Below are 115343 nucleotides of genomic sequence, written 5' to 3' on the forward strand. Positions count from 1 at the left end.
GCCGCCGCCAACGAGGCGATCCGCCCGCCGGCCGATGCGCTGAGCCGCTTCACCAGGGCGCTCGACGCCCAGGCGGGCCCCGTGCGCGCGCCCGGCCAATCCTGGCTGGCGAAAGTCTTCGGCCGGGTGACGGCGATGCCCGCCGGCGTCGCCTGGGCGGCGGCCGCGGCGCTGCTCGCCTTGGTCATCGTGCAGTCCTTCGAACGGCCGGGCGGCAAGGGCAACGACTTCGAGGTGGCCGGCGCCCAGGACGATCTGGCGAAGCTGCCTTTCGCGCTGGTGAAGTTCAAACCAGACGCCAGGATGGCCGATATCGCCGCCTTCCTTGGCCAGAACGGGCTGAAGATAGCCGGCGGCCCGACCGCCGATGGCGTGTTCCACCTGACGATTCCGGCCAACACAGCAGCCGACTATGACAAGCTGGTCAGCCTTATTGCCGCCCAGCCTTTCACGGATGCTGTGGTGCAGGGAAGGAAACCGGCCGATGGCGGCTAAGGCGGTCATTCTTCATGCGGTGATCCTCGCGGCGGCCCTTGCCGCCGCGCCCGCATTTGCGCAGACCAACGACCCCAACCTGTCGCAAAAGCAGATCGACTGTTTGAACCGCAAGACAGCGGCGGGCGGCGGCTGCGACAAGGACGGCGGCGCCAAGAATGGCGAAGGAACGCCTAGCGCGGCCACGAGCGGCGCGGTGTTCCTGCCGGCGCTGATCGTCGATCTCTTTCCGAACTCGCCGGCGCCGGCGGCCCCACAAACGCCCGCTCCGTCCAACGGCACATCATCGTCGAACGGGTCCGGCAACACGCGGCCACCCGCTCCGGCGCCGAGCGGACCCGTCACGGTGCCTCAGGGCCTCAACCTGGCCGAGCCGCCGCGCGCGATTGCCGGTGAATTCGTGCCCGACGAGGTGCTGGTGACAGTCAACGGCGATGCCGGCGTGGTGCAGCGGATCGCCAATTCCTTTGGCCTCCAGGTGCGCTCGCAGCGCCAGTCGCGGCTGCTCGGCACGACCTTGGCGCGCTTCGGCATCACCGACGGACGGCCCGTCGGCGTGGTGCTGGCGCAGCTTGCCGCGGACGGCCGCACACAGCGGCGCGAGCCAAACCATATCTACACGCTGCAGCAGGCGGCCGGCATCGTGAACTATGCCTTCGATCGCATCGCGCTCGATTCGAAACAGGCGAGTGGCGAGAATGTGCGCGTCGCCGTCATCGACACCGGCATCGACGACACCAACCCGGCGCTCGCCAGCGTCATCGCCGACCAGTATGACGCCATGCCCAACGTGCCGATCGAGAAGCGCGACCACGGCACCTCGGTCGACGGGCTGATCGCAGGCGTGGGTCCGCTGGAAGGCATGGCGCCCGGCGCCAGGATCTATCATGCGCGCGCCTTCGAAGGCGGCAAGTCAACGATGGACATCATCCTTTCGGCGCTCGACTGGGCGGCGGAGCAGAATGTGCGCATCATCAATATGAGCTTCGTCGGACCGAAGAATGATCTGCTCGGCGTCGCTTGCCGCAATGCGCGGGCGATGGGCATGGTGCTGGTGGCGGCGGCCGGCAACAACGGGCCAAAAGCGCCTTATGGCTATCCGGCTGCTTTCGACGGCGTGATCGCGGTGACCGCCACCGACGCCAAGGACGGGCTGATGCCGCAGGCCAATCGCGGCGCCTATGTGTTCATCTCGGCGCCGGGCGTCGAGATGGTGGCGCCGAGCGGCGCAGGGTCGGACGTGGTGACCGGCACCTCCTTCGCCGCCGCGATCGTGTCCGGCGCCATCGCCAATTTGATCCATGTCGCGCCCGAGCGCTCAGCCGACGACATCGAGAAGGCGCTCGCGGCAACCGCCAAGGATCTCGGCCCGAAGGGGCGGGACAATGACTTCGGCTATGGGTTGCTGGACATCAGGGCGGCCGAAGCGGCGAAAGAGTGAGTCCAGGCAGTCGGCTATCCCAATTGCCGAGATGGGTGTGGCCAGTTGCACATTTAAAGCGCCGGACCTAGCCGGACGGGGCTTCCATCATAGAAACGCGACAGGCGGAAACGGCTTAGGTCGTGCCCGGTGTCGTTTCCCTGGATCATGTCGGAGACGACGCGACCCATGCCGGGCCCGATGCCGAATCCGTGGCCGCACATTCCGGTCGCGACGAAAAGACCGCCGACTGCCCGCACCAGGTCCACGACGGGGACGACGTCGGGCATGGCGTCGATCATACCGCCCCAGCCGACCTTCAAGCGAGCTTTGTCGAACTGTGGAAAGAGCTGCTTGAAATTGCGCTCGATCGAACGAAGCTTGGCTGGTTCAGGGGCTGGGTTGAGCACCCGCATTCTCTCGAAAGGACTCTCTGAATCCGGCGCCCAATCGCGCGGAGTCGACCAGCCATCGGGGTAGCCCGATGGCGCGAACGGGAAATAGCGTGTTCCGAACAGATTGTCCCTGAGAGCGGGGATATACTTGGTGGCGCGCCGGAATGCGTCAGGCCCAAGGTAAAGCAAGTGGCTGCCGCCCGCGGCGAGCGTGTATCCGCCATCCTGCCTGCGCCTGAAGGCGATGTGGTCGTCGGCGGCCGCGCCTGCATAGATCTCGGGCAAGGGCTCCGTTGCGGCCACGGTCACCCTGACACTGAGCTGGGGGATCGATACGCCGTGCCTCGCCAGGAACAGGGACGACCAGGCGCCGCCCGCGACCAGCACGGTGGAGGTCTCGATATATCCCGCCTCGGTCCACACACCCTTGATCCTGCCGGCCGCGATGTCGAGGGCCCGCGCCGCGCAATTCTCGACGATTTTGGCGCCTTTTCGCACGGCAAGCCTGGCGAGCGCCGGCACCGCCAACCAAGGCTCCGCGCGCATATCGGAGGGCGTCGTCATCGCGCCCGCGAACTTGCGCGACATGCCGGTGATGAGTTTTGCGGTCTCGTGGGCATCCAGGAGGCGCGTGTCGAGCCCATGGGTCGTGGCGATCCTCATGAACTCTTCGAACTTGGCCATGTCCTTGTCGGCGTTCGCCAGGTAGGTCACGCCTGTCTGGTTCAGCCCGATGTCTTCGCCGCACTCATCGGCCAGCTGCCGCCACAGACGGCAAGCCTCGATAACGATCGGCAGCTCATCCGCGTCCCGTCCCTGCTTTCTGATCCAGCCCCAGTTTCGCGAGGACTGTTCGGCCGCGACGCGGCCTTTCTCCAGCAGCGTCACAGAAATGTTCCGGGCCGCAAGGAACAGGGCCGTGGTCACGCCGACGATGCCGCCGCCGACAATCACCACCTGCGACGTCTTCGGCGGAGGCCCAGGGTATTGGATTGGATCCGCTTCGGTGAACGGGAATGTGGGCAAATGGCGCACCCGCAAGGACTGGTTGATGGTTCTGACTTACCGGTTGTCACCGTCCAACATCAGGAGCAGCCGAAGGCGGACCGTTGTCCCACGACAGCAAAAGGGGCCCGGAAACGGATAGTCGGCGAAGCTGTGGGTCCGGCCCTATACCGGCGCTCCGGCCACCGACCCTCGGACCACCAGATCCACCGGCCAGACTTCGCCGCGCGCGCCCTCTTCCAGTCCCGATATCCGTGCCGCGAGCCGTTCGGCGACGCGGGCGCCGGCAAGGCGGATGGAGGAGCGCGTGGTCGACAGCGGCACCGGGAAATTCTCCGGCCGCAGCCAGGGGAAGACGTCGTCATGGGCGACCAGCGACAGGTCGCCCGGAATGGTCAGGCCGAGGTCGCGCACGGCGCGCACCACGCCGAGCGCCATGATGAGACTGGAGCAGACGATCGCGGTCGGCGGCTCGTCTTGCTCGAGCAGCCGGCGGGCGGCGCGGTAGCCGTTTTCCTCGGTCATGGTCACCGAACGGACGTGGCGTTCGCCGAGCGTCAGCCCGCTCGCGGCGAGCGCGCGGCGCACGCCACGCTCACGGTGGATGGCGAAGGTCTCGCGCTCGTTGCCGTTGATCAGCGCCAGGCGCTTGTGGCCAAGCTGGACCAGCAGCCGCGCCGCTTCATGGAAGGCGCCCTCATTGTCGATGTCGAGATAGGGATAGTCGAAGTCGAAGCCCTCGCTGCGGCCATGGACGATGAAGGGGATGCCCAGCGTGTTGACCAGGGCCAGCCGCTTGTCGGCCGGACGCGGCGAGGAGAGGTAGACGGCGTCGACCTGCCGGTTGGCGACGATGCGCCGGTAGGTCGTTTCCTCGTCGTCGGCATCGGCGGGCGAAAGCACGAGGTCGAGCTCATGCGCGCGGGCATAGTCACCAAGGCCCGAAAGGAATTCGACGAAATGCGGATCGATGTCGACGGCGGCACCCGTCGGCAGCACATAGCCGATCATGCCCGACTTGCCGGTGGCGAGCCGGCGCGCGCTAGGGTTCGGCCGGTAGCCATGGCGCTTGGCGGCATCCATCACCCGGCGCCGGGTTTCCTCATTGACCTCGGGATAGCCGTTCAGCGCCCGGCTCACCGTGGTCTGTGAGAGCGACAGCATATGCGAGAGTTGCTTGAGGTTCATCGGAGGCCTCCAGCCTCAAAGCGCTTTCAAATTTGAATCGATCCGATGATTGTTGGCAGGGCCGCCAAGCATTGCCCAACTTTAAAGGCCTATCAGCGCCGTTTGAAGCAAAATTGCTGCTGCAGCGCCAAAAAAGCATGCTGCAGTGCACTTTTCTCGTTCAATCTCGAGCGACTTAAATCGATTAATGAACTCACCCACTTGACTTCCAGGCGATTCAATGGCGAGATCAAAATAGCCAAAGCGCTTTGGAAGCCTCTTCGAAAGGTTGCGGTTGCCCTTTCGCTGAGTCACAGTTCCGCGGGCGTCGGCGGACGAAATGGAGGTTTCGTCCTGTTTGTGACCACTGGGAGGATTTGCGATGAAGAAAATGCTTCTCTTGGGTGCGGCGTTCGCTGCACTCACCCTCAGCCTGCCGGCGCAAGCCGAGCTGAAATTCAAGCCGGGCGAGGATTCGAAGTTTCATTGGGCGAACTACGACGACCTCAAGAAGGTCGACCTCAAGGGCGAGACGCTGACGATCTTCGGGCCGTGGCGCGGCGAGGACGAGACGCTTGTGCGCTCGGTTCTCGACTATTTCCAGGAAGCGACCGGCGCCGAGGTCAAATATTCCTCGTCCGAAAATTATGAGCAGCAGATCGTCATCGACACCCAGGCCGGCAGCCCGCCCAACATCGCCGTCCTGCCGCAGCCTGGCCTCATCCAGGATCTCGCCTCCAAGGGCGTGCTGACCCCGCTCGGCGACGACGTCGCCGCCTGGATCAAGGAAAATTACGCCGCCGGCGACTCCTGGGCCAAGCTCGGCACCTACAACGGCAAAGACGGCAAGCCCGGTTTCTACGCCTTCCCCTACAAGATCGACGTGAAGGGGCTGGTCTGGTACTCGCCCGACAATTTCGACGAGGCCGGCTACAAGGTGCCGAAGACCCAGGAAGAACTCGCCGATCTCGAAAAGAAGATCATCGCCAATGGCGGCAAGCCCTGGTGCATCGGCCTCGGTTCCGGCGGCGCCACCGGCTGGCCGGCGACCGACTGGGTCGAGGACATCATGCTGCGGACGCAGCCGCCCGAGGTCTACGACAAGTGGGTGAAGAACGAGATCCCGTTCACCGATCCGGCCGTGGTCAACGCCATCGACATCTTCGGCAAGATCGCCACCGACGACAAGATGGTGGACGGCGGCGCCAAGGCGGTCGCAGCGACCGACTTCCGCGACAGCCCGAAAGGCCTCTTCACCGTGCCGCCCAAGTGCTACATGCACCATCAGGCCTCGTTCATCCCGTCCTTCTTCCCGGAAAATGTGAAGCTCGGCCAGGACGCCGACTTCTTCCCCTACCCGCCTTACGCCTCCAAGCCGGAACTGGGCACGCCGCTGGAGGTGGCCGGAACGCTGGTGATGATCACCAAGGATTCCAAGGCCTCACGCGAATTCATCAAGTTCCTCGAGATGCCGCTCGCGCATGAATTGTGGATGGCGCAGAAGAGCTTCGTCACCCCCTTCAAGGCGGCCAACAAGGACGCCTATGGCAGCGAGGCGCTGAAGAAGCAGGGCGAGATCCTGGTCGGCGCAACGACGGTGCGGTTCGACGGATCCGACCTGATGCCCGGTAAGATCGGCGCGGGCTCGTTCTGGACCGGCATGGTCGACCTGGTCGGCGGCAAGCCGGCAAAGGACGTCGCCGCCGACATCCAGAAAAGCTGGGACGGCATCAAGTAAGCGTCCTGAAATCCTCCTCATCCTCCACCTGGATCCGGGCTACGGCCCGGGTCCGACCGGCAATCAACGCCGGAAGCCTTCGCGTTTCGATTGTTCCGAATAACCGAAAGTCGGTGCATCCGATCGCCAGCCCCGGCTGGCCGGTCATGCGCAGGGAGAGGGACCCATGGCGGCTCAGATTTTCTCGGCCATATTCGTCATCATCATCGGCGTCGGCGGCTGTGTCGCCTATTTCTGGGGCGCCAACAGACTGCTCGACCTCATCTTGCCCTCACGCGGGGTATCCGGCGCCGCCGCCATCAACAATCTGCGCCGGCAGGGATATGTGCGGCCGTGGCTGTTCGTCGGCCCGGCGCTGATCATCCTTGCCGTCTATCTGATCTACCCGGTGATCGCCACGCTGTGGCTCTCCTTCTTCGACCGCGGCGGCACCAGCTTCGTCGGGCTCGCCAATTACGAATGGGCGGCCGGCGACCACGATCTGCGCAACTCGATCCTCAACAACATATTGTGGCTCGCCGTGGTGCCGGCGGCCTGCACCTTCCTCGGCCTGATCATCGCCGTGCTCACGGACAAGATCTGGTGGGGCACCGTCGCCAAGAGCCTGATCTTCCTGCCGCTGGCGATCTCCTTCGTCGGCGCCAGCGTGATTTGGAAGTTCATCTACGAGTATCGCGGCGAGGGCCAGGTGCAGATCGGCCTGCTCAACGCCATCATCCAGTATTTCGGCGGCCAGCCGCAGGTGTGGATATCGCTGCCGTTCTGGAACAATTTCTTCCTGATGGTGATCCTGATCTGGATCCAGACCGGCTTCGCCATGGTGATCCTGTCATCGGCGCTGCGCGGCATCCCGGAAGAGACGCTGGAGGCGGCGGTGATCGACGGCGCCAACCCGTTCCAGATCTTCTGGAAGATCATGGTGCCGCAGATCTGGGGCACGATCGCGGTGGTGTGGACCACCATCACCATCCTGGTGCTGAAAGTGTTCGACATCGTGCTGACCATGACCAACGGCCAGTGGAACAGCCAGGTGCTCGCCAATCTGATGTTCGACTGGATGTTCCGCGGCGGCGGCGATTTCGGCCGCGGCGCGACCATCGCCATCATCATCATGATCGCGGTCATTCCGATCATGGTCTGGAACATCCGCCAGGCCAACAAAGAGACGGGAGGGCACTGAGATGGCGACCAAGACCGGAAAGTCCTTTGTCGGCCGTTTCGGCGTCCATATCGCCGTGCTCGTCTTCGTGGCGATCTGGACCATCCCCACCCTCGGCATCCTCGTCTCGTCGCTGCGCGACAAGGACCAGATCATCGCGTCGGGCTGGTGGAACGCCTTCGCCAGTTCCAGCCAGAGCGAGGCGGGACGGTTGCCCGGCGCGTCGGCGCAAACCCAGAAGGACGGAAAATACGTCATCGAGGGCAACATCTTCGGCGATGGCCCCAAGCGCGAGATCAGCGCCTTCGGCGTGAAATCTTCCGCGCCGACGCAGTACAAGGCAGGTTCGGTTGCCGACCTCAATGACGGTGCCACCCTGCAGATGAATGCCGACGGCGGCTTCGTGCTGTCCTCACCGAAGGCCTTCGAGGGCGACCGCGGCCAGCGCGTCTATTTCGCCTCTTCGGCGCCGCCGAAATTCACCACGGAGAACTACAATGCCGTGCTGTTCTCGGAAGGCATTGGCCGCTCCTTCATGAACTCGCTGACGGTGACCATTCCGGCGACCGTGATCCCGATCCTGATCGCCGCTTTCGCGGCCTATGCGCTGGCCTGGATGCGTTTTCCCGGCCGGGCGCTGCTGATCGCGGTCATCATCGGCCTGCTCGTGGTGCCGCTGCAGATGTCGCTGATCCCGCTGCTCAGGCTCTATAACGGCGTCGGTACGTTCTTCGGCGTGCCGTCCAAGACCTATCTCGGCATCTGGCTGGCGCATACCGGCTTCGGCCTGCCCTTCGCCATCTACCTGCTCAGGAGCTACATCGCCGGCCTGCCGCGCGAGATCATGGAATCGGCGCGCATCGACGGCGCCAGCGATTTTGAGATCTTCGTCAAGATCGTGCTGCCGCTGTCCTTCCCGGTGCTTGCCTCCTTCGCCATCTTCCAGTTCCTGTGGGTATGGAACGATCTGCTGGTGGCGATGGTTTTCCTCGGCACGGCGCCCGACCAGATCGTGCTGACGGCCAAGCTCAACGCGCTGCTCGGCTCGCGCGGCGGCAATTGGGAGATCCTGACGACATCGGCGTTCATCACCATCATCGTACCGCTGATCGTGTTCTTCTCGCTGCAGCGCTATTTCGTCCGCGGGCTGCTTGCCGGCTCGGTGAAAGGAGGTTGAAGACATGCAATCGGCTTTGAAGGCGACTTCGAGACCAGACCCCGCGATCGATCGCGACTGGTGGCGGGGCGCGGTGATCTACCAGATCTATCCGCGCTCCTATCAGGACTCCAACGATGACGGCATCGGCGACCTGAAGGGCATCGTTCAGCGGCTGCCCTACATCGCCTCGCTCGGCGTCGACGCCATCTGGATCTCGCCTTTCTTCAAATCGCCGATGAAGGATTTCGGCTACGACGTATCCGACTATTGCGACGTCGATCCGATGTTCGGCACGCTCACCGATTTCGACGCGCTGGTGACGGAAGCCCATCGGCTGGGCCTCAAGGTGATGATCGACGAGGTGCTGTCACACACCGCCGACATCCATCCCTGGTTCAAGGAAAGCCGTTCCAGCCGCAACAATGCGAAAGCCGACTGGTATGTGTGGGCCGACGCCAAGCCCGACGGCACGCCGCCCAACAACTGGCTGTCGATCTTCGGCGGCTCGGCCTGGCAGTGGGACACCAGCCGCCAGCAATATTACATGCACAATTTCCTCGCCGAGCAGCCGGATCTCAACTTCCACAACGGCGAAGTCCAGGACGCGCTGCTCGACATCACCCGCTTCTGGCTGGAACGCGGCGTCGACGGTTTCCGCCTCGACACGATCAATTTCTACTTCCACAGCCTGGGGCTGGAGGACAATCCGCCGCTGCCGCCGGAACAGCGCAACGACCAGACCGCGCCGGCGGTCAATCCGTACAACTACCAGGACCATATCTACGACAAGAGCCGGCCGGAGAATCTCGGCTTCCTGGAGCGCTTCCGCGCGCTGCTCGACGAGTATCCGGCGCAGGCCGCTGTCGGCGAGGTGGGCGATTCCCAGCGCGGCCTCGAGGTGGTCGCCGCCTACACCGCCGACGGCAAGCGCGTGCATATGTGCTATTCCTTCGACTTCCTGGCGCCGGAGAAGATCAGCGCGGCGAAAGTACGCGCGGTGCTGGAAGCCTTCGGCCGGGTCGCCAGCGACGGCTGGTCGTGCTGGGCTTTCTCCAACCATGACGTGATGCGGGTCGCCTCGCGCTGGGCTGCCAACGAGGCGGATCCGACCGCCTATCTGAAGGTGATCTCGGCGCTTCTGATGTCGCTGCGCGGCTCGGTCTGCATCTATCAGGGCGAAGAGCTCGGCCTTGGCGAGGCGGAGCTGAAGTTCGAGGACTTGCAGGATCCCTATGGCATCCGCTTCTGGCCGGAGTTCAAGGGTCGCGACGGCTGCCGCACGCCGATGGTGTGGGACGCGGCCGCCAAGAATGGCGGTTTCTCGACCGCAAAACCCTGGCTGCCGGTGCCGGGCAAGCACCTGTCGCAGGCCGTCAATGTGCAACAGGGCGATACAAGCTCGCTGCTTGAGCATTATCGGCGCTTCCTCGCCTTCCGGCGCCAGCATCCGGCGCTGGCCAAGGGCGACATCGACTTCATCGAAAGCGATGGCGACACCGTCGCCTTCACCCGCCGAGAAGGCAATGAGCGGATCGTCTGCGCCTTCAACCTGGGCAGCAAGCCTGCCGAGGTCGATCTCGGCAAAGGCGCGCTGCAACCCTTGCCCGGGCATGGCTTTTCGGGACAGACTGGCAATGGGCCGGTCCGCCTCGGCGGCTACGGCGCCTGGTTCGGACGCATCGACTGAACTTCAAAAACAGAGATCAACGGGAGAAGAGAAAACATGGCCGATGTCACGCTCAACCAGGTGAAGAAATCATACGGCAACCTCAACATTCTCCACGGCATCGACCTCGACATCAAATCGGGCGAATTCATCGTCTTTGTCGGTCCGTCGGGTTGCGGCAAGTCGACCTTGCTGAGGTCGATCGCCGGCCTCGAGGAGATCACCTCGGGCGAGCTGAAGATCGACGGCGAGGTGGTGAACGACGTGCCGCCGTCGAAGCGGGGCATCGCCATGGTGTTCCAGTCCTATGCGCTCTATCCGCATATGACGGTCTACGACAACATGGCCTTCTCGATGAAGATCGGCAAGGAAAGCAAGGCCGAGATCGACAAGCGCGTGCGCCAGGCGGCGGAGATCCTGCAGCTGACCAAATATCTCGACCGCCTGCCCAAGGCGATGTCGGGCGGCCAGCGCCAGCGCGTCGCCATCGGCCGCGCCATCGTGCGCAACCCGAAAGTGTTCCTGTTCGACGAGCCGCTGTCGAATCTCGACGCGGCACTTCGCGTCGCCACCCGCATCGAGATCGCCAAGCTGAAGGAATCGATGCCCAACACGACCATGATCTACGTCACGCACGACCAGGTCGAGGCGATGACGCTGGCGGACCGCATCGTGGTGCTGAAGGAAGGCCGCGTCGAGCAGGTGGGCACGCCGATGGAGCTCTACAAGCGCCCAGGCAATCTGTTCGTCGCCCAGTTCATCGGTTCGCCGGCGATGAACATATTGCCGGCAAAGATCGAGAAAGCCGGCAGTTCGACCGTGGTCAGCCATGTCGGCGATCGCAAGGCGACGGTCCCGATCGCGACGCCTGCCTCGGCGAGCGGCGCGGCGGTCAGCTTCGGCGTGCGGCCGGAGGATCTCGCGATCGCGACCGGCACGGACTATCTGTTCGAAGGCAAGGTCGATTATATCGAGCAGCTCGGCGAGGTTCAGCTCGTCTATGTCGATATCGGCCGCACCGACCTGCCGCTGGTGGCCAAGCTGCCGGGCAATGTCGAGGTCAAGCGCGGCGAGACGCTGCGGCTCAACGCCAGCGCCGGCGATCTGCATATATTCGACGCCGACGGCCATTCTTTCACGCTGCACCGCGAGGAGGCGAAGGCGGCCTGAGGGCGCCGAGCCGCTACCGCAAATAAAAGCGGCGGGCCGAGGCCCGCCGCTTTTATTTTAATCGCAGTCGGCTGTTAGTGGTTGCCGAAGTGGTCGCGGTCGCTGCCCTGCGGGGCGGTCTTCTGCACGTCACGCGACGAGTTCAGCAGCTTATAAGTCGTCGAGTCGACGCCGATCGACGAGGTGCGCGTGGTGTCCACGGCCGGGGCCGGCTGGTTGACGCCGCCATTGTTGTAGTTGTCGCTGCCTGCAAAAGCAGCCGTAGAAACGGCCATCAAGGCCGCGGTGGCAAGAACGATCTTCTTCACTTTCAGTACTCCTGAATTTCATGTCGGAACAAGGCGGCGAGCGAACCCGCCGCCTGTCCGGAATCGGCTGTTAGTTGTTGCCGAAAAGGTTGTGGTCTGCGCCCGTCTTGGCGGGATCCTGCGTCGCCGGCCCCGACTTCTTCACCGAAGCCGTGTACGAAGAATCGACCGTCGCGGCCGGCGGATTGGCAGCCTGCGAACCATAATTGTCGCTACCAGCAAAGGCGCTGCCGGAAATTGCCAGAAGGGCTGCGGCAGTGAGAACAATCTTTTTCATTTTTGCTACTCCAGTATCTTTATTCCGTCCGTCTAGCGGCGTGTCTTGGGAATGAAATCGCGTCGTTCGGACAACGCTGATTTGGGTGAGCCGACTGCCGGATTCCAATCACGAAGTTTTTCCGTCTGGACCATGAATCCGCATCTTGAAGTTTTCATAAGCATGCCTATGACTTTATTTTTATTGAATTAAATCAATCAGTTATGCAAATTCGTCAGTTGGCTCACCAAATGTATCGGAGTATCGGCGTTCACACCGTCCTGCACGCACCGTCAACAGAAACGAACCGTTCAGTTCGATTTTAGAATCTCCTAATAGTCACTTTTCGATACTATTAACCATTCCACGCTTGTCCGAAGGGCGATTCGGCTCGCTTCAGAAACCATGTTGAGAACTGAAGGCCAAAGGGGTGTTCGTGCCGGAAAAGGTTGCAGCCATCTCCTTGTCGGTTCTGGAAATCGAGGCCTGGACCGCGAATTGAACCCCTAAAGCGCGTCGCGATCTTTCAGATTCGCTCCATGCGCTTTGGGTTTTGATTTCACGCATGTCTTTATTCCGAAACCGGTTCCCACTTTCGGGAGACATGCTTTGAAAGGTCGCGATGACGCCTACGCGCGACGGGCGCTATGGCGCGCTGCCTTTCCAGCTTGTTTCGGCAAGATTTTCTCCGACCGGCTGGCGCGGGCTTCTTTCAAACCCCATAGCGCTCGGTGCGGATAACCCCCGCCGGAACGCCGGCGCCGATCAGGGCATCGGCGGCGGCCGAGACGAACGCGTTCGAGCCGCAAACATAAGCGAGCCTCGGCGCCTTCGGCAGGCGCTCGACGGCTTGCACCATCATGCGGGCGTCGACGCGCCGGGAATAGTCGGAGGGGCGCCTCGCCGGCTCGCGGGTCAGCGTCAGCACCAGATCGAACCCGTCGCGGCGATCATCGAGGCCGATCAGCTCATCGCGAAAAATCACCTCGTCCCAGACCCGCGCCGAGAACACCAGCGCAACGGGCACCGCATTGTTGCGCAACGCGCGATGGCGCACCATCGCCATCAGCGGCACGACGCCCGAGCCGCCGCCGACCAGAAGGATCGGCCCGCCGTCGCTCTCCTCCCAGATGAAATGGCCGCCCAGCGGCCCGCGCAGCTCGATCTCGTCGCCGACGGCCGCCACATCATGGAAGAAGGGTGAGACCTCGCCGTCGTCGAGCCGCTCGATCGCCAGCTCGATACCACCACCTGCTTCCGGCGCCGAAGCGATGGAATAGGAACGGCGAGCCTGATAGCCGTCCGGCGCCGTCAGCCTGATGTCGACATGCTGCCCCGCCAGATGGGCGAAGGGCCGCGACGGCTGGAACCAGAAGCTGGTGACGCGCGGCGTGCGCTTTTCGATGCGGGTGATCGTGGCGGCCTGCCAGGGCGATTGCGGCGACGGCTCGGCTCTCATCGATTGCTGCTCACAGGTCGCGCCCTCACGGGTCACTGGAATAGCGCTGCTCGCGCCAGGGGTCGCCATACATGTGATAGCCGCGCAGCTCCCAGAAACCCGGTTCGTCGCGGTCGGTGAACTGCAGCCCGTTCACCCATTTGGCCGATTTCCAGAAATAGAGATGCGGCACCAGAAGCCGCGCCGGCCCGCCATGATCTGAAGTGATCGGCTTGCCTTCATAGAGCAGCGCCACCATCGCCTTGCCAGTGACGAGGTCCTTGGTCGGCACATTGGTGGAATAACCGTCGAAGGACAGCGCCAGCGTGTAAGCCGTCGGCGGCTCGATGCCGGCATCGGCGAGGATGTCGTCGATCATCACGCCTTGCCAGGGCGTGTTGAACTTGGTCCAGGCCGTCACGCAATGGATGTCGCGCGTCATCTTGCTTTGCGGCAGGGCGTTGAATTCGGCCCAGTTCCATTTCTTGAGCGGTCGCGGTCCCTGCTTGAGGGTGAAGGACCAGTCCTCGGTACGCACCCGCGGCGTCGGCCCGGCCGAGAGAACCGGGAAACCCTGTTCCAGATACTGGCCCGGCGGAATGCGCGCGTCGGTGTCGGAAGGAGGACGCCGTCGGGAAAAGAAGCCGCGCGTGACCATCGAGACGCCCTCCTGCACTGGTGGAACGATGCGGGGAGTGTTCTCGAAGACGACTTCAGGGGCAACCGAAATCTTGAAGACGGAGCCCGCCGAGATGGCCGGCAGGCTCCGTCGGGGCTTTTCTCAGCCGGCGGCGAACGGGACGGCGACGAAGATCTGGGCGTCGCCGCGATCGATCAGCAGGAGCACCGACTTCTTGCCGGACTTGCCGGCCTCGGCGATCGCCTGATTGGCCTGCTTGGCCGTCTTCACCGGCGTCTGGTCGACGCCGACGATGACGTCGCCGGGCTGGATGCCGGCCGCCGAAGCCGCATTGTCCGGATTGACCCGCTCGACCACCGCGCCGCGCTGGTTCTCGGCCAGGTTGAGCTGGTCGCGGATATCGGGCGTGAGGTCGGTCAGGCCGAGGCCGAGCGAAGGAACCCGCAAGCCCTGATCCGCCGACGGGCTGCGGCCTTGATTCCCGTTCGAGGCGGTCTTCTGCTCATCGGCGTTGCGGCCGACATCGGCGGAGATCTGCATCGCCTTGCCCTTGCGCCAGACATTGACGGTCTCCTTGGCGCCCGGCGACACGTCGGCTACGGCGCGCGACAGGTCCTTCGGATCCTTGATCTCCTGGCCGCCGAAGCCGGTGATGACGTCGCCGGTCTCGATGCCAGCCTTGGCCGCCGGCGACCCGTCGGTGACCTGGGAAACCAGCGCGCCGCCCGGATGATCGAGGCCGATGGCGCTGGCGACGTCCGGAGTGACGGGCTGGATCTGCACGCCGAGATAGCCGTATTCGATGTCGCCGCCCTTCATCAGCTTGGCGACGACCTTCTCAGCCTGGTCCGACGGGATGGCGAAGCCGACCCCGACGCTGCCGCCATTGGGCGAATAAATGGCGGTGTTGATGCCGATGACATTACCGTTGACATCGACCAGCGGACCGCCGGAATTGCCGTGGTTGATCGGCGCGTCGATCTGGATGAAATCGTCGAACGGCCCGCTGTGGAGGTCGCGGCCGCGCGCCGACACGATGCCGGCGGTGACGGTGGTGCCAATGCCGAACGGGTTGCCGATCGCCAGCACCTGGTCGCCGGTCATCAGCTTGTCGGAATCGCCCCATTTGACGGTCGGCAGAGGCTTGTCGGCCTTGATCTTGATCACCGCGAGATCGTTCTTGGCGTCGTGGCCGACGAGCTTGGCGGGAAGCTCAGTGCCGTCGTCGAGCGTCACCTTGATCGAGCTTGCCCCGTCGATGACATGATTGTTGGTGACGATGGTGCCGTCCGCGCTGACGATGAAGCCGGAGCCTAGCGCCTCGGCGCGCTGCCCCTGCTGCTGCGGTGGCGTCCGAGGCATCGGCATGCCCTGATCACCGAAGAACTGCTGGAAGAACTGGTCGAAAGGCGCATTGCCGCCGAGCGGCGAACCCTGGTCCTCAGGCTGCGCCTTCATGACCGAAGTGATGGTGACGACAGCCGGCTTGGTGACGGCGATGACCGGGGCGAAGGAACCGTTCGGGGCCGTGATGCCGGCGACGGGCGTCTGCGTCGTCGCGGCCACGGTGCTGAGGCCGGCATTGTTCTGGGCAAAGGAAACGACGACGGGCGAAATGATCAGCGCGACGCCCAGCAGGGCGGCGACGCGATGTCTGCGAAGAATGCTTGATGGTGACATGGTCGTTCTGTCCGGGCGAGCGTTGATCCGGCGTCGCGGGCGCCCCCAGGGATCGTCCGTCGACGTGCCGATGACCGGATCTGCCTGTCTCGCCGTGCATGGCAGCCGGCCGTCTCGACTGACAGACATCTAGGACGCCGAATGGCCCGAATTAGGGTTTTGGGGCGACCTTACGAAGATTTAATTCAGGAAGCGCTTACGAACCGCTGCCGCCGGCGCAGATAAGAGGAGGCAATTTGGCGCATTCTGGAGCGGTCGAAACTTGGGCCGTGGCCGCCATGACCGATGCGGATCGGCAGGTCGAGCAGGCGTTGCATGGTGTGGCAATAGGCGACACGATCGGAATCTGCCAGATCGTCGATCAGCATGCCGTCATAGATGGCGTCGCCGGCGAAGAAGAGGCCATCGGTCTCGTCGAAAAGCGCGATGGAGTCCGGGGAATGCCCGGGCAAATGCAGCACGCGGAATTTCCGGTCGCCGAGGTCGACGATATCGCCCTCGTCGAGCGCGCGGGTCAGCGAGGCGGGAGGAATGCGATAGTCAGCCGCCTTCCAGTTCGGCGCCGGCAGCTTCGAGACGGCGCCGTCGAGATTGTGGAACATATAGGCGTAGGTGACGGCGTCATCCATGACGTCGAACTGGGGCGCGCTCATCCTCGGCCCCATGCGCAACGGGAATTCGTGCAGCGAGCCGACATGGTCGAGATGGATGTGGGTCGCGACGACGATCAGCGGCTTGCCGAGCGGCGTGTCGATCTCAGGCGCCAGCGGGCAGATGCCCATGCCGGTGTCGACCAGCAGATCCGCGTCACGCCCCTTCAAATGCCACATATTGGCGCGCACGAAATCATGCACGAAGGGTTCGGTCAGCATTGTCGTGCCGGCATCGACTTTCGCCTTGCCGAACCAGTCGCCAACCTCAAGCTCGGGCATCGAGCCGCCGGCCATCAGACGAACGGCTTCCCGACCTTGTATTTTTCCGGCACCAGCCGCTTCAGATAGGCCATGCCGGCTTCCGAAAGCTGGTTGGCGTCCGGCTGCATGAAATCGTCGGGCATGTGGCGCGTCTTGCCGGCCACCGCCTTCAGCGGCACCTTCTTCAACACGGTCTTCGACCCGTCATACTGGATCGCGACCGAGCCGCCGCCCTCTCCGGCGACGGCCACCGCGAAGGCGCCGGCATCGAAGGCCTCCCTGGCGTCGACGGCACTGATCGCGCCGACATAGCCGCGCGGCATGTAGCCCAGCGCGTCGACCCGCGCCCGCTTGCCCGGCAGGCCTTCGGCCAGCGCCCGTTCCAGCGCCGCCGGCAGGTCACTGCCCGACAGTTTGACGTTGCCGTGCTGGTCGCGCTCGAGCTTCTCCGGCGGCACAAGGCTTTCGACCAGCGCCTTGCCGTCGGCGGTGCTGACTCCCTCCGAAACGGCGACGATGCAGCGCTTGTGGCGGTCCAGCTTTTCGCGCACTTCATCGATGAAGCGCTTCGCCGAGAAGGCACGCTCCGGCACATAGACCAGATGCGGGCCACTGTCGGGATCGAGCTGCCAGGCGGCCGCGGCGGCGGTCAGGAAGCCGGCATGCCGGCCCATGACGATGCCGACATAGATGCCGGGCAGCGCGCGGAAATCGAGATCGACAGAGAGGAAGGCGCCGGCGACGAATTCGGCCGCCGAGATGAAGCCCGGCGTATGGTCGTTCTCCTCGAGGTCGTTGTCGATGGTCTTCGGCGCATGCACGAAGGCGATCGAGCCGCCGGCGGCATCGGTCAGGATCTGCTGGGTGCCCGACGTGTCGTTGCCGCCGATATAGATGAAGGCGTCGGCGCCGGCCTTCTTCAAGCCGTTGAGGATGACCTCGCAATAGGCGGCGTCCGGCTTGTCGCGGGTCGAGCCGAGGGCGGCGCTCGGCGTGCCGGCGATCAGCCGCAGCCTGTCCTCGGGGATGGCGGAGAGGTCGACATAATTGCCGTCGCGGATGCCGCGCACGCCATGGATCGAGCCAAGCACCTTGGCGCCTGGATGACGCTTGCGGATTTCCAGCGTGGCGCCGACGACCGTCTGGTTGATGACGGCGGTCGGGCCGCCGCCCTGCGCGATGACGAAGGTTCCAGCCATTTTTTCTCTCCCGGGGCGAAGGTTTTGAGGGCACCTTCGCCTGTCTTGCGGCATCGCGCAACGGGAGATGGAGGAAAGGATCAGACCACGACGACCGGGTTCTTCTTGGAAACGCGGCTGTAGAGGTCGATGATGTCCTGGTTGATCAGGCGCACGCAGCCCGACGACATGGCCTGGCCGATGCTCCACCATTCGGGCGAACCGTGGATGCGATAGCCGGTATCCTTGCCGTTCTGGTAGATGTAGAGGGCGCGGGCCCCGAGCGGATTGGTGAGGCCGCCGGGCTGGCCACCCTGCCATTTCACCAGTTCCGGCTTGCGCTGGATCATCTCCGGCGGCGGCGTCCAGGCAGGCCATTCCTTGCCATACTGGATGTTGGCGCGGCCCGACCAGCGGAAGCCGTCCTTGCCGATGCCGACACCGTAGCGGATGGCATCACCGTCCGGCTGGACGAGATAGAGCATGCGTTCCTGCAGATGGACGACGATGGTGCCGGGCGCCTCGCCTGTCTTGTCGACGACGATCTGGCGGCGGAACTGCGGCTTGACCTTCTGCCACGGCACGGCCGGCACGTTGAAGCCGCCATCGGTCAGCGAGGCGTACATGACGTCCGGGCCGGTGATGTTCTTGTCGACGCTGATCGCCGGGCGCATCGGCGGAACGGAACCGGTGACGGTGTTGTCGAGCTGCATTTGCGGCAGATCGAGCGTGTCGGTGGTGCTGCAGCCGGCAAAGCTGAGCAGCGCCATGGCGCCGGCGCCCGAAAGCACGGCGCGGCGGGAAAGGAGAATTTCGGTATCGATTGCGGCGCCGTTGGAAGGCGGCGTCAGACGTTGCGGCAACTCGCGCATGCACCAAACCCTACGCTGCCGGCGGGAAGCACGGTCCGGCCGGATCGCAGGCATTTTCGCTAGTCATGGTTGAAAAAGGGTGAAAGTGCGGGAGCCTGGCTTAACCCTAAAGCGCGTCGCGATCTTTCAGATTCGCTCCATGCGCTTTGGGTTTTTGATTTTGCGCATGTCTTTATCCCACTTTCGGGAGACATGCTTTAGCGGATCATTGCGGCGGCCGATGGGTCTGCGGGCCGGGCGTCGAAGATTTTTCCAACGGCCCCTTTACATTCCCGGCGACCCCGGGATTTATCCTTTTCTTTGCGCTCAAGGAGCAGGGAAATGTCCTTCGAAAACTGGGCCGCCTTCGCCGCCGCCTCTTCCATCCTTCTCGTCATTCCGGGCCCGACGATCCTCCTGGTCGTCTCCTATGCGCTGGGCCAGGGCTGGCGCACCGCGCTGCCGATGGCGGTCGGCGTGGCGCTCGGCGACTTCACCGCCATGACGCTGTCGATGCTCGGCATCGGCGCGCTGCTCGCGGCTTCGGCCACCGTGTTCACCGTGCTCAAGGTGATCGGCGCCGGCTACCTCATCTATCTCGGCATAAAGCTGTTCCGCGCCGGCGGCGCGCTGAAGGCCGAGCCCCGCACCGACACGGTTTCGGCGGCAAGGATGATGGCCCATGCGTGGCTGGTGACGGCGCTCAACCCGAAGAGCATCACCTTCTTCGTCGCCTTCCTGCCGCAGTTCCTCGATCGGCACGCCGATTTCTGGACGCAGATGCTGATCTTCGAGGCGACCTTCCTGACTTTGGCCTTCTTCAATGCCTTCGGCTACGCGCTGGTCGCATCCAGGGCCCGGGCGATCGTGCGCAACCCGAAGGCGATCCGCATCTTCAACCGCACCGGCGGCACGCTGCTGGTCGGCGCCGGCATCGCCACAGTGGCGATGCGGTCGGGGAATTGACGTCCAAGAGCAGCTCGTTGCTGCCAACTGCTCTTTGGCCGATGTTGGCACTTACCCCTCATCCGCCCTTTCGGGCACTTCTCCCCGTGAACCGTGAACGGGGAGAAGGACGCCCTTACCATTTTACGCTCACGCCCAGATTGCCTTCGAGCACGCGGCGCTCGTCGCCGCCGAGATTGGTCGTGTAGTCGCCGGTGGCGAAGACGCTGACCTTGTCCGTCACCTTGGCGACCAAGCCGCCGCCGAACTCGAAGAACGTGGACCGGCTCTCGGTCGAGATGTCGGTGCCTTCGAAATCGACGCGGTCGGTGCCGCCGAAATCGTGCCAGAGATTGGCCTTGAGGTAAGGTTGCAGCGGCATCCCGTCAAGGACCGTCTCGCCTTGCAGCCTCAACCCGATCCTGCCGGTGACGTCATCGTCGGAATCGAACGATACCGAGGAGAACCGGTCCTTGGCGTCGTCGAGCGACAGATGCTGCCAGACCAGTTGCGCCTGCGGCTCCAGCGTCCAGCCTTGTCCGAGCGCGACCGGATAGCCGCCCTCGAGCGATGCGGTGACACCCGTTCCGCCGACATCGATGCCGATGTCGCGCGACGATGCGGCAGAACCGCCGAAGAAGGTCGCCATCAGCACGCCGTCCAGGTACCAGCCGGACTTGCCGATGCGGGTCCAGTAGCCGCCGACGCTGGTGCCGCTAACGTCGAGGCTGCCGACCGCGAGCCCATCCTGACCCAGCGCCTGGCCGCGCAGGTCGCCGTTCATGCTGCCATAGGCAAGGAACAGGCCGGCGCGGTCGACCGAGCCTGAGGCGGTTTCATGGCCGATAAGGTCGAAACCGGCCTGAAGGCCGAACAAAGTGCCGTCAAAGGACGGCGAGACCGTTCCCGACCAGCCCATCTTGGTGTCCTGGCCGAAGATGCGGCCCCATACCGGCTGCAGATCGGCGTCGGACGACAACAGGCTCTGCTCGCCGCGGCGTTCGTGGAAGGTACCAAGCGTCGCCATCATCAGATGATCGGCCACCGGCGGCACGGCCGAATAGACCGGCACTTCCACGCGATAGAGCAGGATTTGCTGGCCTGGCGCCGGCGTCGGGAGATTGGGCACGTCGGTCGGCACCGGCGGCGGTGGCGGTGGCGGGTCGGGCGGCGGCGCCTCGGGCGGGGCCGGCGGCGCTTCGGGCTCAGGATCACCCGTCTGAACCGGCGGCGTCGGGTCGACCGGTGGGTTGTTGGCGTCGCCATCGGTCGGCACCGGCACCGGCGGCAGCTCCGACGCCGGCGGCGGCGGCTCGGTTTCCGGCGGCACGGGCGTGATTTCGGGCCCGGACGAACCCGCGGCCGGCGATGTCGGCGTGATCAGCGACGAGCGCAGGTACCAGTTCTGCGCGCTGCCGGCGCTGACGCCACCTTTGAACAGATAATACTCGAAGGCGCCGGCCGCGACCGGCGCGTCGAGCGCAAAGGCGTTGGCGCTCGACGTGGCGCCGTTGACCGCCTGCACCACCATGATGCCGTCCGCCGTGGTCTCGGCGCCGGCGCCGCCGGCATTGACCACCGCGATGCCGGTCGAGCCGGAGGCCGTGCCGCCGGACAGCACAAGCCGATCGGAAGCGGAGGAATCGTCGCCAAGCTCGGTCTGGATCAGCAGCAGGCCGCCGAGCCCGGTATAATTGCCGTTGATGGTCAGCCGGTCGGTGGCGCCCGTATTGCCATTGGTCAGGTCGATGCGGCCGGCATTGAAGACCCCGGCCAGTTGCCCTGACGTGAAGGCCTGGATCGAAGCATTGAAGCCGCCGCCATAGAGCGTGCTTGCCTTGTCGACGTTGATCTTGCCGGTGCCCGTGCCCGAGTCGCCCAGCACGAGGTTGCCATCCAATGTCAATTGCGTGTCGTTGGTGGCGTTGATGGTTTCCCAGTTCTGGACCCTGGCGATGCCGTCCAGCTTGACGTTGTCGAAGGTGAGCGTGTCGGTGCCGAGACCGCCGTTGAGCGTTTTGGTGCCGCCGATATTGGCTTTGGTGAGATTGCTGAGCTTGGCGGTGTCGTTGTCGGCGCCAAGGTCGACATTGCCATAGATGATGCCACCGCCGTCCCAGACGAAACTGTCGGAGCCGAAACTCATCAGCACATCGCCGCCGACCGTGCCGCCGGTGATCGTCACACTGTCATCGCCGCCGCTGACGCTGATGTTGCCGCCGATCGTGCCGCCGGAGAGGATGATCGTGTCGGTGTCGAAGCCGGTGACGAGGTTGCGGTCGATGACGCCGCCCGACATGTTGAAGTAGTTCTTGTCGAGCTTCATGTTGACGCGGCCGATGCGGCCGCCGGTCATCACCGCATGGTCGCCGTCGTCGAAGAAATCGACGATGCGGCCTCCGCTCATGGTGAAAGTGTCGAGGCCATCGCCCTGGTTGAGCGAGCCGATCTGGCCGCCGCTCATGTTGAAATCGTCGATGCCCGAGCCCTGCTGGACATTGCCGGCGACGGTGCCGGCGCCGATGGTGAAGGAATCCGCGCCATCGCCCTGGTCGACCGCGCCGGTGATGGTGCCGGATTGCATGTTGATGCGATCCGCGCCGGCGCCGAAGGTGACGTTGCCGCTGATCTGGCCGGTGCCGCCGGAAGGAAAGGTCAGCGTGTTGTCGCCGCTGGTGTCGGTGAGGCTGCCGCCGGAATCGCCGCTGTCGCAAACATAGGTCGTATTGCCAGCGGGCGGGCTCAGCACGCACGCGGCAAATGCTTGGGAGCCTGGCAGCAATGTAAGTGCTGTCGACGCCAGAAGGCCTAACATCCAAGGATGGTCCAAGCCTTTTATTAGTCGATCAGCATTTTCTGATATGAGTTTACCTTCCGAAAGAAGTCTCGGAAGAGAATTTCCAAAGAGCCGCATCGCGTCCTCGCAATTCGCGATTTAAGCCGCCCTACCCCTGCCGCAATGAAGACATAATTCGTCTCGGTTTTCAAAGCCTATTCTGTTTCCTATGGTTGATGGACTGCAATCTCAGGCGGATAGACCTGAGTATTGATTGATCCAGGAGGGCGTTGGCACGCTTCGCGCCGATGCTTTAGGATCGCCCCCGAACAGCAATTCGCGATCGTCTAAGGATACTCAATGGCGCTGCAGGACGCATTCGGCCTCGCTTACTCGGGCGCGACCGAAGCCGGGTTGTCGTCCTACGCCCGCGCGGTGCACGAACTGCAATGCTTCATCGGCGATCCGGTCGGTTCCATCGACCGCGCCATTGCCGATGCCCCGGCCTTTGTCATGGCGCATGTCTTCAAGGGCTATCTGTTCGGCTTGGCCACCGAGCGGGACGCGACGGCGGTCGCCCGATCGAGCCATCAGGCGGCGCTGCCGCTTGCCGCCACCGCGCGTGAACGGGCGCATGTCGCGGCGCTTGGCCAGCTTGCCGATGGGCGATGGCATGAAGCCGCGCGTATCCTGGAGGATATCGCGATCGACAATCCGCGCGACGCGCTGGCGCTGCAGGTCGGACATCAGATCGATTTCTTCACCGGCAATGCCCGCATGCTGCGCGACCGCATCGGCCGGGCGCTGCCGGCCTGGCAGAAAGGCATGCCGGGCTACCACGCCATTCTCGGCATGCAGGCATTCGGGCTGGAGGAAATGGGCGACTATGCCCGCGCCGAATCGCTCGGCCGGCAAGCTGTCGAGATCGAGCCACGCGATGGCTGGGCGCAGCACGCGGTTGCCCATGTCATGGAAATGCAGAGCCGGCAAAGGGACGGCATCGCTTGGATGCGCGCCAACCCCGACGCCTGGTCGAAGGACAGCTTCCTCAAGATCCACAATTGGTGGCACCTGGCGCTGTTCCACTATGACCTCGGCGAGACGGATGAGGTGTTCCGACTCTATGACGGGCCGATCTATGGCGACCGCTCGACATTGGCCCTCAACATGGTCGATGCCTCGGCTATCCTGTGGCGCCTCACTCTGGGTGGCGTCGATGTCGGCGACCGCTGGACGTCGCTCGCCGCCAACTGGATCCCGAAAGCCGCCGCCGGCAATTACGCCTTCAACGACGCCCATGCGATGATGGCCTTTGTCGGCGCGGGGCTGGAAGCGCCGGCGAAAACGCTGCTCGAAACGCAGCGCGAGGCGATGCGCGGCAGCGACGACAATGCCGCCTTCACGCGCGATGTCGGCCATCCGCTGACGCTTGCGATCAAAGCCTTCGGCGAGGGCAATCACGACGAGACCGTGCGCCTGATCCGGCCGATCCGCTCGATCGCGCATCGCTTCGGTGGCAGTCATGCGCAGCGCGACGTGATCGACCTGACGCTGATCGAGGCTGCGCTGCGCGCCGGAGATACGGCGCTGGCACGGGCGCTGGCCGCCGAACGGCAGATGGCCCGGCCCGACAGCCCGCTGTCGGCGCTGTTCTCGCGGCGCGCATTCGATTTGTCAGAGAATTGACCCGAAGCGGATCTTGCCCTAAAAACTGGCCAAGCCAGATTTTTTCGAGATCCGAAAAAATTAACGGCAGTGGGAGGAAATCATGTATCTCGGCCTCGACCTGGGCACTTCGGGCGTCAAGGCGCTGCTGATCGACGACGGCCAGAAGGTCATCGGCTCCGGCCATGGCTCGCTCGACGTCTCGCGGCCGCATCCCGGTTGGTCGGAGCAGGATCCGGCGCATTGGATCGGGGCGTGCGAGACGGCGATTGCCGAGCTCAAGGCTTCGCATCCGAAAGAGCTGGCCGCGGTCAAGGGCATCGGCCTTTCCGGCCAGATGCATGGCGCCACCCTGCTCGATACATCGGACAAGGTGCTGCGGCCCTGCATCCTTTGGAACGACACACGCAGCCATGTCGAGGCGGCGGCGCTCGATGCCGACCCACGCTTCCGCAAGCTCACCGGCAACATCGTTTTCCCGGGCTTCACCGCGCCGAAGCTCGCCTGGGTGGAGAACAACGAGCCGGCAATCTTCGCCGATGTCGCCAAGGTGCTGCTGCCCAAGGATTATCTGCGGCTCTGGCTGACCGGCGAGCACATTTCGGAGATGTCGGATTCGGCGGGCACCTCGTGGCTCGATGTCGGCAAGCGCCGCTGGGCGCCGGAACTGCTGGCGGCGACGTCGCTCGACGAGAAGCATATGCCGTCGCTGGTCGAAGGTACGGCCAAGGCCGGTGGGCTGCGCGCTGAGCTCGCTTCCAAATGGGGCGTCGCGGCGGGTATCCCGGTCGCCGGCGGCGCCGGCGACAATGCGGCCTCGGCCTGTGGCATGGGCACGGTGGGCGCAGGGCATGCCTTCGTGTCGCTCGGAACGTCGGGCGTGCTCTTTGCCGCCAACGCCTCCTATCTGCCCAATCCGGAAAGCGCGGTGCACACATTCTGCCACGCGCTGCCCAGCACATGGCACCAGATGGGCGTCATCCTGTCGGCTACCGACTCGCTCAACTGGCTTTCGGAGATCACTGGAAAGAGCGCCGGCGACCTGACCGGCGAGCTCGGCGATAAGCTGAAGACGCCGACGGGCGTCACCTTCCTGCCCTATCTCTCGGGCGAGCGGACGCCACACAATGATTCCGCCATCCGCGGCTCCTTCACCGGGCTGGCGCATCAGTCGAGCCGGGCCGTGCTGACGCAGGCGGTGGTGGAAGGCGTGGCCTTCGCCTTCCGCGACAGCCTCGAAGCGCTGAAGACGGCCGGCACGACGCTGACAAGGGTGACCGCGATCGGCGGCGGCTCGCGCTCGCGCTACTGGCTGAAGGCGATTGCGACAGCATTGCAGGTGCCGGTCGATATTCCGGCCGATGGCGATTTCGGCGCGGCGTTCGGGGCGGCAAGGCTGGGGCTGATTGCCGCGACCGGCGCCGATCCGCTTGCCGTCTGCACCGCGCCGGCGACCGATGCGACGATCGAGCCGGATTCTGGCCTGGGCGGCGCCTTCGCCGACGCCTACCAGCGCTATCGCGCGCTTTATCCGGCGATCAGAGCTGTAACCGCGTGAGCAGCCGCGAGGCCCCCCTCTCTGCCCTGCCGGGCATCTCCCCCTCAAGGGGGGAGATTGGCAGTTGGGGCGCCTCGCTCATTCTTGCGACGCTGGAGATTGGCGAAAGCCGGAGCGACATCCAATCTCCCCCCTTGAGGGGGAGATGGCCGGCAGGCCAGAGAGGGGGGCCTCGCGCCTCTCTTACCCAACAACCCTCACTGCGCCGGCACCTTGTCGAGGAAGCCGGTGACGCTCTTGAGGCGGCCGTTCTCGATCAGGCCGATGTCGGTGCCTTCGATGACGGACTCGGTGCCTTCGGGCCCAAGATTCCACGAGAAGCGTATCTTGTCGGCGAAACCGTCCGGCTCGCCCTTCAGCGAGAAGCGGAAGCCGGCAAAACGCTGCTGCACGCCGTCGATCAGCGCGGCGACGCCTTCATGGCCGTCGCCCTGCATGACCGGGTCGCGATAGCTGACATCCTTGGTGAAGGCCGCTTCCAGCAAGGCCTTGCGACGGGTCGCATCGCTCTCATTCCAGGCGTTGATGTAGTTGCGGGCGATCGTACTGAGGTCGGTCATTGTCATGCTCCTTCGTTGGATTGTTTCGACATGACCCTTTTGGCCCCGCAAAAGAGCGAAACCAATTACGCCTGAGGTAATCAGGCAAACCACTCGGAGAGGAAGGAAACCATGAGCAGCGGATTTTTCGGCGACATCAAGACAATCAAATATGAGGGGCCGGATTCGACCAATCCGCTGGCCTATCGCTTCTACAATCCTGACGAGGTGGTGGCCGGCAAGCGGCTGGAAGACCATCTGCGCTTCGCCGTCGCCTACTGGCATTCCTTCGCGTGGCCGGGCGGCGACCCGTTCGGCGGCCAGACCTTCGACCGGCCCTGGTTCGCCAAGCCGGGCGGCATCGACACGATGGACCTGGCCAGGCTCAAGGCCGATGTCGCCTTCGAGATGTTCTCGCTGCTCGGCGCGCCCTATTTCTGCTTCCACGATGCGGACGTGCGCCCGGGGGGCAAGGATTTCTCCGAAAGTGCTGCGCGCCTCGACGAGATCACCGACTATTTCGCCGATAAGATGAAAAAGACCGGCGTCAAGCTGCTCTGGGGCACGGCGAACCTGTTCTCGCACCGCCGCTTCATGTCGGGTGCGGCCACCAATCCCGATCCGGATGTGTTCGCCTATGCGGCGGCGACGGTGAAGAAGTGCATCGACGTCACCAAGAAGCTGAAGGGCGAGAATTATGTGCTGTGGGGCGGGCGCGAGGGCTATGAGACGCTGCTCAACACCGACCTTGCCCGCGAGCAGGAGCAGGCCGGCCGCTTCCTCAACCTCGTCGTCGACTACAAGCACAAGATCGGTTTCAAGGGCACGATCCTGATCGAGCCGAAGCCGCAGGAGCCGACCAAGCACCAGTATGACTACGACGTCGCCACCGTCTATGGGTTCCTCAAGCGCTTCGGGCTGGAGAAGGAAGTGAAGCTCAACATCGAGCAGGGCCACGCGATCCTTGCCGGCCATTCCTTCGAGCATGAGCTGGCGCTAGCCAACGCGCTCGGCATCTTCGGCTCGATCGACATGAACCGCAACGACTACCAGTCGGGCTGGGACACCGACCAGTTCCCCAACAACGTGCCGGAAATGGCTTTGGCCTATTACCAAGTGCTGCAGGGTGGCGGCTTCAAGACCGGCGGCACCAATTTCGACGCCAAGCTCCGGCGCCAGTCGCTCGACCCGGACGATCTCCTGATCGGCCATATCGGCGGCATGGATGCCTGCGCGCGCGGCCTGAAGGCGGCGGCGAAAATGATCGAGGACAAGGCGCTGTCCGGCCCGCTCGCCGAGCGCTATGCCGGCTGGAACACCGCCGAAGGCAAGGCGATGCTTTCGGGCAAGCGCACGCTGGAGGAGATCGCCGAACGCGTGGTGAAGAAGAAGATCGAGCCGCAGCCGCGCTCTGGCCGGCAGGAGTTGCTCGAAAACATCGTCAACCGCTACGTCTGACCGCTTGGCGGCCAGCCGACCGCATCGATCTGACAAGCGGCTGCGGTAGAATCCGCCTTCGCGCGGGGCAGGACTTCACGACAAGGTCTTGCCCCGAATCGCCCCTCAATCGCCCCGTTCTTGCCTTCAAACAGCCGTCACGGAACTCGTATAAACGTGGCTCCTGTGGCGGGAAGGAAAGAAGGAGGCGAAACGTATGCAGCACGAACGCGAAATCGACGCCCTGCTCTCTTCCAGTGAGGCTGGTTCGATCATCGATCGGCTGATGGCGCTGCCGCATTCGAAAGACGGCGCCCGCAAGCCGAATGAATGGGATCGCGCGGTCGCCGCGCGGTTGGAAACGGCGCTGGCCAAGAGCATGCGCTCGCGCATTGTCGGCGAAGATCGCGACGCCGCCTGATTCTTCCTTGGCCTGATTCTTCAGTGACCTGATTCTCCTTGGTTTGACGAACGGAGACTGTTTCTCCATCCTGCATCGATGATACGCGCAGTGCTGCTCGATCTTCTGGGTGTCGTCTACGATGGCGACACCCCAGTTCCCGGCGCTGTCGCGGCCATCGAGCGTCTGCGAAACACAGGCTTGCCACTGCGTTTCGTCAGCAACACGACACGCTCGCCGCGCAAGAGAATCATCGCGCAGCTCGCCTCCATGGGCATAGGAGTTGGCGACGAGGAATTGCTGACGCCGGCGCGCGCAGCCGTCGAATGGCTCCGCAAGCACGGCCGCCGGCCGCATCTGCTCGTCCATCCCGACCTCGAGACCGAGTTTTCCGGAGTGGAAGACGGGAGCGATAAAGCCGTCGTCGTCGGCGATGCCGGCGAAGCGTTCAACCACGCCAGCCTCAACCGCGCTTTCCGCGAACTGATTGCCGGCGCCGATTTCGTGGCGCTTGCGGTCAACCGCACGTTCAAGGATGCCGACGGACTGCTCAGCCTCGACACCGGCGCCTTCGTCGCGGCGCTCGAATTCGCCAGCGGCCGCAGCCCTGTCGTGCTCGGCAAGCCGTCGCCCGATTTTTTCCTGTCGGCGCTTGCCGGTTTGCGTTGCCCGCCGGCCGATGCGGTCATGGTCGGCGACGACGCGGAGAGCGATGTCGCCGGGGCATTGCACGCCGGACTCGGCGCGGCGCTGCTCGTGCGGACCGGCAAGTACCGTCCTGGCGACGAAACGCGCTTCGATCCGGCACCTACCGCCGTGGTCGACGATCTGGCGGCAGCGGCCGACTGGATACTTAAAGCGCGTCGCGCTGAAGCGGATTCAGGCGACGCGCTTTAAGCCTTTGTTTGATGCATGTCGTTGTCCCAAAACCGCTTCGCACTTTTGGGCGACATGCATTAGCCGCGCCGCAGCCTGACCGGCGCCTCGCCGAACGCTCTTGAAAATGCCCTGGAAAATGCCGCGGCAGACGAAAAGCCTGTGCGCCCGGCGATATCGGCCATGGCGATGCGCGTGTCGACGACGAGGCGGCGGGCGGCGCTGAGGCGCAGCCTCAGATAGTAGGCGCCCGGCGTCTCGCCGATCGATCTGCGAAAAATGCCTTCCAGCGTGCGCGCCGTCACGCCGGCGCGCTTTGCCACGGCGTCGATGGTGAGCGGCTGGTCGACATGCGCTTCCATCAGCCGGATCGCCTGAGCAAGCCTTGGGTCATAGCCGTCGAGCCGGCCGAGCGAGACCAATGGCTGCGCATCGGTTGCGGCGCGGGCCTGGTCGTAGATGAAGACGCTCGCGACATCGAGCGCCGCCGCCATGCCGAGCCGGGTGCGGACGAGATGCAGCATCAGGTCGAAGGTCGGCGAGGCGCCGCCGGAGGTGAAGACCGGCCCGTCGATGACATAGCGGTCCGGCCGCACGTCGACGCCGGGAAAGGCGGCGGAAAAATCCTCCATGTCCTCCCAATGCGTGGTGGCGCTGCGGCCCTCGAGCAGGCCGGCGCGCGCCACCAGCCAGGTGCCCGCCTCGACGCCGCCGCAGGCGCGGGCCGCTCGCGCCGCCCTTCGCAAACCTGCAAGCAGCGCTGACGTGGCGTAGTTCTGCGTGCCGAAACCGGCGACGACCACCAGCATGTCGGTCGGCTCGGCAGCGTCGAAGCGACCACTGACGGCCACGGGGAGGCCGCAAGTAGTGACCGGTGCCTCGCCGGTGACCGAGACCAGCTTGAAATCGAACAGCGTCTCGCCCGAGATGCGGTTTGCAGCGCGCAGCGGGTCGACGGCGGAAGCGACGCACATGATCGACGAGCCCGAGAACACCAGGAAGGTCACCTTGAGCGTCGCGCGCTCCGACCGAAAGATCGTCGGCTTTTCGTTTTTGATCATGAGAACTTCGTAAAACGCAAAACAGTTTCCGGCAAGTCGGTCATTCTTGGCCAGCTTCGGCGCATGTCGTCATAGCAAAGCCGGTTTCCGGCTTTTTGGTCGACATCAATGGCTGATCGAATTTTGGGAGGAAAGACGATGCCGCTCGCGATGAACCGTGAGGTCTTCATTACCTGTGCCGTGACTGGTTCCGGCGGCACGCAGGACCGCAGCCCGCACGTGCCGCGCTCGCCCAAGCAGATTGCCGATTCGGCGATCGACGCCGCCAAGGCGGGCGCCGCGATCGTCCATTGCCATGTGCGCGACCCCGAGACCGGCAAGCCGCGTCGTGACGTGCATCTCTACCGCGAAGTGACCGAGCGCATCCGCGAGGCGAATGTCGATGTGGTTCTGAACCTCACCGCGGGCATGGGCGGCGACATGGTGTTCGGCTCCCCGGAAGCGCCGCTGCCGCTCAACGAGAAGGGCACCGACATGGGCGGCGCCACCAACCGCATGGAACATGTGCGCCAGTGCCTGCCGGAAATCTGCACGCTGGATTGCGGCACGATGAACTTCGCCGAGGCCGACTATGTGATGACCAACACGCCCGGCATGCTGCGCGCCATGGGCGGCATGATGACGGCGCTGGGCGTGAAGCCGGAGATCGAGGCCTTCGACACCGGCCATCTGTGGTTCGCCAAGCAGCTGGTCGAGGAGAAGGTGCTCAACGCGGACGCGCTGGTGCAGCTCTGCATGGGCGTGCCGTGGGGCGCGCCGGACGACCTCAACACCTTCATGGCGATGGTCAACAACGTGCCCTCGACCTGGAACTGGTCGGCCTTCTCGATCGGCCGCAATCAGATGGCCTATGCGGCGGCGGCGGTGCTTGCCGGCGGCAATGTCCGCGTCGGCCTGGAAGACAATCTTTGGCTCGACAAGGGCGTGCTGGCGACCAACGCACAGCTCGTCGAACGCGCGGCCAGCATCGTCACCAATCTCGGCGCCCGTATCCTTGGACCGGAGGAAGTGCGCAAGAAGCTCAACCTGACCAAGCGGGCGCCGATCGCAGCCGCGGCGTAAGACGGGGGAGCACACTATGGCTACCGTCAAATTCACCGCGATGAAGGATGGCGACAAGGAAGACTACGAATTCCTGACCGCCCATGAGATCGACTATGCCGCCAAGACCGGCGACCGGCTGCTCGATGCGCTCGTGCAGCTGGACGAAGGGCTTTCGGGCTACAAGATCACCCGGCTCGGCCATTCGCTGCAGGCGGCGACGCGCGCCTGGCAGGATGGCGCCGACACCGACTGGATCGTTTGCGCGCTGCTGCACGACATCGGCGACATCTACGCGCCCTACAACCATGACGAATATGCCGCGACGATCCTAAAACCCTTCGTGCGCGAGCAATGCACCTGGGTGGTGGAAAAGCACGGCGACTTCCAGCGCCTCTATTACGCGCATCATCTGGGCGGCAATCGGCATGCCCGCGACCGCTTCGCCGGCCATCCCTATTTCGACGATTGCGACCAGTTCTGCGAACGCTGGGACCAGTCGAGCTTCGACCCCGACTACGAGACGCTGCCGGTCGCGTTCTTCCGGCCGTTCGTGCTCGAAGTCTTCGCCCGCAAGGCCTACGACCCGGCGGTGATCCGCGCCGGCGAGCGCGTGGCCCTCACGAACCCCGACACAGCCAAGACCAGAACCGGAGCCTGACAAGCATGAGCATCATCAACAAGGCTGCCGCCATCGGCGGCGGTGTCATCGGCGCCGGCTGGGTGGCGCGGCTGCTGTTGAACGGCATCGATGTGTCGATCTTCGATCCGGATCCGGAAGCCTCGCGCAAAGTGGGCGAAGTGATGAAAGGCGCGCGCCGCGCCTACAAGCAGATGCTGCCAGACGGCCTGCCCAAGGAAGGCAAGCTCACCTTCGCCAAGACCATCGCCGAGGCGGTCGCCGATGCCGATTTCATCCAGGAAAGCGTGCCGGAGCGGCTCGACCTCAAGCACAAGGTGCTGGCCGAGATCGATGCACATGCGCCGGCCAACGCCATCGTCGGCTCATCGACTTCCGGCATCAAGCCGACCGACATGCAGGTGGCGATGAAGAAGCACCCGGAGCGGCTGGTGGTCGGCCATCCGTTCAACCCGGTTTATCTGCTGCCGCTGGTCGAGATCGTCGGCGGCCAGCAGACTTTCCCGGAAGCGATCGAGGTCGCCAAGGAGCTCTATGCCTCGATCGGCATGAAGCCGGTGGTGGTGCGCAAGGAGATCGAGGCCTTCGTCGGCGACCGCCTGCTCGAGGCCGCCTGGCGCGAGGCGCTGTGGCTGGTCAAGGACGGCATCTGCACCGTCGAGGAACTCGACGACATCATGCGCTATTCCTTTGGCCTGCGCTGGGCGCAGATGGGCATGTTCCAGGTCTATCGCGTCGCCGGCGGCGAGGCCGGCATGCGCCACTTCATGGCGCAGTTCGGGCCCTGCCTGAAATGGCCGTGGACCAAGCTGATGGACGTGCCGGAGTTCAACGACGACCTGGTCGACCTGATCGCCACGCAGTCGGACGAGCAGGCGCATGGCCTGTCGATCCGCGAGCTCGAGCGCATCCGCGACGACAATCTGGTCGCGATCATGGAAGCGCTGTCGAGGCAGAACAAGGGCAAGGGCTGGGGCGCCGGCGCGCTGCACAAGGACTATACCAGGCAGCTCTCCAAGCTGGCTGCGAAGAAGGCCCCAGCCACGGCTCCCGCAAAGGCCAAGGCGGCAAAGCCGGCGAAGAAGGCAGCCAAGCCGGCAAAGGCTGAAAAGCCGACAAAAGCCGGGAAGCACGCCAAGGCTGACAAGGCGAAGAAGAGCAAGAAGAAGGGCTGAGTCGATGCAGTTCGGTCTTTCGGAAGAACAAAAGCTCATCGTCGACACGACACGCGCCTTCGTCGAGAACGAGCTTTATCCGCATGAGCGCGAGGTGGAGCGCACCGGCGTGCTGCGCCGCGAACTGATCGACGAATTGAAGGCGAAGGCGATCGAGGCCGGGCTCTATGCGGCCAACATGCCGGCCGATGTCGGCGGCGCGGGCCTCGATACGGTAAGCTGGCTGCTCTACGAGAAGGAGCTGGGCCGCGCCAATTATGCGCTGCACTGGACCTGTGTCGCGCGTCCGTCCAACATCCTGCTCGCCGGCACATTGGAGCAGCGCGAGAAATATCTCTTCCCCTGCATCCGCGGCGAGAAGTGGGACTGCCTGGCGATGACCGAGCCGGGCGCCGGATCCGATCTGCGCGGCATGAAGGCGACGGCCGTGCAGGACGGCTCGGACTGGGTGCTCAACGGCACCAAGCATTTTATCTCGCATGCGGACATCGCCGATTTCGCCATCGTGTTCATGGCCTCGGGCGAAGAGGATTCGCCGCGCGGCAAGCGCAAGAAGATCACCGCCTTCTTCGTCGACAAGGGCACCAAGGGCTTTTCGGTGCGCGACGGCTACCGCAACGTCTCGCATCGCGGCTACACCAATTCGATCCTGGAATTCGACGACTGCCGGCTGCCGGCTTCGCAGGTGCTCGGCGAAGTGCATAAGGGCTTCGACGTCGCCAATTCCTGGCTCGGCGCGACCCGCCTGCAGGTCGGCGCAACCTGCCTCGGCCGCGCCGAGCGCGCGCTGTCGCACGCCATCGAATATGCCGCGCAGCGCCAGCAGTTCGGCCAGCAGATCGGTAAGTTCCAAGGCGTCTCGTTCAAGCTCGCCGACATGGCGACGGAGCTGAAGGCCGCAGACCTGATGGTCTTCGAAGCCGGCTGGAAATACGATCAGGGCACCGTCACCGACCAGGACATGGCGATGGCCAAGCTCAAGGCCACCGAGATGCTGGCCTTCGTCGCCGACGAGGCTATCCAGATCCATGGCGGCATGGGGCTGATGGACGACCTGCCGCTGGAGCGCATCTGGCGCGACGCCCGTGTCGAGCGCATCTGGGAAGGCACGTCGGAGATTCAGCGACATATTATTTCGCGGGCGCTGCTGCGTCCGTTCGGAGCTTAGAGCATGATGCGCCAAAGCCGGGATACGGCTTTGGCGAAGATCGCGCTCAAACGAAAAGATGACCATGCATAAACTCGAACGTCTCCTGCGCCCGAAATCGATCGCCGTGTTCGGCGGGGCGCAGGCCGCCGCCGTCGTGGCGCAATCGATCAAGATGGGCTTTGCCGGCGAAATCTGGCCGGTGCATCCGACCAAGGACGAGGTCGCCGGCCGCAAGGCTTATCGCTCCGTTGCCGACCTGCCCGGAGCGCCGGACGCCGCCTTTGTCGGCGTCAACCGGCATCTCACCATCGAGGTGATCAAGGCGCTAGCCGAGCGCGGCGCCGGCGGCGCTGTCTGCTTTGCCGCGGGATTCCTCGAGACCGAGGCCTATGACGAGGACGGCGAGCGGCTGCAGGCGGAACTCGTTGCCGCCGCCGGCCAGATGCCGATCATCGGCCCGAATTGCTACGGCCTGATCAACTATGCCGACGGCGCTCTGTTGTGGCCCGACCAGCATGGCGGGATCAGGCTGGCCGAGGGAGGCAAGGGCGTGGCCATCATCACCCAGTCTTCCAACATCGCCATCAACATGACGATGCAGAAGCGCGGCCTGCCGATCGCCTTCCTGATGACGGCCGGCAACCAGGCGCAGACCGGCCTTTCGGAAATGGCATTGGGCCTGATCGAGGACGAGCGCGTCACCTCGCTCGGCCTGCATATCGAGGCTTTTGACTCGGTAGCCGGCTTCGAGAGGCTGGCCGCGCGCGCCCGCGAGCTGAAGAAGCCGATCATCGCCATGAAGGTCGGGCGCTCGGAGCAGGCGCGGCAGGCGACCGTCTCGCACACCGCCTCGCTCGCCGGATCGGACGCCGCCTCCGGCGCCTTCCTGAAGCGGCTCGGCATCGCGCGCGTCGATTCCATTCCCGCCTTCATCGAGGCGCTGAAGCTCCTGCACATCACCGGACCGTTGCCCGGCTACAAGCTTTCCTCGATGAGCTGCTCCGGCGGCGAGGCTTCGGTGATGGCCGACAGCGCCGAAGGGCGCTGGGTGCATTTCCCGACGCTGACCGACCAGCATCGCGCGCATGTGAAATCGACGCTCGGGCCGCTGGTCGCGGTCGCCAATCCGCTCGACTACCACACCTTCATTTGGAACAACGAGCCGGCGATGACGGCCACCTTCACCGCCATGGTGTCGGGCGGGTTCGACCTCAACATGCTGGTGCTCGACTTCCCGCGTCCCGACCGCTGCTCGGACGTCGACTGGTGGGCGACGCTGCGCGCCTTCGAGGCGGCACTGAAGACCAACAAAGCGCAGGGCGCGATCGTCTCCTCGCTGCCGGAAAACCTGCCGGAGGAATACACCGCCGGGCTGATGGCGCGCGGCATGGTGCCGTTGTTCGGCATCTCGGAGGCCATGGATGCCGCCCAGGCCGCCGCCTTCATCGGCTGGGCCTGGCGCGAGCCGCAGGCGCAGCCGGTCGACACCACGGCGGCGGGCGCATCCGAAGCCAAGCGCGTGACGCCGGACGAGGCCGAGGCCAAGGAAAGGCTGATCAAGGCCGGCCTGCCGGTACCGAAGGGCGAGCGCGCCTCCAACGCGGTCGAGGCGGTGATCTCGTCCATGACGCTGGGCTTCCCGGTGGCGCTGAAGGCTCTTGGCGTGACGCACAAGTCGGAAGTCGGCGCTGTCAGGCTGAACCTCAAGGACGCCGAATCCGTCAGCGCCGCCGCGCATGACCTTTTGCCGCTCGGCACCGGGCTCTATGCCGAGCGCATGGTACGCGACGGCGTCGCCGAGCTGATCGTCGGCTTCACGCGCGATCCGATGTTCGGCGTGGTGATGACGCTCGGCACCGGCGGCGTGCTGGTGGAGCTGTTGCGCGACAGCGTGACGTTGATGCTGCCGGCGACGCGCGACGACATCGAGGCGGCATTGCGTGGGCTCAAGCTCTATCCTCTCCTCGAAGGCTATCGCGGCCGGCCCAGAGCCGATGTCGCGGCTGCCATCGACGCCATCGCCGGCATTGCCGACTTCGTGCAGAAGAACGAGGGCGAGATCGAGGAGCTCGACATCAATCCGCTGATCGTCTGCGCCAAAGGCAAGGGCGCCTGGATCGCTGACGCCCTGCTGGTGCTTGGAGAAAAGAAGAATGGCTGACGTCATCACCACCCGCCGCGAAGGCGCCATCCTCGAGGTCACACTCGACCGGCCGAAGGCCAACGCCATCGACCTCAAGACGTCGCGGCTGATGGGCGAAACCTTCAAGGCGTTCCGCGACGATCCGGACCTGCGCGTCGCCATCGTCAAGACGGCCGGCGACAAGTTCTTCAGCGCCGGCTGGGACCTGAAGGCGGCGGCCGGTGGCGATGCGGTCGACGGCGACTACGGCGTCGGCGGCTTTGCCGGGCTGCAGGAGCTGCGCGACCTCAACAAGCCGGTGATCGCCTGCGTCAACGGCATGGCGGTGGGCGGCGGCTTCGAGCTGGCGCTGTCCTGCGACCTCATCTACGCCTCGGACCATTCCTCCTTCGCGCTGCCCGAGATCCGCGCCGGCACGCTGGCCGACGCGGCGACGATCAAGCTGCCGAAGCGCATTCCCTACCATATCGCCATGGACCTCCTGTTCACCGGCCGCTGGATGGATGTCGCCGAGGCGCATCGCTGGGGCCTGGTCAACGAGGTGCTGCCCAAGGACAAGCTCGAGGAGCGCGTCTGGGAGATCGCCAGGTTGCTCGCCAGCGGGCCGCCGCTGGTCTTCGCCTCGATCAAGGAGACGGCGCGGGTGGCCGAGGCGCTGACCTTCCAGGACGCCATGAACAAGGTGACGCGCCGGCAGCTGCCGACGGTCGACAAGCTCTACGGGTCGGAAGACAATATGGAAGGGTTCCGGGCGTTCGCGGAAAAGCGCGATCCGGTTTGGAAGGGACGATAGTCTCTTTACCCTCCCCTCGATGGGGAGGGTCGGACCGAAGGTCCGGGGTGGGGTGAAGCGCCGCCACCCCCACCCGCCGCTTCGCGGCGACCTCCCCCATCGAGGGGGAGGTAAGGAGTGCCCATGACCGACTACAAAACCCTCATCGACGCGGAAACCTGGGCCTTCATCGAGAAGACCAACTCCTATTATCCGCCGGATACGATCGACTATACGATCACCCAGCAGCGGGCGATCTACGACCGGATGTGCGGGGAATTCTTTGCCGGCTATCCGCAAGGTGTGAGCGCAGAGACGACAGCCATCGCCAACGGCATCTCGATCCGCATCTACCGCAACGCCGTTCCGAACAAAGCCGCGATGGTGCTCTACATCCACGGCGGCGGCTTCATCCTTGGCGGGCTGGACAGCCATGACGATGTCTGCGCCGAGCTCTGCGCGCGTACCGGCTTCGATGTGGTCTCGCTCGATTACCGGCTGGCGCCGGAGCATCTGCACCCAGCGGCCTTCGACGACGCCATGGACGCCTTCGAATGGGCCGCCAGGACCTATGACCGCCCCATCGTGCTCTGCGGCGACAGCGCCGGCGGCAATCTCTGCGCGGCGGTTGCGCATGCGACGCGCGGCCATCAGAAGAAGCCGGCCGGCCAAATGCTGATCTATCCCGGCCTTGGCGGCGACCACTCCAAGGGATCCTACGTGACCCATGCCGAGGCGCCGATGCTCACCGTGCGCGACCTCGACTTCTACAAGCATATCCGCACCGGCGGCGTGGATATGACCGGCGACATCACGCTCTACCCGCTCGCCGACGCCGACTTCGCCAATTTGCCGCCGACGGTGCTGATCACCGCGCAATGCGATCCGCTGTCGTCCGACGGCGGGGCCTACCGGGACCGTGTCGTGGCCGCCGGCGGGCACGCATATTGGTTCGAGGAACCCGGCCTAGTGCATGGCTATCTGAGGGCCCGGCACATGGTCGGCCGGGCGCATGCCAGTTTCACCCGCATCGTCGAGGCGGTTTCGGCGCTTGGGCGCGGTGACTGGCTCTGGTGATAGCCTCGCATGGCCGACTTTCCTTCCGCCTCTCATCCGCCGCATTGAACCTTTCCGTTCTGATCCGCGACTGACGGTCTGGCGCCGCAATGATGCGGCACGGAGGAAGGCGTCAATGATCGGAACTCCAGGGACTTCGAGGACTCGAGAAACCGAGTCCGCCCCGCTCAACCACCGCCTGTGTGATGGGTTCGATGCACTGGGCTTCCGGCTGGTTCCGTTGACCCCTCCCCGGCGCAGGCGTATCGTCGCAAGGACAAAGGCAGACAATTCAGCCAGGGAAGAACATGCCGCAACGCCGCGCCTTGCCCTGCTTGGCGCGACTGGACCGGATGTTCCTTCCGGCGGCTTCGGGGGGAGTTCAATGTCTGGCGTTCGCGGCTCGTTCCTGCGTTCCCGTGGCGGTCGTCTGCGCCGCGCGATCGCGACAAGCAGCGGAATTCTAGCCCTGGCGCTGTCCGTCGGCCTATGGCTCAGCGGCGCGGCGAAGGCGCAGGAAAACCAGATCATCTATCCCGGTTCGATGGCGGTCACCGGCTTTCCGGGCACCACCATTCCCGATTTCGACTCTCCCGATTCCAAAAAGGAGGGATTGCCGCCCGGCGTCGATCCGGTCGACGAGACCTTCATCGATACGTCCCGCGCATCCTTGCGCATTTTCAACGTTTCCAATCTCGGCGGGCCGGCTTCGGGCCAGCTTGTCTTCACGCCGCCGCCCTTCGAGGTAACGGCCGGGCAGATCGGCGAGGTGTTCGGCCTAACCTATGACGATGGCGTGCGCGACGGCGTGCCGTCGGGCATCCCGAACCTCTACGCGGCCGCGACCTCGCTGCACGGAATCGAGATCGTCACGCCGGACGCCGACAATGACGGCAGGCCGGAACGGCAGCGCCGCGGCGCCGCGGGCGCGGTCTTCATGGACGGCCAGTTCGGCATCGAGAATGGCGGCGGTCCGGGCACGATCTGGAAGATCGACGGCATCACGGGCGCGGTCTCGAAATTCGCCGATATCGACACCAACAGCGGGCCGGGCATCGGCAACCTCGCCTTCGATCCGAACCGCCGCGAGTTCTTCGCTTCGGATCTCGACACCGGGCTCATTCACCGCATCGATATCGAGGGCAATCTGATCGACAGCTTCGACCATGGCGTTGCCGGACGCCCGGCGCATGGGCTCGCCCCGGTCGCCGACGATGGCGCTGCGATGGACATCCACAGCGCGGCCTTCGACGCCGAAGACCCCGCGACCTGGGGTTACACGCAGGACGAGCGCCGGGTCTGGGCCGTCTCCTATCACGGCGGCCGGCTCTATTATTCGGTCGGCGAGAAGGCCGAAATCTGGTCGATCGGCATTGCGAGCGATGGCGGCTTCGCCGGCGATCCGCGCTGGGAACTGACGGTCAAGGCCGACAAGGACTTTGCCGTCACCGACATCGCCTTCGACAACAAGGGCTTCATGTATCTCGCCCAGCGCGGCGCGGTCGAAAACCGCTACGATTACAGCCGCTTCGCCGATTCCGGCAAAGGCGAGCTGATCCGCTACCAGCGCGAGGACCCGGATGACCCGGCGACGGAATCGGCCTGGGTCGAGGTGCCGCAGGAATATGCGGTCGGCTTCCCGCAAGGCAACCGCCAGTCGGCCGGCGGCGTCGACCTGCAATATCGCTATGACGCCGAGGGCAATCTCGACACTTCCGTCTGCACCGACACGGTCGTCAACACCGGCGACAAGTTGCGCGACAATCCCGAGCTTGCCGATCCCGCCGCCGGCGGTTCGCTTGCCGTGCATGGCGTGCAGCTGATGCCGAGCGCGCTGGTCAAGCCGGCCAACGTGCCGCCTTTCGGCTCCTGGTTCGTCGATTTCGACGGCTATTTCGAAGACCCGGACGTCCAGGGTCATGTCGGCGACATCAGGGTCTGGCGCCCCTGCGAAGGTCGCGCCGGCTATTATGAGGAAATCCCCGGCGGCTATCTGCCTCCGTTCTATCCGCCCGACTTCCCGCCGCCCGGCAATCTGCCGCCCTGCGTGGATGTCGAGGACGTGCATTATTACTGCACGCCGCGCGGTCTCCGGGCCGAACTCACTCTTCATGACCATGCCGGCTTCGGCGGCGATTCGATCAAGGCGCAGTCCAGGACACCCGGCGTCGGGGTGACAACCCCCATGTCGCATGTCCCGGGCAAGCCCTACACGGTCGACATCACCGGCCATGATCCGGGCGACACCGTCAATGTCGGGCTCTGCTTCTACCGCAAGTCCGACCAGGACAAGGGTGGCTACTACCCTTGCTGCAAGATGACGCTGCCGCTCAGAACGCCAGCCGTCGACTGCGAAGCGCCGAGGAGGGAAAAATGAGCGATCTCGCCCATTCCCGCCTCGCCTCGCGCAAAACCGTCATGGAGACGATCATGAAACCCCTGTCATATGCCAGGCGCGGCGCGCGCTGGCTGATGGCAGCCGGTATCGCGGTCGCCATGATGCCGGCCTTGCCGGCGCTCGCCCAGAACCAGGCTCCGGCCGCGACCAATCAGGCCGCCAATCCAGGGTCACGCGGCATCAATGCGGAACTCCCGCGGATCGTGCCCTTCTTCACCAAGAAAGGCGGCCAGAGAAGCTGCGATTCCGTCGAGTATGTCCTGAGCTTCGGCATCCATGGCGACCCGCAGGACTTCGACCGGCCAAGCGTGGCCGCCTTGCTCAAAGCGACAAGGCTCGATTTCAGGGATCAACTGCCGCACGGCCTGCAGATCGTCAGCGTCGATGTCGCCGGTGACGGCACCAGCGCCTCCGGCGGACCGCTGCCCGCTGCTTCGATCAGCACGTCGGCCGGCCCGAACGACACGGCGAGCGTTTCCAACTTCCGCATCAGCGCTGCCAACCTTGATGGCGTCGGAGCCGCGAACGAACGCGTCATCACCTTTCGGATCACCGCAAAGATAGACCATGCGGCCTTCCCCGCGCCGGCGACGGTCGACAACCAGGGAGAGATCAAGGTCTCGCTGCGGGGCGGCCCGGCAACGACCATCCCCTCGCACGATCCGGACAAGCCCGACGACGGCGATTTCCTCACCGGCGTGAAAACCTCGATCAAGATCGACCTGACCAAATGCAACCCGCCGCCTCCGCCTCCCGCCAAGGAATGCTTCAAGGTCGAGCACGGCACGGTCGACTGCGTGCCCGGCGGAGGCGCCTTCATCTACCATATGCCGGTAGGACCCGAGATGGGCGGCAAATGGGTGCAGGTGTCGACGACCACGCCCGGCATCAGCATCGTTCCCGACACCCAGAAAGTGCCGGTCGGCGGCGGCGTGCTGAACTGGAAGATCATCGGCGCCTCGCCCGGCGAGGCCATCCATCTCATCGTCACCGGCATCGAAGCCTATGCCGGGCCTAAGGAGGGCTGGGGGCTCTGCTGCACGCAGGTCATCGACATCGTCATCCCGCGTGACCTCAGATGCCCGCCGAAGGACAAGGAGCCGGACCTCAAGATCGAGAAGCATGCCGACGTGCCGCGCTGCACGATGGCCGGCGGCTGCGACTTCACCATCACCGTCACCAATGTCGGCGACGCGCCCTATAACGGCAAGATCGTGCTCGACGAGGTGACGCTGCCGGCCGGCTCCGTGTTGACCTCGGGGCCGAATGCGCCCTGGGTCTGCGCGCCCGGGACGACGCCGATGACCTGCACCTATCCGGCGACCACGCTCAACCCCAGCGCCTCCGTCAACCTCAAGCTCGGCTTCAAGCCGGCGGGCGGCTGGCAGGGCGGCGTGCTGCGCAACTGCGCCGCCTATGATTACCAGGCCAGCGGCAAGCCGCTGTTCGGCAGCCAGCAGAACGACCGCGGCTGCGCCTCGATCCCGATCTGCCGCCGTGGCGATCGCGATCCGCAGTGCCAGCCGCCGGTCGAGAAGAAGGTCGACCTGCTCCTGAAGAAGCGCGCCCGCACCCCGGTCTGCACGCCGGACGGCGTCTGCTCTTTCGTGATCGACATCATCAACAACGGCACCGGCACCTATAACGGGCCGCTGACGGTGATCGACAGCTACCCCGGCGGCGCGCCGACCTCGTCGACCTTCGGGCCGAGCCCGCCATGGACTTGCGGGCCGAACGGGCCTGGACAGTTCCGCTGCGACAATGCCGGCATCTCGCTGCCTCCGGGCGCCTCGACGCCGATCGTCGTCAAGGCGGTGATGCCGGCAAGCTACCGGCCGGACACCGTGCAGAATTGCGCCGAGGTGAAAGCCATTCCCAGCGAGGTCGACCTCGCCAACAACAAGGCCTGCGCGACCGAGCGCATCCGCCATCCGAATGGCGGCCAGCCCGGCCTACGCATCACCAAAGAATGCGGCGGCTCGCTGGCCGGCGCCGCGGTTTCCTGCCGCATCACCGTCACCAATGCCGGCACGGCGGCCCCGACTGGCCCTGTGCGGGTCAGCGATGCCGCCACGCTGGTGTCGGGCGGAGCGCCCGTCCAGATCCAGACCGTCACCCCTGACGGCGCGGAATGGGCTTGCGGACCGGTGCCTGCCAACACGCTGTCGTGCCAGATTCCCGGCGCCGTGATGACGCCCGGGACCAGCCGGCACTTCGACGTGGCGGTGAACGGCAATGGCGCGTTCGAGAACTGCGCGCGCGGCAGCTTCGGGCCAGCGCCGGGCGACGACATCGTCTATCCGATCGGCCAGGCCTGCGCGAAGGGCGGCGGGGCCTCGGCTATCCGCGTCGAGAAGACCGGCGATGCCGAGTGCCGGCCGGGAGAACCATGCTCGTTCGACATCACCATCACGAATGACGGGCCGAACCCCTTCTCCGGTCCGGTCCGCATCGGCGATGCGATCGGCGTGGAGGGTCTGGGCCGGCTGGAAGGCGTTCGGATCACCTCGATCGACCCGCCCTTCGGCTGCTCGCCGGAGCCGACGACGCTGCCCGCGTCCTGCATCGCCGATCTGACGCTGGGGGCTGGCGAACGCCACAGCCACCACGTCACCGTGATCCTTCCCGAGGATGGGCGCCTTGCCGATCTGCAGGGCACGGTCAATGGCCAGAACTGCGTCGGCGTACTTCCTCCGAACACGCCGGTGCAGGGCGGCGGCGATGTGCTGTCGCGCGAGCCGACCGCCAACCAGGGCGATCGCGGCAAGGCCTATGCGTGCCACCCCTTCACCATCAGGCATGAGGTGAAGAACCAGTGTTTGTATGGAATGGTGCTGGACCCGGCCGGCCGCTGCGTCTGTCCGGAAGGCACGACCTTCCGTGACGGCCAATGCTCGGGTAGTGGGGGCACGGGCGGCGGCAAGCTTCTGCCGCTGCCGGTGCCGCCAAGCTGCGTCCTGCTCCAGGGTCAGATCCGGACGGCGGACGGGCGTTGCGTCTGCCCGCGCGGCACGGAGCTGGAAAACGGCAAGTGCGTCAAGGGCGAAGGGCAGCAGGAGCCGCAATGCACGCTGGGTCCCGGCCAGTACCGCGACCAGGATGGCAACTGCGTCTGCCGCCGCGGCGAGCTGGTGAACGGCGTGTGCCAGGTCGCTCCGCCGAAATGCACGATCCGTGGCGCGGTGGCGACGTCCAACGGCAATGGCTGCGCCTGCCCGGACGGCACGCATCTCGATCGCGCGGCCAAGGCCTGCGTGCCGGACAAGCAGCCGCCTGCCCAGTGCCGTATCCACGGCCAGTCCCGCAATGCCGATGGCGATTGCGTCTGCCCAAGCCGCACGGAGGTGCGTGACGGCGCCTGCCGGCCGATCGTGTCGAAGCAGTGCCCGATCCGCGGCCAGCTGCGCGACGCCAATGGCAACTGCGCCTGTCCGGATGGGCTGGTGGCGCGGGGCAAGGCCTGCCAGCGGCCGAAGCCGAGCCAGGAGCAGTGCACCATCCGCGGCCAGGTCCACAACAAGCGGGGTGACTGCGTCTGCCCGCGTGGGACCGAAATCCGCGGCGGCGCCTGCCGCAAGCCGCCGGTGGAATGCGCACCGGGTGCCGAGTTCATCGACGGACAGTGCCAGCCGGTCTTCACCCGGCGGCGCTGCCCGGTCGGCACGACCGGACGGTTCCCGGACTGCACGCCGATCCGCAGGCGGCCGGGTGTCGAGATCAACCCCGGCATCCTGCTCAACCCGAACGTGCTGCGTCAGTTCCCGCAGCGCCAGCCGCGGCGCATGTTGCAGGACCCGACGGGCGCGGACATCCAGTAGCATCAAGCCGCAAATTGCCGGGTGAAGACGAAACCCGCCGGAGCGATCCGGCGGGTTTCTTTTCCGCATCACAGCAGGCGAGCGATGCGCCTGTCCGAAAACGGCTTTCCCTCGACCGGATCATGGTCTGGGCATTTTACCGTTTCGCGGAAACGGTGAAATGCCCTATCTCTTTGTTTTTACGCAATTCCGGACGGAAAAGCGCTCGCACTTTTCCTGGAATTGCTCTAGGCAATCGCCCTGACAGGCGTGCGACCGCGCGCACAGGACTGCCGGGAGAATTTGCGCCATGAGCAAGAAGACCCTGATCGCGCCATCGGTGCTGGCGTCGGATTTTTCCAAGCTGGGCGATGAGGTCGAGGCTGTCGCGGCGGCCGGCGCCGACTGGATCCATCTCGATGTGATGGACGGCCATTTCGTGCCCAACATCACCTTCGGCCCGCCGGTGATCAAGGCGATCCGCAATCGCACCAAGGCCTTCTTCGACTGCCATCTGATGATTGCGCCGGCCGATCCTTATCTGGCGGCCTTCGCCGAAGCCGGTTGCGACGGCATGACGGTGCATGCCGAGGCCGGGCCGCATCTCGACCGCTCGTTGCAGACCATCAAGAGCCTCGGCAAGAAGGCCGGCGTCTCGCTCAACCCGGCAACGCCGGAAACGGCGATCGAATATGTGCTCGACCGGCTCGACCTGATCCTGATCATGACGGTCAATCCGGGTTTCGGCGGGCAGGCCTTCATCCCGGCGATCGTCGACAAGGTGAAGCGGGTGAAGGCGCTGATCGGCAGCCGGCCGATCCATATCGAGATCGATGGCGGCGTCTCGGCCGAAACGGCGCCGCTGGTGACCGCGGCCGGCGCCAATGTGCTGGTGGCGGGCGCCGCCGTGTTCAAGGGCGGCAGCGTCGAAGCCTATAGGGCAAACATCGAAGCAATTCGCACTGCTGCCGACAGGACCGTAAGTTGAACGTATAGCTGTCCGATCTCTCGCGGGAGTTGCATAGTCACGACAGAGATTGAATGACCGTTCAATATGTGAAGCAATAAGAATATCAGCTTTTTTGTCGATATTCTACTTTGTTCAATAAATAGATGGCCCATCTTGTCTTAAAGTCGAATATCGCCATCTTCCGCTTGAGGCGCCACTGCCCGGCTGTATGATACATGTACGAAATTGCTTCGCCGAGGGGCCTGGCAAACCAGGGGCAAGCAACAGGAGTTCGATTGACAAACGGAAACACCGAGCCGGGCGAAAGCAGGGGCGGCAAAAGCACGCTTGCCAGCTCGGTCTACCAGCAACTGCGCGACGACCTGCTGCGCGGCGCTCTGGAGTCCGAGACGAAACTGCGTGTCGAATGGGTCGTTTCCCGCTATGGCGCCGGCGCCTCGCCGGTACGCGAGGCTCTCAACCGGCTGGCCGCCGAGGGCCTGCTCGGCCGTCACGACCAGCGCGGCTTCTTCCTGATGCCGGCCAGCGCCACGGAACTGGAGGAATTGACGCGCACGCGCTGCTGGCTGGAGGAGCGGGCGCTGCGCGAATCCATTGCTCACCGCACCGCCGAATGGGAAGAGCAGCTGGTGCTGGCGCTGCACCGCCTTGCGCGTGCCGAGCGCCGCCTGCCGGAAGACCCGACCACCAACAACCCGGAATGGGAAAAGCTGCACCGCGCCTTTCATCGCGCGCTGATCGCGGCGTGCCGGTCGCACTGGCTGATCGGCTTCTGCGATCAGCTGTCCGATCAGGCCTCGCGCTACCGCCTGATCTCGCAAAGCGCGCCTGGGGTGGCGCGCGACGATCTTGGCGAACACCGCATCATTGCCGAGCGCACTCTGGATGGCGACGCCGACGGCGCGGTCGAGGCGCTTCTCGATCATTACCGCCTCACCGCGGCGATTTGCATCGAACGCTTCGCTCAAGGCTACGATCCGAGGGCCGGCGCCAGCAAGGCACGCCGCAGATAGCGACTGAAAGGCGCCGCGCAGTTTTTGCTCCGGCCGCCAAATCTGGTATTCGCTCGGGCGAGCGCATTGAGCTTTGGCGTGCGCCTTGAGGATCATTATGACCAATCATCTCTTCGGCGCTTTCCGTTCCCATATGCCGGCGCCCGACCGGCTGCTGATGGAGACGGATGACGGCCGATCGATCACCTATGGCGATATGCTGGCGAAATCGGCGCAACTGGCGCATGCCCTGGCGCAGGCCGGCGTCGAGCCCGGCGACCGTGTCGCCGTCCAGGTCGAGAAGAGCCCGGAGGCGGCGCTGCTCTATCTCGCCTCCGTGCGCGCCGGGGCGGTCTTCCTGCCGCTCAACACCGCCTACACGCTGCCCGAGCTCGACTATTTCTTCCGCGACGCCGAGCCGAGGCTCATCGTGTGCGATCCGGATCGTCTTTCGGGCGTCGAACCACTTGCCGCAACGGTCGGCGCCACGGTGCTCACGCTCGGCCGCGACGGACAAGGAACGCTGGCCAGCCAGGCATCGCGGCAGGCGACGGATTTCAGCGATGTCGCGCGCGGACCGGACGATCTTGCCGCGATCCTCTACACCTCCGGCACGACCGGCCGTTCCAAGGGCGCGATGCTCAGCCACGAGAACCTTGCGTCCAATGCCCGCGTGCTGGTCGAGCAGTGGCGCTTCGGCGCCGACGACGTGCTAATCCACGCGCTGCCGATCTTCCACACGCATGGCCTGTTCGTCGCCACCAACGTCATCCTGATGGCCGGCGCGAAAATGCTGTTCGAGCAGAAGTTCGATCCGGCGCGCATCCTCTCGCTGATGCCGCGCGCGACCGCGCTGATGGGCGTACCGACCTTCTATGTGCGGCTGTTGCAGCAGGACGGCCTGACACGCGAAGCGGCGAAGGCCATCCGGGTCTTCATCTCCGGTTCGGCGCCGCTCTTGGCTGAGACGCACAAAGCCTGGCGCGAGCGCACCGGCCACGCCATCCTCGAGCGCTACGGCATGACCGAGACCAACATGAACACATCCAACCCCTATGAGGGCGAGCGGCGTGCTGGCACGGTCGGATTTCCCCTGCACGGCGTCTCGCTGCGCATCACCGATCCCGAGACGGCCAAGCCGCTTCCGCAAGGCGAGATCGGCATGATCGAGGTCAAGGGCCCGAATGTCTTTGCCGGCTATTGGCGCATGCCCGAGAAGACCAAGGCCGAGTTTCGCGACGACGGCTTCTTCATCACCGGCGACCTCGGCCTGATCGACGCCGACGACTATATCCACATCGTCGGTCGCGGCAAGGACCTGATCATCTCGGGCGGCTACAATGTCTATCCGAAGGAGATCGAGAGCGAGATCGACGCGCTCGACGGCGTCAGCGAAAGCGCGGTGATCGGCGTCGCGCATCCGGATTTCGGCGAAGGCGTCACCGCAGTCGTGGTGCGCAAGCCGGGCTCGGCGATCGATGCTGCCGACATTGCCGGCGCCATCGCCGGCCGGCTGGCGAAATACAAGCATCCGAAGCAGGTGATCTTCGTCGACGAACTGCCGCGCAACACGATGGGCAAGGTGCAGAAGAACGTGCTGCGCGAGGCGTACAAGGATATCTACGCCAAGGCCGGCTAACACGAACGTCGTACTGCATGTGGTGAGATCGGCCGCGATCCTTCGCGCCCCCTCTGTCCCGCCAACGTCTGAAGTTTCGCTTTGTCTTAAGGACTACGACGTTGGGGTCTACGCCCCAAACACCTTCCTGCCGCCGATCCAGACATTCCTGACATCCAACCCCTCCGACAGCCCGACAATGTCGGCGGCGGTGCCGTTGGCGAAGCGGCCGAGGCGGTGCGCCTGGCCGATCGCTTGCGCCGGATAAAGCGATGCCATGCGCAAGGCCTCGTCGAGCTCCAGGCCGACGACGCGATGGACGTAGCGCACGGCCGAAATCATGTCGAGATCGGCGCCGGCCAGCGTGCCGTCGGCAAGCCTGAGGCTGCCATCCTTGCGGTAGATGGTGCGGCCGTTCAGCGTGAACGACGTCATGTCGGTGCCGATCGTGGCCATGGCGTCGGTGACCAGCACGATCTTGCCCGGCCCCCGCTTGCCGCGCAGCGCAAGGATCATCGTCGCCGGATGGACATGGATGCCGTCGGCGATGATCCCGGCATAGAGGCCGCCAGTGTCGATCGCCGCGCCCGCCAAGCCCGGCTCGCGGTTGCCGATCTGGCTCATGGCGTTGAAGAGGTGCGTGACCACCGTGGCCCCGGCCTCGGCGAAGGCGCTCGCCGTCGCGTAGTCGGTATCGCTATGGCCGAGGCTGACGATGACGCCGGCCTTGGCCAGCGCCGTGACGCGATCCGGTTCGACCGATTCCGGCGCGATGGTGGTGAGCAGGACGGGAAGCTGTTTGCGCGCCGCAATCAGCGCCGCCTGGTCGGCATCGGTCATCGGCCGGATCAGCGCCGGATCATGCGCGCCCTTGCGGGCTATGGAGAGATGCGGCCCTTCCAGATGCAGGCCGAGGAAGCCGGCCACCTTCTCACGGGTCGCCTCGGCGCCGGCGGCGATGGCGGCGGCGGTGATCGCCGGCGTGTCGGTGATCAGCGTCACCAGCAGTGCCGTGGTGCCGAAGGGCGCATGCGCCCGGCAGATGGTCTCGATCGAGGCGACGTCGGGATGGTCGTTGAGCATGACGCCGCCGCCGCCATTGACCTGGATGTCGACGAAGCCAGGCGTCAGCAGGCCGCCGCCGGTCTCCACGATCGAAACGCCGGACGGAATGGCGCCTGCCGGCAGGATGGCCTCGACCGCGTCGCCCTTGACGACAAGGGCGGCGTTGTCGTGCCAGTCGGCGCCGTCGAAGATGCGGGCGCCGGTGAGTGCGAAACGGTCGCTCATACGGTTTCCGTCACCTTGCGCAAGTTGCGCGGCGTATCGGGGTCGAGGCCGCGATGGCGCGCGAAGGCCTCGACGAAGCCGTAGAAGGACACGATCAGCGGCAGCGGATCGGTCAGCGGGTGGCCGGTGGCGACATGCGGCAGAAGCCTCGCGGCCTTTGCCTTGTCGGAGGTGATGAAGGCGGCGGCGCCCTTGGCCGTCAGGCCGTCGGCCGCCTCGGCGACCGACGGTTCGGACGCATCGCGAGCGGCGAGCGCCAGCACCGGGAAACCCGGCCCGACCAGCGCCAGCGGCCCGTGCATGACCTCGGCGGCGCTATAGGCCTCGGCGTGCATGGCGCAGGTTTCCTTGAACTTCAGCGCCGCCTCGCTGGCGATCGCGGAGGACGGGCCGCGGCCGAGGATGAACAGCGACTGCGGGTTCTCCAGCGCGCCGGCGAGCGCCATCCAGTCGCAGGCGATCGCCTTCTCGAAATGGCCGGGCAGGCCGGCAAGCGCCTTAAGCAGTGCTTGGTCGTCAGTGGCATGCGCCATCAGCGCGAGGCCGGCGACGGCCGAATTGACGAAGGTCTTGGTGGCCGCGACGGAGCGTTCCGGCCCGGCGAGGATATCGATCGCGTAATCGGAAGCCCGCGCGAGCGGCGAGTCGGCCGTGTTGGTGATGGCGACGGTCAACGCCCCGCCGGCCCTTGCCGTTTCGGCCATGGCGACGATGTCGGGGCTCTTGCCCGACTGCGAGATCGCCAGGCAAGCGGAGCCGCGCAGCCTGAGCTTCGCGCCGTAAATGGAGGCGATCGACGGCCCGACCGAGGCGACCGCAAGGCCTGCCGTCAGCTCGACGGCATATTTCATGAAGGTCGCGGCGTGGTCGGACGAGCCGCGTGCCACGGTGACGACGAAATGCGGGTCGCGTTCGCTAAGGCCACGGCCAGCCTCGGCCAAAGCCGAAGCCGAGCCGTCGAGAAGGCGGGCCGCGGCTTCCGGGATCTCATCGATCTCGCGCCGCATATGGGTGGTGTTGGCGCTCATGGCCGGATCTCCTCTCCCGGCCCGGTCAGCCGGAGTTCCGCGACGAAGTCATAGGCGTCGCCCCTGTAGACCGAGCGGGTGAACTCGATCACCTTGCCGCTCGCCAGATAGGAAATGCGCTCGATCTGCAAACCGGCAACCCCCGGCGGCACTTCCAGGAGGCGCGCATCGGCATCGCCGAGATTGGTGGCGGAGATACGCTGCACAGCGCGGACCGGTCGATTGCCGGTCGTGCCCAGCGCCGCATAGAGCGAGGAGCCGATCGCTTCGGGATCGGGCAGGACACTGGCCGAGAGCGCCGCGCGCTCGATCGCCAACGGCGTGTCGTTGGCGATGCGCAGGCGCGCGACACGCGCCACCAGCTCGGTCGAGGACAGGCCAAGCACCATCATCTCGTCCGGCGAAGGCGCGTAGAGGCCGCGGTCGAGCCAGACGGAGCGCACGTTCATGCCGCGGCGCGCCATGTCCTCGGTGAAGGAGGTGAGCCGCGACAGCGACTGCTCGACGCGTTCCATGCGCGGCGCGACGAAGGTACCCGAGCCATGGCGCTGGACGAGGATACCGCCCTTGACCAGGTCCTGCACCGCCTTGCGCACGGTGACGCGCGAGATGTCGGCCTTGCTGGCGATGTCGCGCTCGGAGGGCAACGCGTCGCCGGGGCCGATCAGGCCGCGATTGACCGCTTCCTCGATGCTTCTCCTCAGCTGCAAATAGAGCGGCGCGCCGCTCTGCGAAGATTCCCTCAGCATGGCGAAGATCTGGTCGGCGGCGCTCATCGCGACGCCTCCGAACCGCTGGCGAAGAGGCGCAGGGCCATCTGAACGGCACCGCCGAGCGCATCGTCGAGCGGGGCTTTGAGCAGCGCTTGATAGCGCGCCGACAGGCGCGGCGCATAGAGCGGCGCCAGGCCGCCGAGCAGGCAGAGCGGAGCGTCGTCGGCGAGATCGAGCGCGCCGAGCGAAGCCTCGACATCGGCCACCGCCTTGGCGAGGATGAAGTTGGCGACGACGTCGCCCTTTTCGGCATGCTCGAAGACTTTTGGCGCGAAGCCGCCGAAATCGCCCGGCTTGGCGTTGGTGGTGAATTCGACCACGTCTTCGGGATTGTTGCGGAAGACGGCGAGCATGGTGTCGGTCAAGGCCGAGCCGGGGCGGATGCCGTCATAGGCGAGCAGCGTCTGCTCCAGCAGGTCGCGGCCGATGCGGGCGCCGCTGCCCTGGTCGCCGACCTGGAAACCCCAGCCGCCAATGGCGCGCGACTTGCCGTTCTTGCGGGCCATATAGGCGGTGCCGGTGCCGAGAATGGCCATGGCGCCGTCACTGGGCCCGACCGCGCCTTCGAGCGCGATCTCGGCATCGGTTTCGACACGACTCTTGCTGAAGGGCAGGATCGCCTCGAGCTGTTGCCGGTAGGTGCCGACATTGGCGCCGGCCAGACCGAGGATGGCAGGCGTCTGCGGGATCAGCTCCGGATCATGGCCTGCCGCGAGAAATGCCTGCCTCGCCGCCTCGACGATATTGGCGCGGGCGCCGGTGAGATCGGTGCGGATGTTGGCGGCGCCGCTCTTGGCGCGGCCGACCACGGCGCCGTCGACGGTCGCAAGGGCCGCCCTGCAGCTGGTGCCGCCGCCATCGATGCCAAGCACGAATTTCACGTGATTTTCTCCTCGGCCTGGATAATACCAATAAAATACCAATAGCCAAGGGTTAATTTCGGTTCAAAAAAGATTAAGCCGTATTTTATTGAAAACCCACGTTAATTTGCCGGCAAGCGAGTTCCCCGATCCGAAATTCGTTAATGCGTGTGGACAAGTGGTATTTTTTTGGTATTGTTCGCTCAGTTGGAGGAAAACGGATGGCCGAGACGCGCACGGAGGCGCTCCACCAGAATGCCGAGGGGCTGGACGTCCAGGCCCCGGAAGCCATTCTGGCGTTCCTGGCCAATGCCCAGATCGAGGCCAGCAAGGCTGTGCACGGCGCCATTCCGGCGATCGCCGTTGCCGCCGAACTCATCGCGAAGCAACTGAAGAGCGGCGGCAAGCTCGCCTATGCGGCGGCCGGCAGCTCCGGCCTGATGGCGGTTGCCGACGCGCTGGAACTGCCCGGCACCTTCGGCATCGCACGCGATCGCATCGCCATCCTGATCGCCGGCGGCGACGAAGCCTTCCGCACGCTGGCCGGCGGGCCGGAGGACGACACCGATGAAGCATCGGCGGCCGTCGCCGCGGCTGACATCGGCAAGGGCGACTGCCTGATCGCCATTTCCGCCAGCGGCTCGACCCCTTATGCGGTCCAGGCGCTCCAGGACGCGCGCAGCCGCGGCGCCGCCACCATCGCCATCGCCAACAACCGGGGCGCCGTGCTGTTCAAACAGGCCGACGTCGCCATCCTGCTCGAAACCCCGCCGGAGCTGATCGCCGGCTCGACGCGCATGGGCGCAGGGACCGCGCAGAAGATCGCGCTCAACATGCTGTCGACGCTAGCCGCCATCCATCTCGGCCATGTCCATGACGGCTACATGGTCAATCTCACCGCCGACAACATCAAGCTGCGCGACCGCGCCGTGCGCATGGTCGCCGCCATCAGCGGCAAGAGCCGCGACGACGCCGCCCGCCTGCTCGAGGAGAGCGGTGGTGTCGTCAAAACCGCCATTCTGCTCGCCGCGGGCGCCGCCAACGCCGACGCGGCCGAGAAGATACTGGAAGGAGCCGGCCAGAAGCTTCGGCCGGCGCTTTCCGCGATCGAGGGGAGCAAGGGGCGCTGAGCCCCTGTTCTCATCAAAACCGAACCTGAAAAAGGTCAACAGGGAGACTGAAGATGAAGACCAAACTACTGACGGCCCTTCTGCTCGGCACAAGCATCCTCGGCACGGGCATCCTCGGCACGACCGGGATGGCTCTGGCCGAGGACGTGACGCTCAACATCGAAAGCTGGCGCGGCGACGACCTGACCATCTGGAAGGACAAGCTGATCCCGGCCTTCGAAGCCAAGAATCCCGGCATCAAGGTGGTGTTCGCGCCTTCGGCCCCGACGGAGTATGACGCGGCGCTGGGCGCCAAGCTCGCCGCCGGCTCGGCGGGCGACCTGATCACCTGCCGCCCCTTCGACAAGTCGCTCGAGCTGTTCAAGAAGGGCAACCTCGCCGACCTTACTTCGCTGCCGGGCATGGAGAACTTCTCGCCCGTCGCCAAGTCCGCCTGGCAGACCGATGACGGCAAGTCGAGCTTCTGCGTGCCGATGGCCTCGGTCATCCACGGCTTCATCTACAATAAGGATGCCTTCGAAAAGCTCGGCCTCAAGGTGCCGACGACCCGCGACGAGTTCTTCGCCGTGCTCGACAAGATCAAGGCCGACGGCACCTACATTCCGATGGCCATGGGCACCAAGGACCTCTGGGAAGCCGCGACCATGGGCTACCAGAACGTCGGCCCGAACTACTGGAAGGGCGAGGAAGGCCGCGCTGCCCTGATCAAGGGCGAGCAGAAGCTGACCGATCCTCAATGGGTCGAACCCTTCAAGGAACTGGCGAAGTGGAAACCGTATCTCGGCGACGGCTTCGAGGCGCAGACCTATCCGGACAGCCAGAACCTGTTCACGCTCGGCCGCGCCGCCATCTACCCGGCCGGCTCGTGGGAAATCGGCCTGTTCAACACCCAGGCGCAGTTCAAGATGGGCGCCTTCCCGCCGCCGGTCGAAAAGGCCGGCGACACCTGCTACATCTCCGACCATACCGACATCGGCATGGGCCTGAACGCGGCGTCGAAGCATTCGGAAGAGGCCAAGAAGTTCCTCTCCTGGGTCGCCTCGCCGGACTTCGCCACCATCTACGCCAACGCGCTGCCGGGCTTCTTCAGCCTGAACTCCTCGCCGGTGAAGATGGAAGACCCGCTGGCGCAGGAATTCGTCTCCTGGCGCGGCAAGTGCAAGTCGACGATCCGCTCGACCTACCAGATCCTGTCGCGCGGCACACCGAACCTCGAGAACGAGACCTGGGTTCAGTCGGCCAACGTGATCAACGGCACCGTCACTCCGGAAGACGCGGCCAAGAAGCTGCAGGCAGGCCTCGACAGCTGGTACAAGCCGGCGAAGTAAGAGCATCAAACAGCGACGCCGGCCGGGCGCGAGCCCGGCCGGCGTTCAAACAGTCCCAGATAGCGATTGTCGGCGCAGCCTCCCGGTCTTACCCTCGATCTCGCGGGGAAGACGGAGCCGATCTGTCGCTGGCCTTGTCTTTCCTGCGAAGGGGACTGTCAAGCCGTGCATCGAGGCATCAGCTAGCATCACCTGAACTGGAACCCAGAGACGGCGGGGAACCGAACTCATGGCTGCAGAACCGCGACCGAAAAGACCGATCCGCTGGCATGTCGGCGTCTTCCTGGCGCCGGCGGTGCTGGTCTACACCGCTTTCATGATCCTGCCGTTGTTCGGCACGCTGCAGCTTTCCCTGTTCCGCAACGTCGAGCAGTCCCAGGTCTTTGTCGGTCTCGGCAATTTCCGCACCCTGTTCGGCGATCCGAACTGGTCGGTGAATTTCTGGAATGCGCTCAGGAACAATGTCTGGTTCTTCATCATCCACATGCTGGTGCAGAACCCGATCGGCATCCTTCTGGCGGCGCTTCTCTCCAGCCCCAAGCTGCGCTTCACCGCCTTCTACCGCACGGCGATCTTCGTGCCGACGATCCTGTCCTTCGTCATCGTCGGCTTCGCCTGGAAGCTGATCCTGTCGCCGATCTGGGGCGTGGCGCCGCATCTGATGGATTTCGTCGGCCTGAAGAGCTTCTTCACGCCGTGGCTCGGCAAGGAGCAGTATGCGCTGACCGCGCTCAGCCTGGTCTCGGTCTGGCAATTCGTCGGCATCCCGATGATGCTGATCTATGCAGCACTTCTGTCGATCCCCGACGAGGTGATCGAGGCGGCCGAATGCGACGGCGTCACCGGCATGGCGCAGTTCTGGAAGATCAAGCTGCCGCTGATCCTGCCTTCGATCGGCATTATCTCGATCCTGACCTTCGTCGGCAATTTCAACGCCTTCGACCTGATCTACACCGCGCAAGGGGCGCTTGCCGGGCCGAACTATTCGACCGACATCCTCGGCACCTTCCTCTACCGCGCCTTCTTCGGCTTCCAGCTGCAGGTCGGCGATCCCAATATGGGCGCGGCCATCGCCACGATCATGTTCCTGATCATCCTCGCCGGCGTCTGCGTCTACCTGTTCCTCGTGCAGACGCGCCTGCGTCGCTACCAGTTCTGAGGCGCGCCATGAGCACAGCCACACGTTCGCTTCCCCGTACCATCGGCGCGCATGCGATCCTTCTGACCTACACGGTGATCGCGCTGTTTCCGGTGATCCTGGTGGTGGTGAACTCGTTCAAGTCGCGCGCGGGCATCTTTGGCGCGCCGCTGACACCGCCGACGCCGAAGACCTTCGACCTGATCGGCTACACCACGGTGTTCGGCCAGGGTGACTTCTTCCATTATTTCCAGAACAGCCTTGTCGTCACCGTGCTCTCGCTGTTCTTCGTGCTTTTGTTCGGGGCGATGGCCGCCTTCGCGCTGTCGGAATACCGCTTCCGCGGCAACACGCTGATGGGGCTCTACCTGGCGCTCGGCATCATGATCCCAATCCGCCTCGGCACCGTGGCCATCCTGCAATTGATGGTGGCGACCGGGCTGGTCAACACGCTGGCGGCGCTGATCCTGGTCTACACCGCGCAAGGCCTGCCGCTGGCGATCTTCATCCTGTCGGAATTCATGAAGCAGGTGTCCGACGATCTGAAGAATGCCGGACGCATCGACGGGCTTTCGGAATACACGATCTTCTTCCGCCTGGTGCTGCCACTGGTGCGGCCGGCCATGGCGACGGTCGCCGTCTTCACCATGATCCCGATCTGGAACGACCTCTGGTTCCCGCTGATCCTGGCACCTTCGGAAGCGACCAAGACCGTGACGCTCGGCGCCCAGCTCTTCCTCGGCCAGTTCGTCACCAACTGGAACGCCATCCTGGCGGCGCTCTCGCTGGCGATCCTGCCGGTGCTCATCCTCTATGTCATCTTCTCGCGGCAGCTGATCCGCGGCATCACGTCGGGAGCGGTAAAGTGAGTGCAGAAAAACCCCTTCGCGTCGTCGTCGCAGGCCTCGGCAATATGGGCCGCAGCCATGCGCTGGCCTACCATACCAATCCGGGCTTCGAGATCGCCGCGCTCGTCAACCGGTCCGACGTGCCGCTGCCGGAGGGGCTTGGGCGCTACGGCATCAGGCGCTCTTTCGAGGATGCGCTGCGCGACGAGAAGCCGGACGTCGCGGCGATCGCCACCTATTCCGACAGCCATGCCGACTATGCGGTGCGGGCCTTCGAGGCCGGCTGCCATGTCTTCGTCGAGAAGCCGCTGGCAACGACGGTTGCAGACGCACGGCGCGTCGTCGACGCCGCCAAGGCCAACGGCAAGAAACTGGTGATCGGCTATATATTGCGTCACCATCCGTCCTGGATCCGGCTGATTGCCGAGGCGCGCAAGCTCGGCGGCCCGTATGTCTTCCGCATGAACCTCAACCAGCAATCCTCCGGCCACACCTGGGAGACGCACAAGCAGCTGATGCAGACGACCTCGCCGATCGTCGACTGCGGCGTGCATTATCTCGACGTGATGCTGCAGATCACCGACGCGAGACCCGTCGAGGTGCGCGGCATGGGCGTTCGGCTGACCGACGAGGTGGCGCCGTCGATGTACAATTACGGCCATCTGCAGGTGCTGTTCGAGGACGGCTCGGTCGGCTGGTACGAAGCCGGCTGGGGTCCGATGATCTCGGAAACGGCCTTCTTCGTGAAGGACGTGATGTCGCCCAAGGGCTGCGTCTCGATCGTGATGAAGGAGGGCGTGAAGTCCGACGACATCGACACCCACACCAAGACCTCGACCATCCGTCTGCACAGCGCCGCGACCGGGCCCGACGGCAAATTCGCCAGGGAAGACCAGCTGCTGTCGATGGAAGGCGAGCCGGGCCACCAGGAGCTCTGCGATCTGGAGCAAGCCTTCCTGCTCAAGGCCATCCGTGAAGATATCGACCTCACCCGCCACATGGACGATGCCGTGAAATCGCTCGCCGTCTGCCTCGCCGCCGACGAGAGCGTGCGCAGCGGCAACGCCGTGAAACTCTAGAACAGGAACGAAGCCGTGGGCTCGCTGAAGATCGAGAATGTGAAGAAGGCTTTCGGGCCGGTCGAGGTGCTGAAGGGCATCGACCTCGAAGTGACGGATGGCGAGTTCGTCGTCTTCGTCGGCCCGTCCGGCTGCGGAAAATCGACGCTGCTGCGCGTGATCGCCGGCCTGGAGGACTCGACCTCCGGCCGCGTGCTGATCGACGGCACGGACGTTTCCGTCACGCCGCCGGCGAAACGCGGCATCGCCATGGTGTTCCAGACCTACGCCCTCTACCCGCATCTGACGGTGAAGAACAACATGGCGCTGGGCCTCAAGCAGGCCGGCACGCCGGCGGCCGAGATCGAGCGCCGCATCAAGATCGCTTCCGCCATGCTGTCGCTCGAGCCCTATCTCGAGCGCCGGCCGGCGGAGCTGTCGGGCGGCCAGCGCCAGCGCGTCGCCATCGGCCGCGCCGTGGTGCGCGAGCCGAAACTGTTCCTGTTCGACGAACCGCTGTCGAACCTCGACGCGGCGCTGCGCGTCAACACCCGGCTGGAGATCGCGCAACTGCACCGGCGGCTGAAGGCGACGATGATCTACGTGACCCACGACCAGGTCGAGGCGATGACGCTGGCCGACAAGATCGTGGTGCTCAATGCCGGCCGGATCGAGCAGATCGGCAGCCCGATGGAGCTCTATAATTCGCCGGCCAACGAATTCGTCGCCGGCTTCATCGGTTCGCCGAAGATGAATTTCATCGAGGGCGCCAGGCTCGGCGAGACAGCCAAGACCATCGGCGTGCGGCCGGAGCATCTGACGGTCGATACGAAGTCCGGCGCCTGGAAAGGCACGGTCGTGCATGCCGAGCATCTCGGCGCCGACACCAACCTCTATCTCGACTGCGAGAAGGCGGGACTGATCACCGTGCGCATCTTCGGCGTCTACAATGCCGAGCCGGGTTCAGTGCTCTATGCGACGCCGGATGCGGCGAAGACGTACCGGTTCGGGGCGGATGGGAAGGCGCTGAAGTAGTCGCTTCTTTCCTCTCCTCGATCGACGCTACGGCATGCACGCATCTTCCGTGAGTGGCGTGACTTATCGGCCGAGCCTTGATTGCCCACGTGGTTCCCCCAATCCGTCGCTGCTTCGCAGCGCCACCTTTCCCCCCTCCGGAGGGAAAGGAAGGGAGCGTTGCTAGACGAGCGTTGACGGCAAAAAGCCTGGCGCCTTTCCTCTCCCCCGTCGATCGGGGGAGAGGTGGCTCGGCGAAGCCGAGACGGAGTGGGGGTCGACCAGCGAAAAAGCCTGCGCTTACGCGTCAGCCTTGAACGTCTGCTTCTGCTGGCCGAGCCCCTCGATGCCAAGCTCGACGACGTCGCCGGCCTTCAGGAACACCGGCGGCTTCATGCCCAGGCCGACGCCGGGCGGGGTGCCGGTGGAGATGATGTCGCCGGGATGCAGAGACATGAACTGGCTGAGATAGGAGACCAGATACTTCACGCCATAGACCATGGTCTTGGTCGAGCCGTTCTGCATGGTCTTGCCGTTGACGGTCAGCCACATCTTCAGGTTCTGCGGGTCGGCGACCTCGTCCTTGGTGACCAGCCATGGGCCGGTCGGGCCGAAGGTGTCGCAGGACTTGCCCTTGGTCCACTGGCCCTGGCGCTCGGCCTGGAAGGCGCGCTCGGACACGTCATGCGCGACGGCGTAGCCGGCGACATAATCCAGCGCGTCGTCCTCCGAGACATATTTCGCCGTCTTGCCGATGATCACGCCGAGCTCGACCTCCCAATCGGTCTTGACCGAACCGCGCGGAATCAGCACGTCGTCATCGGGCCCGACGATCGCCGAGCTTGCCTTCATGAAGATGATCGGCTCGGACGGCACGGTGGCGCCGGTCTCGGCGGCGTGGTCGGAATAGTTCAGGCCGATGCAGATGAACTTGCCGGTGCCGGCGACGCAGGCGCCCAGGCGCGGCTTGCCGGAGACCAGCGGCAGCGATTTCGGATCGAGCTTGGAGAGCATCTCCAGCGAGGCTGGATGAAGCGCCGTGCCGGCGATGTCGGCGACATGAGCGGAAAGGTCGCGGATGTTCCCATCCGCATCAAGCAGGCCGGGCTTCTCGCTGCCAGCTTCGCCATAGCGCAACAACTTCATCTCAACTTTCTCCACCTTGCGGCCAAAGGCCGGTTTTGCAAATTCCCATCAAAGCCAGCGGACCGTAGTCGCCGACCACACCGGCGGCAAGCGCGCCATCTGTTCGAGCCGGCCAAACCGGCAGGATTTTCAGACGCTTCGATCCAACCTTCGCCGACAACCCTTTCCGAGCCTTTCGTCAGATCGACCAGCCGCCGTCGATGTTGTAGGTCTGCCCTGACGTGTAGGTTGCGCCGGCAAGGTAGACGGCGAGATCGGCGATCTCCTCCGGCGTGCCCAGCCGGCCCATGGGCTGGCGGGCGATGAAGGCCGCGCGGGCAGCCTCATAGTCGCCCTGCGCATGCATGCGGTCCTGCAGCGACGGGCTTTCGACCGTGCCGGGGCAGATGGCGTTGCAGCGGATTCCTTTAGCGACGTAATCGGCGGCGACCGCCTTGGTCAGGCCGACCACGGCAGCCTTGGTCAGCCCATAAACGAAGCGGTTCGGCACGCCCTTCTGCGAGCTTGCCAGCGACGCCATGTTGATGATCGAGCCGTCGCCGCGTTCCAGCATGCCGGGCAGCACGGCGCGGATGGTGCGGATCATCGAGCGGACGTTCAGGTCGAGCGCGAAGTCGAGGTCCTCGTCCTTCATCTCGAGGATCGAACCGCCATGGACGAAGCCGGCGCAGTTGAACAGGACATCGACGCGACCGATCTCGGCGAAGGCAGCAGCGACGGCCGCGTCGTTCAGCACATCAAGCTTGCGGGTCTTGATGCCGGCAGTCTTGCCCAGCTCGGCCAGCAGCGGCCCGTTGATATCGGTGGCGTGAACGGTCGCGCCCGCCTTGGCGAAAGCCAGCGCGCTCGCCCGGCCGATGCCTTGCGCCGCCGCGGTGACGACGACCACTTTACCTGCCAGATCCGCCATGTTTTTTCTCCTCGCTGCCTTTCCGGACGGAAAACCGCTCACGCTTTTCCGGGAATTGCTCTGATGCGTCCGCCTCTATCGACGACCGGCCCTAGCGTCGTGTGCCAGACAGCCGGCATCGTGCGGTCAGATTTCCGCTTCACAGATAAAGATGTTTTTTCTCGTTAAAGAACACGCGAGCGAGCGTCAAGCCCGAGGCGATCACCTTCGCGACAGCGGCCGAAATGGTTCGGCTGCGCGGCGTGCCTCAGGCCGGGATGCCTCAGTCGCCATAGGGCACCCAGATATTCTTGACCTCGATGGCGCGGCGCAGGAAAGCCTCGCCGGCGGCCTCTTCTGATGCCCAATCAAGGGTGCGGCCATTGCCGGTCCAGACGCGCTTGAGATTGCCGATGGAATCGGCCTCCGCCTTGGCGCAGGTGTCGGCATCGGCGAACACCCAGAGCCCGTCGACGTCGTCATGCTTGGCCAGCACGCCGGCGAGCTCGGCGCTGCGGCCAGTGACGATGTTGATGGCGCCGGCAGGCAAGTCGGAATATTCGATCACCTGGTAGAGGTCGGTGGCCAGAAGAGGATGCCGCTCCGACGGAACGGCGACCACGGTGTTGGCCATGGCAAGCGCCGGCGCCACCAGCGAGATGAAGTTGAGCAGCGGCTGGTTGTCCGGCGCGACGATGCCGACGACGCCGACCGGCTCATGCAGCGCAAGCGTCACGACACGAGCCGGCGGCTGATGGACACGGCCCTCGAACTTGTCGGCGAGGCCGGCATAGAGGAACAGGCGCTCGATCGACTGCTCGACCTCCTCGCGCGCGGCCTTCGCCGTAACGCCGGTCAGCTGGACGAGGCGTGCCGCGAACTCATCGGCGCGGCCCGAAAGGTTCTCGGCGAAATAATAGAGCACCTGGCTGCGGTTATAGGCGGTCGCATCCGGCCAGGCCTTGCAGGCACGGGCAGCGGCGACGGCGTCGCGGATGTCCTTGCGGTTGCCGAGGCCCACCTCGCCGGCGAGCTTGCCCTTGGCGGTGGCGACGCCGAGCGAGTAATTGCCGTCCGGGCGCACCTGCTTGCCGCCGATGAACAGTTTTGCGGTGCGGTCGATGGCCAACCCGTCGGCCTGCTCGACCGGCTGCGCCGAGCCGGCCGCGGCCGGCTTGATGGCCGCGCCGACCGGCAACTTGGCCGAAAGGTACTCGAACATGCCCTCGCGGCCGCCTTCACGGCCAAAACCGCTTTCGCGATAGCCGCCGAAGCCGCAGGCGGCGTCGAACATGTTGGTGCCGTTGACCCAAACGACGCCGGCCTTCAGTTGCGGCGCGACATGCAAAGCGAGATTGACGTTCTCGCTCCACACCGAAGCAGCAAGGCCGTAGCGCGTGTTGTTGGCTAGCTCGATCGCTTCCTCGGTGTTGCGGAAGCTCATTGTCGCCAGCACCGGACCGAAGACCTCCTCCTGCGCCAGAATGTTAGCCGGCGAAACAGATGTCGCCAGCGTCGGCAGATGATAGTAGCCGGTCGTCGGCACGGCAGCGTCCGGCTGCCAGCAGACGGCGCCCTGCTTGGCGCCTTCGGCGATCAGGCCCTTGACGCGGTCGAGCTGGGTGCGGTCGACCAGCGGGCCGATATCGGTGTTCTTGTCGAGCGGGCTGCCGACGCGCAGCCGGCTCATCCTGACCTTGACCTTGGCGATGAAGGCTTCAGCAATGCCCTCCTGCACCAAAAGGCGCGAGCCGGCGCAGCAGACCTGGCCCTGGTTGAACCAGATGCCGTCGACCAGACCCTCGACGGCGCTGTCGAGATCGGCGTCCTCGAAGACGATGAAGGCCGACTTGCCGCCAAGCTCCAGTGACAATTTTTTGCCCGATCCGGCCGTCGCCTTGCGGATGATCTTGCCGACTTCCGACGAACCGGTGAAGGCGATCTTCTGGATGCCGGGATGATTGACGATGGCAGCACCGGCCTCAGGGCCACCCTGGACGATGTTGACGACGCCTTTCGGAACGCCCGCCCGCTCGCAGATCTCGGCAAACAGGATGGCGGTGAGCGGCGTGAATTCGGCCGGCTTCAGCACCACCGTGCAGCCGGCGGCCAAGGCCGGCGCGATCTTCCAGGCCAGCATCAGCAGCGGGAAATTCCACGGAATGACCTGGCCGACGACGCCGACAGGCTTGTGGTGGGGAAAATCCTTCTCCAGCGTCTGCGCCCAGCCGGCATGATGGATGAAGTGGCGGATCGCCAGCGGCACGTCGATGTCGCGGCTCTCGCGGATCGGCTTGCCATTGTCGATCGATTCCAGCACCGCGAACAGGCGCTGGTGGCGCTGCATGGAGCGGCCGATGGCGTAGAGCACTTTTGCGCGGACGTAGCCTGAGCTGGCGCTCCATTTGGGCAGCGCCTTTGCAGCCGCCGCGACCGCGGCGTCGATGTCGGCGGCGCAAGCATCCGAGACCTTGGCGAGCAGCTTCCCGGAGGACGGCTCGCTGGTCTCGAAGGTCTTGCCGCTTGCCGCCGCCTTCCAGGCGCCGTCGATGAACAGGGCTTTGGAGAAATCGCGCCCGGCCAGCCAGGCATCGGCCTCGTTGCGGGCTTCCGGCGCCGGTCCGTATTCCATGGCGTGATAACGTTCGAGGATGTTCATGGGGTGCCTCCTTTACCCTCCCCCTTGCGGGGAGGGTCGATCGGCATTGCCGATCGGGGTGGGGGTAAATGGCTGATGGTTTCGTTCATTGGACCGGCTGATCTGGTTCTTACGACCCCCGCCCCGCCGCTGCGCGGCGACCCTCCCCACAAGGGGGAGGGTGGGTGCTACGCCATCGCGTGGCGATGGTTGGCCGAATAGTGGCCGGTCAAATGGTGCTCGAGCTGGCGCTCGATGTCGGTGAGCAGGCTGGAAGCGCCGAAGCGGAACAGGTTCGGCTCGAGCCACGGCCGGCCGAGCTCTTCCTTCATCAGCACCAGCCAGTCGAGCGAGACCTTTGCGGTGGAGATGCCGCCGGCCGGCTTGAAGCCGATGAGATAGCCGGTTTCCTCGAAATAGGCGCGGATGGCGCGCACCATGGCAAGGCCGACAGGGAGCGTGGCGTTGACGCTTTCCTTGCCGGTTGAGGTCTTGATGAAATCGGCGCCCGCCATCATCGCCACCATCGAGGCAAGCATCACATTGCGCAGCGTGGAAAGGTCGCCGGTGCCGAGGATGACCTTGAGATGCGCATCGCCGCAGGCGGCACGCATGGCGACGATCTCGTTGAACAGCTCGCGCCACTTGGCGCCGTAAACCAGGCCGCGCGGAATGACGACGTCGATCTCGTCGGCGCCGTCCTTGACCGAGGCCTCGATCTCCTGCAGACGGGTCGACAGCGGTGTGAGGCCGTGCGGGAAGGCGGTGGAAACAGCTGCGACATGGACGCCGGTGCCGCGGAGGGCCTCGACCGCGGTGGCGACGAAGGGGTGATAGACACAGACCGCTGCCGGGCGGATGGTCTCATCGGCGATGCCGAGACCCTCGACGATATCCCGGCGCAGCGGGTTGATCGCCTTGGCGCAGAGCCGGCGCACCCGCTCGTCCGTGTCATTGGAGTTGAGCGTTGTCAGGTCCATGCAGGCGATGGCCCGCAAGAGCCAGGCGGCCTGGTCGTCGGCCTTGATCGAGCGCCGCTTGGTGAGCGTCGCGACCCGACGTTCCAGCGCCGAGCGGTTGACGCTGCGCACCGATTCCAGGAAGCCGAGATCGAGTTTCATGCCGGGATTGCGGGCAATACCGTGTTCCAGCGGCAGCGGCGTGTTGGCGGCGGCGCGCGGCGGCAGCGGCATCACCTTGGACGCGCCTGCGCCTGCGCCGGCCTCGCGGATCGTGCTCATCTCCTGCCCTTTCACTCAGCGACCTCAGCCGAAGATAACTCGCGAAATTGTCCTTCACGAGTCCTTCAGTGGGTCATAGCGGAAAAAGGCAGCGAAAGCAGCTGATTCTTGACCGCATGGTCAAAACAGCCACTCGGCAGAACGGCGGTGCCCCTCAGCCGACGAAGGCGCGTTCGACGACGAAGCTTGCCGGATGGCTGAGCGAGCCTTCCTGGAAGCCGAGGCTTTCGGCGAGTTCCTTGACGTCCTTCAGCATATGCATCGAGCCGCAGATCATGATCCGGTCGGTCTCGGGGTTGAGCTTGTCGATGCCGAGGTCGGAATAGAACTTGCCCGAGCCGATCAGCGCGGTGATGCGGCCCATGCGCGCCGACTCCTCGCGGGTCGTCGAATTGTAGAGCGTGACGCGGCCGCCCGTCAGCTCGCCGATCAGCGGGTCGCTCTCGAGCCCAGCCACCAGTTCCTGGCCATAGGTGAGCTCGGCATTGTCGCGGCAGGTGTGGGTGAGGATGACCTCGTCGAACTTTTCGTAGGTATCGGGGTCGCGCAGCAGGCTGGCGAAGGGCGCGATGCCGGTGCCGGTCGAGATCATGATCACGCGCTTTGCGGGTGTCAGCGCATCAAGCACCAGCGTGCCGGTCGACTTCTGGCGCATGATGACGGTGTCGCCGACCTCAATTTTCTGCAGCTCGGAGGTCAGCGGACCGTCCGGCACCTTGATCGAGAAGAATTCGAGGTCATCGTCCCAAGCCGGGCTCGCGACCGAATAGGCGCGGAAGATCGGCTTCTCGGCGTTGGGCAGGCCGATCATGACGAACTCGCCAGAGCGGAAGCGCAGCGACTGCGGGCGGGTGATGCGGAAGGAGAACAGCCGGTCGGTATAATGCTTCACCGACACGACGGTCTCGGCATAGACATTGGCCGGGATCGGGAACTGCAGCGGCCTTGCGCCGGCGACGTTCAACGCGGATGTCGTGTTCATTCCAACCCAACTTTCCGGCCCAGATGGAACGCACTGGGCGCCAAACCTTCTCCTGCACGTCCGAACGGTCAGGTCCCGACGTGCCTCTCACACACTGCCAAGCAGTAAGCCCTTGTGTCAGAAAGTTATTAGTATACAAACGATCTTCGGGTCAAGATCGCGGCATAAAACACCTTTCCAAACTGGGACATGTCCGTAGTTTTAGCATTTCGGGTTTCGACAATGGATGAGAAATTTTCGGCGTCGGCGGGAAATGTTGTCGCAGGCATCGATGTCGGCGGAACCTTCACCGACCTGCTCTTGATCGACGGCAAGGCGGGCGGCAAGGTGCATATCGCCAAGACGCCGACCACGGTGGAAAACCAGGCATTCGGCGTGGTCGCCGCGCTCGGCGCCACCGGCGTTCCGATCGACGGCATCGACCTCATCGTTCACGGCACGACGACCACGACGAATGCCGTGCTGGAACGACGGCTGGCCAAGACCGGCATGATCACCACGCGCGGCTTTCGCGACGTGATCGAGCTTGGACGGCGCACAAGGCCGCAGGCCTATGGAATGACGGGCACTTTTGTCCCCGTCATTCCCCGCGACCTCCGGCTCGAAGTGTCGGAGCGGGTCGAGGCTTCGGGCTCTGTCCGCATTCAACTCGACGAAGCCGAGATGCGCGAGGCGGTCAAAAAACTGCTCGACGCCGGCTGCGAGTCGCTGGTCATCCACTTCCTGCATTCCTATGCCAACCCTTCGCATGAGCGGCGCGCGGCGGAGATCGCGGCGGAGCTCTGGCCGAACAGCCACATCACCACCGGACATGCGCTGCTCTCGGAAGCGCGCGAGTTCGAGCGTGGCGTGACGGCTTCGGTCAACGCCTCGGTTCAGCCGATCCTGGAGCGCTATGTCGAACGGCTGCGCAAGGAGCTGGCGGCAAAGGGCTACGCCCGCGATTTCCTGATCATGAACGGCAATGGCGGCATGATCTCGGCCCGCTTCGTCACGCAGGAATCGGCAAAGACCGTGATGTCCGGCCCGGCCTCAGGCGTGATCGCCGCCGCCTATACGGGAAAACGCGCCGGCTTCGGCGACCTCGTCACCTACGACATGGGCGGCACCTCGACCGATGTGGCGCTGATCCGCAATGCCGAACCCGCCGTCTCGAACGAGATCGAGATCGAATATGCGATGCCGATCCATGTGCCGATGGTGGCGGTGCACACGGTCGGCGCCGGCGGCGGCTCGATCGCGCGCGTCGACGCCGCCGGGCTGATCCAGATCGGCCCGGAAAGCGCCGGCGCCAATCCCGGCCCGATCTGCTACGGGCGCGGCGGCGTGGAACCGACGATCACCGACGCCAATCTGGTGCTTGGCCGGCTGGCGCCGAAGAAATTGCTGGCGGTCGACAACCCCGTCACCGTCGAACGCGTCACCGGCATTTTCGAGGAGAAGATCGGCAAGCGCACCGGCCTCTCCGGCGTCGAGGCGGCGGGCGCAATCCTGAAGCTCGGTAACATGAAGATGGCGGGCGCCATCCGCATGGTCTCGGTCTCGCGCGGCCATGACCCGCGCGATTTCGCGCTCTTCGCTTTCGGTGGTGCCGGGCCTTTGCACGCGACGGCGCTCGCCCGCGAGCTCGGCCTGCCGCGCGTGCTGGTGCCGGCGCGGCCCGGCATCACCAACGCGCTCGGCTGCGTGGTCGCGGACCTGAGGCACGACTTCGTCAACACAATCAACCAGCCGGTCAAGCTGCTCGACGAAGCTGCGCTTCGCGAGTTGTTGGAACGGCACCGTAACGAAGGCGAGGCATTGATTGCCAAGCAAGCGGTGAAGCCGGATGCGATCCGCGTCACCCATTCGGCCGACATGCAGTTCGTCGGCCAGACGCACATCATCAACGTGCCGTTGCCCTCCTCGTCGGTTTCACGAGAAACGCTGCAGCTTCTGTTCGAAAAGGCCTATTTCGCGCGCTTCAAGGTCCAGCTGCCGGAAATCCGTGCCAACCTCGTCAACCTCAACACCTCGGTCATCGGCGTGCGGCCGCAGATCGACCTGTCGAAGCTGATCGATCCGGCAGGGCGCGCGGCAAAGCTCGAGGAAGCACAGCGCGAGGTCCGGCCGGTCTGGTATGGCGGGCGCTGGCACGACACGCCGGTCTATGCCCGCGAAAAGCTGCCGCTGGACGCTATCATCGAAGGCCCCGCGATCCTGGAGCAGATGGACGCCACGACGGTGCTCGAACCAGGCGACCGCGCACGCTCGGACGCGGACGGCAACATCATCATCGACATCGGCGAGGTCTAAGATGGCGAAGCTCGACACGATCACGCTTTCGGTGCTGCAGGCGGCCCTGCAGCAGGTCTGCGACGAAATGGATTTGACGTTTTCCCGCGCGGCCTTCTCTCCGGTCATCGCCGAAGCCAACGACCGCTCGGACGGCATCTATTCGGCGGTCGACGGCTCGCTGATCGCGCAAGGCAGCCAGGGCTTGCCGGTGTTTGTCGGGGTCATGCAGTATTCGACCAGGACGGTGATCGAGATGATCGCCGACGGTCGATGCCTCGCGCCCGAACCCGGCGACATCTATATCGTCAACGACCCCTATCTCGGCGGCACGCATTTGATGGATGTGCGCTTCGTCATGCCGGTCTACCGAGGCGGCAAGATCTTTTGCTGGCTCTCCAACACCGGTCACTGGCCGGATATCGGCGGTTCGGTGCCGGGCGGTTTTTCGGCCTCGGCCACCGCCGTCGAGCAGGAGGGGCTGCGGCTGCCGCCGGTGAAACTGTTCAAGAAGGGCGTGCTCGATCCGGAGATCTACGCCATCATCTGCTCGAACATTCGCGTCGCCGACCAGCGCATCGGCGATATCCGCGCACAGGCCGCGGCGCTGCTGATCGGCCAGGACAGGCTCAGTGAAATCCTGGATCGTTACGGAGACGAAACTGTCGTCGAGGCGATCGCGGAACTGCGCCGCCGCGCCGCCGAGCAGATGCGCGCCTCGATCGCCGTGATCCCCGATGGCGTCTATCGCTCGCAGGCCTTCGTCGATTCCGACGGGGTGGTGAACGAGCCGCTGACCATCAATCTCGCCGTCGAGAAGAAAGGCGACACGCTGACCTTCGATTTCGCCGGCTCATCGAAACCCTGCGCCGGGCCGATGAACAGCGTCCTGGCGACGACCTTGTCGTCGGTCTATCTCGCCATGCGTCACATCTTCCCCGAAGTGCCGATCAGCGCCGGCGCGTTCGAGCCACTGACCGTCAAGCGACCTGAGGGCACTTTCCTCGATGCGAAATATCCGCGGCCCGTGTCGGGCTGCGCGGCGGAGGTCTCGCAGCGCATCGCCGAGGCGGTGTTCGCGGCGATGGTGCAGGCGTTGCCGGAGAAGGTGACGGCCGCGCCCGCCGGCTCCAGCGGCAATTTCGCGCTTGGCGGCAACGATCCGGCGCGTGGCCGCGACTATGTCATGTACCAGATCTCCGGCGGCGGCTATGGCGGCAATGCCGGCCATGACGGGCTGAGCAATGGCTGCTCGACCATCGGCATTTCGAAGTCACCGCCGGTCGAGATCATGGAGCAGGCCTTCCCGGTGCTCTATCGGCACTACGCGCTGCGCGAGGGCTCCGGCGGCGCGGGAAAGCATCGCGGCGGCTTCGGGCTTGCCTATGAGGTCGAGATCCTGCGCGGTGAGGCGCGCGCATCCTTCGTCATGGATCATGGCCGCTTCGGACCGCAGGGCGCGCTCGGCGGCAAGGATGGGATGCCGAACAGCGTGACCGTGTTCCGGGGTGGGGAGGCGCATGTGCCGCCGCATCTTTCCAAGGAGCAGGACATCGCGCTCAAGGCCGGCGACCGAGTGTGCGTCGGCACGCCGGGCGGCGGCGGCTATGGCGATCCGCGCGAACGCAATCCCAAGCAGGTCGCCGAGGATGTGCGGCTGGGCTACTACACTATCGAACAAGCCAAGGAGATGTTCGGCGCCGTTGTTCCGCCGCCGCCGACCTCTCAAGTATAGTGTACAAATATTACATATCTCTAATGTTATTTGTTTTTTGGCACTTCAAACACCAAGCAATCGGATAAGGATATATTAAATAAACAACCATAGATAGAACCTCGACGGCGTTTTGGGGGACGTTGATGGGGCTATCAAGCGATTTACTTGGGGATGCAAGTTCATCAGGCCAGGCGCGATGGCAACTCGGCCGGCTTGCGCGTTACCCCGAATTTGGCAATGTTCCGCAAAAGCTGTTTGGGCTCTGCCTGGTCTATATTACCGTGGCGGTGCTGATCTGGCCGTCGGCATATTTCGCGATGGCGCAGATGTATTTGCCGCGGCTTTTCGTCCTTGGACCGCTCGGTTTTCTGGCCGTGGCGATCCCGGTGGCGACGGCCTTATCGCCGAAGGCTCCGCTCACATTCATCGCAATGTCGATCCGCACCAATGGGCTGCGGGCGGCGATCATCGTGATCGTGTTCATCCTGACACTCTCCGCGTTCACGACCTACAAGGTGAACATCCCCGACATCGTTCCTTTTTACTGTGACGAAGCCCTAGCCGATTTCGGCGAGCTGCTGCACGGCCAGGCGCCATGGCGCATTGTTCACGCATTCGATTCCGACCTTCTGGCGATGGTCGTGTCGGTGACCTATGCCAGACTCTGGTTTCTTGAATGGTTCGGCTTGGTGTTTTTTGCAGCGCTGCTCGCCAACCAGCCGATGCATCTGCGCTACCTCACCGCGATGGCCCTTGTGCTCGTAGTGGTCGGAACGCTCATGGCGACGCTGTTTTCCTCCGTCGGCCCGATCTTTTATGATGAGTTGGTGGGTGGCGATCGCTATGCGGAGCTTCTGGAAGTGTTGAAGCAGCGGCCCGGCAACGAGCACGTGCTGTCTTATTCGAGCTACCTTCTTGCCACGTACAGGACCGACATGCTGGCGCTTGGTTCCGGGATTTCCGCCATGCCCAGCATGCATGTGGCGATCGCCACGCTGAACGCGTTTTACCTTGGGCGGCTCAACCGCTGGCTCGGCATTGCGGGCTGGGCATTCGCGATCTTCATCCTGTTTGGTTCGGTGTATACGGGCTGGCACTATGCTGTTGACGGCTACGTCTCGATGCTGGTCGTGGCCTTGATCTGGCGGCGCACCGCAAGCATCAGCGACAGCAAACCAACTCCTTCCCGCCTGATGCAGGTTGCGCAAACGCTCTAAGCCAGCTTCGCCAGCAGCCGCAAAAACGTCGCGGCCTCCTTGGCCGTGAGCGGCGCCAGCGTTTCCTCGGTGATGGTGCGCGCGAGCGGGATCAGCCGCTCGATCGCCTCGCGGCCTTCCGGCGTCAGATTGACCAGCAGCCGCCTTTTGTCGACCTCGTGCTTGGAGACTTCGACGAGACCGCGCGCTTTCAGCCGGTCGATGACGCCCTTCACGGTGGCGGCGTCCATGGCGATCAGCGTTCCCAGTTGGTTCTGCGAGGTCTCGCCGATGTCGTAAAGCTTGGCCAGAGCGGCAAATTGCGGCGGCGTCAGGTCGCCGATATGCGAAGCGAAGATCGAGACATGGCGCTGATGCGCCCTGCGCAGGATGAAGCCGACCTGGTCCTGCAGATGGTAGTTGTTCTCGTCGCCGTCTTCGGCCTCGACCAGGCGCAGCAGATTGTCCTCGCCGCTCATCTGAGGCCATCCCATGCCTTGATGTCCTCTGCCGCCAGGCCGCCCATGCGGTTGTGGACGCGCGGTCCGCAGGTCATGGCGAGGCAGAACAGGATCTCGTCGGGGCGCGGACCGTCGCTGATGCCGACCTCCATGGCGTCGAAATGGCTGCGCACATAGGCGGCGTTGATGTGGCCGAGCGGCACGTCGAGCCTTGACCCGAAGGCGCCGACCTTCTTGGCCGAGGGCACGATCGCCTTGGCATCGCCGAGACGCTCGCGCATGGCGTAGCCGCCCGGCACGTGCCACAGCGCGCCGTGCTCCAGCTCGCCGGCGGAGCCGACGATAGCGCCCTTGCCGTAGCCGTCGATCTTCTTCACGTCGCCGCCGAGTGCTGCGATCAGCCTGTCCGAGAGCAGAAGCCCGAGCGGCTTGAGGTCCTCCATCGCGCCCTGCAAATCCTCGACATAGCGGCCGGCGAATGGGTTCTTGACCACCGCAAGAGCCGCCGCGCGCAGGCGGGGTTCTTTCACCACGGGACCGCCATCGTGAAAAATCTCTTCGGTCAGCACCGCGACCTTGCGGATCGGAAAGTCAGGCATGGGCAGTTTCCTTCGCTTTATGTTTGTTGGGCGCGGCGAGCGCCACCGAACCACTGATGCGGGCCTCGCCCGCCAGAAACAGCGCCGAGGCGGCGATCAGGCCGCGCTGGCGAAAATCTTCGGCGACGGCAAGGCCGTTGTCCAGCGCTCGCGCTACCTCGGCGTCGTCAAGCGCGCCGACGCTTTGCGTCACCAGCATCTCACCGAGATCGCTGTCGGGCGCCAGATCGCGCGCCGGAACGCGCGCGATGGCGGGATGTCCAGGCAGGTCGACGGCGTTGGCAATCAGCGTCGCCGCCGCGTCGGCCTCGACGCCGGTCCGCGCCAGCACCGTGACGGCGTCGGCAATGCCCAGCGAAAACGACCGGCCGCGCCAGCCGCTGGTGGCAACGCCGCGCACGCCATCTTCGGCACGGATGGTGACGCGATCGGCCATGCCATTCCCGGTGCCGGCGATCGCCACCGTCATCGACTGGTCCCTGCCGAGATAGAGGGCGCAATCGCCGCCATTGTTGACGTAAGCGCGGTCGAGCCGGCGGCCGGCGAGCATGGCGCCGAGAATTTCGTCGGCTACCGAGCCGGCAACGGCGGCCATCGGCGTGATGAAGCATTCCGCCAACGGCATGACGGCCGCTTCCATGCGGCGCGCAGTCGGACCTGCGAAATCGCGCGGCGCCAGGAAGAAAGCCGGCAAGCGCAATTCTGGCAGCTCTTCCACCACCTCGATCAGGATCGTCTGAAAGCGCGCGACGGCCTGTTCGTAAGCGGCCCGGCATTCATCCGCTTCGCCAAAAGCCTCGACGATCAGATCGATCGGCCCATGGTTGAGATGAAGCCGCCTGCCGTCGGCAAGCCAATGCGCCTGCGGGCCGTTCATCATTCGGCTCCGTTGGCCCGGGCGCGGCGCAATTGCGCCAGCGGCGGCCAGGGATTGTTGACCGGCGCGCCCGTGCCGCGGCGCGGATTGAGATACTCGCCACCCTTGGCGAGGATATCCTCGACGCTGCGTATCTCGTTTTCGTAGCCGCCGAGCCTGACATAGTCGTCGCGGCGCATGGTGAACTCGATCGGCGCCACCAAAGCCGGCGTCGGCACATAGCCGAAGGCGCCTTCGGGCACACGGGTGACGTCGACCATCAGCGTAATGCCGCCGCCCGGCCAGACATAGACCGGCGCGCCGCCCACCGTCACATATGTCCTCAGGCCTTGCACCGAGCGGGTGAGGTTGACCGGGTTTTCGGTGACGCCGGCGCGCAACGAGCCGCCGGCGCCGCCGATGAACAGAACCGTGCACAAAGCCGGCTCGCAATTCTCCTCGATCAGGCCGACGGACTTCTGCAGGCGCTCGGGGAACGGCTTCTCGACCGGCTTCAGCTCGTCGTCCAGCTCGTAATAGGCGAACTGCTCGCCGGTGGTCGACACCATCAGCAGCGACAGGCCGGGGCGCGCGCCCTTCTTGGCGTTCCAGTCGCCGAGGATCGACAGCGGGTCGGAAATCGTCGTGCCGCCCCAGCCGAGGCCGGGCTCCGACACCTTGAAGTAGCGGCCGGGCGTCGAGCGGCGGCCGACGATCTTGATGCCCGTATCCTCCCAGCCCAGCACCTTGCCGGCCTGGTGCTCGGAGACGACGCCGGTGATGTGGTCGTCGACCACCACCACCTCGTCGACCAGGCCGCGCCATTGCGTGGCGAACATGCCGATGGTGGCCGAACCGCAGCCGACGCGCATCCGGTGCTCGGCCTTGCCGTCGATGACCGGCGCCTTGCCGGCCTCGACGATGACCGTCGCGCCGCCGTCGATGGCGAGCTCGACCGGCTTCCTGTTGCAGAGGTTGAGCAGCGCGTCGCAGGTGGCGCGACCTTCGGCCTTGGAACCGCCGGTGAGATGATGGACGCCGCCGAGCGACAGCATCTGCGAGCCGTATTCGCCGGTCGTGACGTGGCCGATCGCCTCGCCTTGCGAGCGCACGATCCCCGTCTCGTCGCCGATGTGGCGGTCGGTGTCGATCTTCACCTTGACGCCGCAATAGGAGAAGATGCCCTCGGTGACGACGGTGACAAGATCGACGCCCTCGACCTCCTGGCTGACGATGAAGGGCGCCGGCTTATAGTCGGGATAGGTGGTGCCGGCGCCGATTGCCGTGACAAAGCGCCTTCCGGTGTTGACCAGCTCGCCGTTCCAGGCTTCGCCCTCGGCGACGAAAGGCACGACCGCGCCGCCGGTCTCGGCCGCGTGGTCGAGGATGGTCAGCGGATCCATGCGCACGATGCGGCCGCCGACATTGCCGTAGCGGTCGCAGGCGCCGGTTCGGCCGTCGGCGATGTAGCACATGACTGGACAGGCATCGCAGCGGATCTTTTCCGCCACCTGCTTCTCGCCGGGATCGTGGGTTTCGAAACGTTCGGCAAGCTCGCTCATCGGCGCGCCTCCTTCTCGCGGATCGCCGCCAGGATGCGGCTCGGCGTCGCCGGCACCTTGGTGACCAGGACGCCGGTGGCATGGCGGATGGCGTTGAGGATCGCCGGCGCGGTCGGGATCAACACATGCTCGCCCAGGCCCTTGGCTCCGAAGGGTCCTTCCGGGTCCGGAACCTCCACCAGTATGTGCTCGACCGGCGGCACGTCGCCGATGGTCGGGATGAGGTAGTCGTGCAGGTTCTCGGTGCGGCCCGGGATGTATTCCTCCATCAGCGCCATGCCGATACCTTGCGCGATGCCGCCCTCGATCTGGCCTTCGACCAGCACCGGGTTGATCGCCTTGCCGACATCATGCGCGGCGGTGATCTTGACCAGCTTCACGGTGCCGAGCTTCAGATCGACCTCGAGCTCGGCGATCTGCGCGCCATAGCCGTAGACGGCGTAAGGCTTGCCCTGGCCCTTGGCGTCGAGCGGCAGCGTCGGTGGGTCGTAGGTTTCCTCGGCGACGAAGACGAAGCCGTCGGCATCGGCCTTCAGCGCAGCAAGATCGATGCGCCGCGCGGCATCGCCTTCGCGGATGGAGATGCTCGCGCCGTCGAGCGCGATCGTCGCCTGCTCCGAAACATTGGCGAAGCGCAGGATTTTTTCGCGCAGCGCCCGGCCGGCCTTTTCGGCGGCCTTGCCGGTCACGAAGGTCTGGCGCGAAGCGGATGTCTTGCCGGCGTCGGGCGTGATCGCGGTATCGGCGCTCTTCAGCCTGAACCTGTCCAGCGGCAGGCCGAGCGCGTCGGCGCAGATCTGAGTGATGACGGTGTTGGAGCCCTGGCCGATATCGACGGCGCCCTGGTGCAGCACGACATCGCCGGTAGCCGAAATGCCGACCTTGATGGTGGAAGGATTGGGGAGCGAAGTGTTGCCGCAGCCGTACCAGCAGGACGCGACGCCGACGCCGCGCTTGCTTGCCGTATGGGCCGCGTTGAAGGCATCCGCATCCGCGAGAGCACGCGCCCAATGCGGCTGAAGCCGCTCCAGGCATTCGCCGATGCCGACGCCTGATTCCAGGCGCTGGCCGGTGACCGTCTGGCAGCCGTCGCGAAGGCAATTCTTCAGCCGGAAATCGAGCCGGTCCATGCCAAGCTTGGCGGCGAGCTCGTCATAGAGCGTCTCCTGCATGATGGTGGACTGCGGCACGCCGAAGCCCCGGAAGGCGCCGGCGATCGGGCCATTGGTGTGGATGGCGTAGCCGGTCGCCCGGTAGTTCGGTGTCAGATAGGGACCGGAGGCATGCACCGGAACACGGTTGGCAACCGTCGGTCCCCAGCTGGCATAGGCGCCGGTGTTGAAATCGCCCTCGAAGATCATGCCGGTGACACGGCCCTGGGCATCTGCACCGATGGTCGCCTTCATCTCGGCCGGATGGCGCTTGGTGGTCGACATCATCGATTCGTTGCGCGTGTAGGCAAGTGCTGCCGGCCGCCCGGTCTTCATCGCCACGAGGCCGATCAGCGGCTGCAGCGAGACATCGAGCTTCGAGCCGAAGCCGCCGCCTGTGGCGGTCGGCACGATACGCACCTTGTCGACGGCAAGGCCCAGCACCTTCGCCGTCTCGTCGCGGTCCATATAAGGCGCCTGGGTGCAGGCGACGACGACCAGCGTATCGCCGTCCATATAGGCATAGCCGGCTTCCGGCTCGATATAGGCGTGCTCGACGAAGGAGGTCTCGATGGCGCCCGAGACGGTCACGGCGGAAGCCGCCAGCGCGCCCTCGGGATCACCGCGCTCGACCAGGCCGGAAGTGAGCAGGTTCGCCGGCCGGTGGCCGTGGATCAGCGCAGCGCCGTCGGCCTTCGCCTCGCCGGGCCGCAGCACATGCGGCAGCTCCGTCCAGGCGATCGGGAAATCCGTCAGGTCGAGATCGAGGATCGCCTCGCGCTCGCCCGCGACCAGCGCCACCGCCTCGCCGCGCAGTCGGGCAAAGCCCTCGGCCAGTGCCGGCTGGTCGGCGAAGGGACCAATGGCGCCGAAGCAGTTGTGGCCCGGGATGTCCTTGGCGGTGAAGACGCCGGCAATGCTGGGATGCCCTTTCGTCCAGGTCTCGAGATCGCCGAAGCTGAAGCCGGCGTGATAGTGCGGCGAGCGGACGACAAGCACCGCCAGGGCATCGGCCGGAAAGGAGTCGCCACCGAACTTCTCGTCGCCAGTGACCTTCGGCACGCCGTCGAGCCGGATCGGCGAGGCGCCGACGGCGTGGCCCACTTCAGGCAGGCGAAGATCGACGCCGTTCATGTGCCGCGATGCCTGCATCACCGCCGCGACGATCTTCCTGTAGCCGGTGCAGCGGCAGAGCACGCCGCCAAGCGCGTCCTGCGTCTCGGCCTCGCTCGGCGTGGGGTTGCGTTCCAGCAGTGCCGTGGCCGCGACCAGCAGGCCGGGCGTGCAGCTGCCGCATTGCGCGGCGCCATGCTCGAGGAACGAGGCCTGCAACGCGGACAGACTGCCATTGCCGAGGCCCTCGACGGTGGTGACGGAAGCCCCCAGCACCGAGGCCGCCGGCATCAGGCAGGCGCAGACCGGATTGCCATCGACCAGCACGGTGCAGGCGCCGCAATCACCGGCATCGCAGCCGACCTTGGTGCCGGTCAGCTGCAACTCGTCACGCAGAATCTGGGACAGGCGCCGCACCGGCGGCACCGACACGCTGACGGCAGCGCCATTGACCTCAAAGGCGATGTCGGCGCGCTGCATGCCGGATTGGGCCATACCGGATTGGGCTATGCTCATGCGGCCACCTTGCCTTGGTCGAGGCCGCTTGCGGCGCGCACGGCGCGGATAACGATCTCGCGCGCGGCTTGCTCTCGGTACTCTGCGCTGCCGCGCACATCGGCGATCGGCGACAGTTCATCAATGGGCGCGGACAACACCGCATCGGCGAGCGCCTCATCGATCGGGCGCCCGCGCAGGGCCGCCTCGACGCCGGCGAGACGGCGGGCGACCGCCGAGCAGGAGCCGACGGCGATCGCGGCTTCGGCAACGGCGCCATTCTCGACCACCAGCCGCGCCGCCGCCATGGCGATCGAGATGACGAGATAGCGTCGGGCGCCTAGCTTGACGAAGGCAGAGACGCCGGCCGCGGAACGCTTCGGCACGCGGATGGCGGTGACCATCTCGCCCGGCTGCAACGCGGTGCGGCGATTGCCGAGGATGAACCCGCCCAGCGGCAGATACCGGGTGGCTTTGGCCGAGCGCAATTCGACATCGGCGTCGAGCGCCAGCAGTGCCGGCACGCCGTCGGCGGCTGGCGATGCGTTGCAGAGATTGCCGGCAATTGATGCGACGTTCTGGATCTGGATAGAGCCGACCTCACGCGCGGCGGCCTTCAGCGCGTCGAAGGCGGGCGGCAACGGATGGCGGGAAATGTCGGTCCAGGTGGTCCGGGCGCCGATCCGCCAATGCTCATCGGTCTCGGCAACGCCGCGAAGCGTGGCGAGGCCATTGATGTCGAGGATGTTGTCGCGGAAGGGTTTCGCGCCCTGCGCCGGATAGAAATCCGTGCCGCCGGCGAGAATGCGCCAGCGATCCCCGCCAAGCAGAGCGAGCGCTTCGTCGACCGTGGTGGGTTTCGCGTAACGGATCACGCTCTGCCTCCAGACAATTGGGCCTTCCCCTGGCCTCCCGGAGTACCCGCTCCGGGGTGTTCTTGCCGGCCTGCTGACCGGTCAAATTCATTCGTATGCAAATGATATCAGGCCGGTTGGAATTGTCAAAGCCGGAGTTGGCGCCGCGAAGACCGGAACGCGATTGTTATGGCCCCGGAGGTTGACGCCGCCGGCCATCTGGTCAAGGTTCGCTGTCCGGTCGCGTCAGCGGCTTTTGACTGCGGCGCCCAATGCCGAACCAGGGGGCCGAGCCAGGGGCAAAATCAGAGGGCCGAAACGAGAGGAAGCCGCATGGCCGAAGAAGCGCTCATCGTCATCGACCTGCAGAACGATTTTTGCCCCGGCGGCGCGCTGGCGGTGGCCGGCGGCGACGAGATCGTGCCTTTGGTCAACGATCTCATCCGGCGGACCGATCATGTGATCCTGACGCAGGACTGGCACCCGGCCGGACATTCGAGCTTCGCCTCCAGCCACCCCGGCAAGCAGGCGTTCGAGACGATCGAGATGCCTTATGGGTCGCAGACGTTGTGGCCGGATCATTGCATCCAGGGCAGCCTCGGTTCCGATTTCCACTCAGGGCTCGCCTGGACCAAGGCCGAGCTGGTGATCCGCAAAGGGTTCCGAACCGCGATCGACAGCTATTCGGCCTTTTTCGAGAACGACCACACGACGCCGACCGGCCTTGGCGGCTATCTCAAGGAGCGCGGCATCGACATCATCACATTGGCCGGGCTCGCCACCGATTTTTGCGTCGCCTTCTCCGCGCTCGACGCGGTCAAGCAGGGTTTCAGGACGACCGTGCGGCTCGACGCCTGCCGCGGCATCGACCTCAACGGCTCGGTCGAGGCGATGCTGAAGCGGATGCGCGAAGCCGGCGTGACGCTCGAAGATCATTCGGCGGACTGACCGGACTGTGGGGAAGGTCCCCCTCACCCGGATTGCCAGCCGAATTGCGAAGGGCAATTCGGGGCAATCCGACCTCTTCCCGAGGGAAGAGGAGGTCGCCAATTTGCGGCGCCGGAATGCGGGCTCCAGGGAACGCCGTCGTCTCACTCCGCTGGAACACCCCTCATCCGTCTCGGCGCTGCGCGCCGATCCACCTTCTCCCACAAGGGGAGAAGGGAAGGCGCGGAGCGGCCAAATGAAGGGGCTTTTACCGCTCGCGGTGCTTGCCATCGCTGTGCTGTCCCCAACACAAGCTTTAGCCGCCGAGATCCACGAGCTGCCGGGCGCTGCGATGTCGCTTTGGTGGGGATTGCCCTTTGCCGGCCTGCTCTTGTCGATCGCGACGGGTCCCCTGCTCTTCCCGCATCTGTGGGAGCATCATTACGGCAAGATCGCCGCCGCCTGGGCCGCGCTGGCGGTCCTGCCGCTGGCCGTCGCCTTCGGACTTGCCTCGGCAGGCGAAGCGGTGCTGCACACGCTGCTCACCGAATACATGTCCTTCATCATCCTGTTGTTCGCGCTCTACACCATCTCGGGCGGCATCCTGCTTGCCGGCAACATCCACGGCACGCCGCTCACCAATGCCGGCCTGCTGCTGGTCGGCGCGCTGCTTGCCTCGGTCATCGGCACGACCGGCGCCTCGATGATCCTGATCCGGCCGATGCTGCGCGCCAACGACAACCGGCCGTTCAACGCCCATGTGGTGATCTTCTTCATCTTCCTGGTGTCCAACATCGGCGGCTCGCTGACGCCGCTCGGCGACCCGCCTTTGTTCGTCGGCTTCCTGCGCGGCGTCGATTTCTTCTGGACGACCGCGAATCTTTGGCGCGAGACATTGTTCACCGGCGGACTGGTGCTCATCGTCTTCCTGGCGCTCGATATCTTGCTGCATCGGCGCGAGGGCGGCATGCCGAAGATCAAGGACCCGACGCCGGACACGAAAGTGCGCCTGCGCGGACTGGCCAATTTGCCGCTGCTCGCCGGCGTGATCGGCGCAATCCTGCTGTCGGCGAGCTGGAAACCGGGCGTCGGCATTTCAATCCTCGGCGTCAGCCTCGAGCTGCAGAACCTGGTGCGCGACGCGATCATCCTGGCGCTGGCGTTCCTGTCGCTCAAAGTCTCGTACAAGAGCCACAGACAGGCCAATGGCTTCACCTGGGGGCCGATCGCCGAGGTGGCGAAACTCTTTGCCGGCATTTTTGTCTGCATCGTGCCGGTCATCGCCATCCTGCGGGCCGGCCATGACGGCGCGCTGGCGCCACTGGTGACGCTTGTCACCTCCGCCGACGGCCAGCCGAACAACCTCGCCTATTTCTGGCTGACCGGGGCGCTGTCGTCCTTCCTCGACAACGCGCCGACCTATCTGGTGTTCTTCGAGCTCGCCGGCGGCGACGCAAGGCACCTGATGACCGAGGCTGCCTCGACACTGGCAGCGATCTCGGCCGGCGCGGTGTTCATGGGCGCCAATACCTATATCGGCAACGCGCCGAACTTCATGGTCTTTGCCATCGCCCGGCATCGCGGCTTCAAGATGCCGAGCTTCTTCGGCTACATGGTGTGGTCGGGTGCGGTGCTGATCCCAACGTTTCTGATCGCCGGGTTTTTGTTTTTCAGGTAAGGCGGAGGACGTTGGTGCTGCCCTTCGTTGTCCTGGGTTCCTCGCCCGCGAAGCGGGGGAGAGGAACAAGCGAGGCAGCAGGCTTCATCCCACGCCCACATACCGCCGCACGGCCGACGGGTCAGCCCGCAATGCCTCGACGTCGACCGTCTCGCGATTGCGGCCGTTCTCGATGAAGCAAACTCGATCCGCCACCGACAGCACTGCATCCACGCGCTGCTCGACCAGGATCGTCGAGACGCCCAGCCCGCGCAGCTTCGCCACCGTCTCGCGGATCTTTGCGATCATCGACGGCATCAGCCCCTCGGTCGGCTCGTCTAGCAGCAGCACCTGCGGCTCCAGGCAGAGCGCGCGGGCCATCGCCAGCATCTGCTGCTCACCGCCTGAGAGTGTGCCGGAGCGCTGCTTCAGCCGCTCCCTGAGCAACGGGAAAAGGTCGAGGACGTTTTCGCGCGTCTGCTTGCCCTTGCCGCGAGCCATCAGGCCGATCTCGATGTTTTCCGCCACGCTCATGTCGGCGAACAATCGCCGACCCTGCGGCACATAGGCGACGCCGGCCTTCGGCACGTCATGGGTGGCAAGCCCGGTCAGTTCCTTGCCGTCCAGCTTGATCGAGCCGCTTGCCGCCGGCACCAGGCCCATGATCGCCTTCAGCGTCGTCGTCTTGCCGGCGCCGTTGCGGCCGAACAGGCACAGCACCTCGCCCTTGTTCAAGGCCAGATCGAGGTCGTAAAGGACCTGCACCTCGCCATAGAAGCAGTCGAGGCCGGAAATGGTGAGCAATCCCCCATCAGCCATGGGTCGCTCCGAGATAGGCATCCTGCACTTGCGTATTGGCGCGGATCTCATCCGGCGTGCCTTCGGCGAGGATCTTTCCCGAATTGAAGACGGTGACGCGGTCGGCAAGTTGCATAACCACCGGCATGTTGTGCTCGATCAAAAGCACCGTTGCGTCCTTGGCGATCTCACGCACAAGCGTGATGAAATTGTCGATCTCGCTGTCGGCCAGGCCTTGCGTCGGCTCATCGAGGATGAGCAAACGCGGCTTCAGCGCCAGGCCCATCGCCACTTCGAGCAGGCGCTGATGGCCATAGGAGAGCTGCCCGGCCAGTGTGCCGGCGCGGTCGGCAAGGCCGGTGCGCTCCAGCGCCGCCATCGCGCCGCTCCTGACCTGCCCCTTCGTGCGGCCGTCGGTCAGCGTGCGCTGCACCGGCAGCGCGACATTGTCGAAGGCCGTGAGGTTGGCGAAGACGCTGGTGATCTGGAAGGTGTAGGCGACGCCGAGGCGAACCCGTTTGAAAGCCGGCATGGCGGTGATGTCGGCGCCGTCGAAGACGACCGTGCCGGAGGACGGCCGGATGCGGCCCGAGAGCAGGCTGACAAAGGTGGTCTTGCCGGCGCCGTTGGGACCGATGATGGCGCGGATCTCGCCCGGCATCAGCGCGAAGTCGACGCCGTCGACGGCGCGCAGGCCGCCGAAATGGCGCGACAGCCCCTTGGTGGTGAGCAGCGGCATCATGGCAGCCACCCCAGCCAGCGCTCGCGGATGCTGCCCAGGATGCCTTTCGGGAAGAACAGCACCAATAGGATCAGCGCCACGCCGACGATCAGGAGATAGGCGGAGGTGAAGCCACTGGTGATGTCGGTGACATAATACATGAACAGCGTGCCGATCAGCGGCCCGAGCGTGGTCGCGGCGCCCCCAAGCAAGACCCAGAGCAGCGGCAGGATGGAATATTGCACAGAAGCTAAGCTCGAGCCGACATAGCCGAACAGCAGCGCATAGGCAGCGCCCGACGCCGCGCAGATGGCGCCGGAGGCGACGACGGCGGCAAGCTTGTTGGCGACCGTGTCGTAGCCCAGCATTTTTGTCCGCTCCTCATTCTCGCGGATGGCGACCAGGACACGGCCGAAGCGGGAGCGGACGACGGCTAAAGTGATGATGAGCACGACCGTGAACAGCCCCAGCGCGCTCATATAGCGCACGGTCGGGTTGGTGAGGTCGAAGGAGATGCCGCCGATCGCGATCACCCTCGATGCCTGCTGGATGACCAGGCCCTGGTCGCCGCCCGTCCAGGCGGCGAAATAGAGGATGAGCAGATAGAAGACCTGCGCGAACATCATGGTGACGATCATGAAGGCCACGCCGGAGGTGCGCAGCGCCAGCAGGCCGATGACCAGAGCGAGCAGCGCGCCGCAGGCGATCCCGGCGATGAAGGCTTCGGGCACGCCCCAGCCGAGGTGATAAACGGTCAAGCCGGCGCCATAGAGGCCGGCCGAGAAGAACATGGCGTGGCCGAGGCTGAGCAGGCCGACATAGCCGAAAAGCAGGTTGTAGCCCATGGCGAAGACAGCCAGCGCCATGATGCGGGCGAAGAGGCCCTGGTGATAATCCGGCAGGACAAAGTTCAGCGCGAACAGAAGCGCGATGACGCCGACATGCAGGGCGTAGGTCTTTGCCGGCGAGGCGTCCCTCATCGCGGCGTCGTCCCGAACAGGCCTTGCGGCCGGAATACCAGCACCATGGCGACCACCAGCGTGGCGATGATCTTGGCGAGCGTCGGCGAGAAGAACATCGAGATGATGCCGTCGGAGAGGCCGATCAGGATGGCGGCCACCACGGTGCCGCGGAGCGATCCCAGACCGCCGATGATGACGACGATGAAGGACAAGAGCAGCGGGTCCTGCCCCATCAGGTAATGCGCCTGGCTGATCGGCACGATCAGCACGGCGGCAATCGCCGCCAGCATGGCGCCGATGGCGAAGACGCCGGCATAGACGCGCTCGACCGGAATGCCGAAGGCCTGCGCCGTCTCGCGGTCATATTGCGTGGCGCGCATGATCAGGCCGATCTTGGTGCGCGTCAGCACCAGCCAGGTGATGACGAGCAGAATGGCGGAGGCCGCTACCACCGACAGCTTGTAGCCGGAATAGCCGAACCACGGCAAAAGGATGCGGTAGCTGAAGGGCGGCTCCACCGGGCGCGCTTCCGGGCCGTAGAAGGTGAGCGCCAGCTGCTGGATGATATAGAGCATGCCTATGGTGGCGACGATGGTGCCTTCGGGATTGTAGTTGAGCCGGCGCAGCACCAGCCGTTCGGCGATCAACGCGACCAGCCCGACCAGCAAAGGCGCGATCACAAGCGCTGCCACGAAGCCGATCGCCGGGTGGCCGGAGATCGCCGTCGAGACCGCCCAGGCCAGCACCGCGCCCAGCATGAAGAACTCGCCATGCGCGACGTTGACGACGCGCATGACGCCGAACACCAGCGACAGGCCAAGCGCCGTCAGCGCCAGCACGGCGGAGGTGACGAGGCCTTCGAGGGCTGCGAGGAGGAGATGGGGTCCGAAGTGCATGGGCTATACGCCGACGGATGCGCGAGGCACCCCCCTCTGCCCTGCCGGGCATCTCCCCCTCAAGGGGGGAGATTGGATGTCACGAATACTTTCGCCAACCACCGACGTTGGCGAGTATGTGCCGTCGCAGAAACTGCCAATCTCCCCCCTTGAGGGGGAGATGTCCGGCAGGACAGAGGGGGGTGGCTTGGCACCCACGCTTTGCTGGTAAGGCAAGCCTAAAGCGCCTGCGTCGTGTAATCCCCTTCCGGCTCGTAGAGGCCGTCCTCGATCTTGGTCTTGTGGACGACCTTGAGCTTGCCGCCTTCGACCTTGGAGATGTTCTGGATGCCGAAGCACTGGTGGATCTTGCCGTTGAAGGTTTTCGGACCCTGCGGATGCTCCGGCCCCTCGGCGAATTCCTTCAGCGCCTCGGTCGCCTCGACGAGCTTGGCGCGGTCTTCGGGTCCCTTGTAGCCGGCATCTTCCATCGCTTTCTTGACGACATAGAGCGTTTCCCAGCAGCCGAACATATGGGCGGCGGTGGAGACGTCCTTGGCATCGCCGACGGCGGCGCCATTGTCGTCGATGCCGACGGCGGCGCGGTAGGCTTTTTGCGCGGCGGAATCGTCGGGCTGCGCGTAGCGCGGCGAGCCTTCCCAGAAGTGGCTGCCGTCTAGGAATTCGAGGCCTGGGCTGTTGATGTCGACGGCTTCCAGCGAGTCGATGAAGCCGAAGAGCTGCGGCCGTTGCGAACCGTAGAACTCGCCGAGCTCCTTGACGAAGGTGAGCACGGCCGGGCCGACCATGACGTGGTAGATCACCTCGGTCTCGGCCGGGATCTGCGGGAAGTACTTCGTGAAGGAGCTCTCCGTCGGCGGAATGGCGATCTGGGCGATCACGTCACCACCTTGCGCCTTCAGCGCCGGCGGCAGATAGTCGCGATGATCGTAACCGAAGGCGAAGTCGGGGAATATCTGGGTCACCTTCTTACCGGCGTTCGCCGCGATCCACGGCGCCATCGACTGGATCTGGCTTTTCACGTCGGTGATGCCGGGCTGGAAGACGTAGCGGTTGAGCTTGGTGGAGGCGACGTGATGACCTTCGCTGACCACGAAGTAAGGGATCTTGTTCTCGCCGGCGGCGGGCGCCGAGCCGATCACGACATGCGAGAACAAAGTGCCGAAGACGATGTCGGTCTTGTGCTGCTTGGCGAATTTGTTGACCACCTCGGCGCCGCGGGCGGGATCGGTGCCGTCATCCTCGATCACCAGCTCGACCTTGCGGCCGCTGATGCCGCCGGCATCGTTGATCGCCTTGACGGCGGCGGCGCTCGTCTTCTCGTACCAGCGGCCATAGGCGGCGCCGATGCCGGTGCGGTGCGACTGGAAGCCGATCTTGATTGGCGCCGAGCTTTGCGCCTGGCTGTAGCGGACGAAGCCGGGCGCCAGCGCGAGGCCGGCGCCGGCGGCCATCCCCTTCAGCGCGGTGCGGCGCGAGAGCGTCGTCTTGGAGAGGTCGAAAAATCCGTTCTTGTCAGCCATGTCCGTTCCCCTGTTTTTCAGTTTTGACCAGCGATAAGGCGGCTAAACCATCCCCTTCCGAAGGATGGAAAAATTGCATGTGTACAAACTAAATCACCAAAGCCCTGACCTGGCAAGCAAGCTTCCCCAAGGACAGGAGCCTTGTCTCATCCCGCGGTCGGCGTGGCAAGCAACCATAGGCCGAAGATGGTGTAGGCGATCATCAAAAGGGTAAGCGGCAGCTGGCTGAGCGCGGCGCGTGGCAGCTGCTTGTGGAGACGCCAGGCGAGGCCGTGCGCGACGAGCACGGCCAGCACATGGCCGGCGATGATGACGCCGGCCTGGATATTCCATAGCCACCAGGCCGACTGGGCGCCGGCGACGACGCCGGCCTCGACCATCATATTGGCGGTGCCGAACAGGTTCCAGCCGAGCCCGAAAGGATCGGAGAGCGCGACCAGCGCGTATTGGCCGTCGACCAAGAGCACGGTGAGGTAATGCGCGATGTGGTAGGCAAGCGCGATCGGCACGATCGACCAGACCAGCAGGCCGGCGGCTGTTCCGAACGACTGCGCATCGCCGGCGAGGCGCTGGCCGAGAAAGACGGCGAAGGCGAACACCGCCGCCAGCAGGATGAAGGTCAGCACGAGACCAAAGCTGCCGATGCCGATCAGCGCGGTGCGGCCGGGAAACTCCAGCGGGTTGATGCCGAACAGGCCGAGCCAGAAGAAGGTTTTCGACAGGCCGTCGAAGGATACCGAGGAGAGCGTCAGCAGAAGAAAGGCCGTGCCGCTCAGCGGCAACGGCTCGGCTGCGAGCAGGCTGGCGCCGGGCCAGCAGAGCGAGAGCCAGCCTTCGTGACGCTCGAAGGGCGCGAAGTGGGCGACCATGGAAAAGAAGACGGTCAAGAACTCGCCGCGCCGGCTCCAATCGTCATAGCCAAATATGAGCATCGCGACAAAGCTGGCCAGCCAGTAGAGGCCGGCGGCAAAGGCCAGGCGGGCCGGATCGTCGGGCGCCGGGTCGACCAGCTCGAACCAGGCGAAGGCGAAGAACAGCGCGAAGGCCGGCCAGAAGCCCAGCCATGAGGGGAGGCGTGACGGCTTTAGATCGTCTACGCGAAGGCCGAAGACGCGAGATACGACGCGCCACGGCCCATACCAGGGATTGAGCCATGACCAGAGGTCGCCGAGGACGCCCTGCAGCAGCGTGAAGCCAGCCCAGAGCAGCGTCCAGACCACCAGCGGCAGCGGATTGGAAAGCGGGTCGCGGCTGCCGAAAAGGCCGGCGGCGATGAGAAGTGCGAAGCCGGCAAAGGAAATCAGGCTGACGAGGGTGCGCGGGGTGTCGCCGAATGCGAACAAGCGCAGGCGCCGGCGCCAGAAGCGGTCGAGAGTGTCGGGTGGCAGCAGTGCCAGCACGAGGAAGCTGACGGCCACCGCAAGCGCGCCGCCGGCGATGTAGTAGCCGGTGGGGAGAAGCAGCACGTGGCCGCGGTCGGAGGCGTGGGCGAAAGCGGGGGTTGGGAGGAGGGCGATCGAGGTGGAAGCTAACCGCAAAAGTAGGCGCTCTACGGCGCCCCCCTCTATCCTGCCGGACATCTCCCCCACTTGGGGGGAGATTGGCAGCTCGCCCGAGGGGCGCACTTCCTGCAATGTTGACGATTGGCGAAAGCGGTGGTGAAGGCTGATCTCCCCCCTTGTGGGGGAGATGTCCGGCAGGACAGAGGGGGGCGCGAAGGGACTCGACCTATCCAACTTTGCTGTCCCGCGTGACGACGTCGGATCGGCAACGACCTCACACCTTCACCAACTGCTCCACCCGTCCCTTCTCACCAAAAATCCGCAGATACCGCTTGATCTCCTTCTCATCCCCGGTCGCCTTGGCGGGGTTGTCGGACAGCTTCACCGCCGGCCTACCATTGGCCTCCGTCACCTTGCAGACCAGCGAAATCGCATCGAGGCTGTCAGTTTCGGTGGGGGCGCAGCCTTCGAAATCATTGGTAAGGTTGGTGCCCCAGCCGAAGGACATGCGCACCTTGCCGCGGAAATGCTTGTAGGTCTCCTCGATGGTCTCGACCTCGAGCCCGTCGGAGAAGATGAGCAGCTTCTGCTTGGGGTCCTTGCCCTTCTTGCGCCACCAGTCGATGATTTTTTCGCCGCCCTCGATCGGCGGCGCGCTGTCGGGGCGGAAGCCGGTCCAGTCGGCGACCCAGTCCGGCGCGTCGCGCAGGAAGGAATCCGTGCCGAAGGCGTCGGGCAGCACGATCAGGAGATTGCCGCCATAATAGCGCTGCCAGTCCTGCAGCACCTTGTAGGGCGCCTCTTTGATTTCCGCCTCGGAATTGGCGAGCGCCGCGAAGACCATCGGCAGTTCGTGCGCGTTGGTGCCCAAAGCTTCGAGGTCGTTGTCCATGGCCAGAAGCACGTTGGAGGTGCCGGTGAAGGCATCGCCTATGCCTTCCTTCAGCGCCTCGACGCACCAGCGCTGCCACAGGAAGGAATGGCGGCGGCGCGTGCCGAAGTCGGAAATGCGGATGCCGGGCAGCGCCTTCAGCCGCTCGGTCTTGTCCCACATCTTGGCCTTGGCGCGGGCGTAGAGCACGTCGAGCGCGAACGGGCCGAAGGAGCGCATCGCCGCGCGCGAGCGGAGCTCGTTGATGATGGCCAAAGCCGGGATTTCCCAGAGCGTGGTGTACATCCAGGGCCCGGCAAAAGAGAGCTCGTACTGGCCGTCGCGCCTGGTAAGCTCGTATTCGGGCAGGCGGAAATCCTCGAGCCAGGCAAGGAATTCCGGCTCGAAGATCTGCTTGCGGCCGTAGAAATTGTTGCCGCCCAGCCAGATCATCTCCTTCTTGGAAAAGCGCAAGGTGCGGGCATGGTCGAGCTGCTCGCGCAATTCGCCTTCGTCGATCTCGTCGGCGAGGCGCACCGAGGTGGTGCGGTTGATCAGCGTGAAGGTGGCGTCGACCTTGGGATACATGCCCCAGATCATCTGCAGCATCAGGAGCTTGTAGAAGTCGGTGTCCAGCAGGCTGCGGACGATCGGGTCGAGCTTCCAGGTGTGGTTGTAGACGCGCCGCGCTATATCGGTCTTTGCCATGTCTCAATGCGCTTTCATTGCTCGCAAGACCAGGATGACGTTTCGTTGAATCGCCATCCTGATCTAACCTTTGTTGGAGCATGATCTTTTCCGAAAACCGGTTCCCACTTTTCGGGATCACGCTCGCTAGCCGCGGGAATGCCTCTTAGCATTGTATTTTTGAACGCGCTTGCTGCTTTGCAAGCTGGCCCGACAAAAAGCAGCTATGCAAGTCCAGCCGCCAAGACGCCGCCCTGAACCATTCTACACCTTTCCTGGAATTGCTCTCGCCCCGACTACCCTGAGCGACGGCCGCTTCCTGCGGCTCGGCATGCGGCCGGCCACAGGGGCGTCGGCGCGGGCCTCGTCCTGCTCCTTCTCCGCGAACAGCCAGTCGATGAAGAGCTGCACGATCGGCGCCGAACGCATCTCGTTGCGGCAGACGACGTAGAAATCATCGACCGCCGGCACCGAGAGGCTGAAGGGCGCGACGAGCATGCCCCTGGCAAGCAAGGCGCGCGCGGTGACGGAATCGCCAAGCGCCACGCCATGGCCGTGCACGGCCGCCTCCGTCGCCATGCGCGCATCGCCCAGGCGGTGGCGGCGGCCGCGCTCTAGATCGAGCGCGTCGGCGGCGGCCAGCCAGGTGTGCCATTCACGGCCGTCATCGCCATGCAGGAAGACATGATCGGCAAGGTCACGAACGCTGCGGATCGGCCGGTTGTTGATCAGCGTCGGGCTGACCACCGGAAAGAGCTCCAGACCGGACCATTTGCGTATCCAGCAGTCGCTCCAGCCGCCGTCGCCATAATGCACGCAGACGTCGATATCCGCAGCGCGGATGTCCTTGGGATCGTTGGACGGGATCAGTGTGAGCTGGATATCGGGATATTGCGCGGTGAAGGAGCCGAGCCGCGGGGTCATCCAGAGCAAGAGCAGCGCCGGCACGCAGGAGACCGACAGCGCGCCGGCGCTTGCCGGCCGCGTCATGCGCTGGGTTGCGGCGGCGATGCCCTCGAAGGCGGCGGACACCGCCGGCAGGAACTCCGCGCCATGCGGCGTCAGCTTCACGCGCTGGCCGGTTCGCTCGAAGAGTTTCACGCCGAGCGATTGCTCGAGCGCCTTGATCTGGTGGCTGACGGCGCCATGCGTGACATTCAATTCACCCGCCGCTTTGGTCAGCGAGGCGTGCCGCGCCGTAGCCTCGAAGGCGCGCAGCGGGTTCAGCGGCGGCAGGCGCTTGGCCATGGAGGGGCTCCTACTTTGTGAGATTTTTTCACAACAAAGACCCTAACAATATCAATTGATTTTTCAATGCGGCTGCCCGACACTTTTGCCCGGAACAGCTTCAAGAGACGTGAAATCCGCAGCACAGCCGGCGGGCAACGAACCAGCCGGACAACAGGCTGGCTCGGCAAACCATCCATGCGGGCAGCGCTGCAAGCAGGTACAGAGGAGGACCGGATATGGGTTACGATCGCGGCAAGCTCGAAGCGTTGCGTCGCAAATATGGCGAGAGCCATGGCGGCGAGATGTTCGACCCGAAATTCCGCAAGGTCGCCGACAAGATCTTCAACAAATCGGGTACGCGCCTCGCGCCGTATTCCGGCATCCCGACCTTCCTCACCGCGCCCTATCGCGAAATCGCCGCCGAGAACCCGGATTTCGGCGACCTGCAGGTGGCGATGATCGGCGTGCCGATGGATCTCGGCGTCACCAATCGCCCCGGCTCGCGCTTCGGGCCGCGCGCGCTGCGCGCCATCGAACGCATCGGACCCTACAATCATGTGCTGGAATGCGCGCCGACGCACGAGCTTCGCGTCGCCGACATCGGCGACACGCCCTTCCGCAGCCGCTACCGGCTGGAGATCAGCCACGAGGACATCGAAAAGCGCACCAACCAGATCGTCGACGCCGGCGTGCTGCCGCTTTCGGTCGGCGGCGACCATTCGATCAGCCATCCGATCCTGAAGGCAGTCGGCAAGAAGGCGCCGGTCGGCATGATCCATATCGACGCCCATTGCGACACAAGCGGGCTGTTCGACATGACCAAGTTCCACCATGGCGGACCGTTCCGCAACGCGGTGCTGGACGGCGTGCTCGATCCCTCGCGCACCATCCAGATCGGCATTCGCGGCTCGGCCGAATATCTGTGGGAGTTCACCTACGAGTCCGGCATGACAGTCGTCCATGCCGAGGAGGTGACCGGGCTCGGCATTCCGGCCATCATCGAGAAGGCGCGCAGAATAGTCGGCGACGGCCCGACCTACATCTCCTTCGACGTCGACAGCATCGACCCGGCCTTCGCGCCGGGAACCGGCACACCGGAGGTCGGCGGGCTGACGACGCGCGAGGTGCTCGAGCTGCTGCGCGGACTGAAAGGCCTCAACATCGTCGGCGGCGACGTCGTCGAGGTGGCGCCGCAATATGACTCGACCACCAACACCGCTCATGTCGGCGCCCAGGTGCTGTTCGAGATCCTGAGCCTGATGGTGTTCAGCCCGGCGATCAAGAAAGGCTGACACTAGACACGCGATTCCAGAAGGAAAACCACTTTCCTGGAATTGCTTAGCCAACACGGCCGCCGCGCTGGAGCCGGCGGCCGGTTTCAACAACAAGCTTCCAGCAGGGGAACCACAATGACACTTCATGCCAAGTTCAAGTCATCCATCGCCGCGGCGATGATGCTCGCCACGGCGGGCTTCGCTCTCGCCACCCAGGCCGCGAAGGCCGACGCCGTCGACGACATCACCAAGGCCGGCGCCATCAATGTCGGCATCTTCTCGGACTTCCCGCCCTTCTCCTCGGCCAGCGCCGATATGAGCATCAAGGGTTACGACATCGACGTGGCGCAGGCGATCGCCGATTCCTTGAAGGTGAAGCTGAACCTGGTCAGCGTCACCGGCCAGAACCGCATCCCTTACCTCACCGACAAGCGCGTCGATATCTTGATGAGCGTCGGCTACTCCAAGGAGCGTGAGCAGGTGATCGATTTCGCCGCCGCCTACGCGCCTTACTACATCGCCGTCATCGGCCCGAAGGCGACGGCTGTCAAAGGCAAGGACGATCTCGCCGACAAGTCGATCGCCGTCAATCGCGGTACGCTGGAGGACACTTCGCTGACCGCGGCGGCGCCGGCTTCGGCCGACATCCGCCGCTTCGACAATTACAACTCCGTCATCCAGGCCTTCATCTCCGGCCAGACCCAGCTGATGGTGGTCGGCAACGATGTCGGCGCCCAGGTGCTGGCCAAGCAGGACGCGCTGAAGCCGGAGCAGAAATTCCAGCTTCTGACCTCGCCCTCGCATATCGGCCTCAACAAGAACGAGGACCGGCTGAAGAAGGCGGTGAACGGCGCGGTCGCCAAGATGCTGGCCGACGGCAAGCTCGACGAAAGCTCGAAGGCCTGGCTGAAGACGCCGCTCAATCCCGACAACCTCAAGGATTGATCTCCGAAGCGGCTCAGCCTGCGATGAAGCGCTGAGCCGCTCCGACTGCTCCAAAAAGGTCAACCGCCATGGGCTACAGCCTGGACTTCGGCTGGCTTGCGGGTGCGGCGGGCGTGATCGCGCGCGGCGCGGCGATGACACTGCTTTTGATCGCCGTCACCACGCTCGCGGGCACACTCCTCAGCATCCTGGGCGCAGCGGGCAAGAGAAGCGGCCCCAAGCCGCTTCGAACGGCGATCGCCATATATGTCGAGGTGATGCGCAACACGCCGTTCCTGGTGCAGCTGTTCTTCATCTTCTTCGGGTTGCCAAGTCTCGGCGTCAGGCTCGATCCGATCCTGGCCGCGATGCTGGCCATGACACTCAACATGGCTGCCTATACGATCGAGATCGTCGGCGCCGGGCTCGATGCCGTCCCGCGCGGCCAGACTGAAGCCGCCCTGGCGCTCGGCCTCCGGCCACGCCAGGTGTTCATCAAGATTGTGCTGCCGCAGGCGCTGAAAGTGATCTATCCGGCGCTGACCAGCCAGATCGTCATCATGATGCTGGAATCGGCGGTGGTGTCGCAGATCGCGGTGCGCGAATTGACCTACGAAGCCGACATGCTGCAAGCGCGCACCTTCCGCGCCTTCGAGACCTATTTCGTCGTGACCATGGTCTATCTCGGCCTGTCGATGGGGCTGCGTCGGCTCCTCGTTGCCGGCGGACGCCGGGCGCTCGGAGCGGGCGTGTCATGATCGAGTTCACCTTCTGGGACATATTGCGCAACCTTCTGCTTGCCGCCCGTTGGACGGTGCTTTTGTCGCTCGCTGCCTTCATCGGCGGCGCGCTGGTCGGGCTGGTGGTGCTGTTCTTCCGCATCGCCAAGAACAAATGGGCGAAGCGGATCGCCTCTGGTTATATCGCGCTCTTCCAGGGCACGCCGCTTTTGATGCAGCTCTTCCTGATGTTCTTCGGGCTGCCGATGCTCGGCCTGCGCATCGAACCGTGGACGGCGGCGGCGCTTGGGCTGACCTTCTTCGCCAGCGCCTATCTGGCCGAGATCTGGCGCAGCGGCGTCGACGCGCTGCCGCGCGGCCAATGGGATGCCGGCGCCAGCCTCGGGCTGCATTATCTGCAAGAACTACGGCTGATCATCCTGCCGCAGGCCTTCGCGATCACGCGGGCGCCGACCGTCGGCTTCCTGGTGCAGCTCATCAAATCCACGGCGCTGACCTCGATCATCGGCTTCGAGGAACTGGTCAGGACCTCCAACGCCATCAACAACGCGACCTTCGAGCCGTTCAAGGTCTACGGGCTGGTAGCGCTGATCTTCTTCGTCATGTGTTTCCCGCTGACGCAATATGCGCGGCGGCTGGAGCGTACGGCAGTTCGCTGAGCCGGCGAAAGACTGCCGATTGGAACCGGCAGCCTAGTCGATCAATGCCCGAAGGACAGCGCCGGCGCGATGCGGTCGCGCCTGAGCCACCGCGCCAGCAGCAGCGCCGCCACCACGGCCAGCCCCGAGGCCAGGCCGATCCAGATGCCGATGCCGTTCAGGCCGAAGTGGAAGGCGAGCAGCACACCGAGCGGCAGGCCGACGCCCCAATAGCCGATCGCGGCATAGATCATCGGCACCTTGGTGTCGTGCAGGCCGCGCAGCATGCCGGCCGCGACCGCCTGGGCGCCGTCGAAAATCTGGAACAGCGCTGCGAAGGCAAGGAACGACACGGCAAGCGTGATCACCCTGGCGTTCTTGGGATCGGCGAGATCGATGAAGGCGCTGATCAGCGCATGCGGCCAGAGAATCATCACCAGACCCATCAGCGCCATGAACGAGACGCCGATGACGAAGGCGGTCCAGCCGGCGCGCGAAACGCCTTCCGGATTGCCGGCGCCATGCGCCAGGCCGACCCGGACCGTGACCGCCTGGTTGAGGCCGAGCGGCACCATGAAGGAGATCGAGGCGATCTGGATGGCGATGGCATGGGCGGCCAGCGAATCCGCGTCGATCAGGCCCATCAGCAGAGCCGCCGCATTGAAGATCGTCACCTCGAAGGCGAGGATGCCGGCGATCGGCATGCCGAGCCTGAGCAGGCCGCGGAAGCGCTGCCAGTCGGAACGCCAGAAGCGGCCGAACAAATGGTAGCGGCGGAACTTCTTCTCCTTGATCACCACCGCCGCCAGGCCGACGAACATCAGCGTGCTGGACAGAGTGGTGGCGAGGCCGGAACCGGCGATACCCATCGACTTGACGCCGAGATTGCCGAACATGAACACCCAGTTGAAGAAGGCGTTGCATGCAACCGCGACGAAAACGATGATCAGCGCCCAGCCCGGCCGCTCCAGGGCCGAGATGAAGGAGCGCAGCACGATATAGCCGTAGAAGGGCAGCACCGCCCATTGCAGCCAGTGCAGATAGATGCCTGCCTCATGCGCGAGATCCGGCTTCTGGCCCATGGCCAGAAGCACCTCTTCGCCATGCGAAAGAAATATCCAGATCGGGATCGAGATCAGGATCGCCAGCCAAAGGCCCTGGCGCACGGTGCGGCGCAGGTCGCGCACGGAGTGACGATGCCGGCCGAGCTCGGTCGCCATCATCGGCGAGGTCGCCAGCATCAGGCCGAGGCCGAAGATCAGCGGCATGAAATAGAGGTTGGAGCCGAGCGCGCCAGCGGCGAGCGTATCAGGCCCGAGCCGGCCCATCATCATGACGTCGGTCGCGGTCATGGCGGTCTGGCCGAGATTGGTCAGCACCATCGGCCAGGCGAGCGCGATCGTCGCCCTGATTTCCTGACGCCAAAGGTTTTCCGGCGCGCGAGCGCCGGCTTCGATCGCAGACATTGTTTCGCTCTTTCAGAACACGGCGCGTCGGCCAAAGGGCCGGAAGCCGCACAACAACGGCGCAAAATGGCGCCATTTGCGTCGCCTTGTGAACGAAATGCGACATGTTGGCAAGGGAGGAGGCCCTGGTAGCGATTGATCCAGGCGACGCAACCCGCCGCGGCGGCCGCGTGCCTACCAGGCGCCCGACGGCATTCTACGGCAACACCGACTGCCGGGCGGCGCGCGACTCGCCACCGGCGACTTGGGCAGGGTTCAGGCCTCTCCCTGCCCAAGCAGCGGTTTGCGACCGCTGAGTATGTATGCCACGGACTCCAGGATGACGCCGTTGGTGTTGATGTCGGTGACTTCGATCCGCTTGCCGGTCCGCTCGGACACACCCGCGGAAAAACCCATGCCCTTCATCCTGGCGCGCTCCCTGACATAGGCTACGAGCTTTTGCGCGTAATCGCCCGGCCGCGCCGCGAGCCACAGATAGGCGCCCTTGGAGTTTACCAGCCGCAGCGCGTCGGAAAGCTTTGCCGCCTTATCGGGCGCGGAGGTCTTCAACGTGTCGACCGGGAACGTGCCGCCGTCGTCGGTCACTTGGTAGCCCTGGTAGGTGAAATAGGGCGGCCCGGCCATGGCGGTCTCCGAAACACAGGTCAGGATGCCTGTATCCCGGAAGCGCTTGATCTGGGCGGCATAGAGGATATCGGCGATGAGACGCCCATGCGATGATGCGCCCAGCTCGATCTCCTCGGTGACATGAGGCTCGGTCGCGATGCGGCCGCGCCGCTGGACTTCCGCGATTGTCGCGAGAGCGGCGTCCATGTCGTTGCTTGGATCCGGCGTGCTGAAAACCGGCGATATCGCCTCGCCCCACAGGCTGTATCCGCGGCCGGCATAGCCGGCGTAGCTGTTTTCCTGGACCGACGAAATCTTGCCGGTGTCGCTGACCACGTGCATCTCGCCGTCCTTTAGGACTGGCCCGAACGACCAATGCGACACCAGCTTGAACACCGGGAAAGCGCCAGCCGTGTAGCTGTCCAGAATCTTCAGCGCGACCAGCAGGCGTCCGACATCGGCGCTGTCGAAACCATCGCGCTCGCCGCCCTTCGAGCTGAGCCGACGCTCGGTGTTGGGCAGCTTCACCCCGGCGAAGCTGAAATCGCCCTCGCCCAGGAATGCGAGAATGCGATTTATCATCTTCTCGAATGCCGGCTGGTCGATGATGCGCAGGCGGTGAGCCGAAACCGCCGCCAGGATGTTCGATCCGATATCCCACATCGTCGTGAATGGATATCCGGTCTGCTTGCCGAATTCGACCCACGCCGTGGCGGGCGCCATGTCGTTGAAATTCTTGGCGCCCCAGTCGAAATAGGTCCAGGCAAGTTCGGCGTCGGCTCTCAGCGCGTCCTCCTCGACCTGATTGGGATCAGGCTTTCTCCAGTCCTTCACCGATACATCCGCACGCGCCTGCCTGATGTGCTCCGCCTGCGGCATCGCAGGGCAGACGGCTTTGTAATACTCGGCAAAATTGACCAGCGTCGTGCCCGGCTCGCTCGACATCCGCGCCAGGGAGTCGCGTATCACCTGCTTTTTCTCCGGCGTGGTGGCGGTGTCCGGATGGATGCAGAAGACCGCGTCGTTATCCGCGCCGAGATAATCGAAAAGCTGCTCCTCGGAGAAGTAGGGGATGTCGCCGGTCCAGGCGCTTTCGAACTTGACGGTGTTGGAAACATGCAGGATTCCACGTCTGTCCAGCCCGCTGAACCAGCGCAGGTCGCCCTTCTCTGCGGCGAATATCGGCGTCCCGGCGCCGGCTATGGCATCGAGCGTGTTGCCGTCGAAATCGTCGTTCGGAGGAATATAGGTCAGCGGCAGCTTGCCGGTGGTGCGGTAGATCTCGCTCATGCAGTCCCTGATGAGGTCGACATCCTTCTGGAGCGAATTTCCGAGCAGTTCGGACGGCGTATGGTGCCAGCCATGCCCCGCGATATCGAACCGCCGCTCGGCGAACATCGAACGCAGATAGGCTTTGCAGCGCTCGTCCGCGGAAAGCATGCCTGTCCTGGGGGCCGGAATGATGGCGTCGGTGACTGGATAGCCGGCTTCGATGAGGCCGCGGACGAAGGCCATGTGGCTCGGGTCGGTATCCATGTCGACCCGCAGGTCGTCCACCCTGACCACAACGTAGCGCCTGGTATCACGGCTCTGCGCATAGAGTTTTTGCGCGGACAGGACACGCACCGCGCCGGACGAAGCGGCTGAGGACACCGCCCTGGCAACGCCAGCCGCATAGTCGGCCACATCGGTGTTGGATAGACCGGCCAGCGCCGCAAAGGGGACTTCGACGATAATGGGATCGCTGCCGGCGGCAAGAGCCGTGATGTTTTGCGCAAGCATGGCCGGCGCCGTCAGCGCGGCCGTCCCATTGCCGGATGTGGCTGATGTTCGCGCCGAGGCGAAAGTGTTCACAAGGCCGGTGTCGCTTGTCCAGTAGCCCCCATCCGTCGGCAGCGCGCTAACCTTGTCATCCTGCGTGCCGGCGAGACGGATGATGGTTCGGATGCCGGCGGACCGCATCGATGCCGCGTCCTGAAGCGATTGCAGCGGCTGGTTGGTGGTCAGCGTCAGCGCGGTGATGACGGCCTTGGACTTGTAGCGCTCGAACGCGTTGATCATGTGCGAGAAGGCGGCCTGCATCTCGCCGGCCTGCCGGGCCTGCAGATAAGGATCGGCCGGCGCGATCTCCGTGGCATGGATTCCAAATTCGATGGCGTTCGGCGCCCGTTCCACGGACTGCCTGATCCACTGGGCAAGGCCCGAGCTGTAGCCCGGGATATCGCCGGGATCGCCTGTCATCTTGATGGTCATGACGATCGGCAGACCGGCGGACGAGAAGGCGTTTGCGACGGCTTCGAGCTTGCCCGTATCGGCGCGAGCGCCGACGCCGCTAACGGTCACGATCAGCGGATTGGGCAGGCGCGCCGCGGCCGTGGCGACACCCCGGCCGGCGACGGCCAAGAGCGGGATGCTGATACCGCCGAGAAGAACCGAGCGTCGGGTTATGTTCATGAGTGCCTCCTGTCGGCGGCGGGAATCGCGTAGCGCGCCGGGCTCACCCAGCGGCCATCGGATTTCGCGGAAAAGGATTTGACGAGGGCGCGCAGGAAAAGCGCGGCGTCGAGAAGCCGGATCGCCGGGAAAGCGATGCCGTAGAGCATCAGGCTCGGCCGCCGCTCGATGATCGCGACCACCAGGGTAAGCGAATAGTCGACGGCGAGGAACAGCGCGAGGAGAATGAGCGGTGAGACCGGTCGTATCGCCAATTGGCCGATCGACAACGCTGGCACCTCAAAACCGGTTGCCAGATACGCCAGGACGGCCAGCGGCAGGGCGAGGGCGAAAATCGATATGACGAGCAGTTCCGCCAGCAAGCCGCCGAGCGAAAGCCAGAAGCGGCTTGGCCAGACGCCGTGCCGGCGCACCGTCTGCCAGAAGCCCAGATACCAGCGTTGCACCTGTTTGCGGTAGTCGGAGAGCTTGAACGGATCTTCCGACGAGCACCGCGCTCTCGGCGTATAGGCGACGCGGCCCAGCCCCTTGTGCTGCACCTCGAAGGTCATATTGAAGTCCTCGATCACGAGCCCCGGGGCGGTGATGTCGATCTGGGTCAGGACCTCGGTGCGATACATGCTGGCGAAGCCGGGCGCGATATAGCTCACGCTGGTCCATTTCCAGGACTGGCCATACTGGAACGCCGTCTGCAGGATCCTGTAGAGGCGTGTCCTGTAGGCGGCAAAGAGCATGTCCAGCCTCGGCAGGCGTTGGTCGCGCCAGCGCGACAGGACGTGGCCCGCGACGACGCAGACGCCCGGATCGTCGAACAGCGGCAGAGCGTAATCGAGATAGCGCGGGTCGATTTCGGAGTCGGCATCCTGGATCAGGACGGCCTTGAACCGCTCGCAAAGGCGATAGTGCTTGATGGCCCGATCTATGGCCTTGGCCTTGCCCCCGTTGGGCCGGATATCGAGGGCCCTGCAGCCCAGGCTTCGGGCGATGGAAACCGTGGCGTCCTTCGATCCGTCGCTGGCGACATAGATCTGCCGGGCCGGGATGATCGCCTTGAGGGCGGCAATGCATTTGGGAAGCGCTATCTCTTCATTATGCGCGGGGATGACGACCGCGACATCGGCGACCCTGATGGCGCGAGGAGCAGCGGCACTCTTGCGGCTGCCGAGCTCGGTGACGAAGCGCAACAGCCCGACCGCGCACCAGAACGCGATGTTGAAGCCCAGCGACGCGCTGAGCAACATCATGGTCACATTGAGGACGGCCGTCGCGCTCATGGCTAAGCGAGTTGCGGCGCATCGCCCTGGACCGGCGCGCGGTCGGTCTTGCCATGCGCCAAGAAGGCCGGGCAAGCCGGCTTGACGCCCAGCGAGCGAAGCAGGTCCTGATAGCTCTCGCGGATGCCTGCTTCCAACGAGATGCTCGGCCGCCAGCCGAGGGCTCGAAGCTTGGTCGTATCCGGCCAGCGGCCGCGGTGATCCTCGATGAAATGGTCGCGGAAGACTGCTTCGCCCGCGAGGCCGGTCGCCTTCTTCACCGTGGTGAAGAGGTCACGGACGGTGATCTGTTGGTCGCCGCCGACATTGTAGACCTCGCCGCTGTCGCCTTTCTCGATGACGGTGAGAAGTCCGTTCACCAGATCGTCGACGTGGAGAAAGCTTCGCGTCTGCGTCCCGTCGCCATAGATCGGCACGGGCTGGCCGGCGATGAGGCGGGTCAACATCTGCGGGATGACACGCTGGTCCCTGGGCGACATGGCAGGACCATAGGTGTTGAAAATGCGCACGATGCGCACCTCGAGACCATATTTGCCGCCCCAGAACCGGGTCAACGCCTCGCCGAAGCGCTTGCCTTCCTCGTAGGGGCTGCGCGGCCCGACGGGATCGACACGCCCGACATAGGTCTCGGGCTGCGGGAAGACGTCCGGATCGCCGTAAGCCTCGGCGGTGCTGGCAAACAGATATTTGGCCTTGCACCTGCGCGCGATCTTCAACAGGTTCAGCGTTCCCGCGGACGAGGCCATGAGCATCTGCTCGCCCAGCCGCTTGATGTTGGGGACGCCCGTGGGACAGGCCAGGTTATAGACATGGCTGTAACGGCGACGCTGCAACCGCCGGCAGATTGCGGGATCGGCGACATCCATCTTGATGAAATCGAAGTTCGGGTGGCGCGACAACCGGTCGACATTCGCCTGGCGACCGGTGGAGAGATTGTCGACGACATCGACATGCGCGCCCTGATCGAGAAGGCGACGGGCCAGGTTGGTCCCAAGACACCCCGCGCCTCCCGCGATAAGGCATCTGACTTCGTTGCTGTTCATGCTCATCGAGCGACAATCCTCGCCTGCAGAAGAAGAAAGCCGCACTCCCTCCTCGTGCGCCCTCCTGCATGAAACAAGGATTTCCCCAGGCAAAGCAACTGATAGTTAATAATATGATAAACAACAGTGGTTAATTACCACGTTGTAATCATTGCCTTTTTTCAACACCCTGTTTTAACATGGCCTAAAATGGCACGACTGCGTGCAAAACCGGCACAAGCCGCGCGCTTGACAATCCGCCGAATCTTGATCCGCCGGCTTGCTTTCGCCGCTCCACGCAAAGCTCAGGTGCGCAAGCGACTCACCTGGCATAAGAGTTGCAGAGCGCTCCACGACAATTTGTGGTTATGACGCCGGCTACAGAAGCCCTGTTCCGTCGGAATCCACGTCATTGCAATGCGGCGCCGATTCCGAAACAGCGCCGCTGAGGAGGCAACGATGACTTTGGTCGAGCAGACTCGCGGCGGGACGCTTCACGCAAGACTCGAATCCCGGACAGCCACGATCGGCGTCATCGGACTTGGCTATGTCGGCCTGCCGCTTGCCGCGGCCGCAGCGCGGGCCGGCTTCCGGGTGATCGGCTTCGACATAGACAGCAGCAAGATCGAGAGGCTGAAGGCTGGGCGGTCCTATATCGGTGCCGTGACCGACGAGGCGCTGCAGGACCTCAGCGCGCGCAAGTCTTTCCAGGCGACAGCGGACTTCGCGGCCCTTGAGGAATGCGATGTCATATCCATTTGCGTCCCGACGCCGCTGACGAAGCAACGCGAACCCGACCTTTCCTTCGTGGAGGGAACGACGCGCGCCATCGCGGCCCGTCTGCGCAAGCATCAGCTGGTCGTGCTGGAATCGACCACCTATCCCGGGACGACCGACGAGGTGATGAAGCCCATACTGGAAGCGACGGGCTTGAGATCCGGCAGGGAATTCTTCCTCGGCTATTCGCCCGAGCGCGAGGACCCGGGCAGCATCGGCTTCGAAACCGCCACCATTCCGAAGGTTGTCGCCGGCGACGGGCCGGTCGCCGCGAAACTGGTGGCGCTGTTCTATGGGGCGATCGTCGAGAAGGTCGTGCCGGTCTCGAGCATCAAGGTGGCCGAAGTTGTGAAGCTGACGGAAAACATCTTCCGCGCCGTCAACATCGCCTTGGTCAACGAGCTCAAGGTCATCTATTCCGCAATGGGGATAGACATCTGGGAAGTCATCGAGGCGGCAAAGACGAAGCCTTTCGGCTATATGCCGTTCTATCCCGGTCCGGGGCTCGGCGGCCATTGCATCCCGATCGATCCGTTCTACCTGACCTGGAAGTCGCGCGAGTTCGAAGTGTCGACGAAGTTCATCGAGCTTGCCGGCGAGATCAACGTCTCCATGCCGCACTACGTCATGTCGAAGCTCTCGGAAGCCCTCGACACGCAGCTTGGCCTGCCCTTGAGCCAGGCAGCGATCCTGATCGTCGGTGTCGCCTACAAGAAGAATGTCGCCGACGTGCGCGAAAGCCCGGCGCTGAAGCTGATCGAGCTGCTCGAAACGCGTGCCGCCGACATCGCCTATCACGACCCTCACGTCGCGCGCATACCGAAGACGCGCAAGCACCCGACGCTGGCCGGCAAGGATTGCATCCGCCTCAACCGCGACTCGATCGCTGCCTATGACGCCGTCGTCATCGTCACCGATCACGACGGGGTCGACTATGGGCTGCTGGCCAACCATTCACGCCTGATCATCGACACGCGCAACGCCATGCAGCGCAACGGCATCGTCTGCGACCGGGTGGTGAAAGCCTAATCGTCCACCGGACCGGCCGGCTTCGGGACCAGCGACTCGTTCACTTGCCGAAGCTGGCCTGCTACGAAAAGCGCTGATACGGACAGCCGGCTGCCATGCCGGGAGGAATGATGCCGTTCAGGCGCAGAAAGAACACAGCCACGATCCCGCGCACGGCGCCCGCCTTCGAGCATATCGTGACGGAGGCGAGCGAGAGTTTCCTGTGGCGGCTGGACGACTATCCGTGGGAGCGCAACGTCTGGAATTTCCATCCGGAATACGAGATCCATCTGCTCAGGAAATCGTCCGGCGTGGTGCTGGTCGGCGATCATATCGGCGAATTCGGGCCGGGCTACCTGACCATCGTCGGCGGCGGGCTGCCGCATGACTGGGTGACGGCGGTGCAGCCCGGCGAGCTGATCGAAGGCCGCGATATCGTGCTGCAGTTCGATCCGGAGCGGCTGCGCGGCTCTTCCGGACTGCTGCCGGAGCTGCGCGAGCTGGAGCCGTTCCTGGAACGCTCGCTGCGTGGCATGGTCTTCCACGGCCAGACGGCGCTCGACGGCGCCGCGCTGATGGAACGGATGGGCGAGGTGCATGGGCTGGCAAGGTTCCGCATGTTCCTCGAGCTGCTCGATCTTCTGGCCACCACCGACGAATACGCGCTTTTGTCGTCGCCGGACTTCTCCCCGCTTCTCGACGCGGAGTCGCTGGATATCGTGCAGCGCTCGCTGACATACCTGTTCCAGCATTTCGCCGAGGACCTGAAGCTGCCGGACGTCGCGGCATTGGCCGGCATGAGCGAAAGCAGTTTTTCCCGCTTCTTCCAGAAGAACACCGGCAACTCCTTCAGCGACCACGTCGCCAAGCTCAGACTCTGGCAGGCCTGCAAGCTGCTCGCCGACACCGATATCCCGATCACCGACATCTGCTTCCAGGTCGGCTACATGAACATCTCGAACTTCAACCGCGCCTTCCTGCGCAAGCACAAGATGACGCCGTCATCCTATCGCAAGCTGTCGCGGCAGCGGCTGACGATGAGGGCGTAATACAGCCGAGATACGACCACTTCGACAGCACTGATACTCGTGTGACGGGCAGACTCTGCCGGTGCCATTTTTTGCGTCGCACAATGCATAAAAGTACAGATCTGCCGCAACGGGGCTTCTAGTCTCGCCCTCGCCAACTGCTCATTTTGGCGACGGGTGGAAGGTCACAAGGGCGACGGTGAGGGTCGCTGAGCCCGAGGGCTTGCCGCTTCCGCGAGTGTTCCTGGAGGAGAAAAACCAATGAATTCAACTCGGCTCGCTGCCAGCCTCGGCGCAGCGTTCGTGCTTACAGCTTCCGTATCAACCGCAGCACTTGCCCAGGCGCCGGTCTGCTCGGCTCCGGTCAAGGTGCTGGCGCAGCCGCGCGACGGGCTGACGCTTCTGGAGGACTCCAAGGACGAGTTCAAGAAGCTCTCCGGCGCCTCGTTCCAGATCGATTACCTGAACGAGAATGACCGCCGCGCCAAGTCGCGCGCCGATGCTTCCACCGTCGGCAATTACAACGTCTACTATGTCGACGAGGCCAATGTGGCACTGTTCGCCTCCTCGGGCTGGATCGTGCCGCTGACCGATTATTATCCGGCTGACTATGACTACGCCGATTTCGATCCGGGCCGCCAGAAGGTCGCCACCTATGACGGCAAGGTCTGGTTCGCGCCGCTGACCGGCGGCGGCGACCTGATGGTCTATCGCAAGGACGTGCTGGAGGCCGCCGGCATCCAGCCGCCGAAGACGCTGGACGAGTTGATCGCCGATGTGGCGAAGCTGAACGATCCCGACAAGGGCATGTACGGCATTGCGCTCCGCGGCGCGCGCGGCTCAGGCGCCAATGTCTGGCGCTGGATGCCGTTCTTCAAGGCCTATGGCGGCAAGTGGTTCGACGGCGACAAGCCGGCTTTCAATTCGGACGCCGCCGTGAAGGCGACGGAGACCTATCTCAAGCTGTTCAAGGACTCGGCTCCCGGCACGCAGACCGGCAGCTGGGATGAATCGACCGGCGCCTTCCTCTCCGGCCAGGTCGCCATCCTCGTCGAATCGACGCCGCTGTCGGGCATGGCGGTGGACCCGAAGACCTCGCAGGTGGTCGGCAAGGTCGGCTTCCTGCCGCCGCCCTCGCCGCTGCCAGGCGGCGGCTACGGCCATGGGCTTGCCATCGGCACCAGGGCCAATGCCGATGACGCCGCGAAGAAATGCGCTGGCCTGTTCATCGCCTGGGCGACGTCCAAGGAGAACGAGAAGCGCCGGCTCGACGCGCATCAGTTCGGCGAGCTCAACCGCACCAGCGTGCTCTCCAGCAAGGAATTCGCCGACATCTACGGCGCCGATCTCGGCAAGGCGCTGGCCGATACCGGCAAGGTCACTGCGGTGAACTTCTGGCAGGATCCGCGCTGGCCGGACCTCGGTGACCGCTGGGGCATCATCCTGGAGGAGTTGGTCACGGGCACCCGCACCGACATCAAGGGCGGCCTCAACGAGCTCGAGGCCTATGCCAACGAGTTGGTGAAGAAGAAGTAGTTCCTCCCGCCCGCGGCGCGCGGTCCACGGCATTCGTCGGAATGCCGGGATCCGCGCCGCGGGTTTCATTACCTGCGACCCCAATACACCCGAGGATAGGCAATGCGCCGACGCTCTTCCCTGCCGGTCACATTTCTGGTTCCGACCTTAGCCATCCTTCTGGTGCTGTCGATGGTGCCGACGCTCTACGCCATCGTCATCGCCTTGCAGAACCGCGAGCTGAGCTCGACCGGCTATTCCTGGGTGTGGTTCTCGAACTTCGCCGATCTCTTCCTCGACCGCCGCTTCCTCAACGCCGTCTGGGTTTCGGTGAAATGGGAGATCGTAACCGTCATAGCGACGATGGTGGTGGCGATCGGGCTGGGCGTCCTGATGTTCGAGGTCGCCGGCCCACGCCTCCGCAATTTCTATTGCCTCCTGTTCATCATCCCGGTGCTTTTGCCGCGCGTCTCGGCCGCCTTCGTCTGGAAGTTCGCGTACCACCCGCTTTACGGCATCGCCACCTATCCCTACCGGCTGGTCACCGGCGGGCTGATCTTCGATCCGCTGTCCAAGCCCGGTACCGCGCTGTTCGCCGTCGCTTCGGTCGACGTCTGGCAGTGGGGGCTGTTCTTCGCCGTCATCGTGCTGAAGCTGCTTGAAACCCTGCCGCCGCAGCCGATCGAAGCGGCCAGGCTCGACCACGTCAAGCGCTGGCAGATCCATGCCTATGTCACTCTACCGATGCTGAAGGCGCCGCTGATCAGCCTGATGTTCGTCAAGATGATCGAGTCGCTGCGTTCCTTCGACCTGATCTATGTGATGACGCGCGGCGGGCCCGGCGTCGCGACCGAGACGCTCGACATGTACGCCTTCTCGCAGGGCTTCATCGAGTCCGGCAAGGTCTCCTACGCTTCGGCAATGGCGGTGCTGATGATGATCGCGACGGTCATCACCTTCACCATGCTGTGGAAGCGGGTGCAGGCATGAAGCAATATCGGATGAGACCGGGCCGCCTGATCGCCAAGGCCATACTGGCGCTGGCCGGATTCCTGGCCGTGTTCCCGCTTCTGTGGACGGCGCTCAACGCGCTGAAGAACAATGTCGACATCATCACGCGCGTGCCGAAGGTGATCTTCACGCCGACGCTCGCCAACATCAGCTACATCCTCGGCCGCGACAGCGTGCTGACCGGGCTCTACAACTCCGCGGTCGCCTGCGGCGCGGCGGTGTTGATCGGCATCCTGCTCGGCTTGCCGGCGGCCTACGCGGTGGCGCGCTACCCGAACCGCTTTGCCGGCGACATCCAGTTCTTCGTGCTGTCGCTGCGCTTCCTGCCACCGGTGGCAGTGGCGATCCCGCTGATGGTGATCTGGCTGCAGGTCGGACTCTACGACACTTTGCCGGCGCTGATCGTCACTTATTCGCTGCTGACCATCTCGGTGATCATGTGGCTGGCCATTCCGGCTTTCCAGGGCGTGCCGAAAGAGATCGAGGAGGCGGCCTTCGTCGACGGCTACGGCGCCTATTCCGTGTTCTGGCGGATCGCGCTTCCTGTCGCTGCGCGCTCGCTCATAGGCGCCATCGCCTTCAGCTTCGTGCTGGTCTGGAATGAGTTCCTGATCGCGCTGATGCTGTCGAGCTCCAACGCCAAGACGCTGCCGATCGTGGCGTCCGAGCTGTCGCAGCAAGGCATGAACGTGCCCTGGGGCATCCTCAACGCCTCGGTCGTGCTCCTGTCGCTGCCGCCGCTGCTTTTCCTCGGCGTGCTGAGCGGCTTCCTGAATTCCGTTTTCCGGCAAAAGAAAAGTTGAAGTGAGGATATTCGATGCGGGCACTGGTGCTTGAGAAAAAAGGCGAACTGTCGCTGCGCGAGATCGCGTTGCCGCAAGACGTCGGACCGGACGACGTCAGGATCGCCATCCACACGGTCGGCGTCTGCGGCAGCGACGTGCACTATTACACGCATGGCGCCATCGGCAGCTATATCGTGCGCCAGCCGATGGTGCTCGGCCATGAGGCCGCGGGCACGATCGTCCAGGTCGGCGCCAATGTCACGAACCTGAAGATCGGCGACCGCGTCTGCATGGAACCCGGCGTGCCGAACCTTTCCTCGCGCGCGACGAAGCTCGGCATCTACAATGTCGACCCGGACGTCCGCTTCTGGGCGACGCCGCCGGTGCATGGCGTGCTCGCGCCCTATGCCGTGCATCCGGCCGCCTTCACCTACAAGCTTCCGGACAATGTCTCCTTCGCCGAGGGCGCGATGGTTGAGCCCTTCGCCATCGGCATGCAGGCGGCGGCGCGCGCCCGCATCGTGCCGGGCGACGTCGCCGTCGTCGTCGGCTGCGGCCCGATCGGCATCATGATCGCGCTCGCGGCGCTGGCGGGCGGCTGCTCCAAGGTGCTGATCTCCGATTTCTCCGCCCCGAAGCTGGAGATCGCCGCGCAATACGCCGGAATCGAGCCGGTCGATATCGGCAAGCAATCGCTGGTCGATGCGGTGCGAGCTGCGACCGACAATTGGGGCGCCGATATCGTGTTCGAGGCGAGCGGCAGCCCGAAGGCCTTCGCGAACCTGTTCGACATCGTGCGGCCGGGCGGCGCGGTGGTGCTGGTCGGCCTGCCGGTGGAAACGGTCGAGCTCAACGTGCCGGCGGCGATCTCCAAGGAAGTGCGCATCGAGACCGTGTTCCGCTATGCCAACATCTTCGACCGCGCCCTGCAGCTCATCGCCTCCGGCAAGGTCGACCTCAAGCCGCTGATCACCGGCACCTATGATTTTTCCGAGAGCATCAAGGCGTTCGAGCGCGCCGCGCAAGGCAAGCCGCAGGACGTCAAGCTGCAGATCCTGCTGACCGGCGAGAAGGGATAAAGATGTCCGCGATCGTTTGCTCCCATGTCGACAAGGCCTACGGCTCCACGACCGTTATCCGCGATCTCAACCTCGCGATCGAGGAGCATGAGTTCGTCGTGTTCCTCGGCCCGTCCGGCTGCGGCAAGTCCACGCTGCTGAGGATGCTGGCGGGACTGGAGGACATCAGCGGCGGCGAGGTGTCGATCGGCGGCAAGGTGGTGAACGATCTCGAGCCGGGCGACCGCGGCATCGCCATGGTGTTCCAGAACTATGCGCTCTATCCGCACATGAAGATCTTCGACAACATCGCCTTCGGATTGAAGCGGCAGAAGGTGCCGGCGGCCGAGATCAGGAAGCGGGTGGAGGCGGTCTCCAAAACACTCGGCCTCGAACCCTATCTCGGCCGCAAGCCGACCGAGTTGTCCGGCGGCCAGCAGCAGCGCGTGGCGATCGCGCGCGCCATGATCAAGACGCCGAAAGTTTTTCTCTTCGACGAGCCGCTCTCCAATCTCGACGCCAAGCTGCGCAACCATATGCGCGTCGAGATCGCCAGGCTGCACCAGTCGCTGAAGACCACCACCGTCTATGTCACGCACGACCAGCTCGAAGCGATGACTTTGGCCGACCGCATCGTGCTTCTGAAGGACGGCGTGATCGAGCAGATCGGCTCGCCGGCCGAAATCTATCGGCGCCCCGACAACCAGTTCGTGGCTGGCTTCATCGGCACGCCGAACATGAATTTCATCGAGGCCACGGTCGGCACGAAAGGGGATGGCTGGACACTGACCGGCGCAGGGACGGTGCTGTCGCTGGAAGGCAGCGGCTTCCATCTGCAGCATGGCGATCGCGTGGTGCTCGGCATCCGGCCTCCGGATCTGAAGACGGCCGAAGCCGGCACGGGAAACCTTTTGCAAGGCACCGCCGACCTCATCGAATTCCACGGCAATGACGCGCTGGTAACGTTCGGCTCGGGCGGCAAGGAGATCAGCGCGCTCGTGCCGGCCCGCGAATGCCCGGAATTGCGCGCGCCGGTGCGCTACAGCTTCGATGAGGAGAGCATCCATCTGTTCGACGCGGGGACCGGCAAGTCGCTGCGCCGGCAATAAGACGGCGAGAGAACGCTCTACCCAATCGCGTCGAGCGCCTGCCGATGGCGGTGCATTTCGAGGAAGATCCGGTAGTCGCGGTCGAAGCGGGCGCCGGCTTCCTTGTTGGGCGCGCGCGTCCGGCCGCCCTGCTGCATGGCGACACAGGCGGCGTTGAGGTCGGGATAGAGCCCGGCGGCGGTCGCCGCCACCATGCCGGTGCCGAGCAGGACCGCCTCGTCGGCCAGCGGCTCGACCACCGTGCAGCCGGTGGCGTCGGCGTAGAGCTCCATCAAAAGCGGGTTCTTGGTGTGGCCGCCGGTGACATGCAGCGTGTCGATCAGATAGCCGTTCTCGTTCAGCGCCTCGAGCACATGGCGCACGCCGAGCGCGATGCCGACAGCGGTGCGCCAGTAGAGCTTGCACAGGCTGTCGAAGGAGGAATCGAGCGTCAGGCCGCTGATGACGCCGACGGCATGCGGGTCGGCGAGCGGCGAGCGGTTGCCGTGGAAATCCGGCAGCACATGCAGCCTTGCGGCCAGCGCATCGCCGTCCTCGACGCGCAGCTCGGCGACGCGCCTGGCGATCTTCATATGCATGGCCGCGTCCGGCTCGCCGCCGGCGCCATGCCAGCGGATGATGTGATCGAGCAGCGCGCCGGTGGCCGACTGGCCGCCTTCCGACAGCCATAGCGTCGGCAATGCCGCACCGTAATACGGCCCCCACACCCCGGCGAAGGGCTGCGGGTCGAGCGACATCGCCATGACGCAGGACGATGTGCCGGCAATCAGCGCCAGATGCCGGCTGATGTTCTTCTCGTCGCCGGCAAAGCCGCCCAGCACGCCCAGCGCGCCGGCATAGGCATCGATGACACCGGCTCCGACCCGGCATTTCTCGGTCAGGCCGAGCTCGGCGGCGGCTTTTGCCTTCAGCGGGCCGATATCGGCGCCGACCGGGCTAGCCTTTTCCGGCAAATTGCCATGCTCGAAGAGATCGCTAAGGCCGACGAGATCGAAGAAATCGCGCCGCCAGCTTTTTTCCTCATGCGCGAGATAGGTCCACTTCGCCGTCAGCGTGCATTGCGAGCGGGCGAGCGAGCCCGATGCCTTCCAGGTCAGGAAATCGGCAAGGTCGAATAGATAGCCGGCTTCATTCCATGCGTTCGGCAGATGACGCTTCAGCCACATCAGCTTCGGCGTTTCCATCTCAGGCGACATCACGCCGCCGATATAATCCAGCACGGTGTGACCGCTCGCCGTGCATTCATCAGCCTCGGCGATGGCGCGATGATCGAGCCACACAAGCGTGTCCCAGCGCTTCTCGCCGGTGACCGAAACGCTGATCTGATCGCCCTGCCTGTCGCGCGCGACCAGCGAGCAGGTGGCGTCGAAAGAGATGCCCGCGATATCGCCGGCGGCGACGCCGGATTTGTCGAGAGCCGACCGCACGGATTTGCACACCGCCGACCAGATATCTTCCGAATCATGCTCGGCATGATCGGGCTTGGGCTGGTGCATGGCGATCGGATGATCGGCGCGGCCGAGCAGGTTGCCTTCAGAGTCGAGAATGCCCGCGCGAGCGCTCCCGGTGCCGACATCGACCGCGCAAACGAAAGTCTTCGTCAAGATGCTTTTTCTCTCGCTCCCAGGCCTGCAATCAGATCGGGCAATTGCAGCATGTCAGCGAATATAAAGTCAGGCTCCGTCGACGCAAGCCGCGCCTTGAGGGCCGGATTGGACGCATGCGAGCCGCCGGTGAAGGCAAAAACGCGCATGCCCGCCGCGCGGGCCGCGGCAACGCCGGCGGGGCTATCCTCGATGACCAGGCAGTTGCGCGGATGCGCCTGCATGGCTGCGGCGGCGTGCAGGAACAGATCTGGCGCCGGCTTGCCGCGCTTGACCATGGTGGCGCTGAAGAGATGCGGGTCCAGCAAGGGAAGCAGGCCGGTGACGTCGAGGGCGTAGCGGATGCGCTCCAGCGTGCCGGACGAGGCGACGCAGCAAGGCAGGCCGAGCTTCGGCAGCACGTCCTTGATGCCTGGGATCGGCTTCAATTCCTCGCGGAATTTGCGCATCAGGTCGACGCGCATCGCGGTCAGATGCTGGTCGCTGATCTCAAGCCCGAACTCTTGGCCGAGGATCTCGCGCACGCTTTTCATGCTCTTGCCGAGGAAATGCTCGTAGGCGGCGTCCTCGCTCACCGTGCCGCCGGCGAGCTCGATCATGCCGAGCAGCGCCGAGACCGAAAGCGCCTCGCTGTCGACCAGGACGCCGTCACAGTCGAAGATGACCAGCTCAGGCGTCATGGCGGATGCTTCCAGTCGAGCGTCAAAGCTTTCCGGCGAGATAGCGCGTCAGGGTTTCGCGCGCGCCGTCCGCCCACAGCACCTTCAAGGCGTGGGCGAAGGCCTCGGCAAAGACGGGCGAGCGGCCGACATCGCCATAGATGTCCTCCATCGCCAGCCAGGCCTTCGGATCGTCCTTAGCCGCCTTGGCGGTCGCCTGCATGCGGTCCCAGCTTGGGTCGTTCGGCTCGATGACGGCGCCGCTGTCGGTGGTGCCGAAACAGTAGCGGCACCAGAGCGCCGATTCCAGCGCAAGACCGGCGACGCCCTTGCCTGCCTTCAGCCGGTCGGCGATCGTCGGGATGATGAATTTCGGCTGGCGGTTGGAGCCGTCGAGGCAAAGCCGGCGGATGGTGTCGCCGATCTTGGGATTGGAGAAGCGGCGCTCGATGAGCTGGTAGTAGTCCTCCAGATCGGTGTTGGGCACGGGCGGCACGGTCGGGATGATCTCGTCATGCTCGAGCTTCGAGAGGAAGGCGCGCACCAGCGGCTCCTGCATGCCTTCATGGACGAAATGGATGTCCATCAGCCCGGCTGGATAGGCGATCGTGGCGTGGCCGCCATTGAGGATGCGTATCTTCATCAGCTCGTAAGGCGAGACATCCTTGACGAATTGCACGCCGACCTTCTCCAGCGCCGGGCGGCCGGCGGTGAAATGGTCCTCCAGCACCCATTGCTTGAACGGCTCGCAGAACACCGGCCAATTGTCCTCCAGGCCGAAATCGTCGGCGAGGATCTTGCGCTCGCGGTCGCTGGTGGCCGGCGTGATGCGGTCGACCATGCCATTCGGAAAGGCGACCTGGTCCTCCACCCATTTGGCAAGGTCCTCGTCGATCAGCCGGGCGAGGCCGATCACGCCGTCGGAGGTGACATGGCCGTTGTGGGGGATGTTGTCGCAGGACATGACGGTGAACGGCACGATGCCGTCGGCGCGCCGGCGCAGCAGGCCGGCAAGGATGATGCCGAACACGGTCTTAGGCGTAGCACCCGGCTGCGCGTCGGCGACGATGTCGGGATGGGCCGGGTTGAACTTGCCGGAAGCCGGATCGATGAAATAGCCGCCCTCGGTGATGGTCAGCGAGACGATCTTGATCGCCGGATCGGCAAGCCGCTCAATGATGGCGGCCGCATCGCCGGGCGTGAGGAAATCGATCATGGCGCCGGTGACGCGGGCGCTCATATGGCCCTGGTCCTGCTCGACCACTGTGGTCAGCCAGTCCTGCTCCTGCAGCTTGGCGCGGCCGATCTTCTCGCCCTCGAACACGCCGGCGCCGATCAGCGCCCAGTCATGACCCTCGCCGGTGCCGAACAGGTCGTCGAGATAGACCGCCTGGTGCGAGCGGTGGAAGTTGCCGACGCCGAAATGGACGATGCCGGCCTTCAAGGCGGAGCGGTCATATTTCGGGCCGGCGACCTTTGCCAGCAGCCTGGCGAGGTTGGAGGAGGAGAGTTTCACGGTCATCTCATTTACCCTTTGGCCGATCTGCAGCCCGACTGTTTGCGCCTCCTTCGGGAGAGCGAGGATGAGGGGCAACACCTGGTGTTCCAGTATGCCGCCCCTCACCTGCCCCGCGGCGTCTTCTCCGGAGGAAAGAAGAGAAGCGCCTTCCCCCTCAACCCATCCCCGTCAACTCATCCATTGTCCGCCATCGACATTGTAGGTCTGGGCGACAATGTATTCGGCCTCGTCGCTGGCGAGGAAAACCGCCATGCCGGCGAGATCCTCGGGCTTGCCCATGCGTCCGTAAGGCACGCCTTCGCCAACCAATCGCTTCTTCTCGCCCTTCGGCCGGTTCTCATATTTGGCGAAGAGCGCATCGACCTGGTCCCACATGTCGCTGTCGACGACGCCCGGCGCGATGCCGTTGACGTTGATGCGATGCTTGATGAGGTCGAGCCCGGCCGATTGCGTCAGCGAGATGACGGCGGCCTTGGTGGCGCAGTAGACCGCGACCAGCGGCTCGCCGCGCCGGCCGGCCTGGCTCGCCATGTTGATGATCCTGCCGCCCTTGCCACGCGCGATCATCGAACGGGCGGCCGCCTGCAGCATGAAGAGCGTGCCGGCGACGTTGACCGCGAACAGCTTTTCGTAGCTCGCCTTGGTTATCTCGACGATCGGCGCGAGGTCGAAGATCGCCGCGTTGTTGACCAGCACGTCGACACCACCGGCCTTCGCCTCGACCGTCTTCACCGCCGCCTCGATCGAGGATTGGTCGGTGACGTCGAGCCGGACAGCGTAAGCGGCGGAACCGATGGCTTTGGCCGTCGCTTGCGCCGCTTCCAGGTCGATGTCGGCGATCGCCACCGTCGCGCCTTCGCGCGCATAGGCCTCGGCGAAGGCTCTGCCGATGCCGCGTGCCGATCCGGTGATCAGCGCCGATTTGCCTTTCAGCCTCACCGTCCCGTCCTCACTGGGCCAGCGCCTTGCCGTCGGCGCCGAAGCGATGGAGCTTGGTCTTGTCCGGCGTCAGGTAGACGGTATCGCCATGCTTGACCGCCACCTCGCCGTCGGCGCGGACATTGATCGTGCCGATGCCGTCCGTCTGGACATGCAGGAACGTGTCGGAGCCGAGATGCTCGGCAACGCCCACCGTCGCCTTCCAGTCGCCGGCCGAGGTCGAGATGTTCAGATGCTCTGGCCGGATGCCGATGGTCTTGGCGCCGTATTTCTCCGCCGGCGCGCCTTCGATCATGTTCATCTTGGGCGAGCCGATGAAGCCGGCGACGAACAGGTTCTTCGGCGTCTTGTAGAGTTCCATCGGCGAGCCGACCTGCTCGATGTTGCCGGCATTGAGCACGACGATCTTGTCGGCCATGGTCATGGCCTCGACCTGGTCGTGAGTGACGTAGATCATCGTCGTCTTCAGCTGATGGTGCAGCTCGCTGATCTCGAGCCGCATGGTGCCGCGAAGGGCCGCGTCGAGGTTGGACAGCGGCTCGTCGAACAGGAAGGCCGAGGGCTGGCGCACGATGGCGCGGCCGATGGCGACGCGCTGGCGCTGGCCGCCGGAGAGCTGGCCGGGGCGGCGCTCGAGATAGTTGGTGAGGTTGAGCACACGCGCGGCGTCCTTCACCTTCTTGTCGATGGTCGCCTGATCCTCGCCGGCCATCTTCAGCGGGAAGGCGATGTTCTTGGCGACCGTCATATGCGGGTAGAGCGCGTAGGACTGGAACACCATGGCGAGCTTGCGCTTGGCCGGGGCCTCGCGGGTGACGTCACGGCCATCGATCAAGATGGTGCCGCCGCTTGTGTCCTCCAATCCGGCAATCAACCGAAGCAGGGTCGACTTGCCGCAACCCGAGGGACCGACGAACACCACGAACTCGCCGTCCTCGATGTTGAGGTCGATGTTCGGAATGATCGTCGTCGACCCGAAGGACTTGGAGACGTTCTTGAGCGTGATGTTTCCCATGGTTTCCTCCCGGGGATGGTCTTCGTCGTCCGCCGCTTGGGCGCTCTTACTTCACGGCGCCAAAGGTGAGGCCGCGCACCAGCTGCTTCTGGCTGAACCAGCCCATGATCAAGATCGGCGCGATCGCCAGCGTCGAGGCCGCCGACAGCTTTGCCCAGAACAGGCCCTGCGGACTGGAGAAGGAGCTGATGAAGGCCGTCAGCGGCGCCGCATTGGTGGTGGTGAGCCGGATGGTCCAGAACGCCTCGTTCCAGGCCAGGATGATGTTCAGGAGCATGGTCGAGGCGATGCCGGGAACCGCCATCGGCGTCAGCACATAGATGATCTCGTTCCACAGCGAGGCGCCGTCCATGCGCGCCGCCTCCAGGATCTCGCCCGGAATCTCGCGGAAGTAGGTGTAGAGCATCCAGACGACGATCGGCAGGTTGATCAGCATCAGCATGACGGTGAGGCCGATGCGGCTGTCGAGCAGACCGGTGTCACGGAAGATCAGGTAGATCGGGAACAGCACCGCGACGGCCGGCATCATCTTGGTGGAGAGCATCCACATCAGGATGTCCTTGGTGCGCTTGGTCGGCGAGAACGCCATCGACCAGGCGGCCGGGATGGCGACCAGCAACGCCAGGATGGTCGAGCCGACCGACAGGATCACCGAGTTCAGGAAGAACTTGAAATAGCCGCTCTGCGCCTGCACCTCGGCATAGCTCTCTGTCGTGCCCGACGGGATCAGGTTGAAGCCCTGGATCGCCTCCTGCTCCGACTTGAACGAGGTGATGATCGTATAAAGGATCGGAAAGAAGATCAGCAGGGCGACGATCCAGGCCGCGGCCGTGGCGATGGTCTTGTGCTGGGTGGTGACTGCGCGTGCCATCTTGTCCTCCCTATTTGTCCAGGTTCTTGCCGACGGCGCGCATGGCGAAGAAGGCAACGATGTTGGCGAGAATGACGGCGATCACGCCACCGGCGGATGCCTGACCGATTTTGAACTCCAGGAGCGCCTTCTGGTAGACGAGGAAGGGCAGGTTGGTGGAGGCATAGCCCGGGCCGCCATTGGTGGTGACCAGGATCTCGGCATAGATCGAGAGCAGGAAGATCGTCTGGATCAGGATGACGACGGTGATGGCGCGCGACATGTGCGGCAGCGTCAGATACCAGAAGCGGCTGAGGAAGCCGGCGCCATCCATCTCGGCCGCTTCCTTCTGCTCGCCGTCGAGCGACTGCAAAGAGGTGAGCAGGATCAGGGTCGCGAAGGGCAGCCATTGCCAGGCGACGATGAGGATGATGGCGGTCAGCGGATGCTGGCCGAACCAGTCGATCGGCTCGGCGCCGAAGAAGCGCGCGATATCGGCGAAGACGCCGTATTGCGGATGCATGATCATGTTCTTCCAGACAAGCGCCGCGACTGGCGGCATGACGAAGAACGGCGAGATGACCAGGATGCGCACGATGCCCTGGCCCCAGATCGGCTGATCGAGCAGCATCGCCAGAAGGATGCCACCGATCACGGTGATGACCAGCACGCTGACGACGATGATCAGCGTGTTGAGGATCGAGGAGAGGAAGGCCGGGTTGGAATAGAATAGCGCGTAGTTTGAGAAGCCGACGAAGCCGTCACGGATCGGGTTCAGCGGATTATACTGCTGGAACGAGAACCACAGCGTGAAGGCCAGCGGCACGATCATCCAGACGAACAGCAGGATCACCGATGGCGCCATCATGAAACGCGCAAGCGAACGGGTTTGCTGAGTAGCCATGACGGTCACCCTCCCAAAGTCAGCCGGATTTTCAATGTTGTGCCAGAATTTTCCCGATTTTGAAGGGTGGCCGCCCGAACTGGGTTTCGGGCGGCCACCTG

At 64.6% G+C, this 115343-nt stretch carries 95 protein-coding genes (1 of these 95 running past the window's edge); 47 read left to right on the plus strand and 48 right to left on the minus strand.

Annotation, left to right across the window (positions count from 1 at the left end; translation table 11 throughout):
- Both RFM41_RS20150 and RFM41_RS20155 read left to right on the plus strand, forming a co-directional pair.
- Nucleotides 1–495 carry the 3' portion of an anti-sigma factor gene (locus RFM41_RS20150; protein WP_320250363.1) on the plus strand. It extends 171 nt beyond the left edge of the window, so 495 of the gene's 666 nt are visible here — the last part of the coding sequence; the start codon falls outside the window, past its left edge; its stop codon occupies nucleotides 493–495.
- Nucleotides 485–1936, plus strand: a complete 1452-nt coding sequence (locus RFM41_RS20155; RefSeq protein ID WP_320250362.1) for a S8 family serine peptidase — start codon at nucleotides 485–487, stop codon at nucleotides 1934–1936. Before RFM41_RS20150 ends, RFM41_RS20155 begins: the two co-directional genes overlap by 11 nt.
- A 53-nt stretch (nucleotides 1937–1989) precedes the next feature.
- On the opposite strand, the gene RFM41_RS20160 is transcribed toward RFM41_RS20155, so the two are convergent.
- Together RFM41_RS20160 and RFM41_RS20165 are read right to left on the minus strand one after the other, a co-directional pair.
- Nucleotides 1990–3336, minus strand: coding sequence for an NAD(P)/FAD-dependent oxidoreductase (locus RFM41_RS20160; RefSeq protein WP_320250594.1), 1347 nt, complete (start codon nucleotides 3334–3336; stop codon nucleotides 1990–1992).
- Nucleotides 3337–3480: 144 nt separating this feature from the next.
- On the minus strand, nucleotides 3481–4503 hold the full coding sequence (locus RFM41_RS20165) for a substrate-binding domain-containing protein (RefSeq protein WP_320250360.1): 1023 nt from the start codon (nucleotides 4501–4503) through the stop codon (nucleotides 3481–3483).
- 361 nt (nucleotides 4504–4864) lie between these two features.
- On the opposite strand from RFM41_RS20165, the gene RFM41_RS20170 reads away from it, so the two are divergent.
- The 5 genes from RFM41_RS20170 to RFM41_RS20190 all read left to right on the plus strand — a co-directional run bounded on the left by RFM41_RS20170 (nucleotide 4865) and on the right by RFM41_RS20190 (nucleotide 11374).
- Entirely contained in the window at nucleotides 4865–6220 is a 1356-nt protein-coding gene (locus RFM41_RS20170; protein ID WP_320250359.1) for an ABC transporter substrate-binding protein, read from the plus strand.
- Between the two features lie 166 nt (nucleotides 6221–6386).
- Nucleotides 6387–7400, plus strand: a complete 1014-nt coding sequence (locus RFM41_RS20175; RefSeq protein ID WP_320250358.1) for a carbohydrate ABC transporter permease — start codon at nucleotides 6387–6389, stop codon at nucleotides 7398–7400.
- A gap of 1 nt (nucleotide 7401) precedes the next feature.
- On the plus strand, nucleotides 7402–8556 hold the full coding sequence (locus tag RFM41_RS20180) for a carbohydrate ABC transporter permease (protein ID WP_320250357.1): 1155 nt from the start codon (nucleotides 7402–7404) through the stop codon (nucleotides 8554–8556).
- Between the two features lie 4 nt (nucleotides 8557–8560).
- Nucleotides 8561–10225, plus strand: coding sequence for a beta-galactosidase BglA (gene bglA / locus RFM41_RS20185; RefSeq protein WP_320250356.1), 1665 nt, complete (start codon nucleotides 8561–8563; stop codon nucleotides 10223–10225).
- 36 nt (nucleotides 10226–10261) lie between these two features.
- Nucleotides 10262–11374: an ABC transporter ATP-binding protein gene (locus RFM41_RS20190; RefSeq protein WP_320250355.1), complete on the plus strand. Its 1113-nt coding sequence runs from the start codon at nucleotides 10262–10264 to the stop codon at nucleotides 11372–11374.
- A gap of 74 nt (nucleotides 11375–11448) precedes the next feature.
- On the opposite strand, the gene RFM41_RS20195 is transcribed toward RFM41_RS20190, so the two are convergent.
- The 9 genes from RFM41_RS20195 to RFM41_RS20235 form a co-directional block, all read right to left on the minus strand.
- A complete protein-coding gene (locus tag RFM41_RS20195; protein WP_320250354.1) occupies nucleotides 11449–11682 on the minus strand; it encodes a DUF680 domain-containing protein in 234 nt (77 codons plus the stop codon).
- 70 nt (nucleotides 11683–11752) lie between these two features.
- Nucleotides 11753–11959, minus strand: coding sequence for a DUF680 domain-containing protein (locus tag RFM41_RS20200; protein ID WP_320250353.1), 207 nt, complete (start codon nucleotides 11957–11959; stop codon nucleotides 11753–11755).
- Between the two features lie 375 nt (nucleotides 11960–12334).
- On the minus strand, nucleotides 12335–12505 hold the full coding sequence (locus RFM41_RS20205) for a hypothetical protein (RefSeq protein ID WP_320250352.1): 171 nt from the start codon (nucleotides 12503–12505) through the stop codon (nucleotides 12335–12337).
- Nucleotides 12506–12650: 145 nt separating this feature from the next.
- The gene (locus RFM41_RS20210) at nucleotides 12651–13397 is read right to left on the minus strand and encodes a ferredoxin reductase (protein ID WP_320250350.1); all 747 of its coding nucleotides are present in this window, start codon (nucleotides 13395–13397) and stop codon (nucleotides 12651–12653) included.
- A 25-nt stretch (nucleotides 13398–13422) separates the two neighbouring features.
- Nucleotides 13423–14034, minus strand: a complete 612-nt coding sequence (locus RFM41_RS20215; protein WP_320250348.1) for a sulfite oxidase-like oxidoreductase — start codon at nucleotides 14032–14034, stop codon at nucleotides 13423–13425.
- A gap of 123 nt (nucleotides 14035–14157) precedes the next feature.
- Nucleotides 14158–15696, minus strand: coding sequence for a DegQ family serine endoprotease (locus RFM41_RS20220; RefSeq protein WP_320250346.1), 1539 nt, complete (start codon nucleotides 15694–15696; stop codon nucleotides 14158–14160).
- 185 nt (nucleotides 15697–15881) lie between these two features.
- Complete coding sequence (locus tag RFM41_RS20225; RefSeq protein ID WP_320319292.1) at nucleotides 15882–16643, minus strand: MBL fold metallo-hydrolase; 762 nt, start codon at nucleotides 16641–16643, stop codon at nucleotides 15882–15884.
- Nucleotides 16643–17809, minus strand: coding sequence for a diphosphate--fructose-6-phosphate 1-phosphotransferase (locus RFM41_RS20230; protein ID WP_320250342.1), 1167 nt, complete (start codon nucleotides 17807–17809; stop codon nucleotides 16643–16645). The genes RFM41_RS20225 and RFM41_RS20230 overlap by 1 nt, the downstream gene beginning before the upstream one ends.
- 80 nt (nucleotides 17810–17889) lie before the next feature.
- Nucleotides 17890–18558, minus strand: a complete 669-nt coding sequence (locus RFM41_RS20235) for a L,D-transpeptidase (RefSeq protein ID WP_430691547.1) — start codon at nucleotides 18556–18558, stop codon at nucleotides 17890–17892.
- A gap of 423 nt (nucleotides 18559–18981) precedes the next feature.
- Here RFM41_RS20235 and RFM41_RS20240 point away from each other — a divergent pair, with 423 nt between their 5' ends.
- On the plus strand, nucleotides 18982–19605 hold the full coding sequence (locus RFM41_RS20240) for a LysE family translocator (RefSeq protein WP_320250338.1): 624 nt from the start codon (nucleotides 18982–18984) through the stop codon (nucleotides 19603–19605).
- A 115-nt stretch (nucleotides 19606–19720) separates the two neighbouring features.
- Here RFM41_RS20240 and RFM41_RS20245 read toward each other — a convergent pair whose 3' ends face one another.
- Nucleotides 19721–22399, minus strand: a complete 2679-nt coding sequence (locus tag RFM41_RS20245) for an autotransporter family protein (RefSeq protein WP_320250336.1) — start codon at nucleotides 22397–22399, stop codon at nucleotides 19721–19723.
- A 321-nt stretch (nucleotides 22400–22720) separates the two neighbouring features.
- Between RFM41_RS20245 and RFM41_RS20250 the strand changes: the two genes are divergently transcribed.
- Both RFM41_RS20250 and xylB read left to right on the plus strand, forming a co-directional pair.
- Complete coding sequence (locus RFM41_RS20250) at nucleotides 22721–24046, plus strand: tetratricopeptide repeat protein (protein WP_320250334.1); 1326 nt, start codon at nucleotides 22721–22723, stop codon at nucleotides 24044–24046.
- An 82-nt stretch (nucleotides 24047–24128) separates the two neighbouring features.
- Nucleotides 24129–25583, plus strand: coding sequence for a xylulokinase (xylB, locus tag RFM41_RS20255; RefSeq protein ID WP_320250333.1), 1455 nt, complete (start codon nucleotides 24129–24131; stop codon nucleotides 25581–25583).
- 197 nt (nucleotides 25584–25780) lie between these two features.
- On the opposite strand, the gene RFM41_RS20260 is transcribed toward xylB, so the two are convergent.
- A complete protein-coding gene (locus RFM41_RS20260) occupies nucleotides 25781–26143 on the minus strand; it encodes a nuclear transport factor 2 family protein (protein ID WP_320250331.1) in 363 nt (120 codons plus the stop codon).
- 111 nt (nucleotides 26144–26254) lie between these two features.
- Here RFM41_RS20260 and xylA point away from each other — a divergent pair, with 111 nt between their 5' ends.
- From xylA to RFM41_RS20275, 3 genes are all read left to right on the plus strand, one after another.
- Entirely contained in the window at nucleotides 26255–27580 is a 1326-nt protein-coding gene (xylA, locus tag RFM41_RS20265) for a xylose isomerase (RefSeq protein ID WP_320250329.1), read from the plus strand.
- A gap of 196 nt (nucleotides 27581–27776) precedes the next feature.
- The gene (locus RFM41_RS20270; RefSeq protein ID WP_320250328.1) at nucleotides 27777–27980 is read left to right on the plus strand and encodes a hypothetical protein; all 204 of its coding nucleotides are present in this window, start codon (nucleotides 27777–27779) and stop codon (nucleotides 27978–27980) included.
- A gap of 90 nt (nucleotides 27981–28070) precedes the next feature.
- The gene (locus RFM41_RS20275) at nucleotides 28071–28856 is read left to right on the plus strand and encodes a TIGR01458 family HAD-type hydrolase (RefSeq protein WP_320250326.1); all 786 of its coding nucleotides are present in this window, start codon (nucleotides 28071–28073) and stop codon (nucleotides 28854–28856) included.
- Nucleotides 28857–28915: 59 nt separating this feature from the next.
- On the opposite strand, the gene RFM41_RS20280 is transcribed toward RFM41_RS20275, so the two are convergent.
- Nucleotides 28916–29896 carry a GlxA family transcriptional regulator gene (locus tag RFM41_RS20280; protein WP_320250324.1) on the minus strand — a complete coding sequence of 327 codons (981 nt, stop codon included), beginning with the start codon at nucleotides 29894–29896 and terminating at the stop codon, nucleotides 28916–28918.
- 138 nt (nucleotides 29897–30034) lie between these two features.
- Between RFM41_RS20280 and bcoG the strand changes: the two genes are divergently transcribed.
- The 12 genes from bcoG (at nucleotide 30035) to RFM41_RS20340 (ending at nucleotide 47669) form a co-directional block, all read left to right on the plus strand.
- Nucleotides 30035–30958 carry a 3-dehydrocarnitine:acetyl-CoA trimethylamine transferase BcoG gene (gene bcoG / locus RFM41_RS20285; protein ID WP_320250322.1) on the plus strand — a complete coding sequence of 308 codons (924 nt, stop codon included), beginning with the start codon at nucleotides 30035–30037 and terminating at the stop codon, nucleotides 30956–30958.
- A 16-nt stretch (nucleotides 30959–30974) separates the two neighbouring features.
- Nucleotides 30975–31598: an HD domain-containing protein gene (locus tag RFM41_RS20290; RefSeq protein ID WP_320250320.1), complete on the plus strand. Its 624-nt coding sequence runs from the start codon at nucleotides 30975–30977 to the stop codon at nucleotides 31596–31598.
- Nucleotides 31599–31603: 5 nt separating this feature from the next.
- Complete coding sequence (locus RFM41_RS20295) at nucleotides 31604–32752, plus strand: carnitine 3-dehydrogenase (protein WP_320250318.1); 1149 nt, start codon at nucleotides 31604–31606, stop codon at nucleotides 32750–32752.
- A 4-nt stretch (nucleotides 32753–32756) separates the two neighbouring features.
- The gene (locus RFM41_RS20300) at nucleotides 32757–33920 is read left to right on the plus strand and encodes an acyl-CoA dehydrogenase family protein (protein WP_320250316.1); all 1164 of its coding nucleotides are present in this window, start codon (nucleotides 32757–32759) and stop codon (nucleotides 33918–33920) included.
- Nucleotides 33921–33984: 64 nt separating this feature from the next.
- Nucleotides 33985–36063, plus strand: a complete 2079-nt coding sequence (locus tag RFM41_RS20305; RefSeq protein WP_320250314.1) for an acetate--CoA ligase family protein — start codon at nucleotides 33985–33987, stop codon at nucleotides 36061–36063.
- Complete coding sequence (locus RFM41_RS20310; RefSeq protein WP_320250312.1) at nucleotides 36056–36838, plus strand: carnitinyl-CoA dehydratase; 783 nt, start codon at nucleotides 36056–36058, stop codon at nucleotides 36836–36838. Before RFM41_RS20305 ends, RFM41_RS20310 begins: the two co-directional genes overlap by 8 nt.
- Nucleotides 36839–36961: 123 nt before the next feature.
- Nucleotides 36962–37894, plus strand: coding sequence for an alpha/beta hydrolase (locus tag RFM41_RS20315; protein ID WP_320250311.1), 933 nt, complete (start codon nucleotides 36962–36964; stop codon nucleotides 37892–37894).
- Nucleotides 37895–38258: 364 nt separating this feature from the next.
- The gene (locus RFM41_RS20320; protein ID WP_320250309.1) at nucleotides 38259–40250 is read left to right on the plus strand and encodes an NHL repeat-containing protein; all 1992 of its coding nucleotides are present in this window, start codon (nucleotides 38259–38261) and stop codon (nucleotides 40248–40250) included.
- Entirely contained in the window at nucleotides 40247–44089 is a 3843-nt protein-coding gene (locus RFM41_RS20325; protein ID WP_320250307.1) for a DUF7929 domain-containing protein, read from the plus strand. Before RFM41_RS20320 ends, RFM41_RS20325 begins: the two co-directional genes overlap by 4 nt.
- Nucleotides 44090–44378: 289 nt before the next feature.
- Nucleotides 44379–45056 (plus strand): ribulose-phosphate 3-epimerase, encoded by a 678-nt coding sequence (gene rpe / locus RFM41_RS20330; RefSeq protein ID WP_320250306.1) that lies wholly within the window; start codon nucleotides 44379–44381, stop codon nucleotides 45054–45056.
- 257 nt (nucleotides 45057–45313) lie between these two features.
- The gene (locus RFM41_RS20335; protein ID WP_320250304.1) at nucleotides 45314–46051 is read left to right on the plus strand and encodes a GntR family transcriptional regulator; all 738 of its coding nucleotides are present in this window, start codon (nucleotides 45314–45316) and stop codon (nucleotides 46049–46051) included.
- A gap of 97 nt (nucleotides 46052–46148) precedes the next feature.
- Nucleotides 46149–47669 carry a malonate--CoA ligase gene (locus tag RFM41_RS20340; protein ID WP_320250303.1) on the plus strand — a complete coding sequence of 507 codons (1521 nt, stop codon included), beginning with the start codon at nucleotides 46149–46151 and terminating at the stop codon, nucleotides 47667–47669.
- A 108-nt stretch (nucleotides 47670–47777) separates the two neighbouring features.
- On the opposite strand, the gene nagA is transcribed toward RFM41_RS20340, so the two are convergent.
- Genes nagA through RFM41_RS20360 form a run of 4 tightly spaced genes read right to left on the minus strand, consistent with a single transcriptional unit; the run spans nucleotide 47778 to nucleotide 51620 of the window.
- Nucleotides 47778–48938, minus strand: coding sequence for an N-acetylglucosamine-6-phosphate deacetylase (gene nagA / locus RFM41_RS20345; RefSeq protein WP_320250302.1), 1161 nt, complete (start codon nucleotides 48936–48938; stop codon nucleotides 47778–47780).
- Nucleotides 48935–49966 (minus strand): SIS domain-containing protein, encoded by a 1032-nt coding sequence (locus RFM41_RS20350; RefSeq protein ID WP_320250301.1) that lies wholly within the window; start codon nucleotides 49964–49966, stop codon nucleotides 48935–48937. The genes nagA and RFM41_RS20350 overlap by 4 nt, the downstream gene beginning before the upstream one ends.
- Nucleotides 49963–50742 carry a GntR family transcriptional regulator gene (locus RFM41_RS20355; RefSeq protein ID WP_040979934.1) on the minus strand — a complete coding sequence of 260 codons (780 nt, stop codon included), beginning with the start codon at nucleotides 50740–50742 and terminating at the stop codon, nucleotides 49963–49965. The genes RFM41_RS20350 and RFM41_RS20355 overlap by 4 nt, the downstream gene beginning before the upstream one ends.
- Nucleotides 50739–51620: a glucosamine kinase nucleotide-binding domain-containing protein gene (locus tag RFM41_RS20360; RefSeq protein ID WP_320250300.1), complete on the minus strand. Its 882-nt coding sequence runs from the start codon at nucleotides 51618–51620 to the stop codon at nucleotides 50739–50741. The genes RFM41_RS20355 and RFM41_RS20360 overlap by 4 nt, the downstream gene beginning before the upstream one ends.
- A gap of 200 nt (nucleotides 51621–51820) precedes the next feature.
- Between RFM41_RS20360 and RFM41_RS20365 the strand changes: the two genes are divergently transcribed.
- The 6 genes from RFM41_RS20365 (at nucleotide 51821) to RFM41_RS20390 (ending at nucleotide 58136) form a co-directional block, all read left to right on the plus strand.
- The gene (locus RFM41_RS20365) at nucleotides 51821–52729 is read left to right on the plus strand and encodes an N-acetylmuramic acid 6-phosphate etherase (RefSeq protein WP_320250298.1); all 909 of its coding nucleotides are present in this window, start codon (nucleotides 51821–51823) and stop codon (nucleotides 52727–52729) included.
- A 53-nt stretch (nucleotides 52730–52782) separates the two neighbouring features.
- The gene (locus tag RFM41_RS20370; RefSeq protein ID WP_320250296.1) at nucleotides 52783–54057 is read left to right on the plus strand and encodes an ABC transporter substrate-binding protein; all 1275 of its coding nucleotides are present in this window, start codon (nucleotides 52783–52785) and stop codon (nucleotides 54055–54057) included.
- A gap of 229 nt (nucleotides 54058–54286) precedes the next feature.
- Nucleotides 54287–55216, plus strand: a complete 930-nt coding sequence (locus RFM41_RS20375) for a carbohydrate ABC transporter permease (protein WP_320250295.1) — start codon at nucleotides 54287–54289, stop codon at nucleotides 55214–55216.
- Between the two features lie 8 nt (nucleotides 55217–55224).
- Nucleotides 55225–56064: a carbohydrate ABC transporter permease gene (locus tag RFM41_RS20380; RefSeq protein ID WP_320250294.1), complete on the plus strand. Its 840-nt coding sequence runs from the start codon at nucleotides 55225–55227 to the stop codon at nucleotides 56062–56064.
- Nucleotides 56061–57122: a Gfo/Idh/MocA family protein gene (locus RFM41_RS20385; RefSeq protein ID WP_320250293.1), complete on the plus strand. Its 1062-nt coding sequence runs from the start codon at nucleotides 56061–56063 to the stop codon at nucleotides 57120–57122. The genes RFM41_RS20380 and RFM41_RS20385 overlap by 4 nt, the downstream gene beginning before the upstream one ends.
- A gap of 15 nt (nucleotides 57123–57137) precedes the next feature.
- Nucleotides 57138–58136 carry an ABC transporter ATP-binding protein gene (locus RFM41_RS20390; RefSeq protein WP_320250291.1) on the plus strand — a complete coding sequence of 333 codons (999 nt, stop codon included), beginning with the start codon at nucleotides 57138–57140 and terminating at the stop codon, nucleotides 58134–58136.
- Between the two features lie 279 nt (nucleotides 58137–58415).
- Here RFM41_RS20390 and RFM41_RS20395 read toward each other — a convergent pair whose 3' ends face one another.
- From RFM41_RS20395 to RFM41_RS20415, 5 genes are all read right to left on the minus strand, one after another.
- The gene (locus RFM41_RS20395; RefSeq protein WP_320250289.1) at nucleotides 58416–59261 is read right to left on the minus strand and encodes a fumarylacetoacetate hydrolase family protein; all 846 of its coding nucleotides are present in this window, start codon (nucleotides 59259–59261) and stop codon (nucleotides 58416–58418) included.
- Between the two features lie 178 nt (nucleotides 59262–59439).
- Nucleotides 59440–60171 (minus strand): SDR family oxidoreductase, encoded by a 732-nt coding sequence (locus RFM41_RS20400; protein ID WP_320250287.1) that lies wholly within the window; start codon nucleotides 60169–60171, stop codon nucleotides 59440–59442.
- Nucleotides 60172–60433: 262 nt separating this feature from the next.
- Nucleotides 60434–62809 carry an aldehyde dehydrogenase family protein gene (locus tag RFM41_RS20405; RefSeq protein ID WP_320250285.1) on the minus strand — a complete coding sequence of 792 codons (2376 nt, stop codon included), beginning with the start codon at nucleotides 62807–62809 and terminating at the stop codon, nucleotides 60434–60436.
- 167 nt (nucleotides 62810–62976) lie between these two features.
- Nucleotides 62977–64029 (minus strand): deoxyribose-phosphate aldolase, encoded by a 1053-nt coding sequence (deoC, locus tag RFM41_RS20410; protein WP_320250284.1) that lies wholly within the window; start codon nucleotides 64027–64029, stop codon nucleotides 62977–62979.
- Between the two features lie 154 nt (nucleotides 64030–64183).
- On the minus strand, nucleotides 64184–65011 hold the full coding sequence (locus RFM41_RS20415; protein ID WP_320250282.1) for a ferredoxin--NADP reductase: 828 nt from the start codon (nucleotides 65009–65011) through the stop codon (nucleotides 64184–64186).
- Between the two features lie 222 nt (nucleotides 65012–65233).
- On the opposite strand from RFM41_RS20415, the gene RFM41_RS20420 reads away from it, so the two are divergent.
- The 3 genes from RFM41_RS20420 (at nucleotide 65234) to RFM41_RS20430 (ending at nucleotide 70219) form a co-directional block, all read left to right on the plus strand.
- On the plus strand, nucleotides 65234–67306 hold the full coding sequence (locus RFM41_RS20420; protein ID WP_320250281.1) for a hydantoinase/oxoprolinase family protein: 2073 nt from the start codon (nucleotides 65234–65236) through the stop codon (nucleotides 67304–67306).
- A 1-nt stretch (nucleotide 67307) separates the two neighbouring features.
- Nucleotides 67308–69020 carry a hydantoinase B/oxoprolinase family protein gene (locus RFM41_RS20425; protein ID WP_320250280.1) on the plus strand — a complete coding sequence of 571 codons (1713 nt, stop codon included), beginning with the start codon at nucleotides 67308–67310 and terminating at the stop codon, nucleotides 69018–69020.
- A 125-nt stretch (nucleotides 69021–69145) separates the two neighbouring features.
- Nucleotides 69146–70219 carry a phosphatase PAP2 family protein gene (locus RFM41_RS20430; RefSeq protein ID WP_320250278.1) on the plus strand — a complete coding sequence of 358 codons (1074 nt, stop codon included), beginning with the start codon at nucleotides 69146–69148 and terminating at the stop codon, nucleotides 70217–70219.
- On the opposite strand, the gene RFM41_RS20435 is transcribed toward RFM41_RS20430, so the two are convergent.
- Genes RFM41_RS20435 through RFM41_RS20460 form a run of 6 tightly spaced genes read right to left on the minus strand, consistent with a single transcriptional unit; the run spans nucleotide 70216 to nucleotide 77310 of the window.
- Nucleotides 70216–70677: a MarR family winged helix-turn-helix transcriptional regulator gene (locus tag RFM41_RS20435; protein WP_320250276.1), complete on the minus strand. Its 462-nt coding sequence runs from the start codon at nucleotides 70675–70677 to the stop codon at nucleotides 70216–70218. The two genes, RFM41_RS20430 and RFM41_RS20435, sit on opposite strands and share 4 nt — an antisense overlap.
- Entirely contained in the window at nucleotides 70674–71258 is a 585-nt protein-coding gene (locus RFM41_RS20440) for an amino acid synthesis family protein (RefSeq protein ID WP_320250274.1), read from the minus strand. Before RFM41_RS20440 ends, RFM41_RS20435 begins: the two co-directional genes overlap by 4 nt.
- Nucleotides 71251–72135: a UPF0280 family protein gene (locus RFM41_RS20445; RefSeq protein ID WP_320250272.1), complete on the minus strand. Its 885-nt coding sequence runs from the start codon at nucleotides 72133–72135 to the stop codon at nucleotides 71251–71253. The genes RFM41_RS20440 and RFM41_RS20445 overlap by 8 nt, the downstream gene beginning before the upstream one ends.
- Nucleotides 72135–73676, minus strand: coding sequence for a 6-hydroxynicotinate reductase (locus tag RFM41_RS20450; protein WP_320250271.1), 1542 nt, complete (start codon nucleotides 73674–73676; stop codon nucleotides 72135–72137). Before RFM41_RS20450 ends, RFM41_RS20445 begins: the two co-directional genes overlap by 1 nt.
- Nucleotides 73673–76456: a molybdopterin-dependent oxidoreductase gene (locus tag RFM41_RS20455; protein ID WP_320250270.1), complete on the minus strand. Its 2784-nt coding sequence runs from the start codon at nucleotides 76454–76456 to the stop codon at nucleotides 73673–73675. Before RFM41_RS20455 ends, RFM41_RS20450 begins: the two co-directional genes overlap by 4 nt.
- Nucleotides 76453–77310, minus strand: a complete 858-nt coding sequence (locus RFM41_RS20460; protein WP_320250268.1) for an FAD binding domain-containing protein — start codon at nucleotides 77308–77310, stop codon at nucleotides 76453–76455. Before RFM41_RS20460 ends, RFM41_RS20455 begins: the two co-directional genes overlap by 4 nt.
- 312 nt (nucleotides 77311–77622) lie before the next feature.
- Here RFM41_RS20460 and pncA point away from each other — a divergent pair, with 312 nt between their 5' ends.
- Complete coding sequence (gene pncA / locus RFM41_RS20465) at nucleotides 77623–78237, plus strand: bifunctional nicotinamidase/pyrazinamidase (protein WP_320250266.1); 615 nt, start codon at nucleotides 77623–77625, stop codon at nucleotides 78235–78237.
- A gap of 235 nt (nucleotides 78238–78472) precedes the next feature.
- Complete coding sequence (locus RFM41_RS20470) at nucleotides 78473–79894, plus strand: sodium:proton antiporter (protein WP_320250265.1); 1422 nt, start codon at nucleotides 78473–78475, stop codon at nucleotides 79892–79894.
- An 84-nt stretch (nucleotides 79895–79978) separates the two neighbouring features.
- Here RFM41_RS20470 and RFM41_RS20475 read toward each other — a convergent pair whose 3' ends face one another.
- The 8 genes from RFM41_RS20475 to gcvA form a co-directional block, all read right to left on the minus strand.
- Nucleotides 79979–80692: an ABC transporter ATP-binding protein gene (locus RFM41_RS20475; protein WP_320250263.1), complete on the minus strand. Its 714-nt coding sequence runs from the start codon at nucleotides 80690–80692 to the stop codon at nucleotides 79979–79981.
- Entirely contained in the window at nucleotides 80685–81413 is a 729-nt protein-coding gene (locus tag RFM41_RS20480) for an ABC transporter ATP-binding protein (protein ID WP_320250262.1), read from the minus strand. The genes RFM41_RS20475 and RFM41_RS20480 overlap by 8 nt, the downstream gene beginning before the upstream one ends.
- On the minus strand, nucleotides 81410–82372 hold the full coding sequence (locus tag RFM41_RS20485; protein ID WP_320250261.1) for a branched-chain amino acid ABC transporter permease: 963 nt from the start codon (nucleotides 82370–82372) through the stop codon (nucleotides 81410–81412). Before RFM41_RS20485 ends, RFM41_RS20480 begins: the two co-directional genes overlap by 4 nt.
- A complete protein-coding gene (locus RFM41_RS20490) occupies nucleotides 82369–83250 on the minus strand; it encodes a branched-chain amino acid ABC transporter permease (RefSeq protein ID WP_320250259.1) in 882 nt (293 codons plus the stop codon). Before RFM41_RS20490 ends, RFM41_RS20485 begins: the two co-directional genes overlap by 4 nt.
- Nucleotides 83251–83468: 218 nt before the next feature.
- Nucleotides 83469–84773, minus strand: coding sequence for an ABC transporter substrate-binding protein (locus tag RFM41_RS20495; protein ID WP_320250257.1), 1305 nt, complete (start codon nucleotides 84771–84773; stop codon nucleotides 83469–83471).
- A 146-nt stretch (nucleotides 84774–84919) separates the two neighbouring features.
- Entirely contained in the window at nucleotides 84920–86353 is a 1434-nt protein-coding gene (locus tag RFM41_RS20500) for a hypothetical protein (protein WP_320250255.1), read from the minus strand.
- A gap of 196 nt (nucleotides 86354–86549) precedes the next feature.
- Nucleotides 86550–87854, minus strand: coding sequence for a nicotinate phosphoribosyltransferase (gene pncB, locus RFM41_RS20505; protein ID WP_320250253.1), 1305 nt, complete (start codon nucleotides 87852–87854; stop codon nucleotides 86550–86552).
- A 243-nt stretch (nucleotides 87855–88097) separates the two neighbouring features.
- A complete protein-coding gene (gene gcvA / locus RFM41_RS20510; RefSeq protein ID WP_320250251.1) occupies nucleotides 88098–89081 on the minus strand; it encodes a transcriptional regulator GcvA in 984 nt (327 codons plus the stop codon).
- Between the two features lie 218 nt (nucleotides 89082–89299).
- Between gcvA and speB the strand changes: the two genes are divergently transcribed.
- The 4 genes from speB (at nucleotide 89300) to RFM41_RS20530 (ending at nucleotide 92660) form a co-directional block, all read left to right on the plus strand.
- Entirely contained in the window at nucleotides 89300–90355 is a 1056-nt protein-coding gene (gene speB, locus RFM41_RS20515; protein ID WP_320250249.1) for an agmatinase, read from the plus strand.
- Between the two features lie 117 nt (nucleotides 90356–90472).
- Nucleotides 90473–91282 carry a transporter substrate-binding domain-containing protein gene (locus RFM41_RS20520; RefSeq protein ID WP_320250247.1) on the plus strand — a complete coding sequence of 270 codons (810 nt, stop codon included), beginning with the start codon at nucleotides 90473–90475 and terminating at the stop codon, nucleotides 91280–91282.
- A 68-nt stretch (nucleotides 91283–91350) separates the two neighbouring features.
- Complete coding sequence (locus RFM41_RS20525) at nucleotides 91351–92019, plus strand: amino acid ABC transporter permease (RefSeq protein ID WP_320250245.1); 669 nt, start codon at nucleotides 91351–91353, stop codon at nucleotides 92017–92019.
- The gene (locus RFM41_RS20530; protein WP_320250244.1) at nucleotides 92016–92660 is read left to right on the plus strand and encodes an amino acid ABC transporter permease; all 645 of its coding nucleotides are present in this window, start codon (nucleotides 92016–92018) and stop codon (nucleotides 92658–92660) included. Before RFM41_RS20525 ends, RFM41_RS20530 begins: the two co-directional genes overlap by 4 nt.
- Before the next feature lie 41 nt (nucleotides 92661–92701).
- Here the strand turns inward: RFM41_RS20530 and RFM41_RS20535 are convergent, their stop codons facing one another.
- The 4 genes from RFM41_RS20535 to RFM41_RS20550 form a co-directional block, all read right to left on the minus strand.
- Nucleotides 92702–94105, minus strand: a complete 1404-nt coding sequence (locus RFM41_RS20535; protein WP_320250242.1) for an MATE family efflux transporter — start codon at nucleotides 94103–94105, stop codon at nucleotides 92702–92704.
- A gap of 255 nt (nucleotides 94106–94360) precedes the next feature.
- Nucleotides 94361–97165 (minus strand): DUF3131 domain-containing protein, encoded by a 2805-nt coding sequence (locus tag RFM41_RS20540; RefSeq protein WP_320250240.1) that lies wholly within the window; start codon nucleotides 97163–97165, stop codon nucleotides 94361–94363.
- The gene (locus RFM41_RS20545) at nucleotides 97162–98439 is read right to left on the minus strand and encodes a glycosyltransferase family 2 protein (protein ID WP_320250238.1); all 1278 of its coding nucleotides are present in this window, start codon (nucleotides 98437–98439) and stop codon (nucleotides 97162–97164) included. The genes RFM41_RS20540 and RFM41_RS20545 overlap by 4 nt, the downstream gene beginning before the upstream one ends.
- A 2-nt stretch (nucleotides 98440–98441) precedes the next feature.
- On the minus strand, nucleotides 98442–99488 hold the full coding sequence (locus tag RFM41_RS20550) for an NAD-dependent epimerase/dehydratase family protein (protein WP_320250237.1): 1047 nt from the start codon (nucleotides 99486–99488) through the stop codon (nucleotides 98442–98444).
- 432 nt (nucleotides 99489–99920) lie between these two features.
- Between RFM41_RS20550 and RFM41_RS20555 the strand changes: the two genes are divergently transcribed.
- The 7 genes from RFM41_RS20555 (at nucleotide 99921) to RFM41_RS20585 (ending at nucleotide 107752) form a co-directional block, all read left to right on the plus strand.
- Entirely contained in the window at nucleotides 99921–101267 is a 1347-nt protein-coding gene (locus RFM41_RS20555) for a nucleotide sugar dehydrogenase (protein WP_320250234.1), read from the plus strand.
- Nucleotides 101268–101377: 110 nt separating this feature from the next.
- Nucleotides 101378–102295, plus strand: coding sequence for an AraC family transcriptional regulator (locus RFM41_RS20560; RefSeq protein ID WP_320250232.1), 918 nt, complete (start codon nucleotides 101378–101380; stop codon nucleotides 102293–102295).
- Nucleotides 102296–102535: 240 nt separating this feature from the next.
- Nucleotides 102536–103810 carry an ABC transporter substrate-binding protein gene (locus RFM41_RS20565; RefSeq protein ID WP_320250230.1) on the plus strand — a complete coding sequence of 425 codons (1275 nt, stop codon included), beginning with the start codon at nucleotides 102536–102538 and terminating at the stop codon, nucleotides 103808–103810.
- 102 nt (nucleotides 103811–103912) lie between these two features.
- Complete coding sequence (locus RFM41_RS20570) at nucleotides 103913–104779, plus strand: carbohydrate ABC transporter permease (RefSeq protein ID WP_320250228.1); 867 nt, start codon at nucleotides 103913–103915, stop codon at nucleotides 104777–104779.
- A gap of 11 nt (nucleotides 104780–104790) precedes the next feature.
- Nucleotides 104791–105603 (plus strand): carbohydrate ABC transporter permease, encoded by an 813-nt coding sequence (locus RFM41_RS20575; protein ID WP_320250226.1) that lies wholly within the window; start codon nucleotides 104791–104793, stop codon nucleotides 105601–105603.
- A gap of 14 nt (nucleotides 105604–105617) precedes the next feature.
- Nucleotides 105618–106664, plus strand: a complete 1047-nt coding sequence (locus RFM41_RS20580) for an NAD(P)-dependent alcohol dehydrogenase (RefSeq protein ID WP_320250224.1) — start codon at nucleotides 105618–105620, stop codon at nucleotides 106662–106664.
- Nucleotides 106665–106666: 2 nt separating this feature from the next.
- A complete protein-coding gene (locus tag RFM41_RS20585; RefSeq protein ID WP_320250222.1) occupies nucleotides 106667–107752 on the plus strand; it encodes an ABC transporter ATP-binding protein in 1086 nt (361 codons plus the stop codon).
- 17 nt (nucleotides 107753–107769) lie between these two features.
- On the opposite strand, the gene RFM41_RS20590 is transcribed toward RFM41_RS20585, so the two are convergent.
- The 7 genes from RFM41_RS20590 to RFM41_RS20620 form a co-directional block, all read right to left on the minus strand.
- Nucleotides 107770–109356, minus strand: a complete 1587-nt coding sequence (locus RFM41_RS20590) for an FGGY-family carbohydrate kinase (RefSeq protein ID WP_320250220.1) — start codon at nucleotides 109354–109356, stop codon at nucleotides 107770–107772.
- Nucleotides 109353–110036, minus strand: a complete 684-nt coding sequence (locus RFM41_RS20595) for an HAD family hydrolase (protein WP_320250218.1) — start codon at nucleotides 110034–110036, stop codon at nucleotides 109353–109355. The genes RFM41_RS20590 and RFM41_RS20595 overlap by 4 nt, the downstream gene beginning before the upstream one ends.
- Before the next feature lie 22 nt (nucleotides 110037–110058).
- On the minus strand, nucleotides 110059–111537 hold the full coding sequence (locus tag RFM41_RS20600) for a mannitol dehydrogenase family protein (protein ID WP_320250216.1): 1479 nt from the start codon (nucleotides 111535–111537) through the stop codon (nucleotides 110059–110061).
- Nucleotides 111538–111702: 165 nt separating this feature from the next.
- The gene (locus tag RFM41_RS20605; protein WP_320250215.1) at nucleotides 111703–112473 is read right to left on the minus strand and encodes an L-iditol 2-dehydrogenase; all 771 of its coding nucleotides are present in this window, start codon (nucleotides 112471–112473) and stop codon (nucleotides 111703–111705) included.
- A gap of 10 nt (nucleotides 112474–112483) precedes the next feature.
- A complete protein-coding gene (locus tag RFM41_RS20610) occupies nucleotides 112484–113488 on the minus strand; it encodes an ABC transporter ATP-binding protein (protein ID WP_320250214.1) in 1005 nt (334 codons plus the stop codon).
- A gap of 46 nt (nucleotides 113489–113534) precedes the next feature.
- Nucleotides 113535–114359, minus strand: a complete 825-nt coding sequence (locus RFM41_RS20615) for a carbohydrate ABC transporter permease (protein WP_320250212.1) — start codon at nucleotides 114357–114359, stop codon at nucleotides 113535–113537.
- A gap of 10 nt (nucleotides 114360–114369) precedes the next feature.
- Complete coding sequence (locus RFM41_RS20620; protein WP_320250211.1) at nucleotides 114370–115242, minus strand: carbohydrate ABC transporter permease; 873 nt, start codon at nucleotides 115240–115242, stop codon at nucleotides 114370–114372.
- Nucleotides 115243–115343 lie beyond the last annotated feature (101 nt).

The sequence above is a fragment of the Mesorhizobium vachelliae genome (genome assembly GCF_033977325.1).
Lineage (GTDB): Bacteria > Pseudomonadota > Alphaproteobacteria > Rhizobiales > Rhizobiaceae > Mesorhizobium > Mesorhizobium vachelliae.

Excerpts from the sequence above, each read along its gene's own strand:
- RFM41_RS20155 (WP_320250362.1), top strand. The coding sequence starts at position 485 with ATGGCGGCTAAGGCGGTCATTCTTCATGCGGTGATCCTCGCGGCGGCC.
- RFM41_RS20165 (WP_320250360.1), bottom strand. The coding sequence starts at position 4,503 with ATGAACCTCAAGCAACTCTCGCATATGCTGTCGCTCTCACAGACCACG.
- RFM41_RS20170 (WP_320250359.1), top strand. The coding sequence starts at position 4,865 with ATGAAGAAAATGCTTCTCTTGGGTGCGGCGTTCGCTGCACTCACCCTC.
- RFM41_RS20175 (WP_320250358.1), top strand. The coding sequence starts at position 6,387 with ATGGCGGCTCAGATTTTCTCGGCCATATTCGTCATCATCATCGGCGTC.
- RFM41_RS20180 (WP_320250357.1), top strand. The coding sequence starts at position 7,402 with ATGGCGACCAAGACCGGAAAGTCCTTTGTCGGCCGTTTCGGCGTCCAT.
- bglA (WP_320250356.1), top strand. The coding sequence starts at position 8,561 with ATGCAATCGGCTTTGAAGGCGACTTCGAGACCAGACCCCGCGATCGAT.
- RFM41_RS20190 (WP_320250355.1), top strand. The coding sequence starts at position 10,262 with ATGGCCGATGTCACGCTCAACCAGGTGAAGAAATCATACGGCAACCTC.
- RFM41_RS20200 (WP_320250353.1), bottom strand. The coding sequence starts at position 11,959 with ATGAAAAAGATTGTTCTCACTGCCGCAGCCCTTCTGGCAATTTCCGGC.
- RFM41_RS20205 (WP_320250352.1), bottom strand. The coding sequence starts at position 12,505 with ATGCGTGAAATCAAAACCCAAAGCGCATGGAGCGAATCTGAAAGATCG.
- RFM41_RS20210 (WP_320250350.1), bottom strand. The coding sequence starts at position 13,397 with ATGAGAGCCGAGCCGTCGCCGCAATCGCCCTGGCAGGCCGCCACGATC.
- RFM41_RS20215 (WP_320250348.1), bottom strand. The coding sequence starts at position 14,034 with ATGGTCACGCGCGGCTTCTTTTCCCGACGGCGTCCTCCTTCCGACACC.
- RFM41_RS20220 (WP_320250346.1), bottom strand. The coding sequence starts at position 15,696 with ATGTCACCATCAAGCATTCTTCGCAGACATCGCGTCGCCGCCCTGCTG.
- RFM41_RS20225 (WP_320319292.1), bottom strand. The coding sequence starts at position 16,643 with ATGGCCGGCGGCTCGATGCCCGAGCTTGAGGTTGGCGACTGGTTCGGC.
- RFM41_RS20230 (WP_320250342.1), bottom strand. The coding sequence starts at position 17,809 with ATGGCTGGAACCTTCGTCATCGCGCAGGGCGGCGGCCCGACCGCCGTC.
- RFM41_RS20235 (WP_430691547.1), bottom strand. The coding sequence starts at position 18,558 with ATGGCGCTGCTCAGCTTTGCCGGCTGCAGCACCACCGACACGCTCGAT.
- RFM41_RS20240 (WP_320250338.1), top strand. The coding sequence starts at position 18,982 with ATGTCCTTCGAAAACTGGGCCGCCTTCGCCGCCGCCTCTTCCATCCTT.
- RFM41_RS20245 (WP_320250336.1), bottom strand. The coding sequence starts at position 22,399 with ATGTTAGGCCTTCTGGCGTCGACAGCACTTACATTGCTGCCAGGCTCC.
- RFM41_RS20250 (WP_320250334.1), top strand. The coding sequence starts at position 22,721 with ATGGCGCTGCAGGACGCATTCGGCCTCGCTTACTCGGGCGCGACCGAA.
- xylB (WP_320250333.1), top strand. The coding sequence starts at position 24,129 with ATGTATCTCGGCCTCGACCTGGGCACTTCGGGCGTCAAGGCGCTGCTG.
- RFM41_RS20260 (WP_320250331.1), bottom strand. The coding sequence starts at position 26,143 with ATGACCGACCTCAGTACGATCGCCCGCAACTACATCAACGCCTGGAAT.
- xylA (WP_320250329.1), top strand. The coding sequence starts at position 26,255 with ATGAGCAGCGGATTTTTCGGCGACATCAAGACAATCAAATATGAGGGG.
- RFM41_RS20270 (WP_320250328.1), top strand. The coding sequence starts at position 27,777 with ATGCAGCACGAACGCGAAATCGACGCCCTGCTCTCTTCCAGTGAGGCT.
- RFM41_RS20280 (WP_320250324.1), bottom strand. The coding sequence starts at position 29,896 with ATGATCAAAAACGAAAAGCCGACGATCTTTCGGTCGGAGCGCGCGACG.
- bcoG (WP_320250322.1), top strand. The coding sequence starts at position 30,035 with ATGCCGCTCGCGATGAACCGTGAGGTCTTCATTACCTGTGCCGTGACT.
- RFM41_RS20290 (WP_320250320.1), top strand. The coding sequence starts at position 30,975 with ATGGCTACCGTCAAATTCACCGCGATGAAGGATGGCGACAAGGAAGAC.
- RFM41_RS20295 (WP_320250318.1), top strand. The coding sequence starts at position 31,604 with ATGAGCATCATCAACAAGGCTGCCGCCATCGGCGGCGGTGTCATCGGC.
- RFM41_RS20300 (WP_320250316.1), top strand. The coding sequence starts at position 32,757 with ATGCAGTTCGGTCTTTCGGAAGAACAAAAGCTCATCGTCGACACGACA.
- RFM41_RS20305 (WP_320250314.1), top strand. The coding sequence starts at position 33,985 with ATGCATAAACTCGAACGTCTCCTGCGCCCGAAATCGATCGCCGTGTTC.
- RFM41_RS20310 (WP_320250312.1), top strand. The coding sequence starts at position 36,056 with ATGGCTGACGTCATCACCACCCGCCGCGAAGGCGCCATCCTCGAGGTC.
- RFM41_RS20315 (WP_320250311.1), top strand. The coding sequence starts at position 36,962 with ATGACCGACTACAAAACCCTCATCGACGCGGAAACCTGGGCCTTCATC.
- RFM41_RS20320 (WP_320250309.1), top strand. The coding sequence starts at position 38,259 with ATGTCTGGCGTTCGCGGCTCGTTCCTGCGTTCCCGTGGCGGTCGTCTG.
- RFM41_RS20325 (WP_320250307.1), top strand. The coding sequence starts at position 40,247 with ATGAGCGATCTCGCCCATTCCCGCCTCGCCTCGCGCAAAACCGTCATG.
- rpe (WP_320250306.1), top strand. The coding sequence starts at position 44,379 with ATGAGCAAGAAGACCCTGATCGCGCCATCGGTGCTGGCGTCGGATTTT.
- RFM41_RS20340 (WP_320250303.1), top strand. The coding sequence starts at position 46,149 with ATGACCAATCATCTCTTCGGCGCTTTCCGTTCCCATATGCCGGCGCCC.
- nagA (WP_320250302.1), bottom strand. The coding sequence starts at position 48,938 with ATGAGCGACCGTTTCGCACTCACCGGCGCCCGCATCTTCGACGGCGCC.
- RFM41_RS20350 (WP_320250301.1), bottom strand. The coding sequence starts at position 49,966 with ATGAGCGCCAACACCACCCATATGCGGCGCGAGATCGATGAGATCCCG.
- RFM41_RS20355 (WP_040979934.1), bottom strand. The coding sequence starts at position 50,742 with ATGAGCGCCGCCGACCAGATCTTCGCCATGCTGAGGGAATCTTCGCAG.
- RFM41_RS20365 (WP_320250298.1), top strand. The coding sequence starts at position 51,821 with ATGGCCGAGACGCGCACGGAGGCGCTCCACCAGAATGCCGAGGGGCTG.
- RFM41_RS20370 (WP_320250296.1), top strand. The coding sequence starts at position 52,783 with ATGAAGACCAAACTACTGACGGCCCTTCTGCTCGGCACAAGCATCCTC.
- RFM41_RS20375 (WP_320250295.1), top strand. The coding sequence starts at position 54,287 with ATGGCTGCAGAACCGCGACCGAAAAGACCGATCCGCTGGCATGTCGGC.
- RFM41_RS20380 (WP_320250294.1), top strand. The coding sequence starts at position 55,225 with ATGAGCACAGCCACACGTTCGCTTCCCCGTACCATCGGCGCGCATGCG.
- RFM41_RS20395 (WP_320250289.1), bottom strand. The coding sequence starts at position 59,261 with ATGAAGTTGTTGCGCTATGGCGAAGCTGGCAGCGAGAAGCCCGGCCTG.
- RFM41_RS20400 (WP_320250287.1), bottom strand. The coding sequence starts at position 60,171 with ATGGCGGATCTGGCAGGTAAAGTGGTCGTCGTCACCGCGGCGGCGCAA.
- RFM41_RS20405 (WP_320250285.1), bottom strand. The coding sequence starts at position 62,809 with ATGAACATCCTCGAACGTTATCACGCCATGGAATACGGACCGGCGCCG.
- deoC (WP_320250284.1), bottom strand. The coding sequence starts at position 64,029 with ATGAGCACGATCCGCGAGGCCGGCGCAGGCGCAGGCGCGTCCAAGGTG.
- RFM41_RS20415 (WP_320250282.1), bottom strand. The coding sequence starts at position 65,011 with ATGAACACGACATCCGCGTTGAACGTCGCCGGCGCAAGGCCGCTGCAG.
- RFM41_RS20420 (WP_320250281.1), top strand. The coding sequence starts at position 65,234 with ATGGATGAGAAATTTTCGGCGTCGGCGGGAAATGTTGTCGCAGGCATC.
- RFM41_RS20425 (WP_320250280.1), top strand. The coding sequence starts at position 67,308 with ATGGCGAAGCTCGACACGATCACGCTTTCGGTGCTGCAGGCGGCCCTG.
- RFM41_RS20430 (WP_320250278.1), top strand. The coding sequence starts at position 69,146 with ATGGGGCTATCAAGCGATTTACTTGGGGATGCAAGTTCATCAGGCCAG.
- RFM41_RS20435 (WP_320250276.1), bottom strand. The coding sequence starts at position 70,677 with ATGAGCGGCGAGGACAATCTGCTGCGCCTGGTCGAGGCCGAAGACGGC.
- RFM41_RS20440 (WP_320250274.1), bottom strand. The coding sequence starts at position 71,258 with ATGCCTGACTTTCCGATCCGCAAGGTCGCGGTGCTGACCGAAGAGATT.
- RFM41_RS20445 (WP_320250272.1), bottom strand. The coding sequence starts at position 72,135 with ATGAACGGCCCGCAGGCGCATTGGCTTGCCGACGGCAGGCGGCTTCAT.
- RFM41_RS20450 (WP_320250271.1), bottom strand. The coding sequence starts at position 73,676 with ATGAGCGAGCTTGCCGAACGTTTCGAAACCCACGATCCCGGCGAGAAG.
- RFM41_RS20455 (WP_320250270.1), bottom strand. The coding sequence starts at position 76,456 with ATGAGCATAGCCCAATCCGGTATGGCCCAATCCGGCATGCAGCGCGCC.
- pncA (WP_320250266.1), top strand. The coding sequence starts at position 77,623 with ATGGCCGAAGAAGCGCTCATCGTCATCGACCTGCAGAACGATTTTTGC.
- RFM41_RS20470 (WP_320250265.1), top strand. The coding sequence starts at position 78,473 with ATGAAGGGGCTTTTACCGCTCGCGGTGCTTGCCATCGCTGTGCTGTCC.
- RFM41_RS20475 (WP_320250263.1), bottom strand. The coding sequence starts at position 80,692 with ATGGCTGATGGGGGATTGCTCACCATTTCCGGCCTCGACTGCTTCTAT.
- RFM41_RS20480 (WP_320250262.1), bottom strand. The coding sequence starts at position 81,413 with ATGATGCCGCTGCTCACCACCAAGGGGCTGTCGCGCCATTTCGGCGGC.
- RFM41_RS20485 (WP_320250261.1), bottom strand. The coding sequence starts at position 82,372 with ATGAGGGACGCCTCGCCGGCAAAGACCTACGCCCTGCATGTCGGCGTC.
- RFM41_RS20490 (WP_320250259.1), bottom strand. The coding sequence starts at position 83,250 with ATGCACTTCGGACCCCATCTCCTCCTCGCAGCCCTCGAAGGCCTCGTC.
- RFM41_RS20495 (WP_320250257.1), bottom strand. The coding sequence starts at position 84,773 with ATGGCTGACAAGAACGGATTTTTCGACCTCTCCAAGACGACGCTCTCG.
- RFM41_RS20500 (WP_320250255.1), bottom strand. The coding sequence starts at position 86,353 with ATGTCCGGCAGGATAGAGGGGGGCGCCGTAGAGCGCCTACTTTTGCGG.
- pncB (WP_320250253.1), bottom strand. The coding sequence starts at position 87,854 with ATGGCAAAGACCGATATAGCGCGGCGCGTCTACAACCACACCTGGAAG.
- gcvA (WP_320250251.1), bottom strand. The coding sequence starts at position 89,081 with ATGGCCAAGCGCCTGCCGCCGCTGAACCCGCTGCGCGCCTTCGAGGCT.
- speB (WP_320250249.1), top strand. The coding sequence starts at position 89,300 with ATGGGTTACGATCGCGGCAAGCTCGAAGCGTTGCGTCGCAAATATGGC.
- RFM41_RS20520 (WP_320250247.1), top strand. The coding sequence starts at position 90,473 with ATGACACTTCATGCCAAGTTCAAGTCATCCATCGCCGCGGCGATGATG.
- RFM41_RS20525 (WP_320250245.1), top strand. The coding sequence starts at position 91,351 with ATGGGCTACAGCCTGGACTTCGGCTGGCTTGCGGGTGCGGCGGGCGTG.
- RFM41_RS20530 (WP_320250244.1), top strand. The coding sequence starts at position 92,016 with ATGATCGAGTTCACCTTCTGGGACATATTGCGCAACCTTCTGCTTGCC.
- RFM41_RS20535 (WP_320250242.1), bottom strand. The coding sequence starts at position 94,105 with ATGTCTGCGATCGAAGCCGGCGCTCGCGCGCCGGAAAACCTTTGGCGT.
- RFM41_RS20540 (WP_320250240.1), bottom strand. The coding sequence starts at position 97,165 with ATGAACATAACCCGACGCTCGGTTCTTCTCGGCGGTATCAGCATCCCG.
- RFM41_RS20545 (WP_320250238.1), bottom strand. The coding sequence starts at position 98,439 with ATGAGCGCGACGGCCGTCCTCAATGTGACCATGATGTTGCTCAGCGCG.
- RFM41_RS20550 (WP_320250237.1), bottom strand. The coding sequence starts at position 99,488 with ATGAGCATGAACAGCAACGAAGTCAGATGCCTTATCGCGGGAGGCGCG.
- RFM41_RS20555 (WP_320250234.1), top strand. The coding sequence starts at position 99,921 with ATGACTTTGGTCGAGCAGACTCGCGGCGGGACGCTTCACGCAAGACTC.
- RFM41_RS20560 (WP_320250232.1), top strand. The coding sequence starts at position 101,378 with ATGCCGTTCAGGCGCAGAAAGAACACAGCCACGATCCCGCGCACGGCG.
- RFM41_RS20565 (WP_320250230.1), top strand. The coding sequence starts at position 102,536 with ATGAATTCAACTCGGCTCGCTGCCAGCCTCGGCGCAGCGTTCGTGCTT.
- RFM41_RS20570 (WP_320250228.1), top strand. The coding sequence starts at position 103,913 with ATGCGCCGACGCTCTTCCCTGCCGGTCACATTTCTGGTTCCGACCTTA.
- RFM41_RS20575 (WP_320250226.1), top strand. The coding sequence starts at position 104,791 with ATGAGACCGGGCCGCCTGATCGCCAAGGCCATACTGGCGCTGGCCGGA.
- RFM41_RS20580 (WP_320250224.1), top strand. The coding sequence starts at position 105,618 with ATGCGGGCACTGGTGCTTGAGAAAAAAGGCGAACTGTCGCTGCGCGAG.
- RFM41_RS20585 (WP_320250222.1), top strand. The coding sequence starts at position 106,667 with ATGTCCGCGATCGTTTGCTCCCATGTCGACAAGGCCTACGGCTCCACG.
- RFM41_RS20595 (WP_320250218.1), bottom strand. The coding sequence starts at position 110,036 with ATGACGCCTGAGCTGGTCATCTTCGACTGTGACGGCGTCCTGGTCGAC.
- RFM41_RS20600 (WP_320250216.1), bottom strand. The coding sequence starts at position 111,537 with ATGACCGTGAAACTCTCCTCCTCCAACCTCGCCAGGCTGCTGGCAAAG.
- RFM41_RS20610 (WP_320250214.1), bottom strand. The coding sequence starts at position 113,488 with ATGGGAAACATCACGCTCAAGAACGTCTCCAAGTCCTTCGGGTCGACG.
- RFM41_RS20615 (WP_320250212.1), bottom strand. The coding sequence starts at position 114,359 with ATGGCACGCGCAGTCACCACCCAGCACAAGACCATCGCCACGGCCGCG.
- RFM41_RS20620 (WP_320250211.1), bottom strand. The coding sequence starts at position 115,242 with ATGGCTACTCAGCAAACCCGTTCGCTTGCGCGTTTCATGATGGCGCCA.